Origin of the sequence: Pseudomonas sp. GL-B-19, assembly GCF_019956415.1 — a bacterium.
Taxonomy (GTDB): Bacteria; Pseudomonadota; Gammaproteobacteria; order Pseudomonadales; family Pseudomonadaceae; genus Aquipseudomonas.
In genome coordinates this window covers 1-115343 of the sequence record NZ_JAHBDK010000086.1, presented here as the reverse complement: position 1 = coordinate 115343, position 115343 = coordinate 1, and the positions used below count along the sequence as shown (strand labels likewise).

General features: G+C 58.9%; 101 protein-coding genes and 2 pseudogenes (1 of these 103 running past the window's edge). 50 read left to right on the top strand and 53 right to left on the bottom strand.

What is annotated here, in order from left to right; genetic code table 11:
• The 3 genes from KGB06_RS27235 to uvrD form a co-directional block, all read right to left on the bottom strand.
• On the bottom strand, positions 1-212 hold the 5' end (the start) of the coding sequence (locus KGB06_RS27235) for a Tim44 domain-containing protein (protein WP_223521295.1). The gene continues 664 nt to the left of window position 1, outside the view; the window shows 212 of its 876 coding nt (coding positions 1-212); the start codon lies at positions 210-212; its stop codon lies off the left edge, out of view.
• 177 nt (positions 213-389) lie between these two features.
• Positions 390-830, bottom strand: coding sequence for an EamA family transporter (locus KGB06_RS27230; protein ID WP_223521293.1), 441 nt, complete (start codon positions 828-830; stop codon positions 390-392).
• A gap of 162 nt (positions 831-992) precedes the next feature.
• A complete protein-coding gene (gene uvrD / locus KGB06_RS27225; protein WP_223521291.1) occupies positions 993-3176 on the bottom strand; it encodes a DNA helicase II in 2184 nt (727 codons plus the stop codon).
• A gap of 258 nt (positions 3177-3434) precedes the next feature.
• On the opposite strand from uvrD, the gene KGB06_RS27220 reads away from it, so the two are divergent.
• From KGB06_RS27220 to KGB06_RS27210, 3 genes are all read left to right on the top strand, one after another.
• The gene (locus KGB06_RS27220; protein ID WP_223521289.1) at positions 3435-6305 is read left to right on the top strand and encodes an EAL domain-containing protein; all 2871 of its coding nucleotides are present in this window, start codon (positions 3435-3437) and stop codon (positions 6303-6305) included.
• Positions 6306-6440: 135 nt separating this feature from the next.
• Positions 6441-7307: a transcriptional regulator HexR gene (hexR, locus tag KGB06_RS27215; protein WP_025131545.1), complete on the top strand. Its 867-nt coding sequence runs from the start codon at positions 6441-6443 to the stop codon at positions 7305-7307.
• Between the two features lie 213 nt (positions 7308-7520).
• Positions 7521-7730 carry a PA3496 family putative envelope integrity protein gene (locus KGB06_RS27210; protein ID WP_223521288.1) on the top strand — a complete coding sequence of 70 codons (210 nt, stop codon included), beginning with the start codon at positions 7521-7523 and terminating at the stop codon, positions 7728-7730.
• Here KGB06_RS27210 and KGB06_RS27205 read toward each other — a convergent pair.
• Entirely contained in the window at positions 7672-8634 is a 963-nt protein-coding gene (locus KGB06_RS27205; RefSeq protein ID WP_223521286.1) for a LysR family transcriptional regulator, read from the bottom strand. The genes KGB06_RS27210 and KGB06_RS27205 overlap by 59 nt on opposite strands.
• A 191-nt stretch (positions 8635-8825) precedes the next feature.
• Between KGB06_RS27205 and KGB06_RS27200 the strand changes: the two genes are divergently transcribed.
• The gene (locus KGB06_RS27200; protein ID WP_046030798.1) at positions 8826-10241 is read left to right on the top strand and encodes an acetyl-CoA carboxylase biotin carboxylase subunit; all 1416 of its coding nucleotides are present in this window, start codon (positions 8826-8828) and stop codon (positions 10239-10241) included.
• Positions 10242-10252: 11 nt separating this feature from the next.
• Positions 10253-12061, top strand: a complete 1809-nt coding sequence (oadA, locus tag KGB06_RS27195) for a sodium-extruding oxaloacetate decarboxylase subunit alpha (protein WP_223521284.1) — start codon at positions 10253-10255, stop codon at positions 12059-12061.
• Positions 12062-12257: 196 nt separating this feature from the next.
• Here the strand turns inward: oadA and KGB06_RS27190 are convergent, their stop codons facing one another.
• Entirely contained in the window at positions 12258-14750 is a 2493-nt protein-coding gene (locus tag KGB06_RS27190; RefSeq protein WP_223521282.1) for an autotransporter domain-containing protein, read from the bottom strand.
• Positions 14751-14809: 59 nt separating this feature from the next.
• Positions 14810-15091 (bottom strand): hypothetical protein, encoded by a 282-nt coding sequence (locus KGB06_RS27185; protein WP_223521280.1) that lies wholly within the window; start codon positions 15089-15091, stop codon positions 14810-14812.
• 131 nt (positions 15092-15222) lie between these two features.
• Here KGB06_RS27185 and KGB06_RS27180 point away from each other — a divergent pair, with 131 nt between their 5' ends.
• On the top strand, positions 15223-16548 hold the full coding sequence (locus tag KGB06_RS27180; RefSeq protein ID WP_223521278.1) for a HipA domain-containing protein: 1326 nt from the start codon (positions 15223-15225) through the stop codon (positions 16546-16548).
• On the top strand, positions 16545-16823 hold the full coding sequence (locus KGB06_RS27175; RefSeq protein WP_223521276.1) for a helix-turn-helix domain-containing protein: 279 nt from the start codon (positions 16545-16547) through the stop codon (positions 16821-16823). Before KGB06_RS27180 ends, KGB06_RS27175 begins: the two co-directional genes overlap by 4 nt.
• A 65-nt stretch (positions 16824-16888) precedes the next feature.
• Here the strand turns inward: KGB06_RS27175 and KGB06_RS27170 are convergent, their stop codons facing one another.
• The 3 genes from KGB06_RS27170 to KGB06_RS27160 are packed head-to-tail and all read right to left on the bottom strand — an operon-like array spanning position 16889 to position 18657.
• The gene (locus tag KGB06_RS27170; protein WP_223521274.1) at positions 16889-17560 is read right to left on the bottom strand and encodes a GNAT family N-acetyltransferase; all 672 of its coding nucleotides are present in this window, start codon (positions 17558-17560) and stop codon (positions 16889-16891) included.
• A gap of 17 nt (positions 17561-17577) precedes the next feature.
• Positions 17578-18024 carry a GNAT family N-acetyltransferase gene (locus KGB06_RS27165; protein WP_223521272.1) on the bottom strand — a complete coding sequence of 149 codons (447 nt, stop codon included), beginning with the start codon at positions 18022-18024 and terminating at the stop codon, positions 17578-17580.
• Positions 18025-18033: 9 nt separating this feature from the next.
• The gene (locus tag KGB06_RS27160) at positions 18034-18657 is read right to left on the bottom strand and encodes an FMN-binding negative transcriptional regulator (protein ID WP_223521270.1); all 624 of its coding nucleotides are present in this window, start codon (positions 18655-18657) and stop codon (positions 18034-18036) included.
• A 90-nt stretch (positions 18658-18747) separates the two neighbouring features.
• On the opposite strand from KGB06_RS27160, the gene KGB06_RS27155 reads away from it, so the two are divergent.
• The gene (locus tag KGB06_RS27155) at positions 18748-20295 is read left to right on the top strand and encodes a PLP-dependent aminotransferase family protein (RefSeq protein ID WP_223521268.1); all 1548 of its coding nucleotides are present in this window, start codon (positions 18748-18750) and stop codon (positions 20293-20295) included.
• A 5-nt stretch (positions 20296-20300) separates the two neighbouring features.
• Here KGB06_RS27155 and KGB06_RS27150 read toward each other — a convergent pair whose 3' ends face one another.
• The 7 genes from KGB06_RS27150 to aspA all read right to left on the bottom strand — a co-directional run bounded on the left by KGB06_RS27150 (position 20301) and on the right by aspA (position 33070).
• The gene (locus KGB06_RS27150; RefSeq protein WP_223521266.1) at positions 20301-24848 is read right to left on the bottom strand and encodes a DUF6543 domain-containing protein; all 4548 of its coding nucleotides are present in this window, start codon (positions 24846-24848) and stop codon (positions 20301-20303) included.
• 151 nt (positions 24849-24999) lie between these two features.
• Positions 25000-26100, bottom strand: a complete 1101-nt coding sequence (locus KGB06_RS27145) for a polyamine ABC transporter substrate-binding protein (RefSeq protein WP_223521264.1) — start codon at positions 26098-26100, stop codon at positions 25000-25002.
• Between the two features lie 12 nt (positions 26101-26112).
• Complete coding sequence (locus tag KGB06_RS27140; protein ID WP_223521262.1) at positions 26113-27144, bottom strand: histone deacetylase family protein; 1032 nt, start codon at positions 27142-27144, stop codon at positions 26113-26115.
• 270 nt (positions 27145-27414) lie between these two features.
• Positions 27415-28407: an AraC family transcriptional regulator gene (locus KGB06_RS27135; RefSeq protein ID WP_223521260.1), complete on the bottom strand. Its 993-nt coding sequence runs from the start codon at positions 28405-28407 to the stop codon at positions 27415-27417.
• A 163-nt stretch (positions 28408-28570) separates the two neighbouring features.
• Positions 28571-29575 carry an asparaginase gene (locus tag KGB06_RS27130; RefSeq protein WP_223521258.1) on the bottom strand — a complete coding sequence of 335 codons (1005 nt, stop codon included), beginning with the start codon at positions 29573-29575 and terminating at the stop codon, positions 28571-28573.
• A 142-nt stretch (positions 29576-29717) separates the two neighbouring features.
• On the bottom strand, positions 29718-31169 hold the full coding sequence (locus KGB06_RS27125; RefSeq protein ID WP_223521256.1) for an alanine/glycine:cation symporter family protein: 1452 nt from the start codon (positions 31167-31169) through the stop codon (positions 29718-29720).
• Between the two features lie 476 nt (positions 31170-31645).
• Positions 31646-33070, bottom strand: a complete 1425-nt coding sequence (aspA, locus tag KGB06_RS27120) for an aspartate ammonia-lyase (RefSeq protein ID WP_027926288.1) — start codon at positions 33068-33070, stop codon at positions 31646-31648.
• A 180-nt stretch (positions 33071-33250) separates the two neighbouring features.
• On the opposite strand from aspA, the gene KGB06_RS27115 reads away from it, so the two are divergent.
• The 5 genes from KGB06_RS27115 (at position 33251) to KGB06_RS27095 (ending at position 37036) form a co-directional block, all read left to right on the top strand.
• Positions 33251-34165: a LysR substrate-binding domain-containing protein gene (locus tag KGB06_RS27115; protein ID WP_223521254.1), complete on the top strand. Its 915-nt coding sequence runs from the start codon at positions 33251-33253 to the stop codon at positions 34163-34165.
• A 307-nt stretch (positions 34166-34472) separates the two neighbouring features.
• Positions 34473-34964: a 5-(carboxyamino)imidazole ribonucleotide mutase gene (gene purE / locus KGB06_RS27110; RefSeq protein WP_008030713.1), complete on the top strand. Its 492-nt coding sequence runs from the start codon at positions 34473-34475 to the stop codon at positions 34962-34964.
• 11 nt (positions 34965-34975) lie between these two features.
• Positions 34976-36058 (top strand): 5-(carboxyamino)imidazole ribonucleotide synthase, encoded by a 1083-nt coding sequence (locus KGB06_RS27105; protein ID WP_223521252.1) that lies wholly within the window; start codon positions 34976-34978, stop codon positions 36056-36058.
• Positions 36059-36165: 107 nt separating this feature from the next.
• Positions 36166-36411, top strand: coding sequence for a GlsB/YeaQ/YmgE family stress response membrane protein (locus tag KGB06_RS27100; RefSeq protein ID WP_008030708.1), 246 nt, complete (start codon positions 36166-36168; stop codon positions 36409-36411).
• A gap of 88 nt (positions 36412-36499) precedes the next feature.
• Entirely contained in the window at positions 36500-37036 is a 537-nt protein-coding gene (locus KGB06_RS27095; protein ID WP_223521250.1) for a DUF3299 domain-containing protein, read from the top strand.
• A 117-nt stretch (positions 37037-37153) separates the two neighbouring features.
• Here the strand turns inward: KGB06_RS27095 and KGB06_RS27090 are convergent, their stop codons facing one another.
• The gene (locus KGB06_RS27090; RefSeq protein ID WP_223521248.1) at positions 37154-38053 is read right to left on the bottom strand and encodes a D-hexose-6-phosphate mutarotase; all 900 of its coding nucleotides are present in this window, start codon (positions 38051-38053) and stop codon (positions 37154-37156) included.
• A 57-nt stretch (positions 38054-38110) separates the two neighbouring features.
• Complete coding sequence (locus KGB06_RS27085) at positions 38111-38515, bottom strand: acyl-CoA thioesterase (RefSeq protein WP_007942704.1); 405 nt, start codon at positions 38513-38515, stop codon at positions 38111-38113.
• A gap of 364 nt (positions 38516-38879) precedes the next feature.
• Between KGB06_RS27085 and KGB06_RS27080 the strand changes: the two genes are divergently transcribed.
• The 9 genes from KGB06_RS27080 to KGB06_RS27040 all read left to right on the top strand — a co-directional run bounded on the left by KGB06_RS27080 (position 38880) and on the right by KGB06_RS27040 (position 50935).
• Positions 38880-40178, top strand: a complete 1299-nt coding sequence (locus tag KGB06_RS27080; RefSeq protein ID WP_223521246.1) for an MFS transporter — start codon at positions 38880-38882, stop codon at positions 40176-40178.
• A gap of 243 nt (positions 40179-40421) precedes the next feature.
• Positions 40422-41423, top strand: coding sequence for a phosphate ABC transporter substrate-binding protein PstS (locus tag KGB06_RS27075; protein ID WP_223521244.1), 1002 nt, complete (start codon positions 40422-40424; stop codon positions 41421-41423).
• A gap of 224 nt (positions 41424-41647) precedes the next feature.
• Positions 41648-43930 (top strand): ABC transporter permease subunit, encoded by a 2283-nt coding sequence (locus KGB06_RS27070; RefSeq protein ID WP_223521243.1) that lies wholly within the window; start codon positions 41648-41650, stop codon positions 43928-43930.
• A 15-nt stretch (positions 43931-43945) separates the two neighbouring features.
• The gene (gene pstA / locus KGB06_RS27065; RefSeq protein ID WP_223521241.1) at positions 43946-45616 is read left to right on the top strand and encodes a phosphate ABC transporter permease PstA; all 1671 of its coding nucleotides are present in this window, start codon (positions 43946-43948) and stop codon (positions 45614-45616) included.
• A gap of 184 nt (positions 45617-45800) precedes the next feature.
• Positions 45801-46634, top strand: coding sequence for a phosphate ABC transporter ATP-binding protein PstB (gene pstB / locus KGB06_RS27060; RefSeq protein ID WP_201184614.1), 834 nt, complete (start codon positions 45801-45803; stop codon positions 46632-46634).
• A 72-nt stretch (positions 46635-46706) separates the two neighbouring features.
• Positions 46707-47468 (top strand): phosphate signaling complex protein PhoU, encoded by a 762-nt coding sequence (gene phoU / locus KGB06_RS27055; RefSeq protein WP_008150055.1) that lies wholly within the window; start codon positions 46707-46709, stop codon positions 47466-47468.
• A 166-nt stretch (positions 47469-47634) separates the two neighbouring features.
• Complete coding sequence (locus tag KGB06_RS27050; protein ID WP_223521240.1) at positions 47635-48534, top strand: response regulator; 900 nt, start codon at positions 47635-47637, stop codon at positions 48532-48534.
• A 267-nt stretch (positions 48535-48801) separates the two neighbouring features.
• Positions 48802-49869 (top strand): hypothetical protein, encoded by a 1068-nt coding sequence (locus KGB06_RS27045; protein ID WP_223521239.1) that lies wholly within the window; start codon positions 48802-48804, stop codon positions 49867-49869.
• 169 nt (positions 49870-50038) lie between these two features.
• The gene (locus KGB06_RS27040) at positions 50039-50935 is read left to right on the top strand and encodes a peptidoglycan DD-metalloendopeptidase family protein (RefSeq protein WP_223521238.1); all 897 of its coding nucleotides are present in this window, start codon (positions 50039-50041) and stop codon (positions 50933-50935) included.
• A 114-nt stretch (positions 50936-51049) separates the two neighbouring features.
• Here the strand turns inward: KGB06_RS27040 and KGB06_RS27035 are convergent, their stop codons facing one another.
• The 3 genes from KGB06_RS27035 to phoB form a co-directional block, all read right to left on the bottom strand.
• Positions 51050-52390 carry a hemolysin family protein gene (locus tag KGB06_RS27035; protein WP_223521237.1) on the bottom strand — a complete coding sequence of 447 codons (1341 nt, stop codon included), beginning with the start codon at positions 52388-52390 and terminating at the stop codon, positions 51050-51052.
• A 124-nt stretch (positions 52391-52514) separates the two neighbouring features.
• On the bottom strand, positions 52515-53801 hold the full coding sequence (gene phoR, locus KGB06_RS27030) for a phosphate regulon sensor histidine kinase PhoR (protein ID WP_263288432.1): 1287 nt from the start codon (positions 53799-53801) through the stop codon (positions 52515-52517).
• Positions 53802-53882: 81 nt separating this feature from the next.
• Positions 53883-54572 carry a phosphate regulon transcriptional regulator PhoB gene (gene phoB / locus KGB06_RS27025; protein ID WP_007896474.1) on the bottom strand — a complete coding sequence of 230 codons (690 nt, stop codon included), beginning with the start codon at positions 54570-54572 and terminating at the stop codon, positions 53883-53885.
• Positions 54573-54724: 152 nt separating this feature from the next.
• Between phoB and KGB06_RS27020 the strand changes: the two genes are divergently transcribed.
• Positions 54725-55108 carry a hypothetical protein gene (locus KGB06_RS27020; RefSeq protein WP_223521235.1) on the top strand — a complete coding sequence of 128 codons (384 nt, stop codon included), beginning with the start codon at positions 54725-54727 and terminating at the stop codon, positions 55106-55108.
• A gap of 167 nt (positions 55109-55275) precedes the next feature.
• On the opposite strand, the gene ubiA is transcribed toward KGB06_RS27020, so the two are convergent.
• The gene (ubiA, locus tag KGB06_RS27015) at positions 55276-56166 is read right to left on the bottom strand and encodes a 4-hydroxybenzoate octaprenyltransferase (RefSeq protein WP_223521234.1); all 891 of its coding nucleotides are present in this window, start codon (positions 56164-56166) and stop codon (positions 55276-55278) included.
• Positions 56166-56717 (bottom strand): chorismate--pyruvate lyase family protein, encoded by a 552-nt coding sequence (locus KGB06_RS27010; RefSeq protein ID WP_223521232.1) that lies wholly within the window; start codon positions 56715-56717, stop codon positions 56166-56168. Before KGB06_RS27010 ends, ubiA begins: the two co-directional genes overlap by 1 nt.
• A gap of 200 nt (positions 56718-56917) precedes the next feature.
• Here KGB06_RS27010 and KGB06_RS27005 point away from each other — a divergent pair, with 200 nt between their 5' ends.
• The 6 genes from KGB06_RS27005 (at position 56918) to KGB06_RS26980 (ending at position 62133) form a co-directional block, all read left to right on the top strand.
• A complete protein-coding gene (locus KGB06_RS27005; protein ID WP_046045006.1) occupies positions 56918-57088 on the top strand; it encodes a rubredoxin in 171 nt (56 codons plus the stop codon).
• Between the two features lie 20 nt (positions 57089-57108).
• Positions 57109-58257, top strand: a complete 1149-nt coding sequence (locus tag KGB06_RS27000; protein ID WP_223521230.1) for an NAD(P)/FAD-dependent oxidoreductase — start codon at positions 57109-57111, stop codon at positions 58255-58257.
• Between the two features lie 193 nt (positions 58258-58450).
• Positions 58451-58726: an HU family DNA-binding protein gene (locus KGB06_RS26995; RefSeq protein ID WP_003213368.1), complete on the top strand. Its 276-nt coding sequence runs from the start codon at positions 58451-58453 to the stop codon at positions 58724-58726.
• A gap of 751 nt (positions 58727-59477) precedes the next feature.
• Positions 59478-60170: a hypothetical protein gene (locus KGB06_RS26990; protein ID WP_223521228.1), complete on the top strand. Its 693-nt coding sequence runs from the start codon at positions 59478-59480 to the stop codon at positions 60168-60170.
• A 332-nt stretch (positions 60171-60502) separates the two neighbouring features.
• Complete coding sequence (locus KGB06_RS26985; RefSeq protein ID WP_223521226.1) at positions 60503-60991, top strand: hypothetical protein; 489 nt, start codon at positions 60503-60505, stop codon at positions 60989-60991.
• 365 nt (positions 60992-61356) lie between these two features.
• Entirely contained in the window at positions 61357-62133 is a 777-nt protein-coding gene (locus KGB06_RS26980; protein ID WP_223521224.1) for a nucleoside 2-deoxyribosyltransferase, read from the top strand.
• Between the two features lie 357 nt (positions 62134-62490).
• Here the strand turns inward: KGB06_RS26980 and KGB06_RS26975 are convergent.
• Both KGB06_RS26975 and KGB06_RS26970 read right to left on the bottom strand, forming a co-directional pair.
• Positions 62491-62682: pseudogene (locus KGB06_RS26975) on the bottom strand (hypothetical protein); the annotation flags it as partial.
• A 299-nt stretch (positions 62683-62981) separates the two neighbouring features.
• Entirely contained in the window at positions 62982-63362 is a 381-nt protein-coding gene (locus KGB06_RS26970) for a DUF6124 family protein (RefSeq protein ID WP_223521222.1), read from the bottom strand.
• Positions 63363-63865: 503 nt separating this feature from the next.
• Here KGB06_RS26970 and KGB06_RS26965 point away from each other — a divergent pair.
• The gene (locus KGB06_RS26965) at positions 63866-64255 is read left to right on the top strand and encodes a hypothetical protein (protein ID WP_008150118.1); all 390 of its coding nucleotides are present in this window, start codon (positions 63866-63868) and stop codon (positions 64253-64255) included.
• A gap of 253 nt (positions 64256-64508) precedes the next feature.
• Here the strand turns inward: KGB06_RS26965 and KGB06_RS26960 are convergent, their stop codons facing one another.
• From KGB06_RS26960 to exbB, 6 genes are all read right to left on the bottom strand, one after another.
• A complete protein-coding gene (locus KGB06_RS26960) occupies positions 64509-65909 on the bottom strand; it encodes an aminoacyl-tRNA deacylase and HDOD domain-containing protein (RefSeq protein WP_223521221.1) in 1401 nt (466 codons plus the stop codon).
• Positions 65910-65987: 78 nt separating this feature from the next.
• Positions 65988-68063, bottom strand: coding sequence for an ATP-dependent DNA helicase RecG (gene recG / locus KGB06_RS26955; protein ID WP_223521219.1), 2076 nt, complete (start codon positions 68061-68063; stop codon positions 65988-65990).
• A 9-nt stretch (positions 68064-68072) separates the two neighbouring features.
• Positions 68073-69002 carry a hydrogen peroxide-inducible genes activator gene (locus tag KGB06_RS26950; RefSeq protein ID WP_223521217.1) on the bottom strand — a complete coding sequence of 310 codons (930 nt, stop codon included), beginning with the start codon at positions 69000-69002 and terminating at the stop codon, positions 68073-68075.
• Between the two features lie 270 nt (positions 69003-69272).
• On the bottom strand, positions 69273-70022 hold the full coding sequence (locus tag KGB06_RS26945; RefSeq protein ID WP_223521215.1) for an energy transducer TonB: 750 nt from the start codon (positions 70020-70022) through the stop codon (positions 69273-69275).
• Positions 70019-70447: a TonB system transport protein ExbD gene (gene exbD, locus KGB06_RS26940; protein ID WP_223521213.1), complete on the bottom strand. Its 429-nt coding sequence runs from the start codon at positions 70445-70447 to the stop codon at positions 70019-70021. The genes KGB06_RS26945 and exbD overlap by 4 nt, the downstream gene beginning before the upstream one ends.
• Positions 70448-70453: 6 nt before the next feature.
• Positions 70454-71422 (bottom strand): tonB-system energizer ExbB, encoded by a 969-nt coding sequence (gene exbB / locus KGB06_RS26935; protein WP_223521211.1) that lies wholly within the window; start codon positions 71420-71422, stop codon positions 70454-70456.
• A gap of 189 nt (positions 71423-71611) precedes the next feature.
• Between exbB and KGB06_RS26930 the strand changes: the two genes are divergently transcribed.
• Positions 71612-72469 carry an SDR family oxidoreductase gene (locus KGB06_RS26930; protein ID WP_223521209.1) on the top strand — a complete coding sequence of 286 codons (858 nt, stop codon included), beginning with the start codon at positions 71612-71614 and terminating at the stop codon, positions 72467-72469.
• Between the two features lie 51 nt (positions 72470-72520).
• On the opposite strand, the gene KGB06_RS26925 is transcribed toward KGB06_RS26930, so the two are convergent.
• The 7 genes from KGB06_RS26925 to KGB06_RS26895 form a co-directional block, all read right to left on the bottom strand.
• On the bottom strand, positions 72521-73255 hold the full coding sequence (locus tag KGB06_RS26925; protein WP_223521207.1) for a hypothetical protein: 735 nt from the start codon (positions 73253-73255) through the stop codon (positions 72521-72523).
• 81 nt (positions 73256-73336) lie between these two features.
• The gene (locus KGB06_RS26920; RefSeq protein WP_223521206.1) at positions 73337-74077 is read right to left on the bottom strand and encodes a hypothetical protein; all 741 of its coding nucleotides are present in this window, start codon (positions 74075-74077) and stop codon (positions 73337-73339) included.
• A gap of 56 nt (positions 74078-74133) precedes the next feature.
• Entirely contained in the window at positions 74134-74514 is a 381-nt protein-coding gene (locus KGB06_RS26915; RefSeq protein WP_003229509.1) for a RidA family protein, read from the bottom strand.
• A gap of 25 nt (positions 74515-74539) precedes the next feature.
• Positions 74540-76645, bottom strand: coding sequence for a bifunctional GTP diphosphokinase/guanosine-3',5'-bis pyrophosphate 3'-pyrophosphohydrolase (gene spoT / locus KGB06_RS26910; protein WP_223521205.1), 2106 nt, complete (start codon positions 76643-76645; stop codon positions 74540-74542).
• A gap of 57 nt (positions 76646-76702) precedes the next feature.
• Positions 76703-76966, bottom strand: coding sequence for a DNA-directed RNA polymerase subunit omega (rpoZ, locus tag KGB06_RS26905; protein ID WP_007894670.1), 264 nt, complete (start codon positions 76964-76966; stop codon positions 76703-76705).
• Between the two features lie 167 nt (positions 76967-77133).
• Entirely contained in the window at positions 77134-77754 is a 621-nt protein-coding gene (gmk, locus tag KGB06_RS26900) for a guanylate kinase (protein WP_223521204.1), read from the bottom strand.
• A 12-nt stretch (positions 77755-77766) separates the two neighbouring features.
• Positions 77767-78630, bottom strand: a complete 864-nt coding sequence (locus KGB06_RS26895; protein ID WP_223521203.1) for a YicC/YloC family endoribonuclease — start codon at positions 78628-78630, stop codon at positions 77767-77769.
• A 269-nt stretch (positions 78631-78899) separates the two neighbouring features.
• Between KGB06_RS26895 and rph the strand changes: the two genes are divergently transcribed.
• The 3 genes from rph to gltS all read left to right on the top strand — a co-directional run bounded on the left by rph (position 78900) and on the right by gltS (position 81675).
• Positions 78900-79622, top strand: a complete 723-nt coding sequence (rph, locus tag KGB06_RS26890; protein ID WP_071552787.1) for a ribonuclease PH — start codon at positions 78900-78902, stop codon at positions 79620-79622.
• Between the two features lie 28 nt (positions 79623-79650).
• The gene (locus tag KGB06_RS26885) at positions 79651-80019 is read left to right on the top strand and encodes a DUF4870 domain-containing protein (RefSeq protein WP_223521202.1); all 369 of its coding nucleotides are present in this window, start codon (positions 79651-79653) and stop codon (positions 80017-80019) included.
• A 450-nt stretch (positions 80020-80469) separates the two neighbouring features.
• On the top strand, positions 80470-81675 hold the full coding sequence (gene gltS / locus KGB06_RS26880; protein ID WP_223521201.1) for a sodium/glutamate symporter: 1206 nt from the start codon (positions 80470-80472) through the stop codon (positions 81673-81675).
• 130 nt (positions 81676-81805) lie between these two features.
• Here gltS and KGB06_RS26875 read toward each other — a convergent pair whose 3' ends face one another.
• Positions 81806-82585: an exodeoxyribonuclease III gene (locus KGB06_RS26875; protein WP_007934608.1), complete on the bottom strand. Its 780-nt coding sequence runs from the start codon at positions 82583-82585 to the stop codon at positions 81806-81808.
• An 82-nt stretch (positions 82586-82667) separates the two neighbouring features.
• On the opposite strand from KGB06_RS26875, the gene pyrE reads away from it, so the two are divergent.
• Positions 82668-83312: an orotate phosphoribosyltransferase gene (gene pyrE, locus KGB06_RS26870; protein WP_077748578.1), complete on the top strand. Its 645-nt coding sequence runs from the start codon at positions 82668-82670 to the stop codon at positions 83310-83312.
• 162 nt (positions 83313-83474) lie between these two features.
• Here pyrE and argB read toward each other — a convergent pair whose 3' ends face one another.
• From argB to coaBC, 4 genes and pseudogenes are all read right to left on the bottom strand, one after another.
• Positions 83475-84380: an acetylglutamate kinase gene (gene argB / locus KGB06_RS26865; RefSeq protein WP_046030681.1), complete on the bottom strand. Its 906-nt coding sequence runs from the start codon at positions 84378-84380 to the stop codon at positions 83475-83477.
• 39 nt (positions 84381-84419) lie between these two features.
• Positions 84420-85796 (bottom strand): annotated as a pseudogene (locus KGB06_RS26860) (phosphomannomutase/phosphoglucomutase); the annotation flags it as partial.
• 268 nt (positions 85797-86064) lie between these two features.
• Positions 86065-86520, bottom strand: a complete 456-nt coding sequence (gene dut, locus KGB06_RS26855) for a dUTP diphosphatase (protein ID WP_027926354.1) — start codon at positions 86518-86520, stop codon at positions 86065-86067.
• Positions 86521-86525: 5 nt separating this feature from the next.
• Positions 86526-87734 carry a bifunctional phosphopantothenoylcysteine decarboxylase/phosphopantothenate--cysteine ligase CoaBC gene (gene coaBC / locus KGB06_RS26850; RefSeq protein WP_223521384.1) on the bottom strand — a complete coding sequence of 403 codons (1209 nt, stop codon included), beginning with the start codon at positions 87732-87734 and terminating at the stop codon, positions 86526-86528.
• 136 nt (positions 87735-87870) lie between these two features.
• Between coaBC and radC the strand changes: the two genes are divergently transcribed.
• Positions 87871-88545, top strand: a complete 675-nt coding sequence (gene radC / locus KGB06_RS26845) for a RadC family protein (protein ID WP_223521200.1) — start codon at positions 87871-87873, stop codon at positions 88543-88545.
• A gap of 131 nt (positions 88546-88676) precedes the next feature.
• On the opposite strand, the gene KGB06_RS26840 is transcribed toward radC, so the two are convergent.
• Positions 88677-90266: an ABC transporter substrate-binding protein gene (locus tag KGB06_RS26840; RefSeq protein ID WP_223521199.1), complete on the bottom strand. Its 1590-nt coding sequence runs from the start codon at positions 90264-90266 to the stop codon at positions 88677-88679.
• Between the two features lie 446 nt (positions 90267-90712).
• Here KGB06_RS26840 and rpmB point away from each other — a divergent pair, with 446 nt between their 5' ends.
• Complete coding sequence (rpmB, locus tag KGB06_RS26835) at positions 90713-90946, top strand: 50S ribosomal protein L28 (protein ID WP_007894701.1); 234 nt, start codon at positions 90713-90715, stop codon at positions 90944-90946.
• 11 nt (positions 90947-90957) lie between these two features.
• The gene (rpmG, locus tag KGB06_RS26830; RefSeq protein ID WP_007894709.1) at positions 90958-91113 is read left to right on the top strand and encodes a 50S ribosomal protein L33; all 156 of its coding nucleotides are present in this window, start codon (positions 90958-90960) and stop codon (positions 91111-91113) included.
• Positions 91114-91300: 187 nt separating this feature from the next.
• Here the strand turns inward: rpmG and KGB06_RS26825 are convergent, their stop codons facing one another.
• Positions 91301-91663 carry a cupin domain-containing protein gene (locus tag KGB06_RS26825; RefSeq protein ID WP_223521198.1) on the bottom strand — a complete coding sequence of 121 codons (363 nt, stop codon included), beginning with the start codon at positions 91661-91663 and terminating at the stop codon, positions 91301-91303.
• Positions 91664-91888: 225 nt separating this feature from the next.
• Between KGB06_RS26825 and KGB06_RS26820 the strand changes: the two genes are divergently transcribed.
• Together KGB06_RS26820 and KGB06_RS26815 are read left to right on the top strand one after the other, a co-directional pair.
• Complete coding sequence (locus KGB06_RS26820; protein ID WP_223521197.1) at positions 91889-93382, top strand: aldehyde dehydrogenase; 1494 nt, start codon at positions 91889-91891, stop codon at positions 93380-93382.
• Positions 93383-93543: 161 nt separating this feature from the next.
• Positions 93544-94689, top strand: a complete 1146-nt coding sequence (locus tag KGB06_RS26815) for an MFS transporter (protein ID WP_223521196.1) — start codon at positions 93544-93546, stop codon at positions 94687-94689.
• A gap of 117 nt (positions 94690-94806) precedes the next feature.
• Here KGB06_RS26815 and KGB06_RS26810 read toward each other — a convergent pair whose 3' ends face one another.
• Together KGB06_RS26810 and KGB06_RS26805 are read right to left on the bottom strand one after the other, a co-directional pair.
• On the bottom strand, positions 94807-96375 hold the full coding sequence (locus tag KGB06_RS26810; RefSeq protein ID WP_223521195.1) for a phospholipase D family protein: 1569 nt from the start codon (positions 96373-96375) through the stop codon (positions 94807-94809).
• Between the two features lie 60 nt (positions 96376-96435).
• Positions 96436-97857: a PLP-dependent aminotransferase family protein gene (locus KGB06_RS26805; RefSeq protein WP_223521194.1), complete on the bottom strand. Its 1422-nt coding sequence runs from the start codon at positions 97855-97857 to the stop codon at positions 96436-96438.
• A 178-nt stretch (positions 97858-98035) separates the two neighbouring features.
• Between KGB06_RS26805 and KGB06_RS26800 the strand changes: the two genes are divergently transcribed.
• Positions 98036-98281, top strand: coding sequence for a DUF1127 domain-containing protein (locus KGB06_RS26800; RefSeq protein ID WP_223521193.1), 246 nt, complete (start codon positions 98036-98038; stop codon positions 98279-98281).
• 143 nt (positions 98282-98424) lie between these two features.
• Here KGB06_RS26800 and KGB06_RS26795 read toward each other — a convergent pair whose 3' ends face one another.
• Positions 98425-99738 (bottom strand): NAD(P)/FAD-dependent oxidoreductase, encoded by a 1314-nt coding sequence (locus KGB06_RS26795; RefSeq protein ID WP_223521192.1) that lies wholly within the window; start codon positions 99736-99738, stop codon positions 98425-98427.
• A 147-nt stretch (positions 99739-99885) separates the two neighbouring features.
• Between KGB06_RS26795 and KGB06_RS26790 the strand changes: the two genes are divergently transcribed.
• Positions 99886-100239, top strand: a complete 354-nt coding sequence (locus tag KGB06_RS26790) for a YkgJ family cysteine cluster protein (protein ID WP_007947437.1) — start codon at positions 99886-99888, stop codon at positions 100237-100239.
• A gap of 137 nt (positions 100240-100376) precedes the next feature.
• Here KGB06_RS26790 and KGB06_RS26785 read toward each other — a convergent pair whose 3' ends face one another.
• On the bottom strand, positions 100377-100865 hold the full coding sequence (locus KGB06_RS26785) for an Lrp/AsnC ligand binding domain-containing protein (protein WP_003177284.1): 489 nt from the start codon (positions 100863-100865) through the stop codon (positions 100377-100379).
• 157 nt (positions 100866-101022) lie between these two features.
• Between KGB06_RS26785 and dadA the strand changes: the two genes are divergently transcribed.
• The 6 genes from dadA (at position 101023) to KGB06_RS26755 (ending at position 107155) form a co-directional block, all read left to right on the top strand.
• Positions 101023-102327, top strand: coding sequence for a D-amino acid dehydrogenase (gene dadA / locus KGB06_RS26780; RefSeq protein ID WP_223521191.1), 1305 nt, complete (start codon positions 101023-101025; stop codon positions 102325-102327).
• Positions 102299-102652: a RidA family protein gene (locus KGB06_RS26775; RefSeq protein WP_223521189.1), complete on the top strand. Its 354-nt coding sequence runs from the start codon at positions 102299-102301 to the stop codon at positions 102650-102652. Before dadA ends, KGB06_RS26775 begins: the two co-directional genes overlap by 29 nt.
• 97 nt (positions 102653-102749) lie before the next feature.
• Positions 102750-103823 (top strand): alanine racemase, encoded by a 1074-nt coding sequence (gene alr / locus KGB06_RS26770; RefSeq protein ID WP_223521187.1) that lies wholly within the window; start codon positions 102750-102752, stop codon positions 103821-103823.
• 128 nt (positions 103824-103951) lie between these two features.
• The gene (locus KGB06_RS26765; protein ID WP_007947433.1) at positions 103952-104500 is read left to right on the top strand and encodes a cupin domain-containing protein; all 549 of its coding nucleotides are present in this window, start codon (positions 103952-103954) and stop codon (positions 104498-104500) included.
• Between the two features lie 181 nt (positions 104501-104681).
• Positions 104682-105098, top strand: coding sequence for a c-type cytochrome (locus KGB06_RS26760; RefSeq protein ID WP_223521383.1), 417 nt, complete (start codon positions 104682-104684; stop codon positions 105096-105098).
• A 134-nt stretch (positions 105099-105232) separates the two neighbouring features.
• The gene (locus KGB06_RS26755) at positions 105233-107155 is read left to right on the top strand and encodes an acetyl-CoA hydrolase/transferase C-terminal domain-containing protein (RefSeq protein ID WP_223521185.1); all 1923 of its coding nucleotides are present in this window, start codon (positions 105233-105235) and stop codon (positions 107153-107155) included.
• 126 nt (positions 107156-107281) lie between these two features.
• Here KGB06_RS26755 and KGB06_RS26750 read toward each other — a convergent pair whose 3' ends face one another.
• Complete coding sequence (locus KGB06_RS26750; protein ID WP_223521183.1) at positions 107282-107854, bottom strand: xanthine phosphoribosyltransferase; 573 nt, start codon at positions 107852-107854, stop codon at positions 107282-107284.
• An 84-nt stretch (positions 107855-107938) separates the two neighbouring features.
• Positions 107939-109948 (bottom strand): DNA helicase Rep, encoded by a 2010-nt coding sequence (gene rep, locus KGB06_RS26745; protein WP_223521182.1) that lies wholly within the window; start codon positions 109946-109948, stop codon positions 107939-107941.
• Positions 109949-110211: 263 nt separating this feature from the next.
• Between rep and KGB06_RS26740 the strand changes: the two genes are divergently transcribed.
• The gene (locus KGB06_RS26740) at positions 110212-111885 is read left to right on the top strand and encodes a putative bifunctional diguanylate cyclase/phosphodiesterase (RefSeq protein WP_223521180.1); all 1674 of its coding nucleotides are present in this window, start codon (positions 110212-110214) and stop codon (positions 111883-111885) included.
• 109 nt (positions 111886-111994) lie between these two features.
• Here KGB06_RS26740 and KGB06_RS26735 read toward each other — a convergent pair whose 3' ends face one another.
• Entirely contained in the window at positions 111995-113389 is a 1395-nt protein-coding gene (locus tag KGB06_RS26735) for a NorM family multidrug efflux MATE transporter (protein WP_223521178.1), read from the bottom strand.
• Positions 113390-113547: 158 nt separating this feature from the next.
• Between KGB06_RS26735 and KGB06_RS26730 the strand changes: the two genes are divergently transcribed.
• On the top strand, positions 113548-114468 hold the full coding sequence (locus KGB06_RS26730; RefSeq protein WP_223521176.1) for a LysR substrate-binding domain-containing protein: 921 nt from the start codon (positions 113548-113550) through the stop codon (positions 114466-114468).
• A gap of 178 nt (positions 114469-114646) precedes the next feature.
• Here the strand turns inward: KGB06_RS26730 and KGB06_RS26725 are convergent.
• Positions 114647-115343 (bottom strand): vWA domain-containing protein (locus KGB06_RS26725; RefSeq protein ID WP_223521174.1); only part of this gene is annotated, 697 nt, incomplete at its 5' end.

The window sequence follows — 115343 nt, the reverse complement described above, 5'->3', positions numbered from 1 at the left end:
CCGCCAGCCTTGGCGGCAGCGCCTGCGGCACCGGCAGCACCAGCAGTCGCCGCAGCGCCGCCCATGCCTGGAGAAGAAGGTGCCATTTGGCTGGTCTGGTGAGTCGGCGCAGCGCCGGAGCTCTTGCCGCCACCAAAGCGCTTGGCGTTGGCGTCGAGGCTCATCGTCAGGCCGATGCACAACGCCATGGCGATGCTAAGAAAACGTTTCATAAAGGGTAATCCCATTTGTGGATGGCACGCGCGCCATGTTGCACAGCTGAAGTGTTACTGGCTAGCGGCAGAGTGTTTCGGGCTTTTGCCTGACAGGTTGCGTTCAGCTTCAGTCAGCGCAATAAGGCCTTTTACTTTGGTCCGTAGGACGAATGGATAGTTCTGTAGGAAAGATGCCTAGCGTCGCAGCGCGAGCAAGACCACACCGGCCGTGATCAGTCCGATTCCGCCCCATTGGCGCAGGTCGAGTTTTTCGCCCAGCAGGACCACGCCGAGCACCGCCACCAGCACCACGCTGAGTTTGTCCACCGGAGCGACCAACGAAGCCGGCCCCAGTTTCAGCGCGCGGAAGTAGCAGATCCACGAGGCACCGGTGGCCAGTCCCGACAGCAACAGAAACAGGTAGCTCTTGGCGGAGATCGATCCTAATGACTGATATTGGCCCGTGGCGTACAAAATCAAGGCCAGGCTGACCAATACCACCACAGTGCGTAGCAGGGTGGCGAAGTCGGAATTGACGTTTTCGATGCCGATTTTGGCGAAAATCGCGGTCATGGCGGCAAACGCCGCCGACATCAGGGCCCAGAATGTCCAGGAAGAAAAGAAGCCTGAGCCCATTATTTCGCGCCTTGTAAGATCAGCCTGCTGAAGTATGGATCAACACAAAACCCTATGGGAGCGAGCCTGCTCGCGATAGCCACACCGCGATTTAACAGATACACCGCAGCGATCCCAATCGCGAGCAGGCTCGCTCCCACAGAAAAGCTGATCAGATAGCCCTTAAATAGCTTCCAGCTTGGCGTAACCGAGCATCAGCCATTTGCTGCCTTCGCTGAAATTCACTTGCACCCGTGCCTGAGCGCCGGCGCCTTCGAAATTCAGGATCACGCCATCGCCGAACACCGAGTGCCGCACAGTCTGGCCGAGACTGAAACCGGTGTCCGGGATCTCGCTGCCGCCAAACAGGCTGCTGGAACTCTGCTGCTGACCGCCGCCGAATGGACGGCTGACGCTGTTGGACAGCCGCACTTCCTGAATCAGGCCTTTGGGCACTTCCCGTACGAAACGCGACACCTTGTTGTAGGTTTCGCTGCCGTACAGGCGTCGGGTCTCAGCATAGGTCATCACCAGATTATTCATGGCACGGGTGATGCCGACGTAGGCCAGACGGCGTTCTTCCTCAAGACGGCCGGGCTCTTCCAGGCTCATCTTGTGCGGGAACAGACCTTCTTCCATGCCCACCAGGAACACGTAAGGGAATTCCAGGCCCTTGGCGCTGTGCAAGGTCATCAGCTGAATGCTGTCTTCGTGCTCCTCGGCCTGAGTATCGCCGGCTTCCAGCGATGCATGGCCAAGGAACGCCGCCAGCGGCGTCAGGTCTTCGTCTTCTTCCGCGTTTTCGAAGTTGCGCGCCGCGCTGACCAGTTCCTCAAGGTTTTCTACCCGAGCCTGGCCTTTCTCGCCTTTTTCCGCCTGGTGATAGGCAATCAGCCCTGATTGCTCGATGACCGTCTGGGTCATCAGGTGCAGGGGCATTTCCATGCACTTGGCGGCGAGATTCTCGATCAGCTCGATAAAGGCGCCGAGCGCGCCAGCAGCGCGACCGGTCAGGCCTTTATTAGCCACCAGCAGGCGCATGGCTTCCCACATCGATACATCGCTGTGACGGGCGTGGTCGCGAATCGCTTCGACGGTTTTCTCGCCGATGCCACGGGCCGGGACGTTGATCACTCGCTCCAGCGCAGCATCATTGCCACGGCCTTCCAGCAAGCGCAGGTAAGCCATGGCGTTCTTGATCTCTGCCCGCTCGAAGAAGCGCTGACCGCCATAGATGCGGTACGGAATGCGCTCGCGCAGTAGGGCTTCTTCCAAAACGCGCGATTGGGCGTTGGAGCGGTACAAAATCGCGATATCGCTACGGGCCAAGCCGGTTTTCAGCGCGCTTTCAATGGTTTCCACTACATAACGTGCTTCGTCGTGTTCGTTGAACGCGGCGTACAGGTTGATCGCTTCGCCTTCGCCGCCATCGGTCCACAGCTCCTTGCCCATGCGCCCGGTGTTATTGGCAATCAGGGCGTTGGCCGCTTTGAGGATCCCGGCCGTGGAACGGTAGTTTTGCTCCAGACGAATGGTCTCGGCATCCGGGAAGTCGTCGGAGTACTGATAGATGTTCTCGATTTTCGCGCCACGCCAGCCGTAAATCGACTGATCGTCGTCGCCCACCACCATCAGGCTGTCGCCGCCCTTGGCCAGCAAACGCAACCAGGCGTACTGCACGGCGTTGGTGTCCTGAAACTCGTCCACCAGAATGTGCCGGAAGCGCTTCTGGTAATGGGCCAGCAAGCCCGGGTGATCGCGCCACAAGTCGAGGGCACGCAGCAGCAATTCGGAGAAGTCGATAACGCCAGCGCGTAGGCAAGCAGCCTCGTAAGCCTCATAAATGCTGCGCATGGTTGCCAGGAACAGGTCGCCGCTGGCTTGAATATGTTGCGGGCGCAGACCTTCGTCTTTTTGCCCGTTGATGAACCACTGGGCCTGCCGGGCCGGCCAGCGTTGTTCGTCCAGGCCCAGCTCGCGGATCACCCGCTTGACCAGCCGTTGCTGGTCATCGCTGTCGAGGATCTGGAAGGTCTGGCTCAGGCCGGCTTCCTGCCAGTGCGCACGCAGCAAGCGGTGCGCCAGGCCGTGGAAGGTGCCAACCCACATGCCGGCCGGGTTGAGCCCCATCAGCTGCTCGATGCGCTGACGCATCTCGGCCGCGGCCTTGTTGGTGAAGGTCACCGACAGGATCGAGTGGGGCGAGGCGTTTTCGACCTGGATCAACCAGGCGATACGGTGCACCAGCACTCGGGTTTTACCGGAACCAGCACCGGCCAGGACCAACTGACGACCCACGCGGGCAGCTACGGCCTGGCGTTGGGCATCGTTGAGTGAGTTCAGCAGAAGGGAGAGATCATCGCGCATCGGGGCATTCTAGGGTGCGCTGACACACCGGGCAAACCGAGCTTTGCATTAGCCGATGAAAGATCCACAAAGGACGACCGGTCAGTCACTCGCCGCAGGCGTTGGCGGGCCGCGCTCCAAGGGTTTTGGAGGGGCGGCGGGTGGCTGAAATATTGTCGAATTTGTGATCCGGGGCAGTTTGGTAAGGGCATTGGCTTGTGTATGCTCCGACGACGTTTCGGGCTCATGCTCATCATTATAAGAACAAGAACATTGCCTATGACCCTCAGCATCGACCTGTCGGGCCCCACCGTGGAACCTCGGGTTATCCGCAAACAGTACGCCATGGAAATGGCGGTCGAACGCACGCGCCTGCTTTATCAGGGCTCGCTGCTGCCCACGTTATTTATGTTGATCAATGGTCTGGTCTGCGCCCGGTTGCTCTGGAATCCGCAGCGCCATTTCCTGGTCAGCGTCTGGCTGGTGTGGCTTTTGTCGCTGGTGGCGTTACGGGTGATTCAGGTCGCGGCCTTCGATTCGGCGATTCCTGACCGGCAGGTGCATCCGATCTGGCGTCGTATGTTTTGGCTCGGCTCAGGCTTCACCGGCCTGACGCTGGCCGGCGCCGGTATTGCGTTGGTGCCCGCCGACAATTTCATGCAGCAAGCGTGGGTGTTCGGCCTGATCGGCGCCGCCGCCCTTTCTGCCAGCGTTGCGTACGCGGTCAGCCTGCCGGCGTTTCTGTCTTTTACCTTGCCCTGCCTGTTGCCGGCCATCATCTATTTATTCTGGGGTGGCGACGCACAGGGTCAAGGCTGGGGTTGGTTCGGGTTGATTTTGTTGGGGGCGCTGAGTGTGATCGCCTGGCAGATCAACCGCTTGATCGACCGCGGATTGCTGCGGCGCTTCCAGAATCAGGCATTGATCGAGCACTTGCAGCAAGCGCAAAGCCGTAGCGATCAACTCAATCACCAACTGGCCAAGGAAATCGACCAGCGCCGCTGCGCCGAAGACCAACTACGTGAAGCCCAGGTCGAACTGGAAAACCGTGTTGCCCAGCGCAGCCTGGAGCTGGACGCCGCGAACCAGGCCCTGAGCAAGAGTGAAGCGCGGCTGGCGTTGGCGTTGAATGCCAGCGAGCTCGGGCTGTGGGACTGGAACCTGCAAACCGATGAAGTCCATCACACGCAGATCCAGGAATTGTTCGGCCTGGCACCGGAGTACGTGACGGCCATGCTTCGTCACCTCAAACCTCGTCTACACCCGGAAGACGTGCCGGTGCTGAAGCGAACGTTGGTCGAGCATTTGAAAGGCCGCAGCGAGGACTACCAGATCGAATACCGCGTGCGGCATGGCGATGGCCACTGGGTCTGGATTGAGGATCGCGGCAGGGCCGTTGAGCGCAGCGAAAATGGTCGGGTGATTCGCATGGTCGGCACCCGTCGTGACATCAGCGCAACCAAGACTCAGGAAGACCAACGCCAACTGGCAGCGACCGTGTTTGAAGCCGCCAGCGAAGGCATCGTGATTTTCGACCCCGATTATGCGTTGATCGCGGTCAATCAGGCCTTCAGCCGAGTCACCGGCTATGACATCGACGACATGCTGGGCCGTAACGTCGTCGAGTTACCGTGCAGTCGCGATGCGCGTCGACACTATGGTGCAATTCATCACGCGTTGGAGCAGCACGGGACTTGGCAAGGCGAGTTGGTGGAGACCCGTAAAAATGGCGAGCTCTATCCGCAATGGCTGCAACTGAACGTGGTGCGCGATACAAGGGGAAACGTCAGTCATATTGTCGGCTTCTTCGCCGATCTGTCGGCCCGTCGCGAATCCGAAGAGCGCATGCGTTATCTGACCCACTACGACGAGCTGACGGGCCTGGCGAACCGTTCGTTGTTCCGGGAACGGCTGCGCGAGGCCCACCAGCGCGTGCGTCAGGGCGGGCGTAGCCTGGCATTGCTGCACATCAATCTGGACCGCTTCAAATTACTCAATGACAGCCTGGGTCATGACGTCGCCGACCAACTGCTGCAGAAAATGTCCCGACGCCTGGTCAACGCACTGCCAGAGGCCGACACGATCGCAAGGCTTTCCGGGGATGAGTTTGCGGTGCTGTTCGATGCCTACGCAAACCTGTCGAGCCTGGCGCGAGTGGCGAAACGTTTGTCGAGCAAGCTACGTTTGCCGGTCACCGTTGATGGTCATGAACTGGTGATCAGTGCGTCCATGGGCATCAGCATGTTGCCGGACAACGCGCGGGAAATCACTGCGTTGGTCAGTCAGTCGAACATAGCCATGCAACACGCCAAACACTTGGGTGGCGATAACTTCCAGTTTTATACCGAAAGCCTGCAAGCCAGCACCCTTGAGCGATTGCAGCTGGAAAACCAGCTGCGCAAAGCCATTGAAGAACAGCAGCTGAAAGTTTTTTACCAACCCAAACTCTGCCTCGCCACGGGCCGACTGAACGCCGCCGAAGCGTTGGTGCGCTGGGATCATCCGACCATGGGTCGGGTGCCGCCGGGAGATTTTATCGGTCTGGCCGAGGAAATCGGCCTGATCGGCCCGATCGGCGAATTCGTATTGCGTCAGGCCTGCTGGCAAGCCTGCGAGTGGCAGCGGCAGGGGCTTGAACCGATCCGGGTGTCGGTCAACCTGTCGGTGCATCAATTGCGTCAGGGCAAGCTGGTCAGTCTGGTGCGCCAGGTGCTGGAAGAAACCGGCCTGGCGCCGCACTACCTGGAGCTGGAACTCACCGAAAGCCAGTTGCTGGACAGCGTCGAGCACATCCTCGCGACCTTCCAGCAGCTGCGAGATCTGGGGGTGAAGCTGGCGATTGACGATTTCGGCACGGGGTATTCGTCCCTGAGCTACCTCAAACGCATCCCGGTGGACTACGTGAAGATCGATCAGGCGTTTATCCGTGGTCTGGGGGAGGGGACCGAGGATGCGGCAATTACCCGGGCGATTATTGCGATGGCCCATGGTTTGTCGCTGAAAGTGGTGGCTGAAGGTGTGGAACGGCAGGAGCAGCTGGAGTTTTTGAAAGTCGAGCGTTGTGATGAAGTGCAGGGCTATTTGATCAGTCGTCCGGTCGAAGCCGAAGAACTGGCCAAGCTGTTACGTAAGGACGCTAACCCCTTGTAGGTGCTACATGGAGCGCACGTCGCCTGAAATGGGGACATCGAGTTACGCATTGAGCAGGCAAAAAGCCAATTCTTGTAGTATAACTACAAGCTTGCTACATCCCCGGCAACTGCCAATAACAAAGAGTCCAGCCCTTTGAATCTGCTGCAACACATCGCCCAGTCACGCCACCTCTTACGCAAGTCGGAGCTCAAGGTCGCCGACCACGTGCTGCTTGATCCTGCGGCGGTGATGCACAGCTCCATGGCCGACCTGGCCCACAGCGTCGGCATCAGCGAGCCGACCATCGTGCGCTTTTGCCGCGCCATTGGTTGCTCCGGTTTTCAGGATTTGAAACTGAAGCTGGCGCAGAGCCTGGCGGCCGGCGCGAGCTTCGGCCAGTTTGCGATCCATGAAGACGATTCCGTTGCCGACTACAGCCTGAAAATCTTCGACACCACCCTGCATACCTTGATGGAGGTTCGCGAGAAGCTCGATCCGGTGGAGTTGCAGCGGGCGGTCACGCTCATGTCCCAGGCTCAGCGCGTCGAGTTCTATGGCTTTGGCGCATCCGGCGCCGTGGCGGCCGATGCCCAGCACAAATTCTTCCGTTTGCTGCTGACCGCAGCGGCGTATTCCGACCCGCACATGCAAGCGATGTCGGCAGTGACGTTGAAGCCGTCTGACGTAGCGATCTGTATTTCACAGTCCGGGCGTTCCAAGGATCTGCTGATCACGGCCAACCTGGTGCGTGAAAGTGGTGCCTCGCTGATCACCTTGTGTCCGAGCCAGACGCCGCTGGCTGAGCTGTCGACCGTCAACCTGGCGATCGATGTGCATGAAGACACCGAAATCTACACCCCGTTGACCTCGCGTATTGCTCACCTGGTGGTGATCGACGTGTTGGCGATGGGCGTGGCCATGGCGCGCGGCCCGAGCCTGGTCAACCACCTCAAGAGCGTCAAACGCAGCCTTCGCAGCTTGCGGCTGTCGCCCAAGTCGGTGAAAGCGCTGGACGACTGACGTCGTCGTAAGGTCGTTCCGACCTTAATCGTCGGAACGCCGCCCGGACCAGGCTCGCTCCCACATTTGATCGCGTTCTCCTGTGGGAGCGAGCCTGCTCGCGAAGGCGCCCTCAAACATGACAACTTTCATCTGCCTGTAACCCGTCCGCCGCCAAACCGTCATCCCCCGCGCCTATCTTGAAACTCCCGTAATCGCCTTGGGAGACTCGAAATGGCCCAGCCCTACGAAGAACGCAACAGCGCCGCCAAAACCCGTCGTCAGCAAGAAGATCAGCGCCGCATGGAGTTTCGCCGCGCCATCGAAGATCGTTGCGAACGCCGCCAACTGCTGGCCGAGATCGGTGATTTCCCTGATCTGGAGCTCAATTACTGGCACGCAGCGCCGGTAACTTCGCGTCGAAACGCTCAACCAGCGCACTGATCTGCACCCGCTCGTTGCGGATAAACGCAAGGAATGCGTGGGCCACCGGTGAGAGTCGCTTGGCTTTGGCCTGCACCAGGCACCAACTGCGGTACAGCGGCAGCTCTTCGACCGGCAACTCTATCAATCCGCCGGTCGCCAACTCGAGGTTCAGGGCGTGGCGCGTCAACAGCGCTACGCCCAGACCTGCCAGCACACATTCACGTTGAGCTTCGGCTGACGAGACCTCCTGGGTCTGGTTGAAGTGCACGCGCTTTTCCTTGAAGTACTCTTCGCAAGCCATTCGCGTCCCGGAACCGGGTTCGCGCAGCAGGAGAGTGTAGGGCTCAAGGTCCTGCAAGCGCAGAGGCCCCATGTGGCACAACGGATGATCCGGTGGCGCCACCGCAACAATCGGGTTGTTGAGGAAGGGCAGGAACTCCAGCCCCATGTCCTGCGGCACCATCGACATGATCACCAGGTCATCGCGGTTGTCTGACAGGCGTCGAATCACTTGCCCCCGATTGACGACCGTCAGTTGCAGGTTTACTTCCGGATGCTGACGTTTGAACGCGGCAAACAGGTGCGGGACGAAATACTTGGCGCTGGATTCCACCGCCAGTTTCAGCTGGCCTTGCAGCGATCCTTGCATGTCCGAAAGCTGCATATCGAGGTTTTCCAGACGCCCGAAAATATCCCGGCTGGCGCGTTGGAGTGCTTCTGCGGCCTCGGTCATGTAGAGTTTTTTGCCGACGTAGTCGAACAAGGGCTGACCAATCAGCTCCTCAAGTTGACGGATCTGTAGGCTGACGGCGGGTTGTGTGAGCGACATTTCGTCGGCTGCCCGGCTGTAGGATCGTAAATCACAAACTTCATTGAAAATCTGCAATTGACGTAATGTCATACGCATCAATGACTTACGCATATTGTGTCGCTCCCGCCGCAGGCTGATGCATCAACTATAAGTCTTTACTTATGCCTGACCCAATTATTATTCATTTTTGTTAATCCCTTGTGGGGGCTAGTGTGGGCCTGCGACTGAATCGAAACATTTGGTCACGCGTCGACCTGGTCTAGCAGGTCGTGGGTACCACCGGCTCAAGGGAACCTCCAAAAGTGATAAAAAAGATCCTGATCGCCAACCGTGGTGAGATTGCCGTACGAATCGTACGTGCCTGCGCCGAGATGGGCATTCGCTCGGTCGCGATCTATTCCGACGCTGACCGTCATGCCTTGCATGTGAAGCGCGCGGACGAGGCCCACAGCATCGGTGCCGAGCCACTGGCCGGTTACCTGAATGCGCGAAAATTGGTGAACCTGGCCGTGGAAACCGGTTGTGATGCATTGCATCCCGGCTACGGATTCCTCTCGGAAAACGCTGAACTGGCCGATATCTGCGCAGAGCGCGGCATCAAGTTCATTGGTCCATCGGCTGAAGTCATACGCCGCATGGGCGACAAGACTGAAGCCCGCCGCAGCATGATCAAGGCCGGCGTGCCGGTCACACCGGGCACCGAAGGCAACGTCGCGGACATCGCCGAAGCTTTGGTCGAAGGCGACCGTATTGGTTACCCGGTGATGCTCAAGGCAACCTCCGGTGGTGGTGGTCGTGGTATCCGTCGCTGCGACAGCCGCGAAGAACTCGAACAAGCGTTCCCTCGTGTGATCTCGGAAGCCACCAAGGCGTTCGGTTCGGCAGAGGTGTTCCTGGAAAAATGCATCGTCAATCCAAAGCACATCGAAGCGCAGATTCTCGGCGACAGCTTTGGCAACGTGGTGCACCTGTTCGAGCGTGATTGCTCGATCCAGCGTCGCAACCAGAAACTGATCGAGATCGCCCCGAGCCCGCAACTGACCCCGGAACAGCGCGCCTACATCGGCGATCTGTCGGTGCGTGCAGCCAAGGCCGTGGGTTACGAGAACGCCGGTACCGTGGAGTTCCTGCTCGCCGAGGGCGAGGTGTACTTCATGGAGATGAACACCCGGGTGCAGGTGGAACACACCATCACCGAAGAAATCACTGGCATCGACATTGTGCGTGAGCAGATCCGCATTGCGTCGGGCCTGCCGCTTTCGGTGAAACAGGAAGACATCCAGCACCGCGGTTTCGCGCTGCAGTTCCGGATCAACGCCGAAGACCCGAAAAACAACTTCCTGCCGAGTTTCGGCAAGATCACCCGTTACTACGCACCCGGCGGTCCCGGCGTGCGGACCGACACGGCGATCTACACCGGTTACACCATCCCACCGTTCTACGACTCCATGTGCCTGAAACTGGTGGTGTGGGCGCTGACCTGGGAAGAAGCGATGGACCGTGGCTTGCGTGCCCTCGACGACATGCGTCTACAAGGGGTCAAGACCACCGCCGCGTACTACCAGGAAATCCTGCGTAACCCGGAATTCCGTAGCGGCCAGTTCAACACCAGCTTCGTTGAAAGCCACCCTGAACTGACCAACTACTCGATCAAGCGCAAACCCGAAGAGCTGGCCCTGGCCATCGCCGCCGCCATCGCCGCCCACGCAGGCCTGTGAGGAATATAACAATGAGCAAACAAATCCACGTTACCGACACAATCCTGCGCGACGCCCACCAATCGCTGCTCGCCACCCGCATGCGCACTGAAGACATGCTGCCGATCTGCGACAAGCTCGACAAAGTCGGCTACTGGTCGCTGGAATGCTGGGGCGGCGCGACCTTCGATGCCTGCGTACGCTTCCTGAAAGAAGACCCGTGGGAGCGTCTGCGCCAACTGCGCGCTGCGCTGCCTAACACACGTCTGCAAATGCTCCTGCGTGGCCAGAACCTGCTGGGCTACCGCCATTACAGCGATGACGTGGTCAAAGCCTTCGTCGCCAAGGCAGCGGTCAACGGCATTGACGTGTTCCGCATCTTCGACGCCATGAACGACGTGCGTAACCTGCGCGTTGCCATCGAAGCCGTAAAAGCGGCCGGCAAACATGCCCAGGGCACCATCGCGTACACCACCAGCCCGGTGCACACCATCGATGCCTTCGTGGCACAAGCCAAGCAAATGGAAGCCATGGGTTGCGACTCGGTGGCGATCAAGGACATGGCCGGCCTGCTGACGCCATACGCCACCGGCGAACTGGTCAAAGCGTTGAAATCCGAGCAATCGCTGCCGGTCTTCATCCACTCGCACGACACCGCTGGCCTGGCCGCGATGTGCCAAATGAAGGCCATCGAAAACGGTGCCGACCACATTGACACCGCGATCTCCAGCTTCGCCTGGGGTACCAGCCACCCGGGCACCGAGTCGATGGTTGCCGCCCTCAAAGGCAGCGAGTTCGACACCGGCCTGAACCTGGAACTGCTGCAGGAGATCGGCCTGTACTTCTACGCCGTACGCAAGAAGTACCACCAGTTTGAAAGCGAATTCACCGCAGTCGATACCCGTGTTCAAGTAAACCAGGTACCGGGCGGGATGATTTCCAACCTGGCCAACCAGTTGAAAGAGCAGGGCGCACTGAACCGCATGAGCGAAGTGCTGGCCGAAATCCCGCGCGTTCGCGAAGACCTTGGCTTCCCGCCGCTGGTAACGCCGACCTCGCAAATCGTCGGCACCCAAGCGTTCTTCAACGTGTTGGCTGGCGAGCGTTACAAGACCATCACTAACGAAGTGAAGCTCTACCTGCAAGGCGGCTACGGCAAGGCGCCGGGCACCGTGAACGAGCAACTGCGTCGCCAGGCAATCGGCAGCGAAGAAGTGATCGACGTGCGTCCAGCCGATCTGCTCAAGCCGGAAATGACCAAATTGCGTGCTGAAATTGGCGCCGTGGCCAAGTCCGAAGAAGACGTGCTGACCTATGCGATGTTCCCGGACATCGGTCGCAAGTTCCTCGAAGAACGTGCTGCCGGCACCCTGACACCTGAAGTGCTGCTGCCGATTCCTGAAGCCGGTCGCGTGGCCTCGGCCGGTGGCGAAGGCGTGCCGACCGAGTTCGTCATCGACGTCCACGGTGAAACCTACCGCGTCGACATCACCGGTGTCGGCGTCAAGGCTGAAGGCAAGCGTCACTTCTACCTGTCCATCGACGGCATGCCGGAAGAAGTGGTGTTCGAACCGCTCAACGAATTCGTCAGCGGCGGCACCAGCAAGCGCAAGCAAGCCTCCGCGCCGGGCCACGTCAGCACCACCATGCCGGGCAACATCGTCGATGTGTTGGTCAAGGAAGGCGACACAGTGAAAGCAGGGCAAGCCGTGCTGATCACCGAAGCGATGAAGATGGAAACCGAAGTCCAATCGGCCATCGCCGGCAAAGTCACCGCCATCCACGTGGCCAAGGGCGACCGGGTGAATCCGGGCGAAATTCTGATCGAGATCGAAGGCTGATTTAACAGCCTCGATACAACGCTTAAACCTCGGGGGGGCATGTGCTCCCCTTTTTTTTCGCCCGATTTTCCACTCGCTCAATGTGGGTGCAAGCCTGCTCGCGAATACGATGTGACATTCCGCGGCATCATTGTCTGATACTCCGCTATCGCGAGCAGGCTCACTCCCACAGTGTCTGCGGTCTGTCAGTCGTTGATCAGAAGGTCATCCGCCACTGACCCGTAACGCCATGGTTTCGGCTGTCGGTGCCGAATTCACTGTTAAGGCTGACGCCCAACGTGTGTTTGGCTGACACACCGAGATCCAGACCTGCATCGACCAGCAAGCTGTCGCGATCCAGCGGCGCACCGGAAACAGTGAAGTCTTTCCCGCCTGTTACCAGTCGTTGGCGGGTATCGCTGTCGACATCGCCAAACGTGTGTTTCCAGCCGGCTGTGAATCTCGGTGTGAGTTGCATGCCGTTATCCAGCGTGTTGAGCTTCGCCAGTCGCAGGCCGATGGTGCTGTTGAAGTTGTTCTGGGATTGGCTGTGGACTTTCAGCGCAGCGGCACCGCCTTTCTCCGTATAACCGTCTCGCTGATAGCGTTGATAGCCAAGACCGGCGAACGGTTCAATGCTGACATTGGCGCGACCCAGGTTGTAACCGGCCTCCGCGAACGCCTGTTGAGTGTTGGCGTCGTAGCGGCCTTCGGGGCGATCACTGAAACCTTTGAAGGCAACCCGGCGTTTCGTGTGTCCGTCGTGATTGCTGTAAGTCGCACCGAGGCGCAGCGACACAGGACCGTCCTGGCGCAGGGCATAGGCGCCCACGTGCCAGCTGTCGAGATCGCCGTCGAGGCCGCGGCTGTCCAGTCGCGTTTCGGATTTGCCACCCAACACACCCATACGCCATTGCTCATCGATGCCCCAGTCCGCGCCCAGAACCAGACCTTGTGTTGAGAATTTAAGGGCGTCGTTATCGCTATCCAGTGTTCCGCCGAGACCTAGCGCCTGGAGCCAGACCCTGCCGTTGTTTTCACCGCCAGCGGCTACATGCGGTGCATTTCTCTGATTACCAAATACGGCTGCGCTGTCGAGCTGGCGCATGGCCGAGAGCATGGTTGCGCTGATGGGGCTGTCGCTGTTTAGCGTCGCCTTCGCGAGATTGGCGTTGTTGCCTGCGGCCAGCTGTTCAATGGCATGAGACGCGGTGGTTTTGTCGCTACCGAGCAGGGCAGCGACAGCGGCGTTTGTAGGGCTGGATGGTTTTGGGGCGGGAGTGACGGGGCTGGTAGCGGCTGTTGGAGTTGTCGCCGCGACGGGATTGTCGGTGGTGAGTGGGGTTACGGCTGTCGATGGTATTTCAGCGGTATTCATCGGCGCAGTGGCGGGGAGGGAAGTATCGGTGCTTGCCGGTGTATTCAGTGCATCTGAAACGGCTAATGCATTGTCAGATGGCGCCGGTGCTTGCGGTATTTCCATCGGCTCTACGATGTTCTGAGCGGGATGGGTAGCCGCCGGCGGAGTTTGCGCCGTAACGGGCTGGACGGTGGTCAGTGGGGGGATGGCTGACGCTGGAAGCTCAGCAGTATTTTTCGGCGCAGAGACGAAGAGGGAAGTATCGGCGATTAAAGGTGTATTCAGTGCTTGCGAGACGGTTAACGCATTGTCAGAAGGCGTCAGCGCTAGCGGTATTTCCATCGGCTCCAAGAGGCTCCGTGCGACTTCTCGTCCGTTATCGGTGTCTGCGACGCTCTCGATCGGCACATCGTTTCGAGCGTAGGTCAGGCCGACGGTCTTTGCTTTGTAATGGGGAGTAGCGGTCATGAATGCCAGTTCGTTGACGATTTTCCCGAACTCGCCTTTTACCTTTTTTGCTTCGATGATTGTGTACTGACTGCTTTGCGGATGATCACCCGGTACCGCAACAATTTTCAGTGTTGCATCGCCGAGGCTGGCAGTGCCGTCGACTTTGATCGTCTCTCCATGGCCATCGGGGGAAACCTCGTAGGCCAGCACACCAGTGCTGGAAAGGTTCAAGTTGCCTTTGACCCTTGGGGCGCCTTGCAATCTATCAATGTTGAGCTGCCCCAAAACCTCCAGACCGCCGACAGTGCCTTTGCCTGCAAACTGGCCGCCATTCTCAACCGTCACGACTCCCTTTATCTCGTCATTGTTGAAAAGCTGCCCGGCCACACTGGCCTTGCCTTTGATTTTTCCGTTATTGATCAGAATGCCGTCATTGAACACCGCAACTTCGTCTTTGAAATCTCCTGTACTGGTTGCCGTCCAGGATCCTTGCGAAACGTACAGGCTGTTGACGTTACGGGTGTTCCCCAACTGACCGCCATCGGTACCGATGAGGTGGATAACGTTGGTTCCTTTACCGCCGTCGACGCGACCTTCGAAGCTGCCGCCATTTTTGACGATGATGAGGTCATCCCGGTCTTGCGGCTTCACGGACACACTCCGAAGTGCGGGTTGAGGCGAATCAATCTCAGACGTGAACGTGCTGGCCGCTCCTGTAAAGGCTTGAAGCCGGGCAAGCGGGTCCGCCGGAGTAGCCTCTGGAAGCTGGGTTACCTCAACGAGGCTCGTCGGCTCTGCTTGTTCTGGCAGTTGTTGAGCGTTTGTAAACTCAGTACAACCCAACGCAAGCGCAATGGCCAATGCCAGGTTTTGTGGGCGAAATGTGTGCTGAATGGACATCGGGTTCGACCTCTTTTCAATGGAGGTCAAACTCTAAATATCGGCCTTGGATACCGATGTCAGGCGGTTCCGGAGGGTTTGCGGGCGGTGTCAGATAGCTCGATGTGGAAAATCTTCCACTGTTCGAGTGCAGCGGTTTTTAACGCGTCGAGCCGATGACCTTTTCTTACAAAAAATCGAGACGCCGCCAGCGGTTGCACACTCAGAAACTCATCTGCCTTTGCCCAAAAAGCCGTGATAGCGGCTGTTACACCTAATCTCACCAGAACCAAGCCATTTCGATCCGGATGGCTTTTACAGAATGAAGCCTGCGCTACACCCATGTGCAATTTGATGCACATTCTTTCGTTTTAAAACGCAAAAAATGCATTTTAATGCGTAAATTGGTACCGCAGTCAGCCGACAACTGCACTATATTGCAAACTACGTATCATTTTTGGATGTGCTAACGCATTTAATTGCAGGTGGATTTATGTACGCACTGACACTCCAGGCATACACGTCCGGGAAATGGCTGGATGCGATGACGTTGGTTTTTGTTGAGCCAGAAAAGGGATTTGAAGGTCCCTGCCGGTTTGGTTACAAAAAAAACTATGTAGCCAATAACTTTGAGTACATCGAATCGCCTTTCTCCAAAGCAGTCAGCGCCAGGTTGCCCTTGGATTGGGATAGTACTTCACTGAAAAAAGCGCCTGCTTTCCTGCTCGACATAGCTCCTGCGGGTGCCGCCAAACGCTTTCTCATGGCACGAGTTGGACAAGAAAAACCCGAAGGAATCAGCGCTGATTTGTTTTTGCTGGGGCGAAGCACACCTGCTCCTATTGGCCATATGCGTATCAAAGAATCCGTTGATGCTGTCGTTGAAAGGGTTGCAATGGGCTTTCCACGCAACGAAGTGGTCGACCGCGATAATACTTTTCTGGAGTACGCCTACGAGCAGGGTGCCGCAATTGGTGGGGCAACAGGGGCCGGTGGAGAAGCTCCAAAACTGCTGATGTCGCAAGGTCGAGACGGCTTGCTCTATCCAGATGCTGTGATAAGCGACGATCAAGTGGTGCAGCATTGGTTTGTAAAGTTTGCTCGTAACAAGGGGACTCAGACAGACCAGATTATTCTCAGAAGCGAGTTCCACTATTACAAGGCATTGCAAGCTCTAGGTATCGAGACTGTTGCGGCAGATGGACTCGCATTGGAGGAAGCGAATAAGCCAAGCCTATGGATGCAGCGCTTTGATCGCAACGTGACAGATCAGGGTGTTGAGCGTTTGGCGGTTGAATCGATCTACTCGTTGGCGGGTGTGACGGTGCCCGGTAGTTACATGGACCATCTGGAGGTAATCCAGCATCTGGCTCAACTCTGGACACAGGCTGGGCAGGTCGATCAGATCCACGATCTGGTGTCCGACTATCTGCGAAGAGACTTGCTCAACAAAATTCTTGGCAACTCCGATAACCATGGTCGCAACACCTCAATTATTCGCGGCACCGACTCCTTTCGCCTCGCTCCAATTTACGACTTGGCTCCGATGGTGATGGACGATGAAGGGGTCACACGCACGACTAAATGGCCGAAGCACCTGGAGGTAGCGGGCGAGGTGAAATGGCGAGAGGTCTGTAATGCCTTGGCAATGATCGGAGAACCTGAAGCCCTGTATGAGGGGTTACGAAAGGACGCTGATCACCTATTGGCTTTGCCAGACATTCTTACCGCTAGCGGTCTTCCTGAAGTCACCATGAATCATCCAGCGATTGCCCTGAGAAATCTTGAGCAGCGCTTGAAAAACTGGGGGCTGAAATGACCATTTCCATTGATGCTCGGGCTTTGTTGATTGAAAGTATTCAAGAGGGGCTGGCTCAAGGCACGCTTGAGATCAGCGAAGCAGTTCGCCGGTTACGAGTCGACGTCACCGGCCTGCACCAGACCCAATTCGCAAAAATGTGCAAAATCTCAGTACGCACGCTGGTGCATATCGAACATGGAGAAGGGAATCAAACACTGAAATCGCTGAATGCAGTCTTCAGACCGTTTGGTCTGAAGATGGGCGTAGTGCGGATCCGGCGCGACTTGAGCTGACGCAACAGCACAAAATTTGTGGCGAGGGAGTCCTCGCCACAGGTACGAAGAAAAGCCGTAGGCGTTTACCCGCGACACTCCACCAGCGTTTTCACCTGCCCCGACCCCGTCTGGTTCTCATCGCTCAACCACCGCTCAAACCCTGCGCCAATCGCTGGCCATTCCGAATCCAGAATCGAGTACCACGCGGTATCCCGGTTCTGCCCCTTGACCACCATGTGCTGGCGGAAAACCCCTTCAAAACTGAAGCCCAATCGCTCGGCCGCGTATTTGGAGCGGGCGTTGCCGTTGTTGCACTTCCACTCCAGGCGGCGATAACCCAGAGCAAACGACTCCTTGGCCAGCAGGTAAATCGCCTCGGTACTTTTCGGTGAACGCTGCATCGGTGCGCCGAAAGTGACATGGCCGATTTCGATGCGACCTTGCGCCGGTACGATCGACATCAGGCTGAGAATGCCTTGCACCTCACCGCTGACACGATCGATCACGCTGAAAAAATACGGGTCGCTATTGGCCGCATGGTTGTTCAGCCAGTCGTTGAATGCACTGCGTTCCGGGAAAGGCCCATAAGGTAAATAATCCCAGAGCTTCGGATCGGCCCCCGGGCCTTCCAAGGCCTTGAACAAGCCCTCGCCATGACGCACCGGGTCGAGTTTTTCCAGGCGAATGAAACGCCCTTCGATTGTTTGAACGGTGGGTGCCGGGGCACCTTTCCAGTCCACGAGTGAATTCGACATGGTGTTCTCCTTGAACCTTAAAGGGCTTTGCGAAACTGGATGAAACCGGGGCGTTCGGCGATGCGCTCGTAGAGCTGGATCGCGGTGGCATTGGTTTCGTGGGTTAGCCAGTGGACTTTGCCGCAACCGTCCGCTTTGGCGGTGGCGTAGACGAATTCGATGAGCTTGCGGCCGACGCCGGTGCCGCGGGATTCTGGTGTCACCAGCAGGTCTTGAAGATAGCAGGAGTTTTCGATGCTCCAGTTCGAGCGGTGGTAGATGAAGTTCACCATGCCGACCGCTTTGCCATCGATCCACGCCAACGCTGAATGCGTCGGTTCAGTCGGGTCGAGCATGCGCTGCCAGGTGCTGTCAGTGACCGTGTCAGGCAACTCGGTGTTGTAGAAGCGAAGGTAGGTTTGCCACAGCGGCAACCAGGCGGCTTGATCGTCGGCGCTGACCTGACGAATTTCAATCTGACTCATGTTCATTCCTTAACGCATCAAGTGGGCGAGAGCCTGATCGTGCACATCGGGGCTGGCGGCGAGCCCTTCGCGCACACCGGCGATGTCTGCGGTGCTGCGGTTCTGGCTGAGCTTGCGTTTGCCTTCCAGACGCTGGATCGGCAGGGCAAACCCGACAATCGCCTTGAGCATGCCGTCAATGTAGTCGGCGGGAGCGTCGGCGACCTTCCATGGCTGGGTGCGCCCGGCTTCGTGACGATCCGTCAACGCGCTGACCAGGTTGAGCAGGCGCTCGGCATCGGTGAACACGTCGGCTGTACCGTAAGCGTGTACCGCAACGTAGTTCCAGGTCGGCACGACTTTGCCGTGTTCGGCTTTGCTCGGGTAAAACCCCGGGCTGACGTAAGCATCGGCACCGGCAAAGATCACCAGTGCTTCGGCGCCATCCTGCAAGTCTTTCCATTGCGGATTGGCCCGGGCGAAGTGGCCGTAAAGGGTGCCATTCGGACCTTCGCCAGGTTTGAACAGCAACGGCAGATGACTGGCTTGCAGACCTTGTTCGCCTTGGGTAACCACCATGGCGAGGCGGGTGCCGAGGATCTGCTGGTGCAGTTCATTCAACTCTTTACTGGCAAAGCTGCTGGGGTTGTACATGGAAAAATTCCTTGGCGAATGTCTCCATCCTAGGCAGGCTATTGGTCTGTTGTAAGAGCCATTAACGACCAATTTCATAGGTCCATTGCCATGACCGACGCGCCACTCTCCCTGTCGTTCAACCCTGCCGGTATCGAACTTGATCGCCGTCAGGGCCTGAGTCGTCAGCTTTATCAGGCATTGCGCCTGCGAGTTCTGGACGGGCGGTTGGTCAGCGGCACGCGATTGCCGGCCAGTCGCGATCTGGCGGCAGCACTGGCGATTTCTCGCAACAGCGTGGTGCGAGCCTACGATCAGCTCTATGCCGAGGGGTTTATCGAAGGTCGAGTCGGAGACGGGACTTACGTCGCGCAATTGCCTCAAACCGCGTTACCGGCGAAAAAATTATCCACAAAAGTATCCACAGGGTTGTCAACAGGGTTACCCACAACCTTATCCACAAATTGGCTGGGTTTACCTGTGATTTCATCCAGTGAAGTTATCCACAGCGGCGCCTTGGGGCGCGTTGAAAAGAACCATTTGGCCCTGCCGCCGAGTGGGCCACCCCGAGCATTTCGAGTTGGCGTTCCGGCGTTTGATCTGTTTCCATTCGAGATCTGGGCCAAGCTGAATGCGGCTTTCTGGCGTAAACCGGATTTGCAGCAGTTGTGTTATGGCGATCCGGCAGGTGATGAGCGTCTACGAGGAATGATTGCCGCGTATTTGCGCAGTTCGCGCGGCATGCAATGTTCGGCTGAGCAAATAGTGATCACCAGTGGCGCGCAGCAGGGGATTAGCCTTTGTGCACAGTTGCTGGTGGAGCCGGGTGACGGGGTGGCGATTGAAAATCCGGGGTATCGGGCGGCGGGTCATGCGTTTGCTGTAGCCGGTGCGCGATTGCACGGCGTGGCAGTGGACAGTGAAGGCATTGATTGCGGCGAATTGGCCGGGTTGAGTGATTGCCGGCTGGCGTATGTCACGCCCTCGCATCAATACCCGACCGGGGTGGTGATGAGCCTGGCGCGGCGTCTGGAATTGCTGGCCTGGGCCGAACGCACCCAAGGCTGGATCGTCGAGGACGATTACGATGGCGAATACCGCTACAGCGGCGCGCCATTGGCCCCGTTGGCGGCACTCGACCGGCAGGGACGGGTTTTGTACGTCGGGACTTTTGGCAAAGTCGCCTTCCCGGCCCTGCGCCTGGGTTATCTGGTATTACCGCCGGCATTGGTTCAGGCATTTTCTCAACGCCGAGCAGTAGACGTCCGGCATTCCGAAGTGAGCACCCAAGCGGTGATGGCCGAGTTCATGGCGGCCGGGCATTTTCAGCGGCATATCCGTCGCATGCGGCGCGCGGCACTGAGTCGGCGTAACACATTGCTGGCAGGATGGCCCAAAGACATTCCCGGCATTGGCAGTCTGCCGAGTGTCGCGGCAGGGTTACATCTGACGGTATCCGTCGACTCCCAAGCCCGCGAGCGCGAACTGGTGGAAAAAGCCGCCAGCGTTGATGTCGAAATCAACGCGCTTAGCGGCTATTGGTTGCCGGACTCGCAGACACCGGTGGACGAGCGTGCCGGGCTGGTCCTTGGTTTTGCGGCGGTACCCGAGGCGGCGATCAGTGCCGCACTCGGGCGTCTGGAAAAAGTCTGGCGCTGATATACCTATAGGAAGAACAACGCACCGGCCAGTCGATGGTTGATTTCAGCACGATAAATGGCAATGGACTGAAGTGCGTTCACGCTGGCGTGCCTTTCGTAGGCTCCCCCGGAGCCGCGTTGTTCGACGGTTTTCAAGTGCGCGGCAGTGAAGGCCGGTCTGGGTGTGTCGGATGCCGGGTAATGAAAGTGCGCATACCAAAGTACATTGCGGGTTTCGTGATCGCGAATCTCATACTCATCCAGAAAGTCTTTGCGCGGTCCCTTCAAACGCCGATGCTCCGGTAGTGGTTTGCCTATCCTGTGGATGGTCACCTGGCCCTTGCTGTGCAGCCATTCAATACGACTCGCGGTGGGCAGCTGTCGCTTGGTCATGCTGATACGGACATCGGTGCCTTTTTTGTAAAGCGCGACCGCTCCATCGATCAGTTTTTTGCTGACGGTGACCGCCGATCCCGGACCGCCTTCGGTGGCATTGTTATCGGTCAGGGCTTTCTCGATAGCGTCCGCCGCCGCGTCCATTCGGTGGGCCTGTTGATGAAACATCTCTTCGATTTCCAACGGAATACGTCGATCGGCTTTTGAGTGGGCCTCGGTACGTCGGATGAAAGATTCCAGCTGTGCAAGCAAGGCTTCAGCGTTTTGCAGGCTGACCGCCAGCGTTGGAGGAGTGGCGGTGGGTACAGCCGTTTTGACAGGGACATGTTCGACCCAGACGCCGGGTGTTTTCTCATGGAACGTAGCGATTACCTTCCCGGTGAGTGGGGAGGTCACGTCGACCAGATCGGTGTCGGTGGAGTTCGCGCGCGTTCGCGGCTTGCCGACGACGGCGCCTTTGAAACGCGTTTTGATGAGGCGATGCGGGGCCATTACCGGTCGCGATGGCCCCGGAGCCGGTTCGAGGGTCTTGCGCTCATGCAGCAACCCCGACAGGTGATTCACGGCGCGCTCGTTGAACGCTTCGATACGCTGGCGCATCAGGTCCAGTGATGGTTGCAGCAGCTGCCCGGGGTACTCGTCGGGCAAGTCGAGAATACGTTGGTCGATGGTTGCAAACTGCTCCACCAGATCGCTGAATCCTTCAATCCGCTCGGGTAGCGACAGGGGATTATCCTTGGCGAGGTCCAGCGACGACTGGATAGTGAGGCCCACATCTTCGACGAGCGTCACCAGCGCCTGACGGGCAGCCTCGGTGGCGACCGTACCGGTGTCATTCAGGCAGAGTTCTTGAGCGAGGCTGATCTGAAACAGCTTCAGGTCGTGCAGGTCAAAGCTCGGCAGTCCTTGCGTGTATTGCCTGGCGGTTTCGGCGCCTTCTCTGCCCAGTCGTTTCAACTCGTCGATCCGGGCCTGGGCAAACTCGATTTTGTCGATAAATCCCTGGGCCAGGTCGCTGGTCTGTTGATGAATCTGGCGTCGTGTTTGAGTGGTTTCGTTCGGCTCTCCGTCAAACAGGGCCAATGAGCGACGCATGCAGGTGCCAAACACAGCGTTTTGCCGATGGGACCACATCTCCGTCAGCAATAGCTGTTGATCCAGGCAACTGACCAGGACAGCGCGGTAGTTGATGATGGGCTCAAGCACGTGGAATGCTTTGAGCTGTTCAATGTAGACGTCATAAACGGCCCGCTGTTTATCCAGCGTTTCGATCAGTCTGCGAACGTTGGGATCATCGACGCCCGGCGCAGAAGGGGCGGCCGCTTTCTCTGCGGATTCGAGAGCGGTCTTCAGCGCCACTTTGTTCGTATCGAAGGACTTCAGTTGCTGTCGCAGTTCCTCTTTGCGTCGTGCATTTTCCCGCACCAATTCTTTTCGGCTTCGTCCGCCGCCGCGCAACCTCAAACGTGTGTCGACGACCCATTGTCCTGATGCGGAATGGGTCAGCAGGGGGCCAGTCCCTGGTGGAGACTGACGGCTATCGATGATTTGCACGAACTCGTTGTCGTTGACCATGACTTCGAACCAGCGTTGGCCAACTTGGGCATACCATTGTTTGTTGAGCGGGCTCAAAAAGCGGTGGGGGCCGGCTTCAGTCGAGGGGCTTGCCAGGCCTTCAGGTTTTGCAATGGCCAGCCCGTCCAGCAGCGCCCCCAAGCCCGTGCGCGCGAGGGCACCATGGGTGTACAAGTTGCTCTTGTGATTCGCTGACAGCCGTTGAGCGGTGATATCGGGTAACCGGGTCATGGTGATTGTCGGCGTCGGCGTGGTTTTTTGCCCTAGCGTCAAAGCCTCCTTTTCAACGGCGCGGCTTGTTGTGTGGCGCGTCGCTGCGTAATGGGCCAGGACCATGCCCAATGACAGGAACAGGTCGGTCAGTGCCGTCCATGCATCGTCACTGTCACCTTTCTCGCTGGCTTCATTCGCTTCATCCAGGTCGCTCATGATTTGCCAGACCCAGGCCGCGCTGGCAGCCGTTCTGCCCAGGAATGGCAGTGCAATGTTGAACAGCATCCACGCCCCATGCTTGAGAGTCTGCCAACGACTTTGTGCATTGGAGACCGATTGCCGGTCTGCCAGGGTGATCATCGCGTTGGCATTGGCGGTGAACAGGGTCGCCAGTGCAGGTTGTGCAAGTGGCGTGGCCGCTAGCGTGACAGCCCCCATCATGCCGAGGACCGACGTTGGATCGACCAGCCATTGCGACAGTGTCCAGACCGACGGCAGTTGGCCGGGAAATACGTACTGTGAGTAGTTGAAGCGCACATCATCCGGCAACCAGGCCAGCACCGACTGGCGAAGCGTCTGGTTATGTTTGATTGCATACAGCAGGTTGGTTTCGCGGGGGTATTGCAAAAGCGGAGGATCAAGCAGCGGGCGAAAGAGCAGGCAGGGCCCCTTGTCAGCGAGACGCGGGCCGATGACGAACATGTTGGCAACCTCGTCGGCCTTGTTGTCCGTGCGGCCCCCGGGAATGAACGCCAGCGCACGAATGATGATTTCCTGGCCGTCCACAAAACGGTCGGCGGGTTTTTCTTGCATCGCTGCGAGCACGTATCGGTATCCCTGATTATCGATACCTGCCTCGCCACGAATTTTGTGCTGCAGCGTCTGAAGTGGCAGCTGGATGCGCAGGTGGCTGGCGAACAGGTTTTGCCGACGTTGTGTTTCCTTCGGGTCACCGAGCAGCTTTTGCTTGATCAGCGTGGGATAGATTTCACCGATGTTGACCTCTGTGACCAGTTTTTCCAGGTAGGCCGGTGTCATCCAGGACTCAACGGCGCTGCCGTCGGTGCGGCGCACGGTCTTGTTACCCAGCGGTACGGCAATCAGATTCTGCAGGGCGAGATCGATCAGCGACATCGTGACGGTTTCGGTTTTGCCCGGTACGGCGATGGCGCCCAGGATCACTGGGCTGGTGATACTCATTTCAATCGTTTCGAGCCTGGCGTCCGTCGCCTCGGGGTGATCTTTCAGCACCTGATTTTTTAGTGCTTGCAGCGTAAATACCGGGAGCGGAGGAATATCATCCAGATAAGATTTACCCGCGTGTTGCTCCCGAAGCTGTGCCAGGTCCATCAAGTGTCGGCTGTAGCAGGTCAGGTCTGCCGGTTGCGCGTTTAGCAGCCAGTCGGGCAGCAAGTGCTCGATCCGGCTGAAACGCCCTTCGTCAATGTCCTTGCGGTTTCCGGCCGCCGTAATGGCTCGATGCGCAAGACCACCGTTCGGGATGGTGTCTTGAAGCTGGCCGATGGCAGCGATTTCAAGCGCGATCAGAGCACTGGCCTGGTGGTCGAAAAAATCGCCGGTGGGTTCAGACAAACGCCATCGCAAAGTGCGTGGAGCCGACGTGGATGCAACACGTGCAGGCAGCGTTTCACCGAATGATTCCAACGAGTCGTAATGCTTGAAGCCCTCTGTGATCGAGTGGCTGATCACCAGCGTGCGCTTGCCCAGCGTACCCACCAGCACGGCCACGTCCAGCAGCCACAGATGCTTGTCCGGTTCATCGATGTCGATCAGGCAGGCCCTTGATTTGTAGGGGTCGTTGCGCTGTCGGGTGGCTTTATCCGGGTTGTTGAACAAGGCCAGTGCCATGGCCTTTTGATCCTCATCCCAGCCTGAAACCTGCTCGATGTTCCAGAGGTTGTGCAGTGAGCCCGAGAGTTGATGCCAGCGTGGTGTTTGGTCTTCTGTCTGCTGGTTCCAGTAATCAAGTTGCTGCTCCTGGTAAGAAACGAACAGCAGCGGGATCAGTTGGTTGATCAATCGGCCAATGTCGTCGATCTTGACGGGCAACTGGATCGCTGGAGCTACCCCCGGTTGCAGGGTCAGGAAGTGTTCCCCGTCAATGTAGGTCGCGGTCTGCGCCGACAGCGTGAGCCGCACCAATGCGTCGGTCAGCGACTCGAATCGGCGCAGGCCGGGCGTGACCTGGTTGCCGCTGACGGTCCAGGTTGGCGTCACGACCATGGCCTGGACCGGATCGATATCAAGGCTTGGATACGCGGCGTCGAGGGCTGTGCGCAGTGCGTTCGTCGCCACTTCCCTGAGTGAGGGGCCAGTGACCAGTTGGGTCAATACATCTTCGGAGCGGGTGGACGAGGTATCGGGCATGGCCATTTCCTTTGTGCCGAATGAGGACGCTGGCCACTGGGCCGCGCGGTATCGGGTCAAGGTAGAGGGCTGTCGAAGGCAAAAGGTGGTAGATAGTTATCGCGGGCAAAAAAAGACCCGCGCTCATTGGCGGGTCTTCCAGTTCACGTTTTCAGGTGCCTGACTTGATCTTGGTCCAGGCTCGCGTGCGCGCACGTTCGGCATCGCGCGGCAGTGGTTGCAGGGTGTAAAGCGTGCTCATCGCCGTTTCGGTCGGGTACAGGTTGGGGTTGTTGCGGATCGCCGGGTCGACCAGTTCCGTGGCGTCCTTGTTCGGGTTCGGGTAGCCGACGAAGTCGCTGACCGGCGCGATCACTTGGGGTTGCAGCAAGTAGTTGATGAAGGTGTAGGCGTCTTCCGGGTTCTTTGCGCCTTTGGGAATGGCGAGCATGTCGAACCAGATCGGCGCGCCTTCTTTGGGCAGCCGCATGTCGACGATCACGCCGTTCTTGGCTTCCTTGGCGCGATTGGCGGCCTGGGAGAAACTGCCGGAGTAACCGACCGCGACACAGATGTCACCATTGGCAATGTCGGCCATGTACTTCGAAGAATGGAAGTAGGTGATGTACGGGCGGATCTTCATCAACAGGGCTTCAGCCTTGTCGTAGTCCGCCGGCTTCTTGCTGTTGGGGTCCAGGCCGAGGTGTTGCAGGGCCAGCGGCAGGATCTCCGATGGCGAGTCGAGCAGGGCGACGCCGCACTGCTTGAGCTTGCTGATGTTTTCTTCCTTGAAGATCAAATCCCAGCTGTCCACCGGCGCATTGTCGCCCAGCACGGCTTTGACCTTGTCCGGGTTGAAACCGATCAGGATGGTGCCGTACATGTACGGCACGGCGAACTTGTTGCCCGGGTCGTTGGCTTCGATCAGCTTCATCAGCTTCGGATCGAGGTGGTTCCAGTTTGGCAACTTGCTGCGATCCACCGGCTGGAATACGCCGGCTTCGATCTGTTTGGCAAGGAACACATTAGACGGCACCACGACGTCATAACCGGAGTTACCGGTCAGGAGCTTGGCCTCCAGTGCTTCGTTAGTGTCGAAAATGTCGTAGACCAGTTTGGTCTGGGTGTTCTGAGCCTTGAAGTCTTCCAGCGCTTTGGGGGTGATGTAGTCGAACCAGTTGTAGACGCGCAACGTTCGTTCTTCAGCATGAACCGCACCACTGAGCACCGTGGCGCACAGGGTGGGGATGATAAAACGCTTGAGTCTGTTCATTGTTCTAATTCCTCATTGGGCGCTTTCAAAACCTTCGAGAACGTTGACGGCATTGATGCCGATTTCTTCTACCGCGTAACCGCCTTCCATCACGAACAGCGTCGACTTGCCGAGGCGGGCGATACGCTCGCCCATGGCCAGGTAATCCGGGCTGTCGAGCTTGAATTGCGAGATGGGATCGTCCTTGAACGTATCGACACCCAGGGAGACGACGATAATGTCGGCGCCGTATTTTTCGATCTCTTGGCAGGCCTGATCCAGGGCTGCACTCCACGTGTCCCAGCCACTGCCTGCGGGCAACGGGTAGTTGAAGTTGAACCCTTCGCCGGGGCCTTCACCGAGCTCGTCTTCATAGCCGAGGAAGAACGGGAACTCTGCTTCCGGGTGGCCGTGAATCGAGGTGAACAGCACGTCGCAGCGTTCGTAGAAAATCGATTGGGTGCCATTGCCGTGGTGATAATCGACGTCTAGGATCGCGACCTTTTTGTGGCCCTGATCAAGGAACGCTTGAGCAGCGATGGCCGCGTTGTTGAGGTAGCAATAACCACCCATCAAATCGCTGGCAGCGTGATGTCCCGGTGGACGGCACAAGGCGAAGGCACTGCGCGCGCCGCGCTGGATTTGCGCCTGTGCGGTGAGAGCAACTTGTGCCGCACTGTATGCCGCTTGCCACGTACCGGCGGTGATCGGTGCGCCAGCGTCGAAGCTGTAATAGCCAAGCTGGCCGTGCAGGCTGGTGGGTTTAATGGAACGCAAGGTCCGGGTCGGCCAGGTGTAGGGCAGCAAGTCGCCGTCGGTGTTGAATTCGGTCCAGCGTGCCCATGCCCCCTTGAAGAAATCGAGGTAGTCACGGCTGTGGATGCGTGCGATCGGGTCGAGGCCGAAATCCTGCGGCGCTTCGACCGGGCCGAGATTCTGGTTTTGCACGCGTTGCAACACATGGTCGGCACGCGACGGCATTTCGAAGCAGGGCTTGAGTTGCCCGTCTATCAATTCGCAACGGCCGTGGTGCAGGTGGTGATCGTCCGAGTAGATCGTCAGCATTTTCTTGTTCTCCGCAGGCTGATTCGGTTGAACACAGTCTTGCGGCAGGCAGCGTTTGGGAGAACGGCAGGAAAGGCCAAAAGGGGATTGATATGGCCAAAAATTTTGACCGAAATTCGCCCCTTGATGTGCGCGGTGCCCTGGAAACCGCAATCGCGAGCAGGCTCACTCCTACAAGGGATCTTCAGTGTTCACGTTTTTTGTGAACGACACATAACCCCTGTAGGAGTGAGCCTGCTCGCGATAGCGGTGGACCAGTCAACGAATGACTCAAGGCCGGAACTGGCTCGGCGCTACGCCGCTCCAGCGCACAAACGCATGACGGAAACTGGCGGTCTCGCTGAAACCCAGCGCCTCGGCGATCCGGTAGATCGGCAGTTGGTCTTCACAGAGCATTTGCTTGGCCCGCTCGAAGCGCAGCTCATCGAGCAATTCCTGATAGCTGCAACCCAAATCCTTGAGGTGCCGACGCAACGTACGCGTCGAGCAATTCATCTGCTCGGCCAACCCTTCAAGTCCCGGTGCGGCATTCAATTGCGCGCTGAGCAACTGCCGAATCCGCCCCAGCCAGGCCTGACGCCCGGTGAACTCGGTGTTTTGCTTGCGGCAGCGTTCGGCCATGGCCTGGTGGGTAATGGCGTCGGCCAGTGGCAGGGGCCGATCCAGCCAGCTTTTGTCGAAAGCAAAGGCGTTGGACGATGCGTCGAACTGCAAGGGGCAGTCGAAACGTTCGGTGTAGCGTGCCTGATAGTCCGGTGCCGAGTGTTCGAAGCGTGCGCCCAGTAGCGGCAAAGGTTGGCCGAGCAAGTCCTCGCAGGTGACCTTCATCGAGACCAGGCAAAATTCGACATTGAACGGCGCCAGCGCCGGGTTTTCCCGATAGTCGCCAGCGGTAAGCCAGATGCGTTCGTTATCTTCTTCCAGGCTCAGCTCGAACAGTGTTCCCAATAGCGCCGGATAGTGCAGCGCCAGCTGCAAGGCGTCACCTAAAGTGGCGCTGGTGAGTAAGGCGTACCCGAGCATGCCGTAGGACGAAACGTGCATTTGCCGGCCCAACTCCAGGCCAATGTCATGGCGTAACGCGACCGCATTGGCGCAAACCAGCATCTCTTGGTTGGTCGTGATACGCGTGTCCGCCCGGCTCAGGTCCGCCGCGCTGATACCGCTGCCGGCCAGTAATGCCTCACTGGACAGGCCTTCAGCCTTGAATGTGTTGAGCACCAGAGAGACAGCGTTGAGGGTGGTGAGGTGGGAGTGGAGCATGGGGGCGTCCAGCCTTGGGATGCTGGAACGCAGCAAGTTATATGCCGAGCGAAGAACCTGTAGGAGTGAGCCTGCTCGCGATGGCGGTGTATCAGTCAGCACCCATGTTGGATGGGCGACCGCTATCGCGAGCAGGCTCACTCCTACAGGGGGTTGTGGTGTGTCAGCTAAGTTCGCCGCAGAGGTCGAGTTCTACAAGGCGCCGCACTTCAGCGGTGTCGAGCCCGGCACCCAGTAAGCCATGCAACTTGCCGAACGCCGCTTCACGGGTCATGCCGCCACCTGAAAGCACACCCACACCACGCAACCGACTGCCAGCCTCGTAAACATCCAGCTCGACGCCACCTTCATGGCATTGGGTGACGGCTACAACCACAACACCCTTGTCCCGCGCCTGTTCCAGGCTGGCGAGGAACTCTGGATTGTCGCTCGGCCCGGTGCCGCTGCCGTAGCACTCCAGCACCAGACCTTGAATGCCGCTGTCGAGCAGGCCGTCCAAAATGTCGGCGCTGATGCCAGGAAACAGCGGCAGCACCGCAACCTTCGCCAGTTGCTTCGGTTGGTTGTAATTCAACGCTGCCGGCAGCGAAGCGGCTTTCACACCGCCACCCTGACGCTCGAGCCGCTTGAACGGATGACGCCCGAAACTGCGTACCTTCGCGCAACGCGTCGGGTCCAGCAGTTCGCCGTGGAAGTACAGATGAACGCCCGGTGCCAGGCCATGGCCGAGGGCAACCAGCGCACCGCTGAGGTTTTCCCAGGCATCGCTGTCCGTCACGCCGGCCGGCAGCATCGAGCCGGTAAAACACACGCGGGCGTGCAGGCCGAGTAACTGAAAACTCATGGCCGCTGCGCTGTAGGCCAGGGTATCCGTGCCGTGCAGGATCAGCACGCTGTCGCAGCCCTGCACATCTACAGCGTCGACCACGGCTTCGCGCAGTTGCTGCCAATACGCCGGGGACATGTTGGCGCTGTCGATCAGTGGCGACATCTCGCGAAAACGCCACTGCGGCACCACCAGCTCAGGCTGGCTGTGCAGGTATTCACGCATCCGCGCTTCGAAGCCGGACGCCGGGGCCAGGCCGTGGGCGCTGGCTTGCATGCCGATGGTGCCACCGGTGTAGAGCACCATCACGTGTTGGGCGGCAGGAAAGGAATTGGGAACCATGGGGAAGTCTCCGCAAGAGATGACATGTGGGAGCGAGACCGGCTTGCCGGCGATAGCGGTATGTTAGACACTAATGTGTCACTGACAGTCCGTCATCGCCAGCAGGCTGGCTCCCACAGGTTGTGTACCCGTCGTTTACCGGTCAGCGTTGCGCTGCGGGTACGCCTTGCGGCTCAGTTGTTGCTGTCGGGGCAGGTGCTGGCGGGTTGGCTGGCCAGGCCTTCAGGTCGAGGTCCAGGTCGGCGAATTTGCTCGAATCAAACACCGGCGTCTTGATTCCGGCCGCACGCTGGTCATCGTAGTCACGCAGGATGCGCATGCCGACCTTGAACAACAGGAACAGCGCGATCAGGTTCACGAACGCGAGCATCGTCATGGTGATGTCGGCGAAGGCGAACACAGTGCCCAGGTTTTCGATGGCGCCCCAGAAGATCAACACCAGCACCAGCGCACGATAACCCATCAGCGCCTTGCGGTTTTCACCGATCAAAAAGCGCAGGTTGCTCTCGCCCAGGTAGTAGTTGTAGAGAATCGAGGTGAACACGAACAACGACAGGGCCACGGAGATGAATATCCGGCCCCAGTCACCGACCACGGCGGCCAGCGAGTTCTGGGTCAAGGCAATGCCATCGCCTTCGAAGCCGGGGGTGTAGAAACCCGAGAGCAGGATCAGCAGCGCGGTACAGGTGCAGATCACGAAAGTGTCGAGGAACACGCTGAACGCCTGAACCACGCCTTGTGCCACCGGGTGCTCGACCGAAGCCACGGCGGCCACGTTTGGCGCGCTGCCCAGGCCCGCTTCGTTGGCGAACACGCCGCGTTTCACGCCCATGACAATGGCGCTGCCGATCAGGCCGCCAAATGCCTGGTCGAGACCGAAAGCGCTTTTGACGATGGTCATCAACATGCCGGGTACTTGATCGAATTGCAGCACGATCACATAGATGGTCACGCCGATGTACACCAGAGTTTTCACTGGCACCAGCAGGTCGGCGACTTTGGCAATACGTTTGATCCCGCCGATGAACACCATACCCAGCAACACCGCCAGTGCGATGCCGGTATAGGTGGTGTCGAAGCCGAATGCGTTGTTCAGCGAGTGCGTCACGGCATGGGCTTGCAGGCCGTTGAAGGCGAAACCGAAGGTCACCAGCAACAGGAACGCCATGACCATACCCAACCAGCGCTTCTGCAGACCGTGCTGGATGTAGTAGGACGGACCGCCACGGTAGGTGCCGTCGGAATCGGTGCGCTTGTACAGCTGACCGAGAGAGCACTCGAAGAAGCTGCTGGACATGCCGACCAGCGCGGTCACCCACATCCAGAACACTGCACCCGGGCCACCCAGGGTCACGGCGATGCCGACACCGGCGATGTTACCTGCGCCAACGCGACCGGCGAGGCTGAGCATCAGGGCCTGGAACGAACTGAGTTGCCCGGCGCTGCTTTTGAGGCTGTCGCGGAACACCGCGAACATATGGAAAAAGTGGCGCAATTGAACGAAACGCGAGCGGATCGTGAAGTAGCTTCCGAGCCCGACAATGAGCAAGATCAGTACTTTCCCTGAGAGGAAGTCGTTGATGACTTCGAGCATGGATTATTCCTCGCTGTTTTTTGTTTAGGCAAATGCGGGGCAGGTAGAAATATCGCGTTACACCGAAGTGCGCGTGGCACAACAGATGAGGCGCGTGTTCGTCCCGGTCCCATTTCGCAGGTTTGTTATTAGTTCGGGTTTCGCATGGGTTTGGGCCTCGTTACCGACGACCGCTCACGCGAAGAGGGGCGGCACTATACCGATGAGTGTGCCGTCCGTCTGCCCGATTATGGTGCAAGCGGTAAAACGAGGTGGCTTTCCTGTAGGAGCACGGCTTGCCGGCGATGGCGATAGTGAGGGCGCCATCGCCGGCAAGCCGTGCTCCTACAGAAGTGACGCATCCGCAAAAAATCAAAAAAAAGGGCCTGGGGATTAAATCCCCAAGCCCTCAAAAGGTGAGAGGTGTCTAGTCCCTCGACCTGGTGAGCGTGGCCCTTGCTCTTCGTTAAAAGAGCAAGGGCCGCTGTTGCGTTCGGTTAAGCCTTCAGAGGCACCAGACGCGGAGCAATCATGTTTTCCGGGCGCAGGATGTCGGCGAGCATGGCGTCGTCGAGCAGGCCTTCTTCGCGCACCAGTTCCAGCACGCCACGGCCGCTTTCGAGGGCGATACGGGCGATGCGGGTGGCGTTTTCATAGCCGATGTACGGGTTCAGTGCGGTGACCAGGCCGATCGAGTGTTCGACCAGTTCGCGGCAGCGCTCTTCGTTGGCAGTAATGCCGGTGATGCAGTGCTCGCGCAGCATGTCCATGGCGCGTTGCAGCAGACGGATCGAGTCGAAGATCTTGAACGCGATCAGCGGCTCCATCACGTTCAGTTGCAGCTGGCCGCCTTCGGCCGCGATGGTCAGGGCCAGGTCGTTACCGATGATCTGGAACGCAACCTGGTTTACGGCTTCCGGAATAACCGGGTTGACCTTGCCTGGCATGATCGAGCTGCCTGGCTGACGCGCCGGCAGGTTGATTTCGTTGATGCCGGTGCGTGGGCCGCTGGACAGCAGACGCAGGTCGTTGCAGATCTTCGACAGTTTGACCGCGGTACGCTTGAGCATGCCGGAGAACAATACGAAGGCGCCCATGTCGGACGTGGCTTCAATCAGGTCGGCAGCCGGAACCAGCGGTTGGCCGCTGATCAATGCCAGACGCTGAACGGCCAGGTGTTGGTAACGCGGGTCGGCGTTGATGCCGGTACCGATCGCAGTACCGCCCAGGTTCACTTCGGTCAGCAGTTCAGGTGCCAGTGTTTTCAGACGCGCCAGGTCTTCGCCCAGGGTCGTGGCGAATGCACGGAATTCCTGGCCCAGGGTCATCGGCACAGCGTCTTGCAGCTGGGTACGACCCATCTTCAGAACGTGGCTGAATTCTTCACCTTTGGCAGCAAACGACTGGATCAGGCTGTCGAGACTGGCCAGCAGTGCGTCGTGACCCAACAGCAGACCCAGGCGGATCGCGGTCGGATAGGCGTCGTTAGTCGACTGCGCCATGTTCACGTCGTTGTTCGGGTGCAGGTATTGGTATTCGCCTTTCTGGTGACCCATGGCCTCCAGCGCGATGTTGGCAATGACTTCGTTGGCATTCATGTTGGTTGAAGTGCCAGCGCCGCCTTGAATCATGTCCACCACGAATTCTTCGTGGAAATCGCCGCGGATCAGACGTGCACAAGCTTCGCTGATGGCAGCGTGCTTGGCTTCGCTCAGGTGACCCAGTTCGCGGTTGGCGTCAGCGGCGGCCTGTTTGACCATCGCCAAACCGACAACCAGCTTAGGGTAATGCGAAATCGGAACGCCCGAGAGGCGGAAGTTGTTCACCGCTCGCAGGGTCTGGATGCCGTAATACGCTTGTGCAGGTACTTCGAGTACGCCAAGCAGGTCTTTTTCTGTGCGGAAAGATGCAGCGGAGGACATGATAGAAATCATCTCGATATGGACCCGGTCTGTGCCGGAACACTGCAAATGCTAGGCTTGTGGAGAAATTTCGGCCAATGCTGTTAAACACTGGCCTATGCACATTCGGCATAATGTCGGTGTGACGCCGTGTGTGCGGCGAGCGTGTGACCTAAATTGGTGCGTGTCCGGGAGGACGTGATGAATCTGGAAAGTAAATGGCTTGAGGACTTCAGCGCCCTGGCCGCCACCCGCAGCTTCTCCCAGGCTGCGGAACGACGCTTCGTGACACAACCGGCCTTCAGCCGGCGGATCCGCAGCCTTGAAGCCGCGCTGGGGCTGCAACTGGTCAATCGCTCGCGCACGCCCGTCGAGCTGACGGCGGCGGGGCAATTGTTTCTGGTGACGGCGCGGACGGTGGTCGAACAGTTGGGTGAAGTGCTGCGTCATCTTCATCACCTGGAAGGCGGGCAGGGCGAAGTGATGCAAGTCGCTGCCGCTCACTCATTGGCGCTGGGTTTCTTTCCCCGCTGGATCGCGCAGTTGCGCAATGAAGGCCTGAATATCGCGACGCGTTTGGTGGCAACCAACGTCGGTGACGCGGTGCATGCCTTGCGCGAGGGCGGTTGCGATTTGATGTTGGCGTTTTACGATCCCGATGCAGCGTTGCAGATGGACCCGGAAATCTTTCCGTCTCTGCACCTTGGCCACACTGAGATGCTGCCGGTTTGCGCGGCTGATGCCGAGGGTAAGCCGCTGTTTGATCTGGAAGGCGAAGCCAGCGTGCCTTTGCTCGCCTACAGCGCCGGCGCGTTTCTCGGACGTTCGGTGAACATGCTGTTGCGCCAGCGTGCGCTGCGCTTTACCACCATTTACGAAACCGCCATGGCCGACAGCCTGAAAAGCATGGCACTGGAAGGGTTGGGCATTGCCTGGGTGCCGCAACTGAGCGTGCGTGCCGAACTGGCTCGCGGTGAACTGGTGGTCTGCGGCGGTCCGCAATGGCATGTGCCGCTGGAGATTCGTTTGTACCGTTGCGCCTTGGTGCGCAAGGCCAACGTGCGGTTGTTGTGGCGCAAGCTTGAAGGCGGTGCCGCCCAAGGGACAACCAACTAACGATGCCTTTGTAGGAGCACAGCTTGCTGGCGATTGCGTTCTGGAAGTCGCCATCGCCAGCAAGCTGTGCTCCTACAGGGGCGGGTTTTATGGCAAGTATGTCTGCTGACCTGCGAGTCAATAAAACCGGGACTTTGCGCCGTATGACAGATGGTCGCTACGGGGGCTGTTTATCTGTGTCATTACGGTATACTGCGCGGCCTTCGGCCGGTTCGCCCGGCCATAATTCGTACAACAAGCCACGCATTTTGCGTGGCTTGTTGTTTTTTGACGCGCCTGCGGGCGCCCAGAGAGAAGAGGCACGACGATGAGTGCACTGGTTGGCGTGATCATGGGCTCCAAGTCCGATTGGTCCACCCTTAGCCACACCGCCGATATGCTGGAAAAGCTCGGCATCCCTTACGAGGTGAAAGTGGTCTCTGCCCACCGCACCCCCGACCTGCTGTTCCAGTACGCCGAAGAGGCTGAGGCCCGTGGCATCGAGGTGATTATCGCTGGTGCCGGTGGCGCGGCCCACTTGCCTGGCATGTGTGCGGCCAAAACCCACCTGCCGGTGCTGGGCGTGCCAGTACAGTCGGCGATGCTTTCCGGCGTCGATTCGCTGCTTTCCATCGTGCAGATGCCGGCTGGCATCCCGGTTGCGACCCTGGCCATCGGCAAGGCTGGCGCGATCAACGCCGCGCTGCTGTCGGCGAGCATCCTGGGCGCCAAGCACCCGCAGTTCCACGAAGTGCTGAAAACTTTCCGTGCTGAGCAGACAGACAGCGTCCTGGACAATCCAGACCCACGCATCGCCTGAGGTTGTTGACGATGAAGATCGGTGTAATCGGTGGCGGCCAGTTGGGTCGCATGTTGGCGCTGGCGGGCACTCCGCTGGGTATGAACTTCGCTTTCCTGGACCCCGCGCCGGATGCTTGCGCAGCCGCGTTGGGCGAACACCTGCGGGCCGATTACGGCGATCAGGACCACCTGCGTCAGCTGGCCGATGAAGTTGATCTGGTGACCTTCGAGTTCGAAAGCGTCCCGGCTGAAACCGTGGCGTTTCTGTCGCAATTCGTTCCGGTTTACCCGAGCGCCGAAGCCCTGCGCATCGCTCGTGATCGCTGGTTCGAGAAGAGCATGTTCAAGGACCTGGGGATCCCGACCCCGGCATTCGCCGACATTCAGTCGCAAGCTGACTTGGACGCCGCAGTGGCGTCCATCGGTCTGCCGGCCGTATTGAAAACCCGCACCCTGGGTTACGACGGCAAGGGTCAGAAAGTCCTGCGCAAACCTGAAGATGTGGTCGGCACCTTCGCCGAACTGGGTAGTGTTGCTTGCCTGCTGGAAGGCTTCGTGCCGTTCACTGGCGAAGTGTCGCTGATCGCCGTGCGCGCTCGTGATGGTGAAACCAAGTTCTACCCGCTGGTTCACAACACCCATGACAGCGGCATCCTCAAGTTGTCCGTGGCCAGCACCGAGCACCCGCTGCAAGCCTTGGCTGAAGACTATTCCAGTCGCGTGCTCAAGCAGCTGAATTATGTCGGCGTCATGGCGTTCGAATTCTTTGAAGTCGACGGTGGCCTCAAGGCCAATGAAATCGCCCCGCGCGTGCACAACTCCGGTCACTGGACCACCGAAGGCGCCGAGTGCAGCCAGTTCGAAAACCATCTGCGGGCCGTTGCCGGTTTGCCGCTGGGGTCGACGGCCAAGGTCGGCGAAAGCGCGATGCTCAACTTCATCGGCGTTGTACCGCCAGTTGAGAAGGTGATCGCGATTGCCGATTGCCATCTGCACCACTACGGCAAGGCGTTCAAGGCCGGTCGCAAGGTCGGTCACGCCAACCTGCGCTGCGCCGACAAGGCCACACTAGAGCAGCAGATCCTCAAGGTCGAAGCGCTCATCGCCGAATAGTTTCATGTGGCAGCGGCGGAACCATTCAGGTGCCGCCGTTCTCTCATGGCAGGATGCAGAAGTCTGACTAGGCTTTGGGCATTGCCATTCAATCAGAGGGAAATGCCATGGGAATTATTGGAACCATCTTTATCGGCTTGATCGTCGGCCTGCTGGCTCGGTTCCTGAAACCGGGGGATGACAGCATGGGCTGGATCATGACCATCCTGCTCGGTATCGGCGGTTCGCTGGCGGCCACTTACGGCGGCCAGGCTCTGGGCATTTACCAGGCCGGCCAAGGCGCAGGTTTCATCGGTGCGCTGGTCGGTGCCGTGGTATTGCTGGTGATCTACGGTCTGATCAAAAAGAACTGATCCAAAGCGACAAAGCCCCCTCTGCGCCGCACGCAGAGAGGGCTAGAATGCTCGGCGATTTATCGCCCTTCCTTATCCGAGCACCTCAATGCGCCGTCTTCTGTTGACTATCCTTTTACTGGGCAGTGGTTTGGCCCATGCCGGCGAACTGCCGGAAACCGACTGGCTCGAACTGATGCCCAAGTCGGACCAAAAAGCCCTCGAAGCGATGCCCGAAATCGACCACAACACGCCCGAAGGCGATGGCACCTTTACCGCAAAGGGTGGCATGAAGCAGAGCAAGGGCTTGCCGGCGGTGATGTACTCGACCAAAACTGTGCCGTCGATGAACGACAAGAACATCCGCATCGGTGGTTACCCGGTGCCGCTGGAGTCCGACGCCAAGGGCCGCAGTACGCTGTTCTTCCTTGTGCCGTATCCCGGCGCGTGCATCCACGTGCCGCCACCGCCGCCCAATCAGTTGGTGCTGGTGCGCTATCCGAAGGGGTTGAAGCTGGATGATATCTACACGCCGCTGTGGGTGACCGGCACGCTGAAGGTCGAGACGGTCAATAACGACCTGGCCGATGCGGCGTACGCGCTGGATGCGGCGAAAGTGCGGGTGGTGCAGGAATCGGATTTATAGGTATTCAAATGTGGGAGCGAGCCTGCTCGCGAAGAGGGAGTGTCAGTCGGTTAATCCGTAAACTGATACACCGCATTCGCGAGCAGGCTCGCTCCCACCCTTGGGGTCTGGTGTGGCTTAGAGGGGATTGCTGCTAATGCTGACACCGAGGGTGTGGCTGGCCCCCGGAATCAATGTCACCACATCATCCATCACATTCGCCGTCTCAATGCACAGCATCCGCTGCCAGCCATCGTCCGCCATGTCGCTGAACGCCGCTGCACGCTCGATCCACGGGTTCCAGATCACTGCCGCGCGCGATCCACTGCTGGTCAGCTCAATGCGCCGCTCCCACGCCGGATCGACTATGCTCAGCGTCGTCGGGGTATTGAGGTAGATGCGGTCGGTCTCGCCGGTAAACTGCAGATCACCGGTCTGAGTGACGGTTTTCCACTCATCCAGCGTCTCGATGTAGCTGAAGCCATCCAGCCCTTCAACGTGCACATTGCGCACATCGCTGACCGCAAAATAGCTGTGCAGCGCCTGGCTGAGGGTGACGGTGTCTGTGCCTTGGTTATGGCTGGTCAGGCTGATATGCAGTTGCTCATCCAGACGAATGCTCAGCTTCAAATCCACCTGATGCGGCCAACCCGGAAAACCACCTACGGGGTAGGGCAGGATGAACTCCACCTTCAGGCTTTCGCCCTCGGCTTCGATGCCGCCCAGCTCCCAATCCATCGCCCGGACAAAACCGTGGGCACTTGGCGCTTCGTCGCTGACACGCATCGCCTGAACGCTCTGCGGATTGCGTGCAAGGTTGCCGAACCACGGCCAGCACACCGGCACGCCGGCACGGATGCTCTTGCCGGCCTTGAACACCGCCTCGTCGTTGAGCCAGATCAGCGGCGGTTGGCCGGCCAATTGATAACTGAGGATGTGCGCGCCTTGCTGGGCGACCAGCAATTCGGCCTGACCATGGCGGATGCGCCAGCAGTTCAGTTCATCCAGTTTCACGGCTTCAACGTTGGGCGTGTTCATGGGACAACTCTCGATCGGGAACAATGACTGCAATGGACCGTAAAACGCCCGCAGCGTTTAACGCGCGCGCGGCGGAACCGAGCGAGTACGGCCGCTGCCGTCGATGGCGACGAACACAAACACGGCTTCAGTCACTTTACGCCACTCGCTGGACAGCGGATCGTCGCTCCAGACCTCAACCATCATCTTGATTGAGCTGCGGCCGATTTCCAGCGCTTGGGTATAAAAGGAGAGCTGTGCGCCTACCGCGACAGGAACCAGGAACGCCATACGGTCGATCGCAACGGTGGCAACGCGCCCGCCAGCGACTTTGCTGGCCATGGCGGTGCCCGCCAAATCCATCTGCGCCACCAGCCAGCCGCCGAAAATATCGCCAAAGCCGTTGGTTTCGCGAGGGAGCGCGGTGATTTGCAGGGCCAGGTCGCCTTGCGGGATTGGATCTTCTTGTTCGAGCTCTATCATGCCGGGGGTGCCTCTGACCCGTGACTCTTCATTTGTACTTCAGGTGAATAGCCGCTTTCAAGAAAAACGATTCAGCCCCGAACATACTACGTTCGTCACGTTTCTCGTAAGGCGCCTAAAGGGAAACTCTGCGAAATCGACTGGTAGAGCCAGCAGCGTCTTCGCACAGCAATCCTTTCAAAGTGTTGCAAGATTGCGAGTATATCGGTCGGTAGACTCCGAGACGACCGTCCGGTTCTCATTTTGACCGTCAAAAACCGACCTCTATGTGCTTTTTCGAACAATTTGCTATCGTGCCGGACCTGCCCAAGCCTCCGTCAGCGTTATTGGGGCTGCAGAACCGACTATAAGAGAAGCCCTTGCCATGACCACAGCGCCCTCGAGCATCGCGCAGCCGAACCAACCCGCACGTCCGTTGACCCGTAACGATTACAAGACTTTATCGCTGTCTGCCTTGGGCGGTGCACTGGAGTTTTACGACTTCATCATCTTTGTGTTCTTTGCCACGGTGGTTGGCAAGCTGTTCTTCCCGGCGGATATGCCTGAGTGGCTGCGCCTGATGCAGACCTTCGGCATTTTCGCTGCTGGCTACCTGGCGCGGCCGTTGGGCGGCATCGTCATGGCGCACTTCGGTGATCTGTTGGGGCGCAAGAAAATGTTCACCCTGAGCATTTTCATGATGGCGGTGCCGACCCTGATCATGGGTTTGCTGCCGACTTACGCGCAGATCGGCATGTGGGCACCGATTCTGTTGCTGCTGATGCGGGTGATTCAGGGCGCGGCGATTGGGGGTGAAGTGCCGGGCGCGTGGGTATTCGTTTCCGAACACGTTCCGCAACGGTATATCGGCTACGCCTGCGGCACACTGACCAGCGGACTGACAGCGGGCATTCTACTGGGCTCATTGGTGGCCACGGCGATCAACAGTATTTATACCCCGGTGGAAGTGTCCGATTACGCCTGGCGGATCCCGTTCCTGCTGGGTGGTGTGTTTGGCCTGTTCTCGGTGTACCTGCGCCGCTGGCTGCACGAAACCCCGGTGTTCGCCGAGCTGCAACTGCGCAAAGCCCTGGCCGAAGAAGTGCCGCTGCGTGCTGTATTGCGTGACCATCGCGGGGCGATCCTGATTTCCATGCTGCTGACCTGGCTGCTGTCAGCCGGCATCATCGTGGTCATCCTGATGACCCCGACCGTGTTGCAGACGGTTTACCACTTCGCGCCGACCACCGCGTTGCAGGCCAATAGCGTGGCGATTGTATTCCTGAGCCTTGGGTGCGTGGCGTCCGGCGCTTTGGCTGACCGTTTTGGTGCGGGTCGAGTGTTTGTGTTTGGCAGTGCCGCGTTGCTGCTGAGTTCCTGGACGTTCTATCACAGCCTGTTCAATCACCCGGACTGGCTGTTTCCGATGTACGCCTTGACCGGTTTGCTGGTGGGCACTATCGGCGCGGTGCCGTACGTGATGGTCAAAGCCTTCCCAGCAGTGGTGCGCTTTAGCGGGCTGTCGTTCTCGTACAACCTGGCCTATGCGATTTTCGGTGGTTTGACGCCGATGGTGGTGACGCTTCTGCTGAAGGAGAGCCCGATGGGGCCTGCCTACTATGTGGCGATCATTTGCGGGGTCGGGATTGTGGTGGGTGGGTATCTCTGGAAGAAGGGGCGTTAAGCCGGCTCTTTGTATTGGCTGCACTGACGCTTTCGCCGGCAAGCCGGCTCCTACAATGGTTCTGTGCTCACCGCAGAGCCTTTGTGGGAGCGAGCCTGCTCGCGAATGGAGCGACGCGAATCATCCTGTAAAAACCCGAATACTGGCCTTTCATCCAATTGTCATATTTCAGCCATAGAGTGTTCACACGGCCTGCTGATACTTGGCCCCGACTTAACACACCCTATCTGCTAGGAGTAAGGCATGAAACTGAAGCGTTTGATGGCGGCAATGACTTTTGTCGCTGCTGGCGTTGCGACTGCCAACGCGTTCGCCGCTGTTGACCCTGCTATCCCGAGCTACACCAAGACCACTGGTGTGTCGGGCAACCTGTCCAGCGTCGGCTCCGATACTCTGGCCAACCTCATGACCCTTTGGGCTGAGAACTACAAAAAAGAATACCCGAACGTAAACATCCAGATTCAGGCCGCTGGCTCCGCCACTGCGCCACCTGCGCTGACTGAAGGCACCTCTAACCTGGGCCCGATGAGCCGCAAGATGAAGGACACCGAACTGGCTGCCTTCGAGCAGAAGTACGGCTACAAGCCAACCGCTATCCCGGTTGCCGTGGACGCCCTGGCTGTGTTCGTGCACAAAGACAACCCGATCCAGCACCTGACCATGGAACAAGTCGACGCGATCTTCTCGTCCACTCGTCTGTGCGGCGCTAAAACCGACGTTAAAACCTGGGGTGACCTGGGCGTGACCGGTGACCTGGCCAACAAGCCGGTTCAACTGTTCGGCCGTAACTCGGTATCCGGCACCTACGGCTACTTCAAAGAAGAAGCCCTGTGCAAAGGCGACTACAAGCCAAACGTCAACGAACAACCAGGTTCGGCTTCGGTCGTGCAGTCGATCAGCTCCTCGCTGAACGGCATCGGTTACTCGGGCATCGGCTACAAAACCGCTAGCGTGAAGACTGTGGCTCTGGCCAAGAAAGGCAGCACTGACTTCATCGAAGACACCGAAGAAAACGCCCTGAACGGCAAATACCCGCTGTCGCGTTTCCTCTACGTTTACGTCAACAAAGCCCCGAACAAGCCTCTGGCCCCGCTGGAAGCCGAGTTCGTGAAACTGATTCTGTCCAAACAGGGTCAGGAAGTTGTGGTGAAAGACGGTTACATCCCACTGCCGGCCAAGGTTGCTGCCAAAGCACTGGCTGACCTGGGTCTGGCGGAAGGCGGCGCTGAAGTCGCAAAAAAGTAACACCGTAGGAGCCGAGCTTGCTCGCGATGGGGGCGCCGCGTTTCACCTTTGAAACCTTGGCGCTACCATCGCGGGCAAGCCTTGCTCCTACAAGGCTCAGGGTTACCACGCAGGTGACCCGGCCTCCCCAAATTTCCGGTCTGCTGCCAGTCCCCGTTGGCGGCGGATTTGTTGCGTCACTGCATTGTCATCTTTCTGTCATACAGGATCGCTAGGGTGTGCGCATGAATGATCTGGCCAATTCCACCATGACTACGAATCCCCCCAAGCGAATTGATTTCAATACGCCTGAGCTGCAACGCAAGCGCCGCATTCGCGCGCTCAAAGATCGCCTGACTCGCTGGTACGTCCTCGTGGGCGGCCTCGCCGTTCTCGGCGCGATCACGTTGATCTTCTTCTTCCTCGCTTACGTCGTTGCGCCACTGTTCCAGGGCGCCGACCTGACCGCCAAAGACGCCATCACGCCAGCCTGGATGCAAGACGCCGGCAAGCCGTTGATGATCTCCCTCGAAGAACAGAACCAGGTCGCCATGCGGGTTTCCGACAAGGGCCAGGCGCTGTTCTTTGATATCGACAGTGGCGCTGAACTCAAGCGCGTCGACCTGCCTGTTCCGGCCGGCACTCATGTGACCTCCATCGGCGAAGACCAACCGGGTCATCCATTGGTGGCGGTCGGCTTGTCCAACGGTCAGGCCCTGGTGTTCCGTCACACGTATAAAGTCAGCTACCCGGATGGCAAGAAAACCATCTCGCCGGCCATCGAGTACCCGTACGGCGAAACCCCGATCGTGCTGAACGAGGCGGGCGGTGCGCTGGAGCATGTCAGTCTCAACGCTAACGATTCGACCCTGATGCTGGTCGGCGCCACGGGTGCGCAACTCAATGTTTTGTCGCTGACCAGCGAAGAAAACATGATGACCGGTGAAGTCACCAATGAGCAGAAGCGTATCGATCTGCCGCAGATGACCGAGCCGGTGAAGAACATCTTCGTCGACCCGCGTCAGCAGTGGCTGTACGTGATTAACGGTCGTGCCCAGGCCGATGTGTTCAGCCTGCGCGACAAGAGCCTCAACGGTCGCTACAAACTGCTCGAAGACGGTGAAGCGCAAATCACCGCCAGCACCCAGCTGGTGGGCGGTATCTCGCTGATCCTCGGCGACTCCAAAGGTGGTCTGGCCCAGTGGTTCATGGCGCGCGACCCCGATGGTGAGCAGCGTCTGAAGCAGATTCGTACCTTCCAGATGGGCACTACGCCGATTGTTGAAATCAGCGCTGAAGAACGTCGCAAAGGCTTCGTCGCCCTCGACGCCTCCGGCAAACTCGGCGTGTTCCACAGTACCGCTCACCGCACCTTGCTGGTGGATCAGGTCGTGGAAGGCCAAGGCATTTTCGGCATGTCGCCACGCGCCAACCGCATCATCGTCGAAGCGGGCGGCAAGATTCAGCCGCTGCTGCTGGACAACCCGCACCCGGAAGTGTCGTGGAGCGCGTTGTGGAGCAAGGTCTGGTACGAGAACTACGACGAGCCTAAATACGTCTGGCAATCGACCGCTGCCAACACTGACTTCGAACCGAAGATGAGCTTGTCTCCGCTGACCTTCGGCACCTTGAAGGCCGCGTTCTACGCCATGCTGTTGGCTGCACCGCTGGCCGTCGCTGCTGCGATTTACACCGCGTACTTCATGGCCCCGAGTTTGCGCCGCAAGGTCAAGCCGGTGATCGAGCTGATGGAAGCGATGCCGACGGTGATCCTCGGTTTCTTCGCCGGCCTGTTCCTTGCGCCGTATGTGGAAGGGCATTTGCCGGGCATCTTCAGCCTGCTGATGCTCCTGCCGATCGGCATTCTGGTAGCCGGTTTCGTCTTCAGTCGCCTGCCTGAGTCGATCCGCCTGAAAGTGCCGGACGGCTGGGAAAGCGCGATCCTGATTCCAGTGATTCTGTTTGTGGGCTGGCTCTCGCTGTACATGAGCCCGTACATGGAAACCTGGTTCTTCGGCGGCGACATGCGCATGTGGATCTCCCACGACCTGGGCATCACCTACGACCAGCGCAACGCACTGGTGGTTGGTTTGGCCATGGGCTTCGCGGTTATCCCGAACATCTACTCCATCGCCGAAGACGCCGTATTCAGCGTTCCGCGCGGTTTGACCCTCGGTTCCCTGGCCCTTGGCGCTACGCCGTGGCAGACCATGACGCGGGTGGTGATCCTCACCGCCAGCCCGGGCATTTTCTCGGCGCTGATGATCGGCATGGGCCGTGCAGTCGGTGAAACCATGATCGTGTTGATGGCCACCGGTAACACCCCAGTCATGGAAATGAACCTGTTCGAAGGCCTGCGCACACTGGCTGCCAACGTCGCGGTGGAAATGCCCGAGTCGGAAGTCGGCGGCAGCCACTACCGCGTGCTGTTCCTCTCGGCGCTGGTGCTGCTGCTGTTCACCTTCGTCATGAACACCCTCGCAGAACTGATTCGTCAGCGTCTGCGCAAGAAATACTCGTCGCTTTAAGAAAGGTAGAAGTCTGTGAAACAGAACTCCCTGAAAGGATGGTTCAAGAGCGGCGCCCCCGGCGTCTGGATCAGCGGTGGCGCGGTGTCCATCGCGGTCATCATGACCATCGGCCTGCTGGCGGTGATTGCCGTGCGCGGTCTGGGTCACTTCTGGCCGGCGGATTTGATTCACGCCAGCTACGACGTGCCGGGTCAGGCCAATCACCTGGTCATTGGTGAAGTGGTACAGAAGGAAGAAGTGCCGCGTGAGCGCCTGAAAAGCGCTGGTCTGCCGGTGCCCGATCAGGGCCCGGAGTTCATGACGCGTGAGCTGATCAAGGTCGGCAACCGTGACTTGAATGGCAACGACTTCACCTGGATCGTCGGCGAGTGGCTGACCAACCAAAAGACGCCACCTGAGCTGATGACCATCGAGCGTCGCGAGTGGGGCAACTTCTACGGTTACCTGGTCAACGTCAAACAGGACGGCAAAGTCATCGCTGAAGGCGAAGCGGCCTGGCCGGAACTGCAGGCGCGTGTTGATCGTGTGAACAAGCTCGCGGCACAGCTCAAGACCCTGGAAAAGGTCGACATCGGCGCGATCAACGCGGGTCTGGAACGCATTCGTCTGCACGGTCGCAAACTGGAACTGGCCGGCCACCTCGACGCTGCTGCGCAAGCAGATATGGATGCCGAACGCGCTGAGCTGAATGCACGTTATCAAGACATCGAAGCCCGTCTGAATGACTTGCACGCCCAGTTCAACCGCGACAGCCTCACGGCCCGCGATGCGAACGGCAAAGAAGTCGAAATCAGTATCGGCAAAGTGGTTCACGCCTACCAGCCGAACGCTATGGGCACGATGACCAAGATCGGCTTCTACTTCAGCAAGATCTGGGAATTCCTGTCCGACGACCCGCGTGAAGCGAACACCGAAGGCGGGATCTTCCCGGCGATTTTCGGCACCGTGATGATGACGTTGATCATGGCGATGATCGTGACGCCATTCGGCGTACTGGCGGCGGTTTACCTGCGTGAGTACGCCAAGCAGAATGCGCTGACTCGAATTATCCGCATCGCGGTGAACAACTTGGCCGGCGTTCCGGCCATCGTTTACGGCGTGTTCGGTCTGGGCTTCTTCGTCTATGTCCTCGGCGGCTCGGTTGACCGCTTGTTCTTCCCTGAAGCGTTGCCGGCGCCGACCTTTGGTACGCCGGGTCTGCTTTGGGCTTCCCTGACGCTGGCATTGCTGGCAGTACCGGTGGTGATCGTGGCCACCGAAGAAGGTCTGGCGCGGATTCCTCGCACCGTGCGTGAAGGCTCGTTGGCCCTCGGCGCGACCAAGGCTGAAACCTTGTGGAAGATCGTGCTGCCGATGGCCAGCCCGGCGATGATGACTGGCATGATCCTCGCCGTGGCACGCGCCGCTGGTGAAGTGGCGCCGTTGATGCTGGTGGGTGTGGTGAAACTGGCGCCGTCGCTGCCGCTGGATGGCAACTACCCGTACCTTCACCTCGATCAGAAGATCATGCACCTGGGCTTCCACATTTATGACGTCGGCTTCCAGAGCCCGAACGTCGAAGCCGCGCGGCCGCTGGTGTACGCCACGGCGCTGTTGCTGGTGCTGGTGATCGCCACGCTCAACCTGTCGGCCGTATACATTCGAAACCACCTGCGCGAGAAATACAAAGCGCTGGATAGCTAATCGCCGCCGACCCTGTGTAGGAGCTGGCTTGCCAGCGAAGGCGTACTCACTGACGCCAAAAGCTTCGCTGGCAAGCCAGCTCCTACAGGGAAACGGCGTCAGACAAAGATTTTGAGTAAGCCGCTGGTCTGAACAACAGGCCGGGGGTTAAACGAACCGAATTTGTTAGCACAGGGAGCCTCCCATGCAGCACGAAACACATACCCACGGCATCAACATGTCGGCATTGGGTCGCGACAAACAGAGCCTGAGCCTTGAGCAGGAAACCGTGGCCATTGAAGTGCCGGGCCTGAGCTTGTTCTACGGCGACAAACAAGCGCTGTACGACGTCAGCATGAACATCCCGAAACAGCGCGTGACCGCCTTCATCGGCCCGTCCGGCTGCGGTAAATCCACGCTGCTGCGCACCTTCAACCGCATGAACGACCTGGTTGACGGCTGCCGTGTCGAAGGCGAGATCAACCTCTACGGCAACAACATCTACCGTAAAGGCGAAGACGTGGCCGAGCTGCGTCGTCGCGTCGGCATGGTGTTCCAGAAGCCCAACCCGTTCCCGAAAACCATCTATGAAAACGTGGTGTACGGCCTGCGCATCCAGGGCATCAACAAGAAGCGCATTCTCGACGAAGCCGTCGAGTGGGCGTTGAAAGGCGCGGCGCTGTGGGACGAAGTCAAAGACCGTCTGCATGAGTCGGCACTGGGTCTGTCCGGTGGTCAGCAGCAACGTCTGGTGATCGCGCGCACCATCGCCGTGGAACCGGAAGTGCTGCTGCTCGACGAACCGTGCTCGGCACTCGACCCGATTTCGACGTTGAAAGTCGAAGAGCTGATCTACGAACTGAAATCGAAGTTCACCATCGTCATCGTGACCCACAACATGCAACAGGCCGCGCGGGTTTCCGACTACACGGCGTTCATGTACATGGGCAAACTGGTGGAATTCGGCGACACCGATACCCTGTTCACCAATCCGGCGAAGAAGCAGACCGAAGACTACATCACCGGTCGTTACGGCTAGGAAGCCTGTGGTTGCTCACTGAACTGACGCTGCGGCCCACCGCACCTTACCGGACGCTCCAAGGACGCCAACATGATTAGTAAAGAAGGCCTTACCCACCATATTTCCGCGCAGTTCAACGCCGAACTGGAGGAAGTGCGCAGCCACCTACTGGCCATGGGCGGGCTGGTGGAAAAGCAGGTCAACGACGCGGTGACCGCGCTGATCGAAGCCGACTCCGGTCTGGCCCAGCAGGTTCGCGAGATCGACGACCAGATCAACCAGATGGAACGCAACATCGACGAAGAGTGCCTGCGCATCCTGGCTCGTCGTCAGCCGGCGGCGTCTGACTTGCGTCTGATCATCAGCATCTCAAAGTCGGTGATCGACCTTGAGCGCATCGGTGATGAAGCGACCAAAATCGCCCGCCGCGCCATTCAGCTGTGCGAAGAAGGCGAAGCGCCGCGTGGTTACGTCGAGGTTCGTCACATCGGCGACCAGGTGCGCAACATGGTGCGTGATGCACTGGACGCATTTGCCCGCTTCGACGCCGACCTGGCGTTGTCGGTGGCGCAGTACGACAAGATCATCGACCGCGAATACAAGACCGCCCTGCGTGAGCTGGCGACCTACATGATGGAAGACCCACGCTCTATCTCGCGGGTCTTGAGCATTATCTGGGTTTTGCGTTCGCTGGAACGGATCGGCGACCACGCGCGCAATATCTCGGAACTGGTGATTTACCTGGTGCGCGGCACCGACGTGCGTCACCTGGGCCTCAAGCGCATGAAAGAAGAAGTTGAAGGAACAAGCGGCGAAACCGCTAATGTTCCGGGCAAAGCTGACGATAAGTAAGACTGCCCAAGAAAAACGCCCGGTCCTTTGGCCGGGCGTTTTTGTGTGTGGCTTTTGACGTTGGAAGCAGCACCCGCGAACGAAAAGTCCCGGCGTGACTGAAGATTTTTGGCAATGTGCCATCAGCAAAACGGTAGGCTTGCCGGGTTTTTTCGAGGGATAGTGGATGAGCAAGATCAGCGTGTTGGTGGTGGACGATGCAGCGTTCATTCGTGACCTGGTAAAAAAATGCCTGCGTAACGTCTTTCCGGGCATCCGCACGGAAGATGCCATCAACGGCAGGAAGGCTCAGGCCCTGCTGGCCAAGGAAACGTTCGACCTGGTCCTGTGCGACTGGGAAATGCCGGAGATGTCTGGCCTGGAACTGCTCACCTGGTGCCGCGAGCAAGACCACCTCAAAACCATGCCTTTCGTGATGGTGACCAGCCGTGGCGACAAAGAGAACGTGGTGCAGGCGATTCAGGCCGGCGTTTCCGGCTACGTCAGCAAGCCGTTCACCAACGAACAACTGCTGACCAAGGTCAAGCAGGCGCTGAACAAGGTCGGCAAACTGGACGCCCTGATGAGCGTTACGCCGCCCAAAATGAACTCGGCCTTTGGCGGCGATACCCTGAGTGCATTGACCGGTGGCAAACCTGCCGTGGTCGCACCTGCTCCAACTGCGGCACCGTCTCGTGGCTTGCTCAACAGCCCGCCGGTCAAGGCCGCGGCCGCCGCATCGCCTGCCAGCGGGCGCGGCCAAGGCCAGCTGCGTTTGCCAAGTGGCATCCAGCAATGCGTGATCAAGGCCTTGAGCATCAAGGAAGCGCTGCTGGTGGTTAAGCGCACCGACACGCTGCCACAGATCCTCGACAGCGCCGTGCTCGACCTGGAGCAGGGCGAGAACGCTGAAGTCGCCCGCCTCAACGGCTATCTGCACGCGGTCGTCGCCCACGAGCCGAAACCCGACAGCGACTGGTTGCAATTGACCTTCCGCTTTGTGGATCAGGACGCACAGAAACTCGACTACATCTCGCGCCTGATTGCCCGTGGTACTGCGCAGAAGCATTTCATACCGGGGGCGTAAGCTTCTTCCTGTATGAAAGATCGCCCCCCGACGCTGTTCTCGAACAACGCGGGTGGTGGATGCCTTTTTCCGTATCGGATTCCCAATCCGCTCCTTGATTTCCTTCTCTTCCGCCCAACCGTTGGTCTCACTTGATTCCCGCATGAAAATGCGTGGGGAGCCGTTTGTCGCAACTGGTATTTCTTACAGGTTAAGGATTCGCAGTGTCTCTGTAGCGTAGGCCGGGATCACCACAAATCGTGGCGACGCTATGGAGCGGAGTTGGATATGACCAAGCAAGTCATGTTGCAAGAGCGGAACAGGATCGTTGAGGCTTTTGGAGAGCGACGGGAGCCTCTGCGTCCGGCTTCAATCGACGAAGCAGTGGATGGAAAAATCAGTTATTCCAGTCTTGAAAATGGCCTGACCCTTCGCTTTCCGTTTGTTGAGGGCATGGAAGTGGGGGGCGAATATATCTTCATTTCTTCTTCGGATGAGGGTGTCGGTCATACTTTGCGGGGAACTATCCAAGCAGAGAATCAAGATATCGTTGCTGCCCTTCCGCCTGACCACGCGTTGGGGTTTAGTGGAGAACTAAGTCTGATGTATAGGTATTTTGGATTCCCGCCCGAGCACAGCTTTTCACCCCCCACCTATTATTCGGTGGAGGGGTGGTTGTATAGGCCGCTAGTCGATGAAGCCGTAGATGGGGTTATTCCAGTTTCGGCAGTATCGCGAGGCGTAAACCTGCGAATAAAAGCGGCATTGTCATTGGAGAAAAACGCAGCCGTTTCCGTTTACTGGGTCGGCTCCAACAGTGACGCCTGCTTCGTGGAATACCGGATTCTTCAGGCAGATCACAGCAAAGAAGATATTGTCATTCCGGTCGGCTCGGCGTTTCTGGTACCGAACAAGAACGGTCATGTTCATTTTATTTACACCGTGCATTCTAATCGGGGCACCTGGACATCAAAGCTCGTAAGGCTTGAAGTAGAAGGCGAATTGGGAATGCCTACGGCAAAGTATTGGCTGCCGGAGGAATTAATTTTAGCCAAACCCGCGCGGCTGGTGAAAACTGATGAAGGCGGCAAAATCCCGATGCAGGTTCCAACACAAGGTTGCAGTGAAGGTGATGTCGCCACTTTCATTTTTGTTAGCGATCATTTTCGGGGTGAATTTATCTTTCGCCTTCCGGTAACAAGCGGAGATATTGCCCAAGGGTATAAACCGTTCAATTTGCCGATCCCGTTTACGCTGTTGGCGGGAAGCAACGTAACATTTATGGCTGTTGTTGAGCGACAGACGGGCGGCACCGTCGGCTCGCCAGTAAACAAATTGTACGTGGAGGCGGACTAATCATCCTGGCGTTTTTGCGGTCAGTGTCCCGGCGATTTGCCTGTCGCAGGGACACTCGCGAACTTCCAATAGGAGCGTGGCGCTGCCTGATTTGAAACATCTGCCGACTACCCGGGTCCATTGCAGCTGCTAGGCTCAATCCAAGGCCTTACTCGACAGAATCCTGCCCATGTTCACGCGACTGCTGTTTTTTTGTGGGCTGTTCATGGCCGCCACCTCGGCGATGGCCATGACGGTCTACAAGTCCACCAACGCCTATGGCGTGGTCTCCTACAGTGACCGCCCCACCAAAGGCGCAAAGGTGTTCGTCTTTCGGGATCGCATGGACGAGCACCTTGAGCGTCAGGTGTACCTCGTGTTCATGAAGAAGGACGGCGTGCACAGCGTGTACGTGCGCAATAACCTGTATGCACCGGTAGAGATCGGGTTGGATTTCACCGGGTTGAAGAACGTCAGCGGCGCACCGGGTCGACCTATTCGCAAGGTCTTGCCGGCGCGCAGCAGCATTCGTGTAGCGCAGCTCACAGCGAAGCAGGCTGGCAGGCCGTTGGTGTACACCCCAAGGTTCAAGTATTCCTTGGGCGACCCCTCAGGGGCCGCCGTGGGCTATCGATACCCGCTGCCCTGGCGGGGCGGTCCGTTTCGCGTGAGCCAGGGCGCCAATGGTCAATACAGTCACTTCGGGCCGAAGAATCGCTACGCCATGGACATCGTCATGCCGGAGGGCACGCCGATCATCGCGGCGCGAGGCGGGGTGGTAGTGAAAACGGAGAGTGGGCAGAGCGGGCGCGGCACTAATCCGTCGGGCAATTTTGTACGGGTACTGCACAACGACGGGACCATGGGCGTGTATTTGCACCTCAAGCGAGGTTCGGTCTGTGTGCGCGAGGGGCAGCAGGTGACGGTGGGCAGTGCATTGGGGTTGTCGGGCAATACCGGCAACAGCACCGGGCCACACCTGCATTTCGTGGTGCAACGCAATACGGGACTGGGGCTGGTGTCGATTCCGTACCAGTTCAAACAACCGGTAGGGGTCTTGCCCAACTTTGTGTTGGGCAAGCAGTGATGTGTTGCCTGTTCTGACGCTATCGCGAGCAGGCTCGCTCCCACATTTGAAAAGCATTCCCCTGTGGGAGCGAGCCTGCTCGCGATGGAATCGACGCGGATCCAGATCAGTAGATCAATCCAGCATCAACACCTTGGCCAATATGATCTTCGGCCCTTTCATTTTCTTGATGATGATCCGCAGACCTTCGACTTCCAGCACTTCTTCCTCTTCCGGCACGCGCTTCAGGCTTTCGTAGACCAGCCCGGCGAGGGTTTCGGCTTCGACGTGATCCAGATCGATGCCCAGCAGGCGTTCGACCTTGAACAGCGGCGTATCACCGCGCACCAGCAGTTTGCCCGGCTGGTACGCGAGGATCCCGCGCTCGGCCTTGCGATGTTCGTCCTGAATGTCGCCGACCAGCACTTCCAGCACGTCTTCCATGGTCAGGTAGCCGATGATGTTGCCATCGGCCTCTTCCACCACGGCGAAGTGCGAACCGCCCTTGCGGAACTGTTCCAGCAATTGCGACAGCGGCAGGTGCCGCGATACTCGCTCCAGCGGACGGGTCAGTTCAGCCAGGTTGAACGATTCCGGGATGTGGTCCAGCGCCGCCAGCTCCAGCAGCAGGTCCTTGATGTGCAGCAGGCCGACGAACTCCTGACGTTCGCTGTCGTACACCGGGTAACGACTGAACTTGTGGCGACGGAACATCGCCAGGATTTCCTTGAGCGGCGCGTTGAACTCCAGCGTCACCAGGTCTTCGCGGGAGTTGGCCCAGTCGACCACTTCCAGCTCGCCCATTTCCACGGCCGAGGCCAAAACGCGCATGCCTTGGTCGCTCGGGTCCTGGCCACGGCTGGAGTGCAGGATCAGTTTCAGTTCTTCACGGCTGTAATGGTGCTCGTGATGAGGGCCGGGTTCACCTTGGCCGGCGATGCGCAGGATGGTGTTGGCGCTGGCGTTCAGTAAGTAGATCGCCGGGTACATGGCCCAGTAGAACAGGTACAGCGGCACGGCGGTCCACAGCGACAGCAGCTCGGGTTTGCGGATGGCCCAGGATTTCGGGGCCAACTCGCCGACGACGATGTGCAGGTACGAAATGACAAAGAACGCGGCGAAGAACGATACGCCTTTGATCACTTCGGCCGACTGCACGCCGACCGCTTCAAGTATCGGTTCGAGGATGTGCGCGAACGCTGGTTCACCGACCCAGCCAAGGCCGAGGGAGGCGAGGGTGATACCCAGCTGGCACGCTGACAGGTAGGCATCGAGCTGGCTGTGAACGGTGCGCAGGATATGCCCGCGCCAGCCGTTTTTATCAGCGATGGCCTCAACCCGGGTCGAGCGCAGTTTGACCATGGCAAATTCGGCCGCAACGAAAAATCCGTTGAGCAAAACCAGGATCAGAGCAAAAAGAATCATGCCGAAATCGGCGAATATTGTTGCGAGGGTCAAGCCAGGGGAAGGGTCCATGATGGAGTTTTGCGGGTTCCGTATATTTATAAAAGGGGATAAATGCGGTGCCTGAAGGGCAGGCACAAGTCAGCCAATGTAGCGGCTGACTCGGCGATTGCCTAGTGGCCTGTGCTGGCCGGTATCAGTCGGCGGTCTTGAGGACCTGCAATTTGGTCACCTGCGCCGGCGCAAAGTGGCAGGTAAACGTACTGCCATGCCCCGGCACACTGCTGATTTCCATCCGCGCTCGGTGGCGCAGCAACACGTGTTTGACGATGGCCAGGCCCAGGCCGGTGCCGCCGGTGTTGGAATTGCGGCTGGAGTCGACCCGGTAGAAACGTTCGGTCAGGCGCGGCAGGTGTTTGCTGTCGATGCCGATCCCGGAGTCCTGCACGCTCAGATGTGCGCCTTGCTCGTCGGCCCACCAGCGAATGCGGATATTGCCTTCGGCCGGGGTGTATTTCACCGCGTTGAACACCAGGTTGGAAAACGCACTGCGCAGTTCCGCTTCGCTTCCCTTGAGCAAAATCCTCGGGTCGGCTTCAAGCGTGATGTGTTGGTTTTTCTGGGCAGACAACTGCTGGGCGTCGCTCTTGATTGACTGCAACAAGCCGTCAATCACCACAGGCTGGTTGTCCGACGGGTAATCGGTGGCTTCCAGCTTGGCCAGCAACAGCAAGTCATTGAGCAGCGTCTGCATGCGCCCGCCTTGTTGCTGCATTTGCTGCAAGGCGCGGGTCCAGCGCGGATTCACCTCCTCGGCGTTGTCGAGCAAGGTTTCCAGGTAGCCGCAGATCACCGTCAGCGGCGTGCGCAACTCATGGGAGACGTTGGCGATGAAGTCTTTGCGCATTTGTTCCAGCTGATGAATGCGCGTGACGTCGCGCACCAGCATCAAGTGTTCGTTGTTGCCGTAGCGGGTGATGTACAGCTGAATGCGCACCCGATCATTGGTCGGCGACGGAATTTCCAGCGGTTCGGCGTAGCTGTCCTGCTCGAAATATTCCTTGAAGCGCGGGTGGCGCACCAGGTTGGTCACCGGCTGGCCGCTGTCTTGCGGGGTCTTGAGGCCGAGCAGGGTTTCGGCGGCGCGATTCCACCATTCCAGGTTGCCGTCGCTGTCGAGCATGATCACCGCGTCTTTCAGTGCGGCGGTGGATTCCTGGACCCGATCGATCACCGCTTGCAGACGCCCGCGTACCCGTTGGTCGCGGCGTTGCAGGTGATAAATGCTGTCGAACACCTCGCCCCACAGGCCATAGCCGTCGGGCGGTGCTTCGTCGGGCGTGTGCAGGCGCAGCCATTCGTGCAGGCGCAGCAGTTGCTTGAGGGTCCAGGCCAGATAAATGCCCAGGCCTGCGGCGAGGCTCCAGCCGTAGTAGCCGGTAATCAGGCCGATCACCAGGCAGCCGGTGACCAGTAACAGCATGTGGCGAATCAGGGTGCCATGCCAGTTTTGGTTCACGGAAACATGCGTCCTTGTCGGCTTGTCGGGCGGGTAAGGGCAGTATCAGGCCTTGGTGGAAAACCGGTAGCCTGTACCGCGCACGGTTTGTACCAGATTTTCATAAGCATCGCCGAGGGCTTTGCGCAGACGGCGGATATGCACGTCGACGGTGCGCTCTTCGACATACACATTGCCGCCCCAGACCTGATCCAGCAACTGGCCACGTGTATAGGCACGTTCCTGGTGGGTCATGAAAAATTGCAGCAGGCGGTATTCGGTCGGGCCCATTTCGGCCGGTTTGCCGTCGATGGTCACGCGGTGGCTGATCGGGTCCAGCAGCAAGCCGCCGACTTCAATCGGCGCTTCGCCATCGGTTGGGCCGGCACGGCGCAATACGGCTTTGAGGCGTGCCACCAGCTCACGCGGTGAAAACGGTTTGGTGATGTAGTCGTCAGCGCCGACTTCCAGGCCCTGGATCTTGTTGTCCTCTTCGCCCTTGGCGGTGAGCATGATGATCGGGATGTCCCCGGTCAGCTCATCGCGCTTGAGACGACGTGCCAACTCGATACCGGAGGTGCCGGGCAGCATCCAGTCGAGCAGGATCAAGTCCGGCTTGCGATCAACGATGATGGCATGGGCCTGCTGAGAGTTCTCGGCCTCCAGGCAGTCATAGCCGGCCATTTCCAACGCAACGGCGATCATTTCGCGAATGGGCGCTTCGTCGTCGACGATCAGAATGCTCCTGCCAACCATGCCTTAGTCCTCTTGTCATTTAACTGTCTTGCGCCGCATTAGATAACGGAATTATTGCAGTCGTGTGACAGTATTTTAGTTGGCCGGCGATTGTCATGATCCTGAACTAAGCTCTAATTCCGAATCCTGACAACCACAAGAGGAAGGTTTCCATGAAACAATACTCGCATTCCATTAAAGCCCTGCTGTTGGCTGCGGCGTTTTCCTTGCCGACCATGGCATTCGCGGCCGAGCCGGCGATGATGAAAGACGGCATGATGGTCGATCACAAGGGCATGACTGTGTACACGTACGACAAGGACGCGGGCGGCAAGTCGATGTGCAACGGCGAGTGCGCCGAATACTGGCCGCCAATGATGGCGCCGGCGGGTGCCAAGGCTGAAGGTAAATGGACAGTCATCAAGCGTGACGATGGCAAGATGCAGTGGGCCTACGATGGCAAGCCGCTTTACTACTTCCAGAAGGACAAGGCACCGGGAGAAATGAAGGGTGACAAGATGAAAGATGTTTGGCACGCCGTCCGCGAGCATATGTAACGGATGTTGCGAACCTCAAGGGATTGCAACCCCGTAGCAGCTGGCGCAGCCTGCGTCCGGCTGCGCAGCAGTCGTGAATCTTGCCTGCGCGGTACATCTGAATCACCGCGTGAGCAGGCTTTACGACTGCTGCGCAGCCGGACGCAGGCTGCGCCAGCTGCTACAAATCAACGCAGTGCGTAATCCAGGACAATCCCGATAAAGATCGCCAATCCGGCCCAGTGATTGTGCAAAAACGCCTTGAAACAACGCATCCGGTCCCGGTCGCGGGTGTACCAGAATTCCCACGCGAAACAGCCCGCAGCCGCCAGCAAGCCTAGATGGAACCAGCCACCGAGCTCGAACTTCGCCCCGGCCAGCAACAAGCAGCCCAGCGCCAACCCCTGCAACGTCAGGATGATCACCCGGTCCGCATCGCCAAACAGAATTGCCGTGGATTTCACGCCGATCTTCAGGTCGTCGTCACGGTCGGTCATGGCGTAATAAGTGTCGTAACCCACGGTCCACAGCAGGTTGGCGATCCACAGCAGCCACGCGACCGCCGGCAATTCACCGGTCTCGGCCGTGAACGCCATCGGCATCCCCCACGAAAACGCAGCGCCCAGCACCACTTGCGGGTAATAGGTGTAGCGCTTCATGAACGGATAACTGAACGCCAGCGCCAAACCACCCAATGACAGCCAGACTGTTGCCGCATTTGTGCACAGCACCAGCAAAAAGCTCACACCCATCAGCAGTGCGAAGAACACCAGGGCTTCTTTGGAACTGATTTTGCCGCTGACCAAGGGCCGCTGCTCGGTGCGTTTCACGTAGCCGTCGACCTTGCGGTCCGCCCAGTCATTGATCACGCAGCCGCCGGCGCGGGTCAGAATCACGCCCAAAACGAAAATCACAACGTTGGCCAGCGACGGCGAGCCTTTCCCGGCAATCCACAGCGCCCAGAGTGTCGGCCACAGCAGCAGATAAATGCCGATCGGCTTGTCCATGCGCGTCAGCTGGATGAAATCCCAGGCCCGTGGATTCAAGCGGTTCAGGGACTTGAGCAGGCTCTGGTACATCAGCAGTTCTCCGGATGGGCGCGGGTGGCGTTCCACAAGGTCGGCAGGAAGATTTCGGCCACCAGTACGCTCAAGGCGCCACGGTCGAAACGCGAGCGCCGGCCCCACAGCTCAGGTGCCCGGCACTCCTGCGGCAGCCATGCCTGAGGATAGTGACAAACGTCGATAGCGCGGCGCTGGAACGCGTGATCGCAAAACAGCAATTCCCCCAGCGAGCGGCTGCCCAATTCGTCCATGTGCAACCCATCGCCCTGCAATGCGCTGCGTGCCGCCACGCTGCGGGCAAATACCCATGCCTCGCCGTGGCCGCGCAGGTAAACCTCGCGCACCCAGCCCTCGCTGCCTTCGGCCAGGTCCAGCGCGACGCATTCGTCGGCGCGCAACGGTTGCCAGCCTTCAAACAGCGGCGTGACGCTGAAGCTGTCATTCGACAAACGGATCAGCCGTCGGGTCAGGGAGCCTTCGTCGAACAGCCAGTCGAGGGTAGACGCGTCGGGGAGGGGCGTGAGTTGGCTTTGGGGGAGCCACGGCGGGGATATTGAGTGCGGCACAGTGAGTCATTATTGGCAGCAAATGAGGCGGCGAGCTTACCATGTCAGTCAGCGATTTTGATTGATCCGGGCTGCCATTGCGCCGAACAGGCTTGCATCTGTCGGGCACGATCAGTACAAAACGCCCTGAGCCGGACGGCAGCGCTGCAACCATCGACCGTTCGCGCCGGCAATACGCCTGAATCCTGAGGATGAACCCAATGAAAAAGTGGCAATGTGTGGTCTGTGGCCTGATCTATAACGAAGCCGAAGGCTGGCCGGACGACGGCATTGCGCCGGGCACACTGTGGCAAGACGTACCGGAAGACTGGCTGTGCCCGGACTGCGGCGTGGGCAAGATGGATTTCGAAATGATCGAAATCGCTGCTTAAAACAATTAGAGGAGTAAGGAATGAACGCACCTGTCGTGATCGTCGGTACCGGACTGGCCGGCTACAACCTGGCCCGGGAGTTTCGCAAGCTCGATAGCGAAACCCCGTTGCTCCTGATTACCGCCGATGACGGGCGCTCCTACTCCAAGCCGATGCTTTCCACCGGCTTCGGCAAAAACAAAGACGCCGACGGCCTGAGCATGGCCGAACCCGGCGCCATGGCCGAGCAGTTGAAAGCCGAAGTGCGCACCCACACGCGCATCAGTGGCATCGATCCGGGCCACAAGCGCTTGTGGATCGGTGAAGAAGCGGTGTTTTACCGTGACCTGATTCTGGCCTGGGGCGCGGAAACCGTGCGGGTGCCTATCGAAGGCGACGCAGCGGATTGCGTGTTCCCGATCAACGATCTGGAAGATTACGCGCGCTTTCGCGCAGCGGCAGCCGGCAAGCGTCGGGTGTTGCTGCTCGGGGCTGGCCTGATTGGCTGCGAGTTCGCCAATGATTTGAGCCTTGGCGGTTACGAGGTGCAACTGGTTGCACCGTGCGAGCAGGTCATGCCGACCCTGTTGCACCCGGCAGCGGCGGCTGCCGTCCAGGCCGGGCTGGAAAGCCTCGGCGCGCGTTTCCACCTCGGGCCGGTGCTCAATCGCTTGCAGCGCGTAGCGGATGGCCTGGAAGCGCATCTGTCCGACGGTCAGGTGATTCCTTGCGACGTCGTGGTTTCGGCCATTGGCCTGCGCCCGCGTATCGATCTGGCGGCCGCGGCCGGTGTGCAAGTCAATCGTGGCGTGGTGGTCGACCGTCACCTGAAAACCTCCCATGACAATATCTACGCGCTGGGCGACTGCGCCGAGGTCGATGGACTGAATTTGCTGTACGTCATGCCCCTGATGAGCTGTGCAAGAGCGCTGGCCCAGACTCTGGCTGGAAACTCTACGCCAGTGAGCTACGGTCCCATGCCGATCACCGTGAAAACCCCGGTGTGTCCGTTAGTGGTATCACCGCCACCACGGGGCAGCGAGGGCGTCTGGACGGTCGAAGGGCAGGGCGCTGACATCAAAGTGTTATGCCGCGATGCCAGCGGAAAACTGCTCGGTTATGCCCTGACAGGCACGGCCGTCATGGAAAAACTGGCCCTCAACAAAGAGCTTCCGGCACTGCTGGCGTAAATAGCGGTCGTTCTGTCGGAATCACCCCGCTTTTGCCCCTACAAAGCTCGCGCCGATACTGGCGCGGCTCTTCCGTGCGTGCCATCCTCATTCCCGTCTGCCGCAGAGTAGAGCATCTGCGGCACCTTGGGCGCTGTTCCAACGAGAACAGCACGGACATAACAACAAAAAACCGTCAAAGGGGCTTCACTAAATGCGTAAACCAGAACTCGCCGCTGCAATTGCTGAAAAAGCAGACCTCACCAAAGAGCAGGCCAACCGCGTTCTCAACGCCGTTCTCGAAGAAATCACCGGCGCTCTGCATCGCAAGGACAGCGTCACGCTGGTGGGCTTCGGTACCTTCCTGCAACGCCACCGCGGTGCCCGCACCGGCAAAAACCCGCAAACCGGTGAACCCGTCAAAATCAAGGCCAGCAACACCGTCGCCTTCAAGCCAGGCAAATCGTTGAAAGACAGCGTTAATCCGTAACACGCACCGACTCCCGCCTAGCGGATGAGCGGCATAAAAAATGGGCACGCCAACGAGGTTGGGTGCCCATTTTTTATGGTCGCGAAGGTCATGCCGGTCGCTTACGGATCGGACAACGCATGACCATTGTAGGAGCCGGCTTGCTGGCGATAGCGGCTTATCAATCAACATTGAAGTCGCCTGACACACCGCCATCGCCAGCAAGCTGGCTCCTACACGTCAACCGACGCGGTTTCGTTGTTTGGCAAAATCGCCACCACCTCCGGCTCATCCATAGGTAGCTAATACCATGTGGGCAAACTCTTTCTTGCTTGGCTGTCCGGCGGGTTGGGTGTGACTTTGAACATGTCTTAGCTCTCTCTGAATGAGGCTGCGACCAGTCCGCTACTAAACGAAATGGAGGCAGCTGTACGCAGGTTAGTAGACCGACGAGCTAAGAAATCGGCGAGCCCAAGCGAGCCCTACGCACAGCTACCATCAAGCGCAGGATTGAGACCCTGGCTGATGAATACTTGTACGACTTAACTACGTTGACCAATGCACGTACAAGAGGCGAGCGGCAGAGAGCGGCCACAAGCAGTCGGTGGACAGACCAGCGGCAAATAGGTAGCGTCAACTTGCTGCGCTGAGTCTCACCGCAGCAGGGCTTGCCGTCACCCCAGACGTGTCTCCCCTCGATAGATGGGTCTAGGACTTACAGGACGACAAGGAACGTTATACGACAGCAATGTCGCCCAATAGGCGCTATGACATGCCCGGATTTAATGAGCTGATTGCAGAGATAGAAAAGAAACATCCAGATGATTGGTGGATAAAGAGCAGACGTGAAACAGAGTCTTTGTTTCCAGACTCCTTTCCTCAGGTGCATATCTACGAAAATGCACTCCGCATACTGGATTCAGATTCCTGGTTGGTTCTTTCTGAAAAATCACATTTGGAATTCCCCGGACCACGAGGAGATCGGGGAAAATATCAGTTCTTTAATCTACTGAATGAGGCATTGGCATACGAGTACCTTATTGCGCAGGAGCTGCACAACATTCGCCTGATGCGGACCGTACCAAAGAAAAAGACCCCGGATATTTCGTACGAAGCTAATGGTGTGGCGCGCTACTGCGAAGTGAAAACCATCAATGTGTCTCAGGATGAACTAGATAAAACGAGTGCCAAAGAGTCATTTGATGGTTCCATTTACTATAAGTTAACCCCACAGTTCCTTAATAAGCTTGATTCAACTATTCAGATTGCGGTGGAACAGATTCAGTCTTTTTCGCCGTCTGGCTTGGTGTACGTAATAGTCAACTTTGATGATTTTTCGCTAGACCACTACGACACATATCAGCGCCAGATATCCGAATTTTTGGCGCGTAGCTTTCCGGCGCTTGAGATCATTGTTCGTGTCGGTGTTCTAGGAACGCATTACATTCGGCATGGCGTCTGCTAAAACTTTGCGGTCATGCATGACAAGTCACTAAAGTCGTTCGCTTTGTTCACTGGGACTGCTTTCCACAGCCCCTTAACCTAAGTCTGCAAAGGGTCGGTTACAGTCCATGGTGACAGGCAGAAATCGGCCATCTCCAGCCGTTCGTCCGCGTGCTCAGATGGACGTTCAAACGTCGACTTTGCACCGGTTAGAGGCCGTTTGAAAGCGGGCCCGAATAAGGTCGGTGCAATTGCACCGGACCCCATGTTAAAAGGCGGGAATTCTGGGGGCCGCGGCCTTAATTTCTCAATGGAGATCACGTGAGAACAATAACTATTCTTGGAGGAGCCTGCATGTTGCTGGCCCTAAGCGGGTGCGACCGCAAATTTGACGACATTCAAAGTTGCATCTTGGGTGCTGAAAAGCCCATCCCTCTGGAAAAGGCGATCGCCGTTGTAAAGGCAGCTGGCCTGGTGGTTTCTTCGCAAGAGCCAACACCAAACACTCCAGTCTCTTCTGTCTCTTCTGTCTCTTCGGCCGCCGCAGCCACTTCCGGGCCACTTGATTTGCTTTGCGAGGCAGAGATTTACGGACAGCGCTTTACAAAAACGATCCATCTGGATATTGCTTCGAAAGCCGCGAATGGACTGGCCGCAGCCGTCACCGAGGACGAGGTCAAATGGACTTCTGGCGTTCAAAATCCGGTGACTGGCAAGCCAACGTTGGAGCATCACATTTTGAACCGGCTAAACGGCGACTATCGTTATTACGATGATGGCGTGGTATATGGCAGTGCTCCCGCGACTTACCATTGCTCGAAAGCGCCCACTGCCCAGTTTTGAGATCACTCCTACCATCAAATAGTTCGCTATTAAGCAGTGAGCGTAACGATGGTCACAGCATCAGTTCAAATAAGCGAGATCCCGCATCAGGGCGGTAATGGCCAAAGTGCGGCAGTAGCCTGTGCGAAGACGGATGTCTGAGGCATCCCGGAAGCCGCCATTGATGTTCCGCCAGCCCGAAGAGGTGATGCGGGTCGTTTTCTGCCTCTCGCGACGGGCAGAAAACATGCCTGTTGAGACATTAGTCCTGAGTCATCAAAACAATTTTTTCTCATTGGAGCATTCACCCGACCTAGAATGATCTCAAGGCGTGACCTTTTTGACAGGTTTGCCACCCTCGCAAAATGAGTATCAGGGAGAAGACCATGCCGCATTGCTTCGTTATGCAGCCTTTTGACGGAGGTGACTTTGACCATCGGTATGAAGATGTCTTTGCTCCGGCAATCAGGGCTGGAGGTCTAGAACCGTACCGTGTTGATCAAGATCCAAAGGTTAGTATCCCTATCCAAGATATCGAGAAGGGAATCCGAGATGCACGTATATGCCTCGCGGATATTAGCTTGGATAATCCAAACGTTTGGTTTGAGCTGGGATATGCAATCGCGTCAGGAAAAGAAGTGGTACTTGTATGTTCCGAACAGCGCACAACTCGATTCCCATTTGATGTTCAACATCGAACAATAATTAAATACCAGACTGGTGCTCCGCGAAATTTCGAAACCTTGAAACAAAGCATCACATCTAAAATACAAGCTCTTATTCAAAAGACCGAAGCTCTAGAAACCGCTGCGGCTCCTTCTATGCTAAAACAGATCGAAGGCCTAGATCAGAATGAAATTGTTGCCCTCGCCGCAATTGGTGAGAACATTATGGTTCCTAGCGATAATGTATCCGTCTATCAGCTAAGACGTGACATGGAAAAAGCAGGCTTTACAAATCTAGCTGCCGGTATTGCGCTTCATACCTTGACTAAACGAGGTCTGATAACTTCCGAACCCTGCACTGACTATCAGGGAGATGAGTACACCGGCTGTTCGTTCACGACCGCCGGTTGGGAATGGTTATTAGAGAACAAACAGCTTTTTGAACTTAGAAAACAACCTAAGCCTCCGGTCAATTTTGACGACAACATTCCCTTCTGACGGATAGTTTTTCATTAGTTCAAGTAAGGCTCTTAAGCTTTAAGGGCCTTTTCATTTGCTGCGATTTTTCAGGCCGCTGCAATTTTTCTATCGAATAACTGGCCGTTTTTCGCCCTTCGCGACAGGCTGCTTTGAGTCGTTCTCTGCCGGTCATGGCCATGCGGCTTCCTGCCCATCGGGGTTTTTCTCGTCATGGTCACAAAAACTACCACAGCTATTTCCCCTGTTTCCGAATCACATGTAGGACACGTCTGGTTTGGTCTCCTTGGCCTTGAAATGCCTCTCTGCCTCGGTACTTTGCACAAGCACACTCAATGTTGAGTCGGTGCGGTAACCAGTTGCGGGGATTACGCTACGGCCGAACTGCAAAAATGCAGGTTGGTTGAGCAGGTTTTCCAGATCGATATCCGGGTATTTGCTGACCAGATCGACGTCAACTGAATACAGGGCGCTGATAGTTTCAATGCCTTCCAAAGCCAGTACCTTGAAATCATTGCGAACCGTTGGGATTACAAGGGTGAAGTGAGCGGCATTGGCCGGTGCGAACATTCGCTTATCCTTTTGCTTTGTTAGCTCGTCCTTGAACTGAGTAGGGAATAAGTATTGTTGCCAGAGCCTTGCCCGGCCTGAGCAAGCGTCAATGTCTGGCACGCTAACAACGCATTAAAAGGGTTGATGTAGGACGCAGCCGGAAGCACTGTCCGAAACTTCCGTATTTCAGAATATTGCCTTGCAGTTACGAGGAAGTGCCGTTGGGTCTAAACGGTTGGCGGCTAGTCACGAAGAAACGAATTTCCAAATATTCAAAAAAGGGGACACCAAGTCCCCTTTTTCTATTCTCGGTTTCGTTACCCCTTCGCCCGATGCACCGCCGGATTCGGCGAATCAATATGATCCAGCGCTCGCTCCACCAACAACCGAACCCCATCCGACATTCTGCTCAGCGCCAACGCTACCGATCGCTGAGTGCTGTCAACGTCGTCAGCCAGGTTGGTGGCGATGGTGCTGATGGACAGCAGGTCTTCTGAGGCGTTGGCCAGGAGCGCTTCGGTGTCGATGTCCGGGGAGACGGTGAAGAGGTTGCCTTTGCGAGGCTTGGGCTTCTCGGGCAGTGGGGCGAAATGGTGGTTGAGGGCGCGTTCGGCGGCTTCGTGGAGTTTCTTCGAATCGAGGGATTCGTAGGGGGATGTGTCTTCGTGTTCTGGTGGATTCGGTGTTGGCTTGATCATAGGTATTTCCCGATATGTGTTTTGGATGTGGCTGTCTCCTCTTCGCTTGCATTCGAATAAGGGTGGCAGCCGTGCGCAGGTGTGCAAGACCGGGCATATCGGACCCCGGCAGACCCCAAAGGGACCTCCCGCGCACAGCCGCCATAAAGCATTAACAGCGAGCATGAAAAACGCTCGATATTTAGATTGGCGATTGTGCGGCGATATGTACCGGACTTGCACGTCCGTGTCACCGTTTTTGCGGTAACGAACAAAGACTATCGGCCGAACGCAAAGCTGCCTAGTTCACGAACACCCCCACGTGTTGAAGGAAACTTCCGATAGCGTCGAGTGTAGAAAGAACAAAATATCCTCGCTTTTAAACACCGGCGTTTCGTCAATGACTTGGTAGTCATCAGCGTCAAAAAGCACATCATCTTCTTCTAACGCAACACGATGCTGTCGTTATCGTCCGAAGCCGCTACACTGCGCCAGCCGTTCATTTTTCTCTTGAGGCTGTGCGCATGAAATTTCGTTTTCTTCTGTGGATGCTGGGTTTGTTGATGGGTAAGGCCAGTCGGACTAATCCTGCGTTTCAGCAGCAGTTGGGTGACAAGGAGTTGGTGTTTCAGCTACAGACCCTGGACGGGAAGGTGGCGCGGCATTTCTTTGTGAAGGACCAACGCATTACCAGCAAGTCGGGCGTGTATGCCGAGCCGGCGTTTGCGATTGCGTTTAAAGATGCGGCGTATGGCTTTGCCACGATGCAGGCGAAGAACAAGCAGTTGGCGTTTATGACGGGGATTCAGGACAAGTCGATTCAGATCAAGGGGAATCCGGCGTTGGTGATCTGGTTTCAGGGGTTGACCAAGTATTTGAAGCCGCGGAAGGCCAAAGCTAAGGCAAAGGCTTGAGCCGAGTGACTGACTTTGTGGCGAGGGAGTGGCCGCCGCGTCTTCGACGCTGCGCAGTCGAGCGGGGGCAAGCCCCCTCGCCACAGTGGGTGTGGTGATTCAGAGATACCGAGTTGGATTCATCGCGAGCAGGCTCGCTCCCACAGGGGGTTGTGGTGATTCAGGTGGGTCGGCGGGGGATTCATCGCGGGCAAGCCTCGCTCCTACAGGGTTTTGGTGATCCTGTGGGAGCGAGGCTTGCCCGCGATTGTTTTTATGCCTGGCTGAACTGCGAAGCCAGTTCACGCAGCAGCACTTCAGCCTCAAGCACTTTGGTGACGACGTCGTTGGCTTTCTCGCGGCTTAGGCCGACGCGTTCGAGCAATGCGTCGGGGATGTCTTCATCCGGGCCGGAGCCGATGCCGCGGCCGCGCAGCAGGCGTACGGACAGGCACACGAGGTTCGGGTATTCGGCGTAGTCGCCGTCGTAGAGCGGGTCGTGCTGGAAGCGCAGGGCGGCGGCGAGTTCTTCCGGCATGTCCCAGTGGCGCATCAACCACGCGCCGATCTGTTCGCGGCTGATGCCGAGCAGGTGTTGCTCCACAAAGCTGTGGCACAGGTGCTGGTTGACTTCCAGGTGGCGGCAGATCAGCGAGAAGTGCGGCGGGAAAACGTGGGCCAGCAGCAGGTAGCCGAAGTTGTGCAGCAGGCCGGCGAGGTAGGTCAGGCCGGCTTCCGGGCGCTGGGCGCGCGGCATGGCGCGGGTCAGGCCTTCGATGACGGCGGCGGTGTAGATCGACTGGTGCCAGTACGGCGTGGCGTGTTGCGGGTGGTCTTTGGGCAGGCTCAGGGTTTTGCCCAGGGCCAGGCCCAGCGCGAGGTTGATCACCAGGTCGAAACCCAGCACCCGAACAATCGCGTCTTCCACTGAACGAATCTTGCCCGGCGAGGCGTAGTACGGCGACGCCGCCCAGCTCACGACTTGCGCGGCCAGCGCCGGGTCGGTTTCGACCACGCCGGTGATGTCGTCGATGGTGGCGTTGGGGTCGACGCGCAGTTTGATGATTTTCTGCGCGGTCTCGGCCAGCGGCGGAATCTCGATGGTCTCTTCCAGACGTTGCTGGATGCGCCGCGCGGTGAATGCCTGGACGGCCTGGGTGATTTCCTTGCGGTCATCGTCGGGGCGGTCGAGATTCGGGCGGATGCTGGTCAGGTTCTCGCCGAAATTGGCGGCGCTGGCCTTGGTCAGCATGGTTTTGAAGTCTTCGCTGGTGATTTCCAGCAGCAGGCCCGGTTCACCCGAGTTGATCAGCAGCTTCGGTTCGCGCAGCAGGCTTTCTTCGTACAGGCACGGCGAAGTGGTCAGCGCCGGCAGGCCGGGCAGCAGGCTCAGGCTGTGTTTGCCGAGCATTTTGACCAGGCGTTCGGGAGGCACGGCGGTGAGGCGGCGGCCGGTCAGTTCGGCGAGGCGATTGAGGTCCAGCAATTGGCTTTGCGGGAACAGCACCATCAAGGCGCCGACCGCGTCTTCCACCAGAACGGCCTGGACTTTGCGCGTGGCGTTGAGGCCGTGGTGATCGAGGATTTCTTCGTAGGCAATGCCCAGTTTGCCCAGCAGCAGCCGAATAACAGACGGAGCGTGCAGGGTTTCCGGGGCGAGGGCAGCTTCGGTCATCGTCTGTATCCGTATTCAAACAGTTGCAGGAGTATAACCAGCTTGTTTAACGGTATGGTCCATAAACTGCGACGGTGCTCACACTTGTCCGTATTGCTGCCCATGGCGCAGCCAGCGGTCGAGCAACGGGCTGACATGGTCCGGCCAGCGCTCCAGCAACGCCTGGGCGGCGTCGCGCACGGCGGGCAATAGATCGGCGTCGCGCATCAGGTCGGCGACCTTGAATTGCAGCAGGCCGGTCTGGCGTGTGCCGAGCATTTCGCCGGGGCCGCGCAGTTCGAGGTCTTTTTCGGCGATGACAAAACCGTCGTTTGTTTCACGCATGATACCGAGGCGCTGACGACCGATCTGCGACAGCGGCGGATGGTAGAGCAGCACGCAATGGCTGACGGCGCTGCCTCGACCGACACGGCCGCGCAACTGGTGCAATTGTGCGAGGCCGAGGCGTTCGGGGTTTTCGATGATCATCAGGCTGGCGTTCGGCACGTCGACGCCGACTTCGATCACCGTGGTGGCGACCAGCAGTTGCAGGTTGCCGGCCTTGAACTCGGCCATCACGGCGGCTTTTTCCACCGGTTTCATGCGACCGTGAATCAGCCCGACCTTCAACTCGCCGAGGGCGGCGGTGAGGTCTTCATAGGTGGTTTCAGCGGCCTGGCAGGTCAACTCTTCTGACTCTTCAATCAGCGTGCACACCCAATACGCCTGACGCCCTTCAGCGCAGGCACCGCGCACCCGTTCAATGACTTCCACGCGCCGGGTGTCGGTGATCAACACGGTGTTGACCGGCGTTCGGCCGGGCGGCAGTTCGTCGAGGATCGAGGTGTCGAGGTCGGCGTAGGCGCTCATGGCCAGCGTGCGCGGAATCGGCGTGGCGGTCATGATCAATTGATGCGGACACATGCGCCCGCCGACGCCTTTCTGTCGCAACGCCAAGCGCTGCTGCACGCCGAAGCGGTGTTGTTCGTCGATGATCGCCAGTGCGAGGTTCTTGAACTGCACTTCGTCCTGGAACAGCGCGTGGGTGCCGACCACCATTGGCGTGCCGTTGGCGATCTGTTCCAGCGCGGCGATGCGGTTTTTGCCCTTGAGCTTGCCAGCCAGCCACGCGACTTCGATGCCCAGCGGCTCGAGCCAGCGCTTGAAGGTGATGAAGTGCTGCTCGGCGAGGATTTCGGTCGGCGCCATCAAAGCGACTTGGTAACCAGCCTCCAAAGCCTGAAGTGCGGCGAGGGCGGCGACCACGGTTTTACCCGCGCCAACGTCGCCCTGAATCAGGCGCAGCATCGGCTCGTGCTGGCTCAGGTCGTAGGCGATTTCGTTGCCGACCCGTTGCTGTGCACCGGTCGGTGTAAAGCCGAGATTGGCCAGGTACTTGGCCGGCAGCTGGGTGGCTTTCGGCATCGCCGGTGCGCGCAGGGAGCGCATGCTTTCGCGCAGGCGCTGCTGGGACAGTTGATGGGTCAACAGTTCTTCGAAGGCCAAACGGTGCTGCGCCCAGTGGTGGCCGATGGCGAGCTCGTCGACGTCGGCATCGGCGGGCGGGTGATGCAGGTAGCGGATCGCATCGGCCAGCGGCGCGAGTTGATAGTCACGCGCTAGTTCGGTCGGCAGCCAGTCGGGCAGGCTGGTCGGGCCGAGCATCGTCAGGGTTTGCATGCACAGTTGGCGCAAGCGCTGTTGGGTCAGGCCTTCGGTGAGCGGGTACACCGGGGTCAGGGTTTCATCCACCGGCGGCGGCTCGTCGCCGGTGATGGCGCGGTATTCCGGGTGATAGATTTCCAGCCCCGAGGCACCGGGCCGCGCTTCGCCGTAGCAGCGAATCCGCGTGCCGCGTTTGAGGCCTTCTTTCTGCGCGTTGCTGAAATGGTAGAAGCGCAGGCTGAGCCCGCCGGTGCCGTCCTGCAGACGCACGACGAGACTACGGCGACGGCCCATGACCACGTCAGCACCGCTGACGGTGCCTTCAATCACGGCGTCTTGCCCCGGTCGCAAATGGCCGATCGGGACCACACGGGTGCGGTCCTGATAGCGCAGCGGCAGGTGAAACAGTACGTCCTGAAGATTTTCCAGGCCGACCTTGGCCAGCTTCTCGGCCATGGCCTCGCCGACACCTTTGAGTGCCGTCACCGACACTTGCGACAACTCGGTCATGACCGCGACTTAAGCCGCAACAACCGGCGCGGACGGCTTGGCCACCGAGCACAGGCGAATGGAGTCAGCGAGGATTTCAATCGCTTTCGGACGCGGGAAGCTCGCGCGCCAGGCAATGGCCACGGTGCGGAATGGCACCGGCGGTGTCAGTGGGCGCACTTCGATCACGCCTGGGGCGTAGTGATGGCTGTCGACTGCCGACAGCGGCAGGATCGAGATACCCAGGCCGGAGGCAACCATGTGGCGGATGGTTTCCAGGGAGCTGGACTCCACCGTGGTGTGCTTGGCGCCGTCGTTGCCTTTGGCCAGGGTGGGGCAGGCTTCCAGCACTTGATCGCGGAAGCAGTGGCCTTCGCCGAGCAGCAGCAGGCTCTTGTCGTTGAGCAGGCTGGCGTCGATGGATTCTTTCTGGGTCCACGGGTGCTGGGCCGGCATCAGGACGTAGAACGGCTCGTCGTAGAGCTGCAAGGTCAGGACGTCGGCTTCGTTGAACGGCAGGGCTATGATGATCGCGTCGAGCTCGCCGTTGCGCAGTTTGTCGCGCAGCACGTGGGTGAAGTTTTCTTCGATGTACAACGGCATCTGCGGGGCGACCCGGTGCAGTTGTGGAATCAAGTGCGGGAACAGGTATGGGCCGACGGTGTAGATCGCACCGAGTTTCAGCGGGGCGGTCAGCTGGTTCTTGCCAGCCTGGGCCAGTTCGCGGATGCCTTGGGCTTGCTCCAGGACTTTCTGTGCCTGGGCCACGATGCCTTCACCGACCGGGGTCAGGCGCACGGCACTCTTGCTGCGCTCGAAAATCAGCACACCGAGTTCGTCTTCAAGCTTTTTCACGCCCACCGACAGGGTCGGTTGACTGACGTGGCAACGCTCGGCCGCGTGGCCGAAATGCTGCTCTTGGGCGAGGGTAACGATGTAGCGTAATTCTGTCAGAGTCATAGCAAGCGTCCATGTAGTTGCGCGCCAAGCATAACGGCTGCAATCGATAGACGCACGTTATCAGAGTGAGTGTGTTGAGTGACACCGGGTAATGCGTGTTTGCCGCTGGCGGATAAGCAAAAGGCACCTTTCGGGTGCCTTATTGGTCGCTGCATAACCCTGTAGGAGCTGAGCTTGCTCGCGATAGCGGTGTGTCAGTCAACAGAGATGTTGAATATGACGGCCTCATCGCGAGCAAGCTCGGCTCCCACAAGGGTTTTGTATTGCGTCTTAGCGTCGGCGTTTTTCCATCGAGTAAACAAACGGTGCAACGATTTCGATGGCGCCGTTGGTCAGCATGTCGGCCGGTGGCTTGGGCAGTGGCTGGGCGCGGCGGATCATTTCCAGGGTGGCCCGGTCCAGATCGGCAGTGCCGGAGGCGGTTACCAGCTCGAACGACAACACGTTGCCTTCGGCATCCACCACGAAGCGCAGACGGTTCGTGCCTTCCTTGCCCCGCGCCTGCGCACTGGCCGGGTACTTCTTGTACTTGGCCAGGTGAGCGAGCAGGGTACCTTGCCAACTGGCCTTGGCGGCCAGCTGCGCGGCTGATGGACCCGGTGCCGGCTGTGCGGATTTCTCGGTCGGCGCCTGCGTCGGTTGCGCGTCGCTCGGTTTCTCCTCGGACGGTTTCTCCTTCGGCGGCTCCGGCTTCTTCTCCACCGGCTTGGGCGGTTGCGGCTTGGGCTTGGGTTTGACCGGCTTGGGCACGGCAATCTCGGCCTTGGGCACTTCAGCCAGTTTCGGGATCGGCAGCTCTTCCACCGGAGTCGGTGGTTGTGGCGGCGTGATGACCTTTGGCGGTGCAGGCGGTGGCGGGGCCGGAACCGGTGCCAGCTCGACCATCATGGCCTGCGGTGGCAACTCGATCGGCGGGCGCGAGGTCCAGTTCAGCGCCAGCGCGATGGCCAGTGCGTGAACGCCCAGCACCACGGCCAGGCTCCCGCTGTAACGCGTCAGCTTATGGCGCGTCGTGATCATTTCTTGGCTGCCGTCTCAAGTCCGACCAGGCCCACCTTCAGGTAACCGGCGGAACGCAGGTTGTCCATCACGCTCATCAGGTCGCCGTAATCCACGCCTTTGTCGGCCTGGAAGAAGATCGTCGTGTCTTTCTTGCCCTGGGTCTTGGCGTCCAGAGTGGCGCCGAGGGCTTCGGCCTTCACTTCGACTTCGCCGAGGAACAGGCGCTGGTCAGCCTTGACGCTGAGGAATATCGGCTTCTCCGGGCGTGGCGCCGGTTTGGCGCTGGAGGCGGGCAGGTCGACCTTGATGTCCACGGTGGCCAGCGGGGCGGCCACCATGAAAATGATCAGCAGCACCAGCATCACGTCGATGAACGGCGTGACGTTGATTTCGTGGTTCTCGGCCAGATCGTCGTCTGCGCCTTCTTTCAAATGCAAGCCCATGGCTGATTACCCTACTTTGACCATGTGCGGTTGCATGGAGCGCTCGGTGGTCGGCAGGTGATCGAGGTCACGGCTGACCAGCAGCAGGACTTCAGCCGAGGCGTCGGACACTTGTGCCTTGTAACCCGCGATGGAGCGGGCGAAAACGTTGTAGATCACCACGGCCGGGATCGCTGCAACCAGACCCAGCGCGGTCGCCAGCAGGGCTTCGGCGATGCCGGGTGCCACAACAGCGAGGTTGGTGGTCTGGGTTTTGGCGATGCCGATGAAGCTGTTCATGATGCCCCACACGGTACCGAACAGGCCCACGAACGGTGCGGTGGAACCGATGGTGGCGAGAACGCCGGTGCCGCTGCTCATGTTGCGACCGCAGGCAGCCACCAGTCGCTCGAGACGGAAGGCAACACGTTCCTTGATGCCTTCTTTCTCGCGGCTGTTGACCGACAAGCGCATCTCTTCCAGGGCGTCATGCACCAACAAGTTGGCGAGAGTGCCTTCCTTGGTGGCTGTCGCGCTGGCTTCTTTAAGGGTGGTGGCTTTTTTCAGGTGGACGATTTCGCTGCGCAGACGACGCTTGGCGCCCATCAGCTCAAAGCCCTTGGCGATCCAGATGGTCCAGGTGATGATCGAGGCGATGGCCAGGCCGATCATCACGATTTTCACGATGATATCGGCGTTCTGATACATGCCCCACGGCGACAGGTCATGGGCCATGCCCAGGGTGTTATCGGCTTCGAGCACTTCGGGAACATCTTCGGCGGCTACAGCCTGAGCCGGATCGGTCGCGGCAGGAGCGGCGACTGGGGCGGCAGGATCGACTGGTGCTGGCGCCACGGCGGTGGCCGGCGTGGCGGGTGCTTGTGCGTCAGCGAAAGCGGCGGTCGGTGCCAGCATCAGGCTGAGCAACAGAGCAGCCACTGCACGCCAGGCGCGAGGGCTTTTGGTTGGCGAAGCGGAGAATTGATTGCGTGTCATGCTGGCCGGACCTGAGAGAAAAAGACGGTTAATGTTCTTCCAGGCCTCGTGAGGTCGAGAACAAAAGTGGCGTGCATTATTGCAAGTAATTCTTGTTAACAAAAGTAATAGAGTCTCTTTTTTTCTTGCATTGCTAGCCGCTCGTCCATTGTTGGCGCTAGTCTGTGTCTTTCCGATGGGAGTTTTCTGATGTCCACACCCTCAGTTTTGATCGCCGGTTGCGGTGATGTCGGCAGTCGTCTGGCCACGCAATTGGTGGCTGGCGGGTGGGAGGTTCATGGCCTGAGGCGTGACATCTCGCGCCTGCCCGAGGGAGTCATTGGCGTTGCCGGCGACTTGTTCAATGAAGACTGCCCGGCGACCTGGCCAGTCGGTGCGGTGGATTACCTGGTGTATTGCGCGGCGGCCACCGACCAAGATGAAGCCGGATATCGCGCGGCTTATGTGCAGGGCTTGCAGCATGTGTTGGACTGGCTGAACGACTACGGTCAGGTGCCCGATCGTCTGCTGTTTGTTTCCAGCAGCAGTGTGTATGGCCAGCAGGAGGGCGAGTGGGTCGACGAGTCCTCGCCGACCGTTCCCGCAGGCTATTCAGGTCGACTGATGCTGGAGGCTGAGCAGGTCGCACTCAAAAGCGGCATTCCGGCGAGCATTGTGCGCTTGACCGGTATTTACGGTCCTGGCCGTGAGTGGCTGCTGACTCAGGTGCGGCGGGGTTATCGCGTGGCGGTCGATCCGCCGCTTTATGGCAACCGTATTCACGCCGACGACGCGGCGGGGTTGATGGCGTATCTGCTTGAGGCAGATCGTCGCGGTGTGGCGCTGGATGATGTTTTTATCGGCGTCGACGATGCGCCTGCACCGCTGGCGGAAGTGGTGGGGTGGTTGCGGGAGTACCTGGGCGTGACCGAATGGGATGAAGACTCGAGCGTGCGACGTACGGGGAGCAAGCGTTGCAGTAATGCGCGGGCCAAAGCCTTGGGCTGGACGCCGAAGTACCCAAGTTACCGCGAAGGCTATGCCGCGGTACTTGCCCAGGGGAGTTGAGCTGAGGGAGCCTCTAAACAACAGGCGCCTGCGGGCGCCTTTGTTATTGGATCATTGTTTTACCAGCAGCCACTGGCGTGGGCCGGGGGTGAAGTGGGGGATTTCGTCTGTCCGGGATTTATTGATTGCCTGGAAAATCTCCAGTTGCTTGCCTTTACGAACGAAAATCCATGCGCCACTACGGTCACCCGTGCCCAGATACATGGTGTCATTGCCTGCGCCTTGGCTGGCGCAATCACCGTCCAGGCATAACTCGTAACGATCGGTTCCCGGTAACCCTGAAACATGGCCATCTTCCGTAAACACGACCATTTGGCCTGTTCCGTGACTGTCGATGATTTTCCATTGCCCGCCCATGTAAGCGGCGTTCAGGGCGCTCCTGAAGGTGCTACCCCACTTTGTATGCGTTTTGGTGGTCTTGCTGGGGCGACTGAACACCTGCTGGGGGACGTGCTCCTTGGCCAGTTGAGTCAGTCGCTTGCCATCCAGGCGCAGCTCGTCAGTGCCATAGCCGTTGTAGTCGACGGTCCAGGCATTGGGTGACTTTTGCAGCAGTTGGCCTTCACCCATCTCAAAACCGCTGCTCACTTGCGCCTTGCTGGTGTGGGTGTTGATGTCCCACTCCAGATTCCGGCCATGGGTGTTTAAGGATTCATGTAAAGACCGGCCTTGGGCCGCCGCATCGATGGCCGCCTGATTGATCCAGATGCCGCTGATGTCCGTTTCTGCGGGCATAGAGGTGCAGCCGCCGAGCAGCAACAGCCCAAGGAAAAGCAGTGGGCGCATGATCAATCCTTGAAAGGGGGGGCAAAGAATTCGACGGTGCAGGCTAAAGAAAAAGGAGCCCGTAGGCTCCTGTATTCTGTATCACTGTTTTTCCAGCAACCATTTGCGGTCGCCCGGGGTGAACTGCGGCATTTCATCCGCCTGTGCGGTGTTCACCGCCTGGAGGATTTCCAGTTCCTTGCCCTTGCGCGCAAAGATCCAGGTGTTGCCTTGGCCGTTCAGTTGCAGCCACATGTTGTCGTTGCCGCCGCTCATCGACGCGCAATCACCGGCCAGGCACAGGGCATAACGATCAGCGCCCGGAAGACCGGCAATCTGGCCGTCGGCCTGGAATTGCACGGTATTGCCTTCGCCCTGACCGCTGACGATTTTCCAGCTGCCGCCCATGTAGGCCGAGTACAACGCACGTTCAAAGCTCGCGCCAATCGGTGCACCTTCCGGTACCTGGACCTGCGCGCGGTCGAAGACTTGCTCCGACTCGTTCTCGGTTGCGGACTGGCTCAGTTGCTTGCCGTCACGTTTCAGCTCACTGCCGGAGCTGCCGTAAAAGTCGATTTTCCAGGCGCCGGACTGTTCGCCCAGCAGCTTGCCGTCGACATTTTCAAAACCATTGGTGTAGCGGGCCTGACCGGCCTTGGTGTTGATGTCCCATTCCAGGTTCGGGCCATAGGCCTGGAGCGCTTCGCGCAGAGGGCCGCCTTTGGCTGCAGCATCAATTGCCTCCTGATTGATCCAGGTGCCGCTGATGTCACGGTCGGCAGGGTTGCTGGCACAACCGCCCAAGAGTAGGGCGACCAGCGAGAGAGCTAGCGCATGGCGCATGGTGGAATCCTTTCAAGGCAAGATCGGCGCAGCCTTTAGAAGGCTGCGCCGCACGTTTACTCGATGACCAGAATGGCATCCATTTCAACCTGCGAACCCTTTGGCAGGGCCGCTACGCCGATGGCGGCGCGGGCAGGGTAAGGTTGGTCAAAGTACTTGCCCATGATCTCGTTGACCTTGGCGAAGTGGCTCAGGTCGGTGAGGAAGATGTTCAGTTTGACGATGTCTTTGAACGAACCACCGGCAGCTTCGGCCACGGCTTTGAGGTTCTCGAACACCTGGACGGTCTGGGCTTCGAAGCCTTCAACCAGTTCCATGGTTTTTGGGTCCAGAGGAATTTGACCCGACATGTAAACGGTGTTGCCAGCCTTGATCGCCTGGGAGTAAGTACCGATGGCGGCCGGGGCCTTGTCGCTGGTGATAACAGTCTTGGTCATGAATGACTCCTTGTAAGAGTGGGCTTTACGCACGCATGCGGGTGATGCGAATCACCCCGGTCAAGGCACGCAGTTTCTTGATCACGCGGGCCAGATGCACGCGGTCGTGCACGCTGACCACCAGTTGGACCACGCTGATGCGACCATCGCGTTCGTCCATGCTGATTTTTTCGATATTGCCGTCGGCCGCGTTGACGCTGCTGGCCAGCAGCGCGATCAGGCCGCGTTGGTGTTCCAGCTCGACACGCAGTTCGACGTTGAATTCGCCGGTGACATCCTTGGCCCACGAGAGCTGGATGCATTTTTCCGGGTTGTGGCGGATTTCGCTGATGTTGCGGCAGTTGTCCAGGTGCACAACCATGCCTTTGCCGGCGGACAGGTGACCGACAATCGGGTCGCCCGGGATCGGCGTGCAGCATTTGGCGTAACTGAGTACCAGGCCTTCGGTGCCGCGAATCGCCAGCGGACCTTCCGGGCTTGGCAACTGTTCGCCTTCGCCGAGCAGGCGGCGGGCGACCACGTAAGCCATGCGATTACCCAGACCGATGTCTTCCAGCAAGTCTTCGATCAATTCGAGGCGGTACTCGGCGAGCATCGCCTTGACGCGCTCGGCGGCGACTTTTTCCAGCGAGCTGTCGAAGCCGTTCAGTACCTTGTTCAGCAGACGCTCGCCGAGACTGATGGACTCGGAGCGGCGTTGCAGTTTTAGCGCATGGCGGATGTGCGTCCGCGCCTTGCCGGTGACCACGAAGTTGAGCCATGCCGGGTTCGGCCGAGCGCCGGGAGCGCTGACGATCTCGACCGTGGAGCCGCTTTGCAGCGGTTCGGACAGCGGTGCGAGACGACGATTGATCCGACAGGCAATGCAGCTGTTGCCCACGTCGGTGTGCACTGCGTAAGCGAAGTCGACCGCCGTGGAGCCTTTGGGCAGCTCCATGATCCGGCCTTTGGGCGTGAACACGTAGACCTCGTCCGGGAACAGGTCGATCTTCACGCTTTCGATGAATTCCAGCGAGTTGCCGGCCCGTTGCTGCATTTCCAGCACGCCTTTGACCCACTGGCGGGCGCGGGCATGCGTGCCTTTTGGCTGCTCATCGCCGCTGGATTTGTACAGCCAATGGGCGGCGATGCCGTTGTTGGCCATCTCTTCCATTTCACGGGTGCGGATCTGGATCTCGATCGGAACACCGTGCATGCCGAACAACGTGGTGTGCAGCGACTGATAGCCGTTGGCCTTGGGGATCGCGATGTAGTCCTTGAAGCGCCCCGGCAACGGTTTGTACAAATTATGTACAGCACCCAGCACGCGATAGCAGGTGTCGACCTTGTCGACGATGATCCGGAACGCGTACACGTCCATGATCTCGTTGAAGGCCCGACGCTTGCCGCGCATTTTCTTGTAGATGCCGTAGAGGTGTTTCTGACGACCGCTGACCTCGCCCTGAATGCCGTCGATGGCCAGGCAGTGGCTGAGAGACTCTTCGATCTTGTTGACGATTTCCTTGCGGTTGCCCCGGGCGCGTTTGACCGCCTGGTTGATCCGAGCGGAACGCATCGGGTGCATGGCCTTGAAGCCGAGGTCTTCGAATTCTATGCGGATGGCGTGCATGCCCAGCCGGTTGGCGATGGGCGCATAGATTTCCAGGGTTTCCTTGGCGATCCGCCGGCGTTTTTCACCGGACAGCACTTCCAGCGTGCGCATGTTGTGCAAACGGTCGGCGAGCTTGACCAGGATCACGCGAATGTCGCGTGCCATGGCCATGGCCATTTTCTGGAAGTTTTCCGCCTGGGCTTCGGCTTTGGTCTCGAAGTTCATCTGGGTCAGTTTGCTGACCCCGTCGACCAGTTCGGCCACGGTTTCGCCGAACTGCGCTTGCAGCGCCTCTTTGGCAATACCGGTGTCTTCGATCACGTCATGCAGCATCGCGGCCATCAGGCTCTGATGGTCCATGTGCATGTCGGCAAGAATATTCGCCACCGCAAGAGGATGCGTGACGTACGCCTCACCGCTACGCCGGCGTTGACCGTCGTGGGCTTGTTCGGCGTAGAAATACGCTCGGCGGACCAGGTTGACCTGGTCCTTGCCGAGGTAGGTCGATAAGCGATCGGCGAGGGCGTCTATGCTCGGCATGATAATTCCTGCCGTAAGCTGTGACCCCGCGCCGTGCTACGTCGACCAGGCATAGGCTTAGACGGCCTCGTTGGACTCGTCCTCGAACGCTGCGAACAGCGGTTCGTCTTCGACGATTTCAGCATTGGCGATGAACTCGTAGCTCATCAGGCCTTCAGCGATTTCACGCAGCGCTACCACGGTAGGCTTGTCGTTTTCCCACTGAACCAGTGGCTCTTTGCCGCCGGTGGCCAGTTGACGGGCACGCTTGGTGGACAGCATGACCAGTTCAAAACGGTTTTCCACGTGGTTCAGGCAGTCTTCAACGGTTACGCGGGCCATGGTATTCCTCGGAGCGAATGCAATATGCGCGCTGCCCGGGTGGGCGAGCGGACTAGACAGTTTAAAAAATCACCAGCGATTAGGGAAGCGCTGATTTTTTGACCAAGCCCTTCAACGCGCTGCAAGTGCCAATGTAAAGCCCTTGCAGCAGTTTTGGGAAGTGCTGTTTAGCCGAGCAATTCGGCCAAAAGTTTTCCGTTACGCTGCTGCTGACGCTTTTGATGCAGCTGATTGGCGCGGAATATCGCCTGCAAATCGCTCAAGGCGTGGGCGAAATCGTCGTTGATGATCAGGTAGTCGTAGTCGACGTAGTGGCTCATTTCGCTGACGGCTTCACGCATCCGGCCATCTATGACCTCTTCGCTATCCTGGCCGCGATTGTTCAGGCGCTGGTGCAAGGCTTGCAGGGACGGCGGCAGAATGAAGATCGAGCGCGCCTGGGGCATCAACTTGCGTACTTGCTCTGCACCCTGCCAGTCGATTTCCAGGATCAAGTCGTGGCCTTCGTCCAGCGTCTGCTGCAGATGGCTTTGCGAAGTGCCGTAGAGATTGCCGAACACCTCGGCGCGCTCCAGGAAATCCCCGTGCTCGATCATCTTCACGAAGTCGCTGCGGTCGACGAAGTGGTAATTCACGCCATTCACTTCACCGGGGCGCATGGCGCGGGTGGTATGGGAGACCGAGACACGGATCTCCTGATCTGCGTCGGTCAAGGCCTTGACCAGGCTGCTCTTGCCCGCGCCCGAAGGGGCGGAAATGATGTACAGGGTGCCGGTGCTGTGGGTCATGTCGGGTTTGCCTTACTCAATATTCTGCACTTGTTCGCGCATCTGCTCGATCAACACTTTGAGGTTGACCGCCGCTTGGGTGCTGCGCGGGTCGAAGGCTTTGGAGCCCAGTGTGTTGGCTTCGCGGTTGAGTTCCTGCATCAGGAAGTCCAGGCGCCGACCAGCAGCGCCACCGGATTTGAGCACCCGGCGAACTTCGATGATGTGAGTGCTCAGGCGATCCAGTTCTTCGGCGACGTCGCTCTTTTGCGCGAGCATGACCATTTCCTGCTCCAGCCGCTGCGGGTCCAGGTCGGCCTTCATGTCGGCGAAGCGGTCGAGGATTTTCTGGCGTTGGGTGGCGAGCATCTGCGGAACCAGTTCGCGCAGGGTGACGACGTCTTCTTCAATGGAGGTCAAGCGATCGTTGATCAGCCGTGCCAGCTCCGCGCCTTCGCGCTCGCGGCCAGCCTTGAGCTCTTTCAGGCCTTCGTTGAACAGCGCCAATGCTTCGGCATTCAAGGCTTGCGGGTCGGTGGCATCACCCACCAGCACGCCGGGCCAGGCCAGCACTTCCAGCGGGTTGAGCGCTGCTGGATTTTTGATCAGACCGGCGATCGTCTCGGCGGCGGCGACCAATTGTGCGGCGCGCTCGCGGTCCACTTGCAGCGGTTTATCGGTGTTTTCTTCGGTGAAACGCAGGGTGCACTCAAGCTTGCCCCGGGAGATGCCCTGGCGCAGGGCCTCGCGGACTGCGCCTTCGAGGTCGCGAAAGGATTCCGGCAGGCGCAAGTGCGGCTCCAGGTAGCGGCTGTTGACCGAGCGCAGTTCCCAGCTCAGGGTGCCTTGGGTGCCGGCTTTTTCAACGCGGGCGAAGGCGGTCATGCTGTGCACCATGGAGGTACCTCGCAAGTCAGGTCGATGCGTTACCAAAGGTTTCGCGGACCCGATATCTGTGAATGAAAGCCGACAGGCAGCAAAGGCGCAGGATTGTAGCGCAGTGGGGCGGATGCGCCCAAACACACGCTGTGACAAAGGGCTGCAAGCCGTCGGCAAAGCGCGGTTCAGGGCCTTCGGTCGTCGGGTGAATTTTTTAGAAGTGCCCAGTCGTGGCCGGCGGCTCTATAATGCTCGGCAGTTTTCCGTCCCCCGTACAGGTATTCCCTATGAAACGTCCAAGTGGTCGCGCTGCCGATCAGCTCCGCTCGATCCGCATTACCCGCAACTACACCAAACACGCCGAGGGTTCTGTACTGGTCGAGTTCGGTGATACCAAAGTCATCTGCACCGTCAGCGTCGAAAACGGCGTACCGCGTTTCCTCAAAGGTCAGGGCCAAGGCTGGTTGACCGCCGAATACGGCATGCTGCCGCGCGCCACCGGCGAGCGTAACCAGCGTGAAGCGAGCCGCGGCAAGCAAGGCGGCCGTACCCTGGAAATCCAGCGCCTGATCGGTCGTTCCCTGCGCGCTGCGCTGGACATGTCCAAGCTGGGCGACGTCACCCTTTACGTCGACTGCGACGTGATCCAGGCTGACGGCGGCACCCGCACCGCGTCCATCACCGGCGCCATGGTTGCGCTGGTCGATGCCTTGAAAGTGATCAAGAAGCGCGGCGGCCTGAAAGGCGGCGACCCGTTGAAGCAAATGATCGCTGCCGTTTCCGTGGGCATGTATCAGGGCGAGCCTGTGCTTGACCTCGACTACCTGGAAGACTCTGCTGCCGAGACCGACCTGAACGTGGTGATGACCAGCACGGGCGGCTTCATCGAAGTCCAGGGCACTGCCGAAGGCGCACCATTCCAGCCTGAAGAGCTGAACGCTATGCTGGAACTGGCGAAGAAAGGCATGACCGAAATCTTCGACTTGCAGAAGGCTGCACTGGCCGACTGATCGGATGGAACCACACAAGGAGGGCGTTATGAGTGACGAGCAACAGGTTCTTCCCACCCCGAGCAAAGAAGTTCGGCAGTGGGCGATGTTTTGTCACTTGTCCGCCTTGCTGGGGATCTGGATTCCGTTCGGTACGCTGATCGGCCCGCTGATTCTCTGGCAGATGAAGCGTGAGATGGACCCGTTCGTTGATGCGCAGGGCAAGGAAGCGCTGAACTTTCAGATCACCGTCGCCATTGCTTCCGCTATCTGCTTCTTGCTGATGGTGGTGATCGTCGGGTTCTTCCTGTTGGGTCTGGTTGCGATTGGTGCGTTGGTGCTGACGATCATTGCTGGCGTGAAGGCTAATGAAGGGTTTCCCTATCGTTACCCATTCACCTGGCGCCTGATCAAATAACGACCAGCGCGGCTCCCGCATTGAAAAGTCAGTGCGCACAAGCAACCCACAGCATTCAGACTGTGTGAAAACGCAGTTAGCCGCGGTTTAAAACAAATGCCCCGAACTCTCGGGGCATTTGTTTTGTAACAACAGATTAATTTCTCTAGCCATTTATGGTGGTTGCCATTTGCGGTATTCAGGCGCCGTAAATATTTACCGCGCATGTATATATGTCGCTCTTACACTTTTAGTCACAACTGCAAAGCTTCATCACTGCCTATGCGCTGGCAACTCGACTTGGTGGTTGATAAAGTTGCCGCAAGTAAATTTCATCAAGAAATATTTCGATATATTCAGACCATTGACGGTCCTTGAATCTAAACCAATCAGTGTTGAGACAATCAACCTGTTCAAGGGGCGTGTCCAGGTAAAAAGTTCGCCCCTGAATATATATCCAAGAATATCCCAATGATTCAGCTCGATTTTTACGGAACACTTGTGGCCGCCTCTTTAGTACTGTTACTGGGGCGCGGACTTGTCGCCCGTGTTGGTTTTTTACGCGCCTACAATATCCCGGAGCCCGTAGCAGGCGGCTTGGTGGTTGCCCTGGTTCTGTTGACTTTGCGCACCTTTGACATTGAAGTCCGGTTTGATACTTCACTGCAAACTCCCTTGATGTTGGCGTTCTTTGCCACCATTGGCTTGAGTGCAGACTTCGCCAGCTTGAAGAAAGGCGGGCGTGTAGTGGGGGTTTTTCTACTGGTCGTCACTGGGCTTTTGGTGGTCCAGAATGCCATGGGTATCGGGCTCGCAAAGGCGTTGGGGCTCGATCCCTTGATGGGTCTGCTGACCGGCTCGATTACGTTGTCGGGCGGTCACGGTACAGGCGCGGCGTGGGGAGCGACGTTCAGTGAGAAGTTTGGTCTGGCTTCCGCCTCTGAACTTGCAATGGCCTCTGCGACGTTTGGCTTGGTGCTGGGCGGTTTGATTGGTGGTCCGGTCGCTCGCCTGCTCATCAAGCGTGTCCAGACACCCGGCTTTGAGCAAGAAAAACCACGGATGCCAAAGGGCTTTGAGCAGCCGAACAAAGAGCGCTCGATCACGCCATTTACGTTTATCGAGACACTCGCTCTGATCGCGGTCAGCCTGCTGGCAGGCTCTCTCCTGAATGGCGCGCTGCGCGAAACCGCATTTGAGTTGCCGACCTTCGTTTGCGTCTTGTTCGTGGGTGTGGTTTTACGGAACGGGCTTTCAGCACTTGGCTTGTATCAAGTGTTTGAGCGTGAAGTCTCCGTGCTGGGGAATGTCAGCTTGTCGCTGTTTCTGGCGATCGCTCTGATGTCGCTCAAGTTGTGGGATCTGGCTTCACTGGCTTTGCCGTTCTTCATCATCCTGGCAGCGCAAACGTTGGTCATGGCACTGTTTGCGATTTTCGTGACGTTCAGGGTCATGGGTAGCAACTACGATGCGGCGGTACTGGCGGCAGGGCACTGCGGTTTTGGTCTGGGTGCCACGCCAACGGCCATCGCCAACATGCAAGCGGTGACACAGCGCTTCGGGGCTTCGCAGATAGCGTTCCTGGTGGTGCCAATGGTGGGGGCTTTCTTCATCGACATCATTAATGTCATCGTGATCAAGTTGTACCTTGCGCTGCCGTTCTTTGCCGCTGCTTGAAGGTTCGATCACTGTTAACGATCCATAAAAAATGCCCGTATCTTGCGATACGGGCATTTTTTTTTGGCTGGCTGACTGCCGGATTTTCACAGGTCTGAGCGATGTCCGCTTTTTGTCTGCGAAAAAGGGCTTAGATGGTCAGCGTCCAGTCGTAGTCCACGATCAGCGGTGCGTGCTGCGAGAACCGTGGCTGACGTGGCAGGCGTGCGCTACGAACAAAGCGGCGCAGGCCCGGGGTCAGCAACTGGTAGTCGAAACGCCAGCCCAGGTTGAGCATCTCAGCCTGTTCGTTGTCCGGCCACCAGCTGTACTGGTCGCCTTCACGGCTGACTTCGCGCAGGGCATCGACATACCCCATGTTGCCGACAATCTCGTCCATCCAGGCACGTTCAGGTGCCAGGAAGCCCGGAGATTGCTGGCTGTCACGCCAGTTCTTGATATCCAGCTTCTGTTGCGCCACGTACAGCGAGCCACAGTAAATGTACTCGCGACGTTTACGTCGCTGTTTATCCAGATAACGGGCGAAGTCGTCCATTAGCTTGAACTTCTGGTTCAAGTCTTCATCGCCATTCTGCCCCGAAGGGAGCAGCAAGGTCGCGATGCTGACCTTGTCGAAATCGGCTTGCAGGTAACGCCCGTAGCGGTCGGCCGTCTCGAAGCCGAGACCGCTGATGACTGCCTTCGGTTGCAACCGCGAATACAAAGCCACGCCACCTTGGGCAGGAACTTCGGCTTCGCAGGCATAAAGGAAGTAGCCATCCAGTTGGAAGGCTGGATCGTCCAGTTCAAAGGCGGAGGCGCGGGTGTCCTGCAGGCAGATGACGTCGGCATTCTGTGCTTGCAGCCAACTGAGCAAACCACGCTCGACTGCAGCCTGAATACCATTGACGTTCACACTGATGATCCGCATAAATGGCCCCAAAAATCGCGTGCGTGTATGATACACGGCGTCAACCTAATTAGCTAAATCCGTGGTATTTGGGGTTTTTTTCATGCAAGCGTATCAGCGCGATTTCATTCGTTTTGCCATCGATCGCGGCGTTTTGCGCTTCGGTGAGTTCACCCTGAAGTCCGGGCGCACCAGTCCTTACTTCTTCAATGCCGGCCTGTTCAACACGGGTTCGGCCCTTGCACAGCTGGGTCGTTTCTATGCGGCAGCCATCGTCGAGAGCGGTATTTCGTTCGACGTACTGTTCGGCCCGGCCTACAAAGGCATCCCGCTGGCAGCGACCACCGCCGTGGCCCTGGCCGAACATCACGGGCGCGATCTGCCGTGGTGTTTCAACCGCAAAGAAGCCAAGGCCCACGGCGAAGGTGGCAGCCTGGTCGGCGCACCACTGACCGGCGACGTGCTGATCATCGACGACGTGATCACCGCCGGCACCGCAATACGTGAAGTGATGCAGATCATCGCCTCCCAGGACGGCGCCAAGGCCAAGGGCGTGCTGATCGCCCTGAACCGTCAGGAGCGTGGCAACGGTGAGTTGTCGGCGATCCAGGAAGTGGAGCGTGACTTCGGCATTCCGGTGATCAGCATCGTTTCGCTGAACCAGGTGCTCGAATTCCTGGCGGACGATCCGCAGCTCAAGCAGCATTTGCCGGCCGTAGAGGCATACCGCGCCCAGTTCGGCGTCTAGCACCGACCTGTAGGAGCAAGGCTTGCCCGCGATTGATACGCCGAGGTGTATCAGATGCACCGCGTTATCGTTCATCGCGGGCGAGCCTTGCTCCCACAGGGATCGCAGGCAAAAAAAGACCCCGCTCAGCCAGGCTGAGCGGGGTCTTTTTGTATGTACTGCTTAAGGGCGCTTGCGATTACTGATCAACGTACCCACACCAGTATCGGTGAAGATCTCCAGCAAAATCGCATTCGGAACCCGACCATCAATGATCAACGAGCTACCAACACCGCCCTGAACCGCTTCCAGCGCGCAACGGATCTTCGGCAGCATGCCGCCATAGATGGTGCCGTCGGCGATCAAATCGTCGACTTGCTGGGTCGTCAGGCCGGTCAAGACCGTGCCCGACTTGTCCATCAGGCCGGCGATGTTGGTCAGCAGCATCAGCTTTTCAGCTTTCAACGCTTCGGCGACTTTACCGGCCACCAGGTCGGCGTTGATGTTGTAGGACTCACCGTTGGCGCCAACACCGATAGGCGCGATTACCGGGATGAAATCGCCTTTTACCAGCAGGTTCAGCAGATCGGTGTTGATGCCGACTACTTCGCCAACATGGCCGATGTCGATGATTTCCGGTTGGGTCATCTCCGGGGTCTGGCGGGTGACGGTGAGCTTTTTCGCGCGAATCAGCTCGGCGTCTTTACCGGTCAGGCCGATGGCGCTGCCGCCGTGACGGTTGATCAGGTTGACGATGTCCTTGTTGACCTGACCGCCGAGGACCATTTCCACCACGTCCATGGTCGCGGCGTCGGTGACGCGCATGCCATCGACAAAGTGGCTCTCGATCGACAGACGCTTGAGCAGGTCGCCGATTTGCGGGCCGCCACCGTGAACCACCACCGGGTTAATGCCCACGGCTTTCATCAGCACGATGTCGCGGGCGAAGCCGGTTTTCAGCTCCTCGCTTTCCATCGCGTTGCCGCCGTATTTGATCACCAGCGTCTTGCCGACATAGCGGCGAATGTAAGGCAGCGCTTCGGACAGGACCTTGGCGGTGTTGGCGGCGGCTTCGCGTTCGAGGGTCATTCAGGGCTCCGGCACTTCAATAAAATGCGCTTCAATCAATCAAAACGGTAGTTGGAGGTCAGGTGCAACACGTTTCAGCTGGGTGTGGAACACGTCCTTGATGCGCTGCAATTCAGCTTCATCATCGGCCTCGAAACGCAGCACCAGCACCGGTGTGGTGTTGGAGGCGCGCACCAGGCCCCAGCCTTTGGCGTAGTCGACTCGCACGCCGTCGATGGTGGTCAGGTCAGCGCCTTCGCCCCACTTCGCATCGTGCAGTGCATCAATGATGCTGAATTTGCTCTCTTCGGTCACATGGATATTGATTTCAGGCGTAGAAATATCGTTCGGGAAGGTCTCGAACAGCTCTTGCGCGGTGGATTTTTCCTTGCTGAGGATCTCCAGCAGCCGCGCGGCGCTGTAAATGCCATCGTCGAAACCGAACCAGCGCTCCTTGAAGAAGATGTGCCCGCTCATTTCACCGGCCAACAGCGCGCCGGATTGTTTCATTTTCTTTTTGATCAACGAGTGACCGGTCTTCCACATTAACGGACGACCGCCATATTCCTTGATCAGCGGAATCAGGCGACGGGTGCATTTGACGTCGAAGATGATTTCCGCGTCAGGGTTGCGCGCCACAACATCGCGGGCGAACAGCATCAGCAAGCGGTCCGGGTAGACGATGCTGCCGGTGTTGGTCACCACACCAACACGGTCGCCATCGCCATCGAAGGCCAGGCCGATGTCGGCCTTGGTTTCCTTGACCTTGGCGATCAGGTCGACGAGGTTTTCAGGCTTGCCCGGGTCTGGATGATGGTTCGGGAAATTGCCGTCGACTTCGCAGAACAGCGGGATGACTTCGCAATTCAGCGCTTCGATCAGTTGCGGGGCGATCACGCCGGCCGCGCCGTTGCCGCAGTCGACCACGACTTTCAGGCGACGGGCCAGTTTGATGTCCTGGACGATTTCGGTGTTGTAGCGGTCGAGGATTTCGACCTTGGTCACGCTGCCTTTGCCGCTGCTCAGGTTGTGGGTCTTGAGGCGGTCGTGCAGGGCCTGGATCTGTTCGTTGGCCAAGGTGTCGCCAGCGATGACGATCTTGAAGCCGTTGTAGTTCGACGGGTTGTGGCTGCCGGTGAGCATCACCCCGGATTTACCGGCGAGTACGTTGGCGGCGTAGTACAGCGCAGGCGTTGGCACCAGGCCGACGTCGCTGACATGGCAACCGGCATCGGCCAGGCCTTTGATCAGTTGTTCGACCAGTTCCGGACCGGACAGACGGCCGTCGCGACCAACGGAAACGTTGGGCTCGTCCTGCGCCAGGCTTTGGGCGCCAATGGCGCGGCCGAGCCAGTAAGCGGTTTCAGCGTTCAAGAACTCCGGGACGGTGCCGCGAATGTCGTAGGCGCGAAAGATGCTGTCGGGGAACTTGGGTGCGACTTGGGCGGGGGTGTTCATCTGTAGGAATGCTCCATCTCGAAAGTGACTGGACAGGCCTGCTTGGTACGCTTGGCCGGCTCAAACTGAAGGGTATGACGGCGTTTTTCACAGAGAGTTCGTGGTGCGAAAAGGCCATGTCACTAACTCCGGCAAGTATATGGCCGGCAATGCCTTGATTTTCAGCAATAAAACTTTCAAATGAAGCTTGTGCTACCTCAGCAACAAACCTGTGGGAGCGAGCAGGCTCGCTCCCACAATGAAGTCATCAATGGCTGCCGGAATGTCCGAAACCGCCCGTGCCGCGCTGGGTTTCGACGAATTCTTCGACCATCTCGAAATGCGCTTGAACCACTGGTACCAGCACCAATTGAGCCAGACGCTCGCCAACGACCATGGTGAATTCGGTCTGGCCACGGTTCCAGCAGGACACCATCAACGGGCCCTGATAATCGGAGTCGATCAAGCCGACCAGGTTGCCCAGCACGATGCCGTGCTTATGACCCAGGCCAGAGCGCGGCAGAATCAGGGCAGCCAAGCCCGGATCACCGATGTAGACCGACAGGCCGGTCGGGATCAGCACGGTTTCACCCGGTTTGATGACAATGTCTTTTTCCAGCATGGCGCGCAGGTCGAGGCCGGCGGAGCCTGGCGTGGCGTACTGCGGTAACGGGAATTCGGTACCGATGCGGGGGTCGAGGATCTTGGCTTGCAAAGCGTGCATGTAAATTAAACCTGGTTCAGACGTTCGGCGATAAAAGTGATCAGCTGGCGAGCAATCTTGCTCTTGCTGGTCTGGGCGAAAAGTGTGGCGTGAAGCTCACGGTCGATCACGCTGCAGGCGTTTTCTTCGCTGTTGAAGCCAATGCTCGGGTTGGCGACGTCGTTGGCGACGATCAAATCGAGGTTCTTGTCTTTCAACTTGCGGGCAGCGTAGTCAAGCAAGTGTTCGGTTTCGGCAGCGAAACCGACACTGAACGGACGGTCGGGGCGCATGGCGATGGTGGCCAGGATGTCCGGGTTGCGCACCATCTGTAGCAACAAGCCGTCGCCGTTCGTAGGGTCTTTCTTGAGTTTCTGTGGGGCCACGACTTCCGGACGGTAGTCTGCGACCGCTGCCGAGGCGATGAACAGGTCGCAAGGAATCGCGGCTTCGCAGGCGGCGAGCATGTCGCGGGCGCTGACCACGTCGATGCGCGTGACGCGATCCGGCGTTGGCAGGTGCACCGGGCCTGTGATCAGGGTTACGCGGGCACCGGCTTCTACCGCGGCTTCGGCCAGGGCGAAGCCCATTTTCCCGGAGCTGTGGTTGGTGATGTAACGCACCGGGTCGATGTTTTCCTGGGTCGGCCCGGCGGTGATCAGCACGTGTTTGCCGGTCAGCGCCTGGCGCTGGAAGCAGTCCGCCGCGCACTGGGCGAGTTCGACGGCTTCGAGCATGCGGCCCAGGCCAACGTCGCCGCAGGCCTGGCTGCCGGAGGCCGGGCCGAAGACTTTGATGTCGCGGCTTTCGAGGGTTTGCAGGTTGGCCTGGGTCGCCGGATCGCGCCACATGGCCTGGTTCATCGCCGGGGCGACAGCGACCACGGCGTCGGTGGCCAGCACCAGCGTGGTCAGCAGGTCGTCGGCAATGCCCTGTGCCAGACGGGCGATCAGGTCCGCGGTAGCGGGGGCGATCAGCACCATATCGGCCCATTTGGCCAGCTCGATGTGGCCCATTGCAGCTTCAGCCGCCGGGTCCAGCAGGTCGAGGTGAACCGGGTGTCCAGACAAGGCCTGCATGGTCAGCGGGGTGATGAACTCGCTGCCGCCACGGGTCATGACTACGCGCACTTCGGCGCCCTGGTCGATCAGGCGGCGAACCAGGTCGGCACTCTTGTAGGCAGCAATGCCGCCGCCGACGCCCAGAACGATGCGTTTCCGATACAGCCGCTGCATAGGTCTGCCTTTCATTTCGTTGATGACTGCATGGCGAGACCCCCTCCCCAGGGATGAAATCGCCAGCAAAAAAGATGGGCTACGATATCACAGCGACAGCTACGGAACAGCGGCGCCCATATTCCAGGGAGGTGCTATGAGTATTCGTGATTGGCCGGCGGCGGAGCGACCGCGGGAGAGGCTGCTTGAGTTGGGCTCGGCAAGTCTTTCAGACGCCGAATTGCTGGCGATTTTTTTACGGACCGGCGTGTCGGGTAAAAGCGCGGTGGACCTGGCTCGACACCTGTTGAATCAGTTTGGCAGCCTGCGCTCATTGCTTGAGGCCGATCAGGTCGCGTTCAGCAGGCAACTGGGGCTCGGGCCAGCGAAATTCGCTCAGTTGCAAGCGGCGCAGGAGATGGGCCGGCGGCATTTGGCCGAGTGCGCACGCAAAAAATCAGCGCTGGAAAATCCGCAGGCCGTTCGGGATTACCTGAAATCGATGCTGCGCCACGAGCCCCACGAGGTGTTCGGCTGTCTGTTTCTGGATTCCAGGCATCAAGTGCTGACTTTTGAAGTGCTATTTCGCGGCTCCATCGACAACACCAGCGTTTATCCGCGCCAAGTGGTCAAGCGTGCTTTAGCTCACAACGCCGCTGCGCTGATCCTGTGCCACAACCATCCGTCGGGCAACTCCGACCCCAGCCAGGCCGACCGATTGCTGACCAAGCGCCTGCAGGAGGCGCTGGGCCTGATCGATGTGCGGGTGCTCGACCATTTCATCATCGGCGACGGCGACCCGCTGTCCATGGCCGAGTACGGGTGGATGTAGGAGGAAGGGGAGTCAAGCAAGATCCTGTAGGAGCTGGCTTGCCAGCGAAAGCGGTGTGTCAGTCACATCGATGCTGGATGTGCCGCTGCCTTCGCTGGCAAGCCAGCTCCTACAAGGATTTGTGTTGGTGCTTATGGCTTGAGGTTGACCTTCGAGTAATCCTGGCGGCCAAACGGGCTCACCGCATAACCCTCGACATCCTTGCGCGTCAGCGCAAACGCCGTCGGGTGCGCCAACGGCAGCCACAGCGCCTGCTGCTGGATCTGCGCCTGCGCCTGCTCATAGAGCTTGGTGCGCACACCTTGCTCACCAGTGGTCTTGCCAGCACTGATCAGCTTGTCCAGGTCCTGATTGCAGTAGCGGGCGAAGTTGGTGCCGGACTTGACCGCTGCGCAGGAAAACTGCGGTGTGAGGAAGTTGTCCGGATCGCCGTTGTCGCCTGCCCAACCCATGAACAGCAGGTCATGCTCGCCGGCCTTGGCGCGGCGGATCAGCTCGCCCCACTCGATGACGCGGATTTCGGCCTGAATACCGATTTGCGCGAGGTCGGACTGCAGCAGTTGGGCGCCGAGGCTCGGGTTGGGGTTCAGCGTGCTGCCGGAAGGGCGGGTCCAGATGGTGGTCTGAAAGCCCTCCTTGAGGCCGGCCTTGGCCATCAAAGTCTTGGCCTTCTCAATGTCGTGCGGGTAACCCGGCAAGCTTTTGGCGTAGCTCCAGGTGTTCGGCGGGTACGGGCCGTTGGCGGGCTCGGCGGTGTCCTCGAACACGGCTTTGACGTAGTTGGCCTTGTCGAAGGCGAGGTTGATCGCCTGGCGCACTTCCGGCTTGTCCAGCGGAGGATGTTGGCTGTTGATGCCGACGAAAGCGGTCATGAACGCGTCGGTTTTTTCCACTTTAAGCTCTGGCTCTTTCAGTGCGGCCTGTACGTCCAGAGGCTTGGGCGACAGGGCGATCTGGCACTCATTGCGACGCAATTTCTGCAAGCGCACGTTGGCGTCCGGGGTGATCGCGAAGATCAACGGGTCCACCGAAGGTTTGCCGCCGAAGTAGTCCGGGTTGGCCTTGTAGCGAATCGACGCGTCTTTCTGGAAGCGCGTGAACACGAACGGGCCGGTGCCGATTGGCTGGCTGTTGAGTTTTTCCGCCGTGCCGGCCTTCATCAGCTTGTCGGCGTACTCGGCTGAGTAGATCGAGGCGAACCCCATGCTCAGGGTGGCGAGGAAGGTCGAGTCCGGGTGATCGAGGGTGAAACGTACGGTCAGCGGGTCCAGTGCGTCGATCTTCTTGATCAACACGGGCAATTGCATCGATTGCGCATGCGGGAAGCCGCTCTGGGCGACTTTGTGCCACGGGTTGGCCGGGTCGAGCATGCGCTCGAAGCTGAAGATCACGTCTTCGGCGGTCAGGTCACGCGTCGGGCTGAAGTATTCGGTGCGGTGGAATGGCACCTGCGGATGCAGTTTGAACACGTAGGTCAGGCCATCGGGCGTGACCTCCCAGCTGTCCGCAAGGCTGGCGACCACTTTGCCGCTGGCGGTGTCGAAGTCCACCAGGCGGTTCATCAGCACGTCGGCCGAGGCGTTGGTGGTGGTCAGCGAGTTATATTGCACCACGTCGAACCCTTCAGGACTGGCCTCGGTGCAGACAGTCAGGGCCGCGGCCATGGCCTGTGGGCCCAGCAGCAATGGGGCGAGCAAGAGGGGTAGGGCAGCGAGGCGCATGGTCGGATTCCTTTACAGATCGAAGGCCCATCTGCAAGTGCAGTCTGGAAAAGGCTTACCCTAGTAGGCTCTTTTGCAAATGACTATCCCCTTTTTCATTTTAAGGGGAGTATGTGCGATTGTTTTCAGTGGGCATGGGCTGAAAAAAATCCTGAATCGGCGGGTTGGCCGATTCTCTGCGACGAGTGGTCTTTATCGACGATAGCCTTTATCCAGGGCGCTCGTGGCCCGAAAAACGGGGTTTTTATGAAGTCTGTGCACACGGAATGTTGTTGCTCTCCAGTCTTTCTGGTATAAAGCAGCGCTCTTTTCTAGGGGCCCGGTTCCTTCACTGTAGGTGTAGCCGGTAAGACCTCTAAAGAAACGCGGCGCCTGGCGCCAAATGACTGAGAGATTAAGCGGCCAACCCATGCCGGGTTGGGCATGTGGTTTTAGAGGGCTGAGGCATGTCGAGAGTATGTCAAGTTACCGGTAAGGGTCCGGTGACTGGGAATAACATTTCCCACGCAAACAACAAAACCCGTCGTCGTTTCCTGCCGAACCTGCAGCATCACCGCTTCTGGGTTGAAGAAGAGAAACGTTTCGTGCGTCTGCGCGTATCTGCCAAAGGCATGCGTATCATCGACAAGCGTGGCATCACTGTCGTGCTGGCCGAAATCCGCAAAGCCGGCAAGATCTAAGGGAGCTAATCATGCGTGAATTGATTCGTTTGATTTCGAGCGCCGGTACTGGTCACTTCTACACTACCGACAAGAACAAGCGTACTACCCCGGACAAAATCGAGATCAAGAAATTTGATCCGGTTGTTCGCAAGCACGTGATCTACAAAGAAGGCAAAATCAAGTAATTGATTTTTCCCTCTTACGAAAAAGGCCCGTATCGCGAGATACGGGCCTTTTTTGTTGCCTGAATTGTGGGGCCTGACAGGGCCTCATCGCGGGCAAGCCTCGCTCCTACAGGTTTTGTGATCGACACAGATCGCTGTAGGAGCATGGCTTGCCCGCGATTGAGGTCAGCCAGGACAACCTGAATCTTCAGGCCTTCTGCTCAAACGCCACATAAATCTTGCGGCACGGCTCCAGCACTTCCCAGGTGCCCCGGAACCCGGCCGGAATCACGAAGCGGTCACCTGCGCGCAGGGTTTTGCTGTTGCCGTCGTTGTCACGCAGCACTGAAACCCCTTGAACGATTTCGCAGTATTCGTGTTCGGTGAAATTCACGGTCCATTGCCCGACTGCACCTTCCCAAACGCCAGCATTCAACTGCCCGCACGGGCTGTTGTAGTGGTTGTACACCGCTTGTTCCGGGTCGCCCTTGAGGACTTTCATCGGGTCCGGCCGATAGCGCTCGGGCGCGGTCGTGGCCTGGCTGAAGTCGACGACATCCTGGATATTCATTGTTGTAATTTCCCGTGATTGCCTGAAAGATCAAAGTCTATGTTTATTAAAATGAACATCGCAAGGCCGTTTGACGGCCTTATGTCAAATATATTGAAACTTCACCTGCCGCTGGTTTAGGGTGACAGTTGCCTTGGGCCGAAAAGCAGGCTGGCCGGGCAGAATTCCTGACAGCGCCCGCGAAGACCGCGCAGCGTTCGTATTCAATAAGAGGAGGACACTCGAATGACCACCCTGACTCGTGCCGATTGGGAGCAACGGGCTCGCGATCTGAAGATCGAAGGCCGCGCCTACATCAATGGCGAATACACCGATGCTGTCTCCGCCGAGACCTTCGAGTGCATCAGCCCGGTCGATGGCCGTCTGCTGGGCAAGATTGCCAGCTGTGACGCCGCCGACGCCCAGCGCGCTGTTGAAAACGCTCGCTCCACCTTCAATTCCGGCGTCTGGTCGCGCCTGGCGCCGACCAAACGCAAAGCCACCATGATCCGTTTCGCCGGCCTGTTGAAGCAAAATGCAGAAGAGCTGGCGCTGCTTGAAACCCTGGACATGGGCAAGCCGATCAGCGATTCCCTGTACATCGACGTTCCCGGCGCGGCGCAAGCCCTGAGCTGGAGCGGTGAAGCCATCGACAAGATCTACGACGAAGTCGCGGCCACCCCGCATGATCAGCTGGGTCTGGTGACTCGCGAGCCGGTCGGTGTTGTGGGTGCCATCGTGCCGTGGAACTTCCCGCTGATGATGGCCTGCTGGAAACTCGGCCCTGCGCTGTCCACCGGTAACTCGGTGATCCTCAAGCCGTCGGAAAAATCTCCGCTGACGGCCATTCGCATCGCTGCGCTGGCCGTTGAAGCCGGCATTCCGAAAGGCGTGCTGAACGTGCTGCCAGGTTACGGTCACACCGTCGGCAAGGCCCTGGCCCTGCACAACGATGTGGACACGCTGGTGTTCACCGGTTCGACCAAGATCGCCAAGCAATTGCTGATCTACTCGGGCGAGTCGAACATGAAGCGCGTCTGGCTCGAAGCCGGCGGCAAGAGCCCGAACATCGTGTTCGCCGATGCCCCGGACCTGCAAGCCGCTGCCGAAGCCGCTGCCGGCGCCATCGCCTTCAACCAGGGCGAAGTGTGCACCGCCGGTTCGCGCCTGCTGGTCGAGCGTTCGATCAAGGATAAATTCCTGCCGCTGGTGATCGAGGCCCTGAAAACCTGGAAACCGGGCAACCCACTGGATCCGGCGACCAACGTCGGCGCGCTGGTCGATACCCAGCAGATGAACACCGTGCTGTCCTACATTGAGTCGGGTCATGCCGATGGCGCCAAACTGGTGGCCGGAGGCAAGCGCACGCTTCAGGAAACCGGTGGCACTTACGTTGAGCCGACGATTTTCGACGGTGTGAGCAATGCGATGAAAATCGCTCAGGAAGAAATCTTTGGGCCAGTGTTGTCGGTCATTGCTTTCGACACCGCCGAAGAAGCTATCGCGATTGCCAACGACACGCCGTACGGCCTCGCCGCAGCGGTGTGGACCAAGGACATCTCCAAGGCTCACCTGACCGCCCGTGCGCTGCGTGCGGGTAGCGTTTGGGTCAACCAGTACGATGGTGGCGACATGACCGCGCCGTTCGGTGGCTTCAAGCAGTCCGGTAACGGCCGCGACAAGTCGCTGCACGCGTTCGACAAGTACACCGAGCTGAAGGCGACCTGGATCAAGTTGTAAGTCGGTTTTCTTAACGACGTAGATCCCTTGTGGGAGCGAGCCTGCTCGCGAAGACGGTGTATCAGTCAACAGTGATGTTGAATGTGCTGGCCTCTTCGCGAGCAGGCTCGCTCCCACATTGGTTTGTGTCGTGCCAAAAAATATCCACAGGAGCGTGGAAGATGCGTTGGGCGACTTATTTCGCCGTGTTGGCGTCTGTCTTGAGTGTCGGCCTGGCCCTGGGTGTCAGCATGCCGCTGGTATCGTTTCGCCTGGAAAGCTGGGGTTACGGCTCGTTCGCTATCGGCGTGATGGCCGCTATGCCGGCCATTGGCGTCTTGCTGGGGGCGAAGATCTCCAGCCATCTGGCCGCGCGTCTGGGCACGGCCAATCTGATGCGCCTGTGTTTGTGGGCCGGGGCGTTGTCCATCGGTTTGCTGGCGTTGTTGCCGAGTTACCCGATCTGGCTGGTATTGCGGCTGATGATCGGGGTGATCCTGACGCTGGTGTTCATTCTCGGTGAAAGCTGGATCAACCAGCTTGTGGTCGAACAGTGGCGGGGGCGGCTGGTGGCGCTGTATGGCTGCAGCTATGCGCTGAGCCAACTCGCCGGGCCTGTGTTGCTGGGCGTTCTGGGCACTGAACACGATTACGGATTTTGGGTCGGTGTCGGCTTGCTGATGACGGCACCGTTGCTGTTGTTGGGTCGCAGCGGTGCACCCACCAGCGAAGCGAGTGGGGTGACATTCGGCGATTTGTGGGTTTTCTGTCGTGGCCTACCGGCGATTGCCTGGGCGGTGTCGCTGTTCGCCGCGTTCGAGGCGATGATCCTGACCTTGTTGCCGGTGTATTGCCTGCGTCAGGGCTTCACCACGGACATCGCCCTGGCGATGGTCAGTACCGTGGTGGTCGGTGATGCGTTGCTGCAATTGCCGATTGGTGCGCTGGCGGATCGCTTGTCGCGCCGCACGCTGTTCACTGGCTGCGCAGTGGTCTTGCTGCTGTCGAGCCTGGCGATCCCGTTGTTGATCGACACGCTGCTGATCTGGCCGTTGTGGGTGCTGTTTGGCGCCAGTGCGGGCGGTTTGTTCACCTTGTCACTGATCCTGATCGGCGAGCGCTATCGCGACGATGCGCTGGTGCGCGCCAATGCTCATGTCGCGCAGCTATGGGGGATCGGTTGCCTGGTCGGACCGTTGGCGGCGGGGGCGGGTAGCCAATGGATCAGCGGGCATGCGTTGCCGTTGCTGATGGCGGCGGGGGCATTGGGGTTGGTGATTTTGCTGATGCGACAGGGCGCGTTCGGTACGGTTGCCGAACCTGCCTGACACCGACCCCTGTAGGAGTGAGCCTGCTCGCGATGGCGTCGTGCCAGCCAATACAGATGCCGAATGACACACCGCCATCGCGAGCAGGCTCACTCCTACAGAGATTTATATCGTCTGTCAGAGCATCCGCTCCAGGCCGACCGTGGTGCTCATCCATGCGTTGAAACGTCTCCACCAGCTCCCCGGTTCCCTGGTCAGGGTATGTAACTTGCCGTCGTCTTCGGTGACCCACACAACCTGACCATCCTCCAGCTTCGCCTCATAGCTCAGCGTTGGCGCCATGCCCTGCATGGCCAGTTCGCGGACCTGCGCAGCCAGTTCTGGACTGTCCACCAGCACCCCGACTTCGGTGTTCCACAGCACAGAACGCGGATCGAAATTGAACGAGCCAACGAAGGATTTCTGCTGGTCGAAGATCATCGCCTTGCTGTGCAGGCTGGAGTCGGAGCCCTGGTAGGTGGAGCGTCCGAAAAAGTGCGGCCCGCTGCCTCCGCCTTTACCCGGTTGGCGGCGCAGTTCGTACAACTTCACGCCGTGTTCCAGCAGCGCCTTGCGATACGGCGCATAGCCGCCATGTACGGCGGGTACGTCCGTGGCCTCCAGTGAGTTGGTCAGCAAACTCACGGATACCCCGGCATCGGCGCGACCGGTCAGGTACACCAGGCCCGGCTGGCCGGGGACGAAGTAGGCCGAGGTCATGATCAGCTCTTTGCTCACACCGTTGAGCTCGGGTGCCAGTTGCGTCGTCAGCAACAAGTGCGGGTCCGGCTCGCCGTCGGCCAGCACCTTGCTCGGTGCATCCCACAGCGCCTGGTTCCAGGCCCAGATCAACTCTCGACGCCAGATATCCAGCCGTGGGTGCGTCTTGAAGGTCATCAGTTGTTGATACAGCGCATGGTTTTGTTTGCGCGTGTCAGCGAGCGATTCCTCCAGGCGGACTCGGGTGTTTCGCAGGTCCTGGGCCGTTGGTTTGCTGGACAGGAATTGTTCGATCGGCTTGCTCAGCGCGCTGTTCCAGTACTGATCAAAACTGTGCCCGAGTTGTTCGGCTACCGGACCGACGCCGAGCATGTCGATGTCGGTGAAGTTCAGGTTGGGCTCGGCATCGAAATACTCGTCACCCAGATTGCGCCCGCCCACGATCGCCATGCTGTTGTCCGCCAGCCACAGCTTGTTGTGCATGCGTCGGTGTTGCTGTGACAGGTTGAACAGGCGGCCCATGGTGCGTGTCACGCCGGTGCTGCGACCCAGGTGTAACGGGTTGAACACGCGGATCTGGATGTTCGAGTGTGCAGCGAGGGTGGCGATGAGCTGATCTTGGCCATCGCTGGTGGTGTCGTCGAGCAGGACCCTGACGCGCACGCCGCGATGAGCTGCTTTGAGTAGTTCCTCCACCAGCATTCGTGTGCTGATGCCGTCTTGCACGATGTAGTACTGCAAATCGAGGCTGCTTTGCGCGTTGCGGATCAGCTCGGCGCGGGCCGTGAAGGCTTCGGTGCTGTCGGACAGCAGGCGAAAGCCCGACCGGCCCTCATGAGGCGCGGCCTGCGCCTGGACCGACCGGCCAAACGCCGAGTCACTGGCGGGCAGCGCCTGGCTCGGCTGGCGCTGAACATCAACGCTGGCGCAGCCGCTGAGGAACGAGGCGAATAGCAGAAGAGCGAGCAGGGGCTGTCTGACTCTCAAGTGGGATCGTTCCGATTGGCGGCAGGTGTCGGCATATGGACGCTGGTTTCCCGAGAAAAGTCAGTCAGTTTCCGCTAACAGCTTGATCGCCGCCGCACCGACCTTGCGCACCGCTTCTTCGATCTGCGGCGTTGGCTTGGCAGCGTAGTTCATGCGCAGGCAATTGCGGTACTTGCCCGACGCGGAAAAAATGCTGCCGACGGCAATCTGTACGCCTTGATCGTGCAACGCACGATTCAGTTTCAGGGTGTCGAAGCCTTCCGGCAGCTCAACCCACAGCATGAAGCTGCCTTGTGGGCGGCTGGCGCGAGTGCCGGCCGGGAAGTAGCGCGTGACCCAGTCGATCATCACGTCGCGATTACGCTGGTATTGCGTGCGCATCCGCCGCAAATGTGGCTCGAAATGCCCGGCCTTGAGAAATTCGGCAATCGCGATTTGCGGTTGTGGCGCGGTGGAGCCGGTGCTGATGTATTTCATGTGCAGCACGCGTTCCAGATAACGGCCGGGCGCTACCCAGCCGATGCGTAATCCGGGTGCAAGGGTTTTGGAAAACGAACTGCACAGCAGGACTCGGCCGTCTTCGTCGAAGGATTTGATCGTGCGCGGGCGCGGATAGGTGTAGGCCAGTTCGCCATACACATCGTCTTCGATAATCGCCACGTCGAAACGCTGTGCGAGCGTCAACAACGCGCGTTTGCGCGACTCCGGCATGATGTAGCCCAGCGGGTTATTGCAGTTGGGAGTCAGCTGTATGACTTTGATCGGCCACTGCTCCAGCGCCAGTTCCAGCGCATCGAGACTGATGCCGGTGAGCGGGTCGGTGGGAATCTCCAGCGCTTTCATCCCCAGCCCCTTGAGGGTTTGCATGGCGCCGTGAAAGCTCGGTGAGTCCACGGCCACGATGTCCCCCGGCTCGCAGATCGCCCGGATGCTGGTGGACAACGCTTCATGGCACCCGGTCGTGACCACCAGATCGCTGGCGTTCAACTGGCAACCGGAATCGAGCATCAGGCGCGCGATCTGCTCGCGCAGTTCGAGGGTGCCGTGGATATTGTCGTAATACAGACCGGGCATGTCCTGGCGGCGGCTGATACGCGCGAGGTTGCGCAGCAGCGGCTTCATGGTCGGGGTGGTGATGTCCGGCATGCCGCGACCCAGTTGCACCACGTCTTTGCGTGGCACCGCGCGAATCAGTTCCAGCACCTGGTCCCATTGCGAAATATCCACCGGTCGCTGGGCCGGGCGCCCTATGGCCGGCAGCTCCGGCAGTTCGCGACCCATCGGCACGAAGTAGCCCGACTTGGGTTTGGGTGTTGCCAGGCCGCTGTCTTCCAGTACGCGATAGGCCTGCTGCACGGTGCTCAGGCTGACGCCATGTTCGACACTCAGTGCCCGCACCGAGGGCAGTCGGTCACCGGGGCGATAGAAGCCCTGTTCGATACGCGTGCCGAGCAATTCGGCGAGGTTGACGTAAAGGGTCATGGTGCAGTCTCGGTGTGGGTGATTCGGTAAACCAATACAGATCGAGGCAAAAATCAGGATTCAGACGCAGGAACGCAAAATCTGTATGGAATTAATACTCGCTTGTTGAATCTGTAATGCTTTTCGTCGTCCACGCATCATGAAAGCTCTGGCTACCCAAGTAAACAGGAGCAATCAAATGAACGGCTTGAGCGATGTGCGGCTGACGTTACACAGTCAGGAACTGGTGAGAGGGCAAGACAACGGTGCACGTGAGGCGCAGATGCGCAATGCGCCGTCCGGCCTGAGTCGCTGGGGTCTGTTCTGGCATCGTCTGCACACGCGCAAGGCGTTGCTGGCGCTGACGCCGGAGCAGCTCAGGGATGTGGGGCTGACGCGGGAGCAGGCGCGGGAGGAGGGGCTTAAGCCTTTCTGGAGGATCTGATTTTTGTGGTGTTCTTTCGGGCCAATCGCGAGCAGGCTCGCTCCCACATTGGATCTTCAGCGAACACAGATTTGTGAGCACCAAAGATCAACTGTGGGAGCGAGCCTGCTCGCGATGGCGCCAGTACAGGCGCCATCAATCCCTCAGACTAACTCTTTCAGCCGATGCCACAACATCCCCAACGCCAACAACGGCGAACGCAAATGCCTGCCACCCGGAAAGGTGATGTGCGGCACCTTGGCAAACAGATCAAACCCGCCACCCTGCTGCCCACTGATCGCCTCAGCCAGCAACTTGCCCGCCAAATGCGTGGCATTCACCCCATGACCGGAATAGGCCTGGGCGTAATACACATTCGGCTGGTCTTTAAGCCGGCCAATCTGCGGTAGCCGGTTGGCGCCGATGCCGATCATCCCGCCCCATTGATAGTCGATCTTCACCGAGCCCAATTGCGGGAAGACTTCCAGCATCTTCGGGCGCATGTACGCGGCGATGTCTTTCGGATCGCGGCCTGAATAGTGGCAGGCGCCACCAAACAGCAAGCGTCGGTCCGCCGAGAGTCGGTAGTAATCCAGTGCCACCCGCTGATCGCAGACCGCCATGTTCTGCGGCAGAAGGGCGTGCGCCAGTTCTTCGCTCAACGGCTCGGTGGCAATGATGTAGCTGCCTGCCGGCAGCACCTTGCCGCTGAGTTCGGGGTTGAGTTCATTGAGGTAGGCGTTGCAGCCCAATACCAGCGTCTTCGCACGGACCGAGCCTTGGGCCGTGTGGACTTTAATCACCGGGCCATAATCGATTCGGGTGACCGCCGATTGTTCGAACAGTATCGCCCCCATTTCCTGGGCCGCCGCCGCTTCGCCCAGTGCCAGGTTCAGCGGATGCAGATGCCCCGAGCCCATGTCGATCAGGCCGCCGACGTAACGGTCGGAACCCACCACCGAGTGCATTTCATTGGCCTGCAGCAGGCGGGTTTCATAACGGTAACCGAGGCTGCGCAGCTCTTCGGCGTCTTCGGCGAAGCCTTGGAGTTCGCGGGGCTTGTTGGCCAGATCGCAATAACCCCAGGTCAGGTCGCAGGGGATCTGAAAACGCTTGACGCGCTGTCGGACGATTTCCACGGCCTCAAGGCCCATGAGTTTCATCTGGCGCACGCCGTCTGCGCCGATCACCTTCGCGAATTGATCAAGGCCATGACCGACACCCCGAATCAACTGCCCGCCATTGCGCCCGCTGGCGCCCCAGCCGATTTTGTGGGCTTCGAGCAGGATGACGCTCAAACCACGTTCAGCCAGTTCAAGCGCTGTGTTCAGCCCGGAGAACCCGCCGCCGACCACGCACACATCCGCCACCAGATCACCTCTGAGCACCGGATAGTCGGGTTGCGGCAGGCTGCTGGCGGCGTAGTAAGAGGCGATGTGCTGGTGGCTTGGAACGGATTGCTGAGCACCGGCGTTCATGTGCGTGTTCCCGATTCTGGCGTCTGGAAAATTTGACGGAGCATAAGCCGGACCTTCGGATGCGGGCAACATTGGTCGGCTGCTGCTGTATGGATCCGTGCCTTTGCTTCAGAATCGCGCTCTATTCCGCTTTTGGTCACCGCTTCAATGAGCTGCAACAGTCAGAAAATCCGTACGCTACGACAGCAGATCCCCTCGTTCGAGTGTGTGCCCGGCTGCCATGACTGCTGTGGGCCGGTGACCACCTCGCCGGAAGAAATGTCCCGCCTGCCGCGCAAGACTCGCGCCGAGCAGGACGCGGCGATGGATGAGCTCAATTGCGTGCACCTTGGGCCGAACGGCTGCACGGTGTATGACGAGCGCCCGCTGATTTGCCGGTTGTTTGGCACCACCAAGACCTTGCCGTGCCCGAATGGGCGGGGGCCGGTGGAGCTGATTCATCCTCGGGTGGAGAAGCAGATTCATGAGTACATGGCTTCTACCCGGCAGGTGTTGGTCTAGGTAGACCGAGTCGCCTCAATCGCGAGCAGGCTCACTCCTACACTGGATCTGTGTCGTGCACGGAGTCTGTGTCCACTGAAAATCAACTGTAGGAGTGAGCCTGCTCGCGATAGGGCCGGATCAGGCACCACAAATCCTCAATCCGGAATCGGCAAACTCAAGCTCTCCTTGACCTCTTCCATCACGATGTAGCTCTTGGATTCGCGCACATGCGGCAACTTGAGCAGGATATCCCCCAGCAGCTTGCGGTACGAGGCCATCTCGGAAATCCGCGCCTTCACCAGATAGTCGAAATCCCCTGACACCAAGTGGCATTCCAGTACATGGGGTAATTTCAGCACCGCGCGTCGGAACTCTTCGAAAGTATCGCCGGATTTGTAGTCAAGACTGATCTCTACGAACACCAGGAGACTACCCTTCAGGTGCTGCGGATTGAGCCGCGCGTTGTAGCCCATGATGATCCCTTCCCGCTCCAGGCGCCTCACCCGCTCAGTGCACGGCGTGGTGGAGAGCCCGACCTTTTCCCCCAGCTCCGTGAAGGAGATGCGTCCGTCCGCTTGCAGGATCCGCAGGATATTGCGATCGATCTTGTCCAGCTCTCGTTTGGTCTGAGTGTTGGTACGCATAGGGGATGCGCCTCCGTGAAAAGGGTTTTTGCCGAGAATTGTCGCCAAATATAGCTGTTTATATAGTGAAAAACACTGGCGAATCTTTTTTACACTGCGCACATCACTGCTTGAATACAACACACGTCAGCGGTCAGCCGCGATGAGGGATATGAAAATGCGCGTTATGGTCTTGGGTAGCGGCGTCATCGGTACCGCCAGTGCTTACTATCTGGCTCGGGCCGGGTTTGAAGTGGTGGTCGTGGACCGTCAGCCGGCCGCTGCCATGGAGACCAGTTTCGCCAACGCCGGCCAGGTTTCGCCGGGTTATGCCTCGCCGTGGGCTGCGCCGGGCGTGCCGCTCAAGGCCATCAAGTGGCTGTTGCAGCGCCACGCACCGTTGGCGATCAAGGCCACCGCCGACATTGACCAATACCTGTGGATGGCGCAGATGCTGCGCAACTGCACCGCTAGCCGTTACGCGGTGAACAAGGAGCGCATGGTCCGTCTGTCCGAGTACAGCCGTGACTGCCTCGACGAATTGCGCGCCGAAACCGGTATCGCCTACGAAGGCCGTAGCCTCGGCACGACCCAGCTGTTCCGCACCCAGGCTCAACTGGACGGCGCCGCGAAAGACATCGCGGTGCTGAAAGAGTCCGGCGTACCGTTTGAACTGCTCGACCGCGCCGGCATTGCCCGCGTTGAACCGGCGCTGGCCGCCGTCACCGACATCCTCGCCGGTGCCCTGCGCCTGCCAAACGACCAAACCGGCGACTGCCAGATTTTCACCACCCGCTTGGCCGAAATGGCCGTGAAACTGGGTGTGGAATTCCGTTTCGGCCAGGACATTCAGAAGCTCGACTACGCCGGTGATCGCATCAACGGCGTGTGGATCGACGGCAAGCTGGAAACCGCTGACCGCTACGTGCTGGCACTCGGCAGCTACTCCCCGCAATTGCTCAAGCCGCTGGGCATCAAAGCCCCGGTGTACCCGCTCAAGGGTTACTCGCTGACTGTGCCGATCACCAACCCGGCAATGGCCCCGACGTCGACCATTCTCGACGAGACTTACAAGGTCGCGATCACCCGTTTCGACAACCGCATCCGCGTCGGCGGCATGGCTGAAATCGCCGGTTTTGACCTGTCGCTGAACCCGCGTCGGCGCGAAACCCTGGAGATGATCGTCAACGACCTTTATCCTCAGGGCGGCGATCTGGCCCAGGCAAGTTTCTGGACCGGCCTGCGCCCGACTACCCCGGACGGCACGCCGATCGTGGGCGCGACACCGTTCAAGAATCTGTTCCTGAACACCGGTCACGGCACACTCGGCTGGACCATGGCCTGTGGCTCCGGTCGCTTACTGGCTGACCTGATGGCGAAGAAAGCGCCGCAGATCAGCGCCGAAGGCCTCGATATTTCCCGTTATGGCAGCAAGACCCAGGAGTCCGCAAAACATGTCAATCCAGCGCCAGCTCACCAATGAGCGCATGAGTCAGATCGTCAGCCACAACGGCACTGTGTATCTGGCAGGGCAGGTCGGCGATGACATGAGCGCCGGGATTGAACAGCAGACCCGTGAAACCCTTGCCAGCATCGAGCGTTTGCTCGATCAGGCGGGCACCGACAAGAACCACCTGTTGTCGGTGACGATTTACCTGAAAGACATTGATGCACACTTCGAAGGCATGAACGCCGTCTGGGACAAGTGGCTGCCAAAAGGCGTTGCCCCGGCCCGTGCGACCGTTGAGTCGAAGCTGTGCGAACCGGAAATTCTGGTCGAGCTGTCGGTTGTAGCCGCTCTGCCGTAATTGACTCAGCAAGATCCCTCTGCCGGTGCTGTTGGCGGTTCACGCCGCCAGCCAGCGCCGGTTTTTTATTCCCATGACCGCCTAGAAGTCTGCCGCCATGCGTCCAGCCCGTGCCCTGATCGATCTTCAAGCCCTGCGTCACAACTATCGGATCGCCCGTGAAATCACCGGGGCCAAGGCCCTCGCGGTGATCAAGGCCGATGCCTACGGCCATGGCGCGGTGCGTTGCGCACAAGCGCTGGAAGCCGATGCCGACGGCTTTGCCGTGGCCTGTATCGAAGAGGCGTTGGAGCTGCGCGCGGCGGGCATTCGGGCGCCGGTATTGCTGCTGGAAGGGTTCTTCGAAGCCGATGAGTTGGCGCTGATCGTCGAGCACGATTTCTGGTGTGTGGTGCACTCGCTGTGGCAGCTTGAAGCCATTGAAAAGGCCACGCTGAGCAAGCCGATCACCGTCTGGCTCAAGCTCGATTCAGGCATGCACCGCGTCGGTCTGCATCCAAAGGATTATCAGGAGGCCTATCAGCGGCTTCTGGCCAGCGGCAAGGTCGCGAAAGTTGTGCTGATGAGCCACTTCGCCCGGGCCGATGAGCTGCACGAACAGTCCAGTGCTGAGCAGGTCGCGGTTTTTGAAGCCGCGCGTAAAGGTTTGTCGGCGGAAGTCAGCCTGCGCAACTCGCCAGCCGTGTTGGGTTGGCCGCAGATCCCGAGTGATTGGGTTCGCCCTGGCATCATGCTGTATGGCGCGACACCGTTCGAAGAAGCCAACACCGTGGCCGCTCGCCTGCAACCGGTGATGACCCTGGAATCGAAAGTGATTTGCGTGCGTGAACTGCCGGCCGGCGAGCCGATTGGTTACGGCGCCAGGTTCATCACACCCAAGCCGATGCGCGTTGGCGTAGTCGCCATGGGCTATGCCGACGGTTACCCGCGCCACGCGCCGACCGGCACGCCGGTCATGGTCGCTGGGCAACGCAGCCAGTTGATCGGCCGGGTATCGATGGACATGCTCTGCATCGACCTGACCGATGTGCCGCAAGCCGGCCTCGGTTCGACCGTCGAGTTATGGGGTAAAAACATCCTCGCCAGCGACGTGGCGGCGGCAGCGGACACGATTCCTTATCAGATTTTCTGCAATCTGCGCCGGGTGCCACTGCTCTATTCCGAGGGCTGACAGCCAACGGTCCACACCGAAAGTCGCCTCATCCCACAGGATTCAGGTCCAAGTGTTGTAAATACTGAACGCTGTCGCCATGATAACGCTCAATATTCCAACAACCTGAATCCCTGGAGGCGCAAGCATTGGACGTCGGTGAACGACTGCAATCCATCCGTAAGCTCAAAGGCCTTTCGCAGCGTGAGCTCGCCAAGCGCGCGGGTGTCACCAACAGCACGATTTCGATGATCGAGAAGAACAGCGTCAGTCCCTCGATCAGTTCGCTGCGCAAAGTACTGGGCGGGATTCCCATGTCCATGGTCGAGTTCTTTTCTGAAGAAATCCTGCAGGAAAAACCGACGCAGATCGTCTACAAAGCCAACGAGCTGATCGATATTTCCGATGGCGCCGTGACCATGAAACTGGTCGGGCGGGCGCATCCGAGCCGGGCAATCGCTTTCCTCAATGAAATCTACCCGCCAGGCGCCGACACCGGTGACGAGATGCTCACCCATGAGGGCGAGGAAACCGGCATTTTGGTGGAAGGTCGGCTGGAACTGGTGGTCGGGCTGGAAACTTTTGTGCTCGAAGCCGGCGATAGCTACTACTTTGAAAGTACCAAGCCGCACCGTTTCCGAAATCCGTTCGATGCGCCGGCGCGACTAATCAGCGCAGCGACACCGGCGAATTTCTAAGTAAAGAAGGCGCTCTGCCAGTCAGGCCGAGGCCCCCGGTAGTTTTCCACTGTTACATAAGACCCCTTCGAGTTTGGGGTTGTTTCAGTGTGGCGGGCTTACCGCTATACTTGCGCCCGCCTGCGAACCGTGGCCGTAGGCGTGACTAGCCACCATTGAGGGTGAACGCGTGAACCTAATTATGAAAATGCTGGCTGTACCAGCAACCGTATTGGCCCTATGGGCTGTCAGCGCTCAAGCTGCGACGAACGACGATATTGCCAAACGCCTTGAGCCAGTCGGCCAGGTTTGCGTTCAGGGCAAAGAGTGCAAGGGCATGGAAGTTGCTGCCTCTGCTGGCGGTGGTGGCGGTGCCAAAACCCCGGACGAAGTGATTGCTAAACATTGCAACGCTTGCCACGGCAGCGGTCTGTTGGGCGCACCGAAAATCGGTGACGCCGCAGCGTGGGGCGAGCGTGCCAAGAAGGAAGGCGGTGTTGACGGCCTGCTCGCAAAGGCGATCTCCGGCCTCAATGCAATGCCGCCAAAAGGCACCTGCGCCGATTGTGCGGACGCCGAGCTCAAAGGCGCCATCCAGAAGATGTCCGGCCTGAAATAAGCCCAAATCTTCAGCGAAAAAACCGCTTTCGAGCGGTTTTTTTGTGCCTGCGATTTACCCCCAAGACTGTTCATTGCAGCAAAGACCCGGCAAGCTCGGTCCAACCCGAATCACGGAATGTAAGGGAGGATCAGATGGTGCAGCTGTGTTCTATCGAGCAGGCGGTGGATGACGTATTGGCACGGTTGCCGGCGCACATTCACATGGGCTTGCCCCTTGGTCTGGGCAAACCCAACCACTTCGTCAACGCGCTGTACCAGCGCATTGCGCAATCGCCTGAACGGCGGCTGACGATCTATACCGCGCTGTGCCTGGGTCGTCCTGCCTTGGGCGATGGTTTGCAGAAACGCTTTCTTGAGCCCTTTATCGAACGGGTGTTCGGTGACTATCCGGAACTGGATTTTCTGGAGGGCCTGCATAAAGACAATCTGCCGCCGAACATCCACATCCAGCAGTTCTTCATGCAGCCGGGCAGTCTGCTGCATAGTGCATCGGCCCAGCAGGATTACGTCAGCAGCAACTACAGCCACGCCGCGCGGGACATCAACGCCGCCGGTTTGAACCTGGTCGCACAGCTGGTGGCCAGCCATCCCGAGCACGCGGATCGCCTGAGCCTGAGCTGCAACCCGGACATCACCCTCGACCTGTTCCCGATGATCGCCAAACGCCGAGCGGCGGGGGAGACAATCCTGCTGGTGGGCCAGGTACACAACGACTTGCCCTACATGCCCGGCGACGCCGAAATCGGCATCGATACCTTCGACCTTCTGATCGACGAAAAAGACAGCACCACGCTGTTTTCCACGCCGAACATGCCGGTGGGCTTCCAGGACCACTTCATCGGCCTGCACGCCAGTGCGCTGGTGCGCGATGGCGGCACCTTGCAAATCGGCATCGGAGCCATAGGCGATGCGCTGACCGCTGCGTTGCTGGCGCGGCAAGACGACAATGTCGGATACAAGGCGTTGCTGGCGGACGTGAATCTCAGCCAGTGGGCGCAGTTGATCGACCGCGAAGGCGGCCTCGAGCCGTTCGCCAAAGGCCTGTACGGTTGCAGTGAAATGTTCGTCAACGGCTTGCTGGTACTGGTCGATGCCGGGATCGTGCGGCGCAAGGTCTACCCGGATGTGCCGACTCAGCAACAGGCGAACGCCGGCACCCTCGATGAAGCCGCGCAAACTGATGGCATCTCGGTCCACGGCGGTTTCTTCCTTGGGCCCCGCAGTTTCTACGAGCGCCTGCGTGAGCTGCCGCAAAGCAAGCGTCTTGAGTTCAACATGACCCGCATCAGCTACATCAACGAGCTGTACGGTCAGGAAGAGCTCAAACGCTTGCAGCGCCGCGATGCGCGCTTCATCAACACCGTGTTCACCATGACCTTACTGGGTGCCGGCGTGGCCGATCAGCTTGAAGACGGGCGGGTACTCAGCGGTGTGGGCGGGCAGTACAACTTCGTCGCCCAAGGCCATGCGCTGGAAGGCGCGCGGTCGGTGCTGTTGCTGCGTAGCTGGCGAGAGTCGGGAGGGCAGGTCAGCTCGAACATTGTCTGGGAGTATGGCCACTGCACGATCCCAAGGCATCTGCGGGACATTGTGGTCACCGAATACGGCATCGCCGACTTGCGTGGCAAGACCGATGTGGCGGTGATCGAGGCGTTGCTCAATATCAGCGATTCGCGGTTTCAGTCGGGGTTGATCGAGCAGGCACAGAGTGTGGGTAAGCTGCCGAAGGGTTTCCGCATCGATCCACGTTTCGCCGATAACAGTCCGGAACGTTTACAGGCGATTCAGGCGCGGCACCCGAACCAGTTTCCGGAATATCCGCTGGGCTGTGATTTCACCGAGGTGGAACGCGACGTGTTGCGGGCGCTGAACTGGCTGAAGAGCAAGTTCAAACTGACGGAGATTCTGGAGTTGGGGAAAGCAGCGCTGGATGCGCCAGAGGCTTCGATGTTTCCAGAGCATTTGGAGCGGATGCAGCTGACCAACCCGGACGGGTTGAAGGAAGATTTGTTGCAGCGGCTACTGCTCACCGGCCTCAAAGCCACCACGCAATAACAGCCACCACCAAACCTTGTAGGAGCCGAGCTTGCTCGCGATGGCGGCCGGACAGTCGACATTAATGTTGAATGTTATGGCCTCATCGCGAGCAAGCTCGGCTCCTACAGGTTAGGTGGTGTGGCTTTATTCAATGAAGGTCACGACGCCGTTAGCCAGCGATTGCACGCGAGCCAACGATTCCACGCGATAACCCTGCGCATCCAGTTCTGCACGCCCACCCTGGAACGACTTCTCGATCACGATACCCAAACCTGCCACGGTCGCGCCGGCCTGTTTGATGATCGAGATCAGCGCCTGCGACGCCTTACCGTTGGCCAGAAAGTCATCGATGATCAGCACGCGGTCGCTGCTGGTCAGGTGGCGCGGGGAGATCGCCACGGTGCTTTCGGTCTGCTTGGTGAACGAGTAAACGGTCGCCGACAGCAGGTTTTCAGTCAGGGTCAGGGACTGGTGCTTGCGGGCGAAGATCACCGGCACGCCGAGGTTCAGGCCGGTCATGATCGCCGGAGCGATGCCCGAGGCTTCGATGGTGACGATCTTGGTGATACCCGAGTCCTTGAACAGCGTGGCGAATTCGTCGCCGATCAGCTTCATCAGGGCCGGGTCTATCTGGTGGTTCAGAAAGGCGTCGACCTTCAGGACCTGATCGGAAAGCACGATGCCTTCTTCGCGGATTTTCTTGTGCAGTGCTTCCATGAAGCTTTCCTCTACTGGCGCCGAATGCGCCTAGCTTGTAAAAAGTGTTCGGTTAAAAATGCTTTGATTAAAAAGTGTGCAATTCTAGCGCTTTAACATCGCGCGTATATCCGCCAATGCGGTATTTCCGCGAACGGCTTTGACTTCGACGGGCGTGTCGTCGTTGCCTTCCCAGGCCAGATCGTCCGGCGGCAGCTCATCCAGGAAGCGGCTTGGCGCGCAATCGATGATTTCGCCGTACTGCTTACGCTTGGCAGCGAAAGTGAAGGCCAGGGTCTGGCGAGCGCGGGTAATTCCGACGTAGGCCAGGCGGCGTTCTTCCTCGATGGTGTCGGCTTCGATGCTGGAACGGTGCGGGAGGATTTCCTCTTCCATGCCCATGATGAACACGTAGGGGAATTCCAGACCCTTGGAGGCGTGCAAGGTCATCATCTGCACACCTTCGGCGCCGTCTTCCTCTTCCTGCTGACGTTCCAGCATGTCGCGCAGCACGAGTTTGCCGATGGCGTCTTCGACGGTCATCTCGCCTTCTTCGTCTTTCTCCAGGGTGTTTTTCAGCGCCTCGATCAGAAACCAGACGTTACCCATGCGGTAATCAGCCGCCTTGTCGCTGGAGCTGTTGGTGCGCAGCCAGTTCTCGTAGTCGATGTCCATGACCATGCTACGTAGCGCCGAGATCGGGTCTTCGCCGGCGCATTGCTCGCGCACCTTGTCCATAAAGCGTTTGAAACGCGACAGGCGATCGGTAAAGCGCGTGTCCAGATGCTCGCCCAGACCGATTTCGTCGGTGGCGGCGTACATCGAGATTTTGCGTTCGGTGGCGTAGTTGCCGAGCTTTTCCAGGGTGGTCGAGCCGATTTCCCGGCGTGGAACGTTGATCACCCGCAGGAAAGCGTTGTCGTCGTCCGGGTTCACGATCAGGCGGAAGTAGGCCATCAGGTCTTTCACTTCCTGACGCCCGAAAAAGCTGTTGCCGCCGGACAGGCGATACGGAATCTGGTGATGTTGCAGCTTCAGCTCGATCAGCTTGGCCTGGTAGTTACCGCGATACAGGATCGCGAAATCGCTGTACGGCCGGTCCGTGCGCAAATGCAGGGTCAGCAGTTCCACGGCCACGCGCTCGGCTTCGGCGTCTTCGTTGCGGCAGCGGATCACGCGGATCTCGTCGCCGTGGCCCATCTCACTCCACAGCTGCTTTTCGAATTCGTGCGGGTTGTTCGAGATCAGCACGTTCGCGCAACGCAGGATGCGGCTGGTGGAGCGGTAGTTTTGCTCCAGCATGACGACTTTCAGCGATGGATAGTCGTCCTTGAGCAGCATCAGGTTTTCCGGGCGCGCTCCACGCCAGGCGTAGATCGACTGGTCATCGTCGCCGACCACGGTGAACTGGTTGCGTATGCCGATCAGCAATTTCACCAGCAAATACTGGCTGGCGTTGGTGTCCTGATATTCGTCCACCAGCAGGTAGCGGACTTTGTTCTGCCACTTTTCGAGGATGTCGGCGTGTTCCTGGAACAGCTTCACCGGCAGCAGGATCAGGTCATCGAAGTCCACCGCGTTGAACGCCTTGAGCGTGCGTTGGTAGTGGGTGTAGACGATGGCGGCGGTCTGTTCCTTGGGGTTGCGCGCATTTTCCAGGGCTTCGGCGGGCAGGATCAGGTCGTTTTTCCACGAGCCGATCATGTTCTTGATCTCGTCGACGCCGTCGTCGCCTGCGTATTCCTTCTGCATGATGTCGGTCATCAAGGCTTTGACGTCGGTCTCGTCAAAGATCGAGAAGCCCGGTTTGTAGCCCAGCCGCACGTGTTCCTTGCGGATGATGTTCAGGCCCAGGTTGTGGAAGGTGCATACCGTCAGGCCACGGCCTTCGCCGCCCTTGAGCAGGGTGCCGACCCGTTCCTTCATTTCGCGCGCGGCCTTGTTGGTAAAGGTCATGGCGACAATGTACTGGGCGCGGATGCCGCAACTCTGGATCAGGTGCGCGATTTTGCGCGTGATCACACTGGTCTTGCCGGAGCCTGCGCCTGCGAGCACCAAAAGAGGGCCGCCGACGTAGCTCACGGCTTCTTGCTGCCGGGGATTGAGTCGGGACATACAGAATTCAGGGAGTCGTTTGTGAAATGGGCCGGCATTTTAACAGGCTCAGCGAATTGTGCTGCTCTGTCCGACTTGTGACGTAACACGCTTTCTCTAATTGCCGGTTTTGATACTTTCAAGCAGGATGCGCGGTGAATGTGCGGCTAATGTTCAGATTCCAGACACAAAGCCGCGCTTGATAACTGATGTCATTTGGACATTGGTTACCGGCGCGGCATAATGCCTGTCGCCTACATCCTTGCAGAGTCTAGGGAGCTAGCTTGTCTACGCCTGTCGAACCCTTGCGTTTGCTGCTACTGGCCGAAGAGCCAGCGTGGGTAGCGTTGTTGCGTGAGTGTCTGGCTCCGATGGGGAGCTCGGCCGTGCTTATCAGTGCGCCGAGCTGGGAGTCGGTCAGCAATTTGTTCGATGACAACCGCAACGCGGTGTTGTTGACTGTTCCTGCACTTCAGCCGCTACCTGGCCGTTGCAGCTTGCCGACGGTGTTGTTGGTCGAACACGAGCCACCGGTGACGCCCGATGGTGTGAGTGACTGGCTGGTGCGTGATCTGCTCGATGCCGGCATGCTGCGCCGTTGCCTGCGGCATGTGCGTGAGCGAGGCCTGCTGGAAAACACCTTACAGCGCCTGGCGGAGCAAGATCCGTTGACCGGTATCGCCAACCGCCAGGGTTTTCAGACTTTGCTGGCAGCGCGTCTGGCGGAAAGCGATGGCCGCGGCCTGGCCCTCGGTCACCTTGATCTCGACAACTTCCGTCACGCCAACGATGCCCTCGGACATCAGGCCGGCGACCGCTTGATCCTGCAAGTGGTCGCGCGGTTGAAAAGCCAGCTTGAGGCCGGCGATCAACTGGCGCGCCTGGGCAGTGATGAATTCGCCTTGCTGATCGACACCCGCCGTGCGCCTCAGCGCGCCGAGTGGATGGCCGAGCGCATTACCGAAGCACTGGCCGAACCGTACTGGGTCGACGGCGAAAGCCTGTTGATCGGTTCCAGCCTGGGCATTGCCCACGCCCGGGCCCGGGCCGGTGCCGACCCGCTGATGTGGCACGCGCACATCGCCATGCAGCAAGCCAAGAGCACCCAAGGCTGCACCTTTCACATCTTCAACGAACGCATCAACCGCAACGCCCGCAGCATGGCCGACCTTGAAAGCGAGCTGCGCCGGGCCTTGCGCCGTGACGAACTGGAACTGCATTACCAGCCCCGCCTGAACCTTGCTGACGGCCAGATCGTTGGCCTCGAAGCGTTGGTGCGCTGGCGTCATGCCGAGCGCGGTTTGCTGCCACCGAGCGAATTCGTACCGCTGGCCGAGCAAAGCGGTTTGATCGTGCCGCTGGGTTACTGGGTGATTTCCCGGGCGCTGCGGGACATGCAAGCCTTGCGCGAACAGGGTTTGCCGGCGTTGCACATGGCGATCAACCTGTCATTCCGGCAGTTTCAGGACAGCCAGTTGCTCTCCACCTTGAGCCGGCTGATTGCCGAACGCGGCGTCGAAGCGCAGTGGCTGGAGTTCGAACTGACCGAAACCGCCGTGATGCGCCGCAGCGATCTGGTCAAGCAAACCATGGACGCCCTCGGACGCCTGGGCGTGCGCTTCTCGCTGGATGACTTCGGCACTGGGTTCTCTTCCTTCGTGCACCTCAACAGCCTGCCGATCGCCTTGCTCAAGGTCGACAAGAGCTTTGTCGGCGGCATGGAAGAACGTGAAGAGAATCGCAAACTGGTCCACGCGATGATCAACCTGGCGCACAACCTCAATCTTGAGGTCGTCGCTGAAGGGGTGGAAACAGCGGAACAGCTGGAGTTGTTGCGCGGGTTTGGCTGCGATCAGGTGCAGGGTTACTTGATCAGCAAGCCGTTGCCGCTGGCGGAGCTGGTTGAGTATCTGACCTTCGACAGCAACCAGCAGCCATTGATGGATGTGGTGAATTAACCACAAACCCCTGTGGGAGCGAGCCTGCTCGCGATAGCGGTGTATCAGTCAACATAGTGATTAACTGACAGACCGCAATCGCGAGCAGGCTCGCCCCCACAGGGGGATTTCACTCGGGCTGAGCGATCTTGAAACCTTGAGATTGAGGCTCCTGTCGAATCATCCGTTTCATCTTCCATTCAAACGCCAGCGTCAAACTCACCGCCGCGCACGCCAGTCCCAGCGCCAACCCCCACCAGACGCCCGTCGGCCCCCAGTGCATATGAAAGGCCATCCACCATGCGGCCGGTGCGCCAATCAGCCAATAGCAACCCAAACCGACCAGGAATGTGGTCTTGGCATCCTTGAGTCCACGTATGCAGCCCATGGCGATGGTTTGCGTGCCGTCGAACAGCTCGAACCAGGCCGCCACCGCCAGCAGGCTCACCGCCAGTTCAATGACGGGGCGGAACGCCGGGTCGTTGTGGTCCAGGAACAGGCCGATCAACTGATTTGGCAGCAGCCAGAAGACCATCGCGAAACCCAGCATCGCCGCCGCGCCGAAGGCAATGCCGACCCGTCCGGCCAGTCGCGCATCGAGCAATTGCCCGGCGCCATAGTGCTGGCCGATACGCATCGTGATCGCGTAAGAAAGCCCCGCCGGAATCATGAACGCGACCGATACGATTTGCAGGGCGATCTGGTGCGCCGCCAACTGCGTGCTGCCCATGGTGCCCATGCACAGCGCAGCGAACGCAAACAGCCCGACTTCCACCGCGTACGTGCCGCCAATCGGCAGGCCAAGACGCCACAGCTCTTTCAAGTACTGGCGGTTTGGCCGCGACAGACCCTGGCGCAAGGGATACGTGTCATACGCCGGATGCCGACGAATGTGCAGCGCCAGCGCGACCGCCATCAGGTTGGCGACAATCGCCGTCACCAGCCCGATGCCCATCAAGCCCAATTTCGGCAGGCCGAACATCCCGGTGATCAACGCATAGTTGAGCAGGAAGTTGGCCACCGTGCCGCCGAGGCTGATTACCATGACCGGTGTTGCGCGGCCAATTGCGCTGGTGAAACCGCGCAGGGCCATGAAACTCAGGTAACCGGGCAGGGCGAACGGCAGGATCAGCAGAAACTGCCCGGCCGCGTGGACGTTGCTTTCCGTCTGGCCGAACAGCAGCAGCACGGGTTTGAGGTTCCACAGCAGCAGCCCGGCCACCAGCGCCATCAACCACGCCAGCCACAATCCGGCCTGGGTCAGTCGCGCCGCGCCAACGATGTCGCCCGCGCCCTGACGGATCGCCACCAAGGTGCCGACGGCGGCGATGACGCCAATGCAGAAAATCGACACGAACGAGTAAGTCGCCGCACCCAGGCCGCCACCGGCCAATGCTTCGGGGCTCAAGCGCGCCATCATCAAGGTGTCGGTGAGGACCATCAGCATGTGCGCCAACTGCGAGGCAATCAACGGCCCCGCCAGCCGCAGGATGGCCCAGAGTTCAATACGCGCTGGATGCTTCATGGTCATCACGCTCGATTATCAAAGAGAACAGGAAAGCGTCGATTCTCGGCGCTTCACGGGGTTTGCACAAAGGGATAAAAAGGATGGGTAGCATGAGTCAGACTCATGCTGGGGAGTTTCTGGTACGGTAGCCGGATTGCGCTATAGGAGCTTTCCTCATGTCTCGTCGTCTTCCTCCCTTATATGCCTTGCGCGCATTTGAAGCGGCGGCGCGGCATAGCTCGTTTACCCGCGCCGCCGAAGAATTGTCGATCACCCAGAGTGCCGTCAGCCGACACATTCGTACGCTTGAAGAGCATTTTGCCTGTCGGTTGTTTCACCGCAGCGGGCGCAACTTGCAACTCACCGAGTCGGCGCGGCTGATCCTGCCGGGCATTCGTGACGGTTTCACCGCCCTGGAGCGCGCCTGCAATACCTTGCGCGCCGAAGACGACATCCTGCGCATGAAAGCGCCGTCGACGTTGACCATGCGCTGGTTGCTGGCGCGGCTCAGCCGTTTTCGGCACCTGCAACCGGGCAATGAAGTGCAACTGACCAGCGCCTGGATGGACATCGACTCGGTGGACTTCAATCAGGAGCCGTTCGATTGCGCCGTGATCCTCAGCAGCGGGCATTTTCCGCCGGACTGGGAGGCCACGCTGCTGTTCCCCGAGGAGCTGATTCCCGTAGGCGCGCCGAATCTGCTGAACGATCAGCCGTGGGACGTCGCGCGCCTGGCCAGCACCGAACTGCTGCACCCAACGCCCGATCGCCGCGACTGGCGCAGTTGGCTGGAGCGCATGGGCCTGACCGATCAGGTCTCGCTCAAAGGCGGTCAGGTGTTCGACACGCTGGAGTTGGGCATGATCGCCGCCGCCCGAGGCTATGGCGTGTCCATGGGCGATTTGTTGATGGTGGCGGAGGATGTTGCGCAGGGACGCCTGAGTTTGCCGTGGCCGACGGCGGTCGCCAGCGGTGAGAATTATTACCTGGTCTGGCCGAAAACCCGCCCCGGAGGTGAACGTTTGCGCCGCCTCAGCGATTTCCTCTTGGGTGAGGTTCGGGCCATGGAGTTACCGGCGGTCGAGCACCTGCGCTGACTCTGTGGAAAGCCTGGCGGCGGACTTACGGCATGAGGTTGGCCGGTTTTGTTGAGGCGTTGCTGAAATCGCCTTCGCGAGCAGGCTCGCTCCCACACTGAATTTGTGATCGACACAAACCTTGTGGGAGCGAGCCTGCTCGCGAATGGGCTCACCTCAATTCAGGATCTATCCCAAGCTAGTCGCACTTGGCACTGCTGGACACTTCCTTGCTCGCCTGTTTCAACAGGCTGCCCAGTTCAGCCGCATTGGTGCTGTTGTAAACCCGGCCACCGGTGTTTTCAGCGATGCAGCGTGACGTGCCGCCAACACCGATTTTCACCACATTGACCCGCAGCCGCGGTTGTTCCCTGGCGATTCGACGGGATACCGCGCAAACGTCCTGCCCGCAACCGTCTTCACCGTCGACAAACATCACGATAACCGCATCGTTATTACGCCCGTCGACGGTACTCGCCGCGCGGGCCAGGCTGTCCGCCAGCGGTGTGCCGTCGTCGGGAACCAGACCTCGAATCCCGTTGATCAGCCGCGGGCGATCGCCGAGCTTGAACACACCCCGGTCCGGCGTTCTTTCGCAGCCGGCGAAGGTGATCAGGCGTGTGTCGATCTTCGGGTCCAGCCCGTTGATCATGCCGGCCAGCGAGTCCTTGGCGACGTCCATGCGGCTGGGTTTGGCGGTGAGCCGCATGTAGCGATTCGGGTCCAGGAGCTTGTTGAGGTCACCACCACCGTAAAACCAGTCCTCGTCGGCTTTCACTGACTTGATGTTCAGGTTCATCGAACCCGAGGTGTCGAGCACCACCACGAATTGCGGGACCTCTGCGGGTGGCGCATTTTTACGGCATGCGAAGTTGACCTGTCTCGTATACACATCT

Bases quoted from the DNA above. Each gene is read 5' to 3' on its own strand.
- gmk (WP_223521204.1), bottom strand. From the start codon at position 77,754: ATGACCCACAGCACCGGCACCCTGTACATCATTTCCGCCCCTTCGGGC.
- KGB06_RS27005 (WP_046045006.1), top strand. From the start codon at position 56,918: ATGAAAAAGTGGCAATGTGTGGTCTGTGGCCTGATCTATAACGAAGCC.
- KGB06_RS27145 (WP_223521264.1), bottom strand. From the start codon at position 26,100: ATGAACAGACTCAAGCGTTTTATCATCCCCACCCTGTGCGCCACGGTG.
- KGB06_RS26815 (WP_223521196.1), top strand. From the start codon at position 93,544: ATGCGTTGGGCGACTTATTTCGCCGTGTTGGCGTCTGTCTTGAGTGTC.
- KGB06_RS27230 (WP_223521293.1), bottom strand. From the start codon at position 830: ATGGGCTCAGGCTTCTTTTCTTCCTGGACATTCTGGGCCCTGATGTCG.
- KGB06_RS27080 (WP_223521246.1), top strand. From the start codon at position 38,880: ATGACCACAGCGCCCTCGAGCATCGCGCAGCCGAACCAACCCGCACGT.
- uvrD (WP_223521291.1), bottom strand. From the start codon at position 3,176: ATGCGCGATGATCTCTCCCTTCTGCTGAACTCACTCAACGATGCCCAA.
- KGB06_RS26960 (WP_223521221.1), bottom strand. From the start codon at position 65,909: ATGACCGAAGCTGCCCTCGCCCCGGAAACCCTGCACGCTCCGTCTGTT.
- KGB06_RS27170 (WP_223521274.1), bottom strand. From the start codon at position 17,560: ATGTCGAATTCACTCGTGGACTGGAAAGGTGCCCCGGCACCCACCGTT.
- KGB06_RS26995 (WP_003213368.1), top strand. From the start codon at position 58,451: ATGCGTAAACCAGAACTCGCCGCTGCAATTGCTGAAAAAGCAGACCTC.
- KGB06_RS27105 (WP_223521252.1), top strand. From the start codon at position 34,976: ATGAAGATCGGTGTAATCGGTGGCGGCCAGTTGGGTCGCATGTTGGCG.
- KGB06_RS27180 (WP_223521278.1), top strand. From the start codon at position 15,223: ATGTACGCACTGACACTCCAGGCATACACGTCCGGGAAATGGCTGGAT.
- KGB06_RS27100 (WP_008030708.1), top strand. From the start codon at position 36,166: ATGGGAATTATTGGAACCATCTTTATCGGCTTGATCGTCGGCCTGCTG.
- KGB06_RS27175 (WP_223521276.1), top strand. From the start codon at position 16,545: ATGACCATTTCCATTGATGCTCGGGCTTTGTTGATTGAAAGTATTCAA.
- KGB06_RS26795 (WP_223521192.1), bottom strand. From the start codon at position 99,738: ATGAACGCCGGTGCTCAGCAATCCGTTCCAAGCCACCAGCACATCGCC.
- KGB06_RS26755 (WP_223521185.1), top strand. From the start codon at position 105,233: ATGGTGCAGCTGTGTTCTATCGAGCAGGCGGTGGATGACGTATTGGCA.
- KGB06_RS26895 (WP_223521203.1), bottom strand. From the start codon at position 78,630: ATGGTGCACAGCATGACCGCCTTCGCCCGCGTTGAAAAAGCCGGCACC.
- rpmG (WP_007894709.1), top strand. From the start codon at position 90,958: ATGCGTGAATTGATTCGTTTGATTTCGAGCGCCGGTACTGGTCACTTC.
- rpoZ (WP_007894670.1), bottom strand. From the start codon at position 76,966: ATGGCCCGCGTAACCGTTGAAGACTGCCTGAACCACGTGGAAAACCGT.
- KGB06_RS27210 (WP_223521288.1), top strand. From the start codon at position 7,521: ATGGCCCAGCCCTACGAAGAACGCAACAGCGCCGCCAAAACCCGTCGT.
- KGB06_RS27150 (WP_223521266.1), bottom strand. From the start codon at position 24,848: ATGCCCGATACCTCGTCCACCCGCTCCGAAGATGTATTGACCCAACTG.
- KGB06_RS26925 (WP_223521207.1), bottom strand. From the start codon at position 73,255: ATGCGCCCACTGCTTTTCCTTGGGCTGTTGCTGCTCGGCGGCTGCACC.
- KGB06_RS26920 (WP_223521206.1), bottom strand. From the start codon at position 74,077: ATGCGCCATGCGCTAGCTCTCTCGCTGGTCGCCCTACTCTTGGGCGGT.
- KGB06_RS27140 (WP_223521262.1), bottom strand. From the start codon at position 27,144: ATGCTGACGATCTACTCGGACGATCACCACCTGCACCACGGCCGTTGC.
- KGB06_RS26825 (WP_223521198.1), bottom strand. From the start codon at position 91,663: ATGAATATCCAGGATGTCGTCGACTTCAGCCAGGCCACGACCGCGCCC.
- exbD (WP_223521213.1), bottom strand. From the start codon at position 70,447: ATGGGCTTGCATTTGAAAGAAGGCGCAGACGACGATCTGGCCGAGAAC.
- KGB06_RS26805 (WP_223521194.1), bottom strand. From the start codon at position 97,857: ATGACCCTTTACGTCAACCTCGCCGAATTGCTCGGCACGCGTATCGAA.
- KGB06_RS27190 (WP_223521282.1), bottom strand. From the start codon at position 14,750: ATGTCCATTCAGCACACATTTCGCCCACAAAACCTGGCATTGGCCATT.
- KGB06_RS26885 (WP_223521202.1), top strand. From the start codon at position 79,651: ATGAGTGACGAGCAACAGGTTCTTCCCACCCCGAGCAAAGAAGTTCGG.
- KGB06_RS26735 (WP_223521178.1), bottom strand. From the start codon at position 113,389: ATGAAGCATCCAGCGCGTATTGAACTCTGGGCCATCCTGCGGCTGGCG.
- KGB06_RS26980 (WP_223521224.1), top strand. From the start codon at position 61,357: ATGCCGCATTGCTTCGTTATGCAGCCTTTTGACGGAGGTGACTTTGAC.
- KGB06_RS27155 (WP_223521268.1), top strand. From the start codon at position 18,748: ATGACCGACGCGCCACTCTCCCTGTCGTTCAACCCTGCCGGTATCGAA.
- coaBC (WP_223521384.1), bottom strand. From the start codon at position 87,734: ATGCAGCGGCTGTATCGGAAACGCATCGTTCTGGGCGTCGGCGGCGGC.
- phoU (WP_008150055.1), top strand. From the start codon at position 46,707: ATGATTAGTAAAGAAGGCCTTACCCACCATATTTCCGCGCAGTTCAAC.
- KGB06_RS26915 (WP_003229509.1), bottom strand. From the start codon at position 74,514: ATGACCAAGACTGTTATCACCAGCGACAAGGCCCCGGCCGCCATCGGT.
- KGB06_RS26760 (WP_223521383.1), top strand. From the start codon at position 104,682: ATGAAAATGCTGGCTGTACCAGCAACCGTATTGGCCCTATGGGCTGTC.
- KGB06_RS27135 (WP_223521260.1), bottom strand. From the start codon at position 28,407: ATGCTCCACTCCCACCTCACCACCCTCAACGCTGTCTCTCTGGTGCTC.
- argB (WP_046030681.1), bottom strand. From the start codon at position 84,380: ATGACCCTCGAACGCGAAGCCGCCGCCAACACCGCCAAGGTCCTGTCC.
- radC (WP_223521200.1), top strand. From the start codon at position 87,871: ATGAGTATTCGTGATTGGCCGGCGGCGGAGCGACCGCGGGAGAGGCTG.
- KGB06_RS26985 (WP_223521226.1), top strand. From the start codon at position 60,503: ATGTTGCTGGCCCTAAGCGGGTGCGACCGCAAATTTGACGACATTCAA.
- ubiA (WP_223521234.1), bottom strand. From the start codon at position 56,166: ATGTACCAGAGCCTGCTCAAGTCCCTGAACCGCTTGAATCCACGGGCC.
- KGB06_RS27000 (WP_223521230.1), top strand. From the start codon at position 57,109: ATGAACGCACCTGTCGTGATCGTCGGTACCGGACTGGCCGGCTACAAC.
- KGB06_RS27165 (WP_223521272.1), bottom strand. From the start codon at position 18,024: ATGAGTCAGATTGAAATTCGTCAGGTCAGCGCCGACGATCAAGCCGCC.
- rph (WP_071552787.1), top strand. From the start codon at position 78,900: ATGAAACGTCCAAGTGGTCGCGCTGCCGATCAGCTCCGCTCGATCCGC.
- phoR (WP_263288432.1), bottom strand. From the start codon at position 53,801: ATGCTGTTACTGGTCACCGGCTGCCTGGTGATCGGCCTGATTACCGGC.
- KGB06_RS27045 (WP_223521239.1), top strand. From the start codon at position 48,802: ATGACCAAGCAAGTCATGTTGCAAGAGCGGAACAGGATCGTTGAGGCT.
- rep (WP_223521182.1), bottom strand. From the start codon at position 109,948: ATGTCCCGACTCAATCCCCGGCAGCAAGAAGCCGTGAGCTACGTCGGC.
- KGB06_RS26945 (WP_223521215.1), bottom strand. From the start codon at position 70,022: ATGATCACGACGCGCCATAAGCTGACGCGTTACAGCGGGAGCCTGGCC.
- pstB (WP_201184614.1), top strand. From the start codon at position 45,801: ATGCAGCACGAAACACATACCCACGGCATCAACATGTCGGCATTGGGT.
- dadA (WP_223521191.1), top strand. From the start codon at position 101,023: ATGCGCGTTATGGTCTTGGGTAGCGGCGTCATCGGTACCGCCAGTGCT.
- alr (WP_223521187.1), top strand. From the start codon at position 102,750: ATGCGTCCAGCCCGTGCCCTGATCGATCTTCAAGCCCTGCGTCACAAC.
- KGB06_RS27115 (WP_223521254.1), top strand. From the start codon at position 33,251: ATGAATCTGGAAAGTAAATGGCTTGAGGACTTCAGCGCCCTGGCCGCC.
- KGB06_RS26750 (WP_223521183.1), bottom strand. From the start codon at position 107,854: ATGGAAGCACTGCACAAGAAAATCCGCGAAGAAGGCATCGTGCTTTCC.
- KGB06_RS26840 (WP_223521199.1), bottom strand. From the start codon at position 90,266: ATGCGCCTCGCTGCCCTACCCCTCTTGCTCGCCCCATTGCTGCTGGGC.
- KGB06_RS27050 (WP_223521240.1), top strand. From the start codon at position 47,635: ATGAGCAAGATCAGCGTGTTGGTGGTGGACGATGCAGCGTTCATTCGT.
- KGB06_RS27070 (WP_223521243.1), top strand. From the start codon at position 41,648: ATGAATGATCTGGCCAATTCCACCATGACTACGAATCCCCCCAAGCGA.
- KGB06_RS26785 (WP_003177284.1), bottom strand. From the start codon at position 100,865: ATGCGTACCAACACTCAGACCAAACGAGAGCTGGACAAGATCGATCGC.
- KGB06_RS27040 (WP_223521238.1), top strand. From the start codon at position 50,039: ATGTTCACGCGACTGCTGTTTTTTTGTGGGCTGTTCATGGCCGCCACC.
- KGB06_RS26800 (WP_223521193.1), top strand. From the start codon at position 98,036: ATGAACGGCTTGAGCGATGTGCGGCTGACGTTACACAGTCAGGAACTG.
- KGB06_RS26930 (WP_223521209.1), top strand. From the start codon at position 71,612: ATGTCCACACCCTCAGTTTTGATCGCCGGTTGCGGTGATGTCGGCAGT.
- KGB06_RS26990 (WP_223521228.1), top strand. From the start codon at position 59,478: ATGCCCGGATTTAATGAGCTGATTGCAGAGATAGAAAAGAAACATCCA.
- purE (WP_008030713.1), top strand. From the start codon at position 34,473: ATGAGTGCACTGGTTGGCGTGATCATGGGCTCCAAGTCCGATTGGTCC.
- recG (WP_223521219.1), bottom strand. From the start codon at position 68,063: ATGACCGAGTTGTCGCAAGTGTCGGTGACGGCACTCAAAGGTGTCGGC.
- KGB06_RS26790 (WP_007947437.1), top strand. From the start codon at position 99,886: ATGAGCTGCAACAGTCAGAAAATCCGTACGCTACGACAGCAGATCCCC.
- dut (WP_027926354.1), bottom strand. From the start codon at position 86,520: ATGCACGCTTTGCAAGCCAAGATCCTCGACCCCCGCATCGGTACCGAA.
- KGB06_RS26730 (WP_223521176.1), top strand. From the start codon at position 113,548: ATGTCTCGTCGTCTTCCTCCCTTATATGCCTTGCGCGCATTTGAAGCG.
- rpmB (WP_007894701.1), top strand. From the start codon at position 90,713: ATGTCGAGAGTATGTCAAGTTACCGGTAAGGGTCCGGTGACTGGGAAT.
- KGB06_RS26970 (WP_223521222.1), bottom strand. From the start codon at position 63,362: ATGATCAAGCCAACACCGAATCCACCAGAACACGAAGACACATCCCCC.
- KGB06_RS26965 (WP_008150118.1), top strand. From the start codon at position 63,866: ATGAAATTTCGTTTTCTTCTGTGGATGCTGGGTTTGTTGATGGGTAAG.
- oadA (WP_223521284.1), top strand. From the start codon at position 10,253: ATGAGCAAACAAATCCACGTTACCGACACAATCCTGCGCGACGCCCAC.
- KGB06_RS27220 (WP_223521289.1), top strand. From the start codon at position 3,435: ATGACCCTCAGCATCGACCTGTCGGGCCCCACCGTGGAACCTCGGGTT.
- phoB (WP_007896474.1), bottom strand. From the start codon at position 54,572: ATGGTTGGCAGGAGCATTCTGATCGTCGACGACGAAGCGCCCATTCGC.
- KGB06_RS27035 (WP_223521237.1), bottom strand. From the start codon at position 52,390: ATGGACCCTTCCCCTGGCTTGACCCTCGCAACAATATTCGCCGATTTC.
- KGB06_RS27090 (WP_223521248.1), bottom strand. From the start codon at position 38,053: ATGAACACGCCCAACGTTGAAGCCGTGAAACTGGATGAACTGAACTGC.
- KGB06_RS27020 (WP_223521235.1), top strand. From the start codon at position 54,725: ATGAAACAATACTCGCATTCCATTAAAGCCCTGCTGTTGGCTGCGGCG.
- exbB (WP_223521211.1), bottom strand. From the start codon at position 71,422: ATGACACGCAATCAATTCTCCGCTTCGCCAACCAAAAGCCCTCGCGCC.
- KGB06_RS26775 (WP_223521189.1), top strand. From the start codon at position 102,299: ATGTCAATCCAGCGCCAGCTCACCAATGAGCGCATGAGTCAGATCGTC.
- KGB06_RS26875 (WP_007934608.1), bottom strand. From the start codon at position 82,585: ATGCGGATCATCAGTGTGAACGTCAATGGTATTCAGGCTGCAGTCGAG.
- KGB06_RS26950 (WP_223521217.1), bottom strand. From the start codon at position 69,002: ATGACTCTGACAGAATTACGCTACATCGTTACCCTCGCCCAAGAGCAG.
- KGB06_RS27160 (WP_223521270.1), bottom strand. From the start codon at position 18,657: ATGTACAACCCCAGCAGCTTTGCCAGTAAAGAGTTGAATGAACTGCAC.
- KGB06_RS27125 (WP_223521256.1), bottom strand. From the start codon at position 31,169: ATGCTCGAAGTCATCAACGACTTCCTCTCAGGGAAAGTACTGATCTTG.
- spoT (WP_223521205.1), bottom strand. From the start codon at position 76,645: ATGCCGAGCATAGACGCCCTCGCCGATCGCTTATCGACCTACCTCGGC.
- KGB06_RS27095 (WP_223521250.1), top strand. From the start codon at position 36,500: ATGCGCCGTCTTCTGTTGACTATCCTTTTACTGGGCAGTGGTTTGGCC.
- KGB06_RS27205 (WP_223521286.1), bottom strand. From the start codon at position 8,634: ATGCGTAAGTCATTGATGCGTATGACATTACGTCAATTGCAGATTTTC.
- KGB06_RS27085 (WP_007942704.1), bottom strand. From the start codon at position 38,515: ATGATAGAGCTCGAACAAGAAGATCCAATCCCGCAAGGCGACCTGGCC.
- aspA (WP_027926288.1), bottom strand. From the start codon at position 33,070: ATGTCCTCCGCTGCATCTTTCCGCACAGAAAAAGACCTGCTTGGCGTA.
- KGB06_RS27185 (WP_223521280.1), bottom strand. From the start codon at position 15,091: ATGTGCATCAAATTGCACATGGGTGTAGCGCAGGCTTCATTCTGTAAA.
- gltS (WP_223521201.1), top strand. From the start codon at position 80,470: ATGATTCAGCTCGATTTTTACGGAACACTTGTGGCCGCCTCTTTAGTA.
- KGB06_RS26820 (WP_223521197.1), top strand. From the start codon at position 91,889: ATGACCACCCTGACTCGTGCCGATTGGGAGCAACGGGCTCGCGATCTG.
- KGB06_RS27130 (WP_223521258.1), bottom strand. From the start codon at position 29,575: ATGGTTCCCAATTCCTTTCCTGCCGCCCAACACGTGATGGTGCTCTAC.
- KGB06_RS27075 (WP_223521244.1), top strand. From the start codon at position 40,422: ATGAAACTGAAGCGTTTGATGGCGGCAATGACTTTTGTCGCTGCTGGC.
- pyrE (WP_077748578.1), top strand. From the start codon at position 82,668: ATGCAAGCGTATCAGCGCGATTTCATTCGTTTTGCCATCGATCGCGGC.